The sequence below is a fragment of the Blastococcus sp. CT_GayMR19 genome (genome assembly GCF_004570385.1).
GTDB lineage: Bacteria > Actinomycetota > Actinomycetes > Mycobacteriales > Geodermatophilaceae > Blastococcus_B.
The window spans coordinates 1-105330 of sequence record NZ_SPQL01000015.1; the positions used below are offsets into that span (position 1 = coordinate 1).

At 72.9% G+C, this 105330-nt stretch carries 82 protein-coding genes and 1 pseudogene; 30 read left to right on the forward strand and 53 right to left on the reverse strand.

Features of this window, described 5'->3' with window-relative positions; translation table 11 throughout:
* From E4P39_RS17955 to E4P39_RS17965, 3 genes are all read right to left on the reverse strand, one after another.
* The coding region (locus tag E4P39_RS17955) for a CocE/NonD family hydrolase (protein WP_209306603.1) at positions 1-1735 on the reverse strand (1735 nt) is incomplete at its 3' end.
* 133 nt (positions 1736-1868) lie between these two features.
* Positions 1869-2654 (reverse strand): SDR family NAD(P)-dependent oxidoreductase, encoded by a 786-nt coding sequence (locus tag E4P39_RS17960; RefSeq protein ID WP_167761941.1) that lies wholly within the window; start codon positions 2652-2654, stop codon positions 1869-1871.
* A complete protein-coding gene (locus tag E4P39_RS17965; RefSeq protein WP_167761943.1) occupies positions 2651-3379 on the reverse strand; it encodes an alpha/beta hydrolase in 729 nt (242 codons plus the stop codon). The genes E4P39_RS17960 and E4P39_RS17965 overlap by 4 nt, the downstream gene beginning before the upstream one ends.
* 404 nt (positions 3380-3783) lie before the next feature.
* Here E4P39_RS17965 and E4P39_RS17970 point away from each other — a divergent pair, with 404 nt between their 5' ends.
* From E4P39_RS17970 to E4P39_RS18010, 9 genes are all read left to right on the forward strand, one after another.
* The gene (locus E4P39_RS17970) at positions 3784-4647 is read left to right on the forward strand and encodes a branched-chain amino acid ABC transporter permease (RefSeq protein ID WP_167761944.1); all 864 of its coding nucleotides are present in this window, start codon (positions 3784-3786) and stop codon (positions 4645-4647) included.
* Complete coding sequence (locus tag E4P39_RS17975) at positions 4644-5747, forward strand: branched-chain amino acid ABC transporter permease (RefSeq protein ID WP_135137959.1); 1104 nt, start codon at positions 4644-4646, stop codon at positions 5745-5747. The genes E4P39_RS17970 and E4P39_RS17975 overlap by 4 nt, the downstream gene beginning before the upstream one ends.
* The gene (locus E4P39_RS17980; protein WP_167761946.1) at positions 5744-6598 is read left to right on the forward strand and encodes an ABC transporter ATP-binding protein; all 855 of its coding nucleotides are present in this window, start codon (positions 5744-5746) and stop codon (positions 6596-6598) included. Before E4P39_RS17975 ends, E4P39_RS17980 begins: the two co-directional genes overlap by 4 nt.
* Positions 6595-7293, forward strand: coding sequence for an ABC transporter ATP-binding protein (locus E4P39_RS17985; protein WP_135137961.1), 699 nt, complete (start codon positions 6595-6597; stop codon positions 7291-7293). The genes E4P39_RS17980 and E4P39_RS17985 overlap by 4 nt, the downstream gene beginning before the upstream one ends.
* Before the next feature lie 320 nt (positions 7294-7613).
* A complete protein-coding gene (locus tag E4P39_RS17990) occupies positions 7614-8753 on the forward strand; it encodes a penicillin-binding protein activator (RefSeq protein WP_167761948.1) in 1140 nt (379 codons plus the stop codon).
* A gap of 95 nt (positions 8754-8848) precedes the next feature.
* A complete protein-coding gene (locus E4P39_RS17995; RefSeq protein WP_209306604.1) occupies positions 8849-9475 on the forward strand; it encodes a (2Fe-2S)-binding protein in 627 nt (208 codons plus the stop codon).
* Positions 9472-11838, forward strand: coding sequence for an amidase family protein (locus E4P39_RS18000; protein WP_135137964.1), 2367 nt, complete (start codon positions 9472-9474; stop codon positions 11836-11838). Before E4P39_RS17995 ends, E4P39_RS18000 begins: the two co-directional genes overlap by 4 nt.
* Entirely contained in the window at positions 11835-13976 is a 2142-nt protein-coding gene (locus E4P39_RS18005; RefSeq protein WP_135137965.1) for a molybdopterin cofactor-binding domain-containing protein, read from the forward strand. Before E4P39_RS18000 ends, E4P39_RS18005 begins: the two co-directional genes overlap by 4 nt.
* Before the next feature lie 40 nt (positions 13977-14016).
* Positions 14017-14871 (forward strand): DMT family transporter, encoded by an 855-nt coding sequence (locus tag E4P39_RS18010; protein ID WP_135137966.1) that lies wholly within the window; start codon positions 14017-14019, stop codon positions 14869-14871.
* A gap of 20 nt (positions 14872-14891) precedes the next feature.
* On the opposite strand, the gene E4P39_RS18015 is transcribed toward E4P39_RS18010, so the two are convergent.
* Positions 14892-16172 carry a hypothetical protein gene (locus E4P39_RS18015; RefSeq protein ID WP_167761950.1) on the reverse strand — a complete coding sequence of 427 codons (1281 nt, stop codon included), beginning with the start codon at positions 16170-16172 and terminating at the stop codon, positions 14892-14894.
* 436 nt (positions 16173-16608) lie between these two features.
* Between E4P39_RS18015 and E4P39_RS23285 the strand changes: the two genes are divergently transcribed.
* The gene (locus E4P39_RS23285; RefSeq protein WP_280790874.1) at positions 16609-18285 is read left to right on the forward strand and encodes an FAD-dependent oxidoreductase; all 1677 of its coding nucleotides are present in this window, start codon (positions 16609-16611) and stop codon (positions 18283-18285) included.
* Between the two features lie 33 nt (positions 18286-18318).
* Here E4P39_RS23285 and E4P39_RS18030 read toward each other — a convergent pair whose 3' ends face one another.
* The 4 genes from E4P39_RS18030 to E4P39_RS18045 form a co-directional block, all read right to left on the reverse strand.
* Positions 18319-19377 (reverse strand): alcohol dehydrogenase catalytic domain-containing protein, encoded by a 1059-nt coding sequence (locus E4P39_RS18030; RefSeq protein ID WP_135137970.1) that lies wholly within the window; start codon positions 19375-19377, stop codon positions 18319-18321.
* A gap of 78 nt (positions 19378-19455) precedes the next feature.
* On the reverse strand, positions 19456-20235 hold the full coding sequence (locus E4P39_RS18035; RefSeq protein WP_135137971.1) for an SDR family oxidoreductase: 780 nt from the start codon (positions 20233-20235) through the stop codon (positions 19456-19458).
* Between the two features lie 94 nt (positions 20236-20329).
* On the reverse strand, positions 20330-21310 hold the full coding sequence (locus tag E4P39_RS18040) for a cyclase family protein (protein ID WP_135137972.1): 981 nt from the start codon (positions 21308-21310) through the stop codon (positions 20330-20332).
* A gap of 42 nt (positions 21311-21352) precedes the next feature.
* Positions 21353-22552: an FAD-dependent monooxygenase gene (locus E4P39_RS18045; RefSeq protein WP_135138027.1), complete on the reverse strand. Its 1200-nt coding sequence runs from the start codon at positions 22550-22552 to the stop codon at positions 21353-21355.
* Between the two features lie 230 nt (positions 22553-22782).
* On the opposite strand from E4P39_RS18045, the gene E4P39_RS18050 reads away from it, so the two are divergent.
* On the forward strand, positions 22783-24030 hold the full coding sequence (locus tag E4P39_RS18050) for a helix-turn-helix domain-containing protein (protein WP_135137973.1): 1248 nt from the start codon (positions 22783-22785) through the stop codon (positions 24028-24030).
* Positions 24031-24050: 20 nt separating this feature from the next.
* Here E4P39_RS18050 and E4P39_RS18055 read toward each other — a convergent pair whose 3' ends face one another.
* Genes E4P39_RS18055 through E4P39_RS18070 form a run of 4 tightly spaced genes read right to left on the reverse strand, consistent with a single transcriptional unit; the run spans position 24051 to position 27409 of the window.
* Positions 24051-24935, reverse strand: coding sequence for an NAD(P)-dependent oxidoreductase (locus E4P39_RS18055; protein WP_135137974.1), 885 nt, complete (start codon positions 24933-24935; stop codon positions 24051-24053).
* On the reverse strand, positions 24932-25717 hold the full coding sequence (locus E4P39_RS18060) for an alpha/beta fold hydrolase (protein ID WP_135137975.1): 786 nt from the start codon (positions 25715-25717) through the stop codon (positions 24932-24934). Before E4P39_RS18060 ends, E4P39_RS18055 begins: the two co-directional genes overlap by 4 nt.
* A complete protein-coding gene (locus tag E4P39_RS18065) occupies positions 25714-26304 on the reverse strand; it encodes a carboxymuconolactone decarboxylase family protein (RefSeq protein WP_135137976.1) in 591 nt (196 codons plus the stop codon). Before E4P39_RS18065 ends, E4P39_RS18060 begins: the two co-directional genes overlap by 4 nt.
* Complete coding sequence (locus tag E4P39_RS18070; RefSeq protein WP_135137977.1) at positions 26297-27409, reverse strand: LLM class flavin-dependent oxidoreductase; 1113 nt, start codon at positions 27407-27409, stop codon at positions 26297-26299. Before E4P39_RS18070 ends, E4P39_RS18065 begins: the two co-directional genes overlap by 8 nt.
* Before the next feature lie 321 nt (positions 27410-27730).
* Here E4P39_RS18070 and E4P39_RS18075 point away from each other — a divergent pair, with 321 nt between their 5' ends.
* The gene (locus E4P39_RS18075; protein WP_209306606.1) at positions 27731-28879 is read left to right on the forward strand and encodes a flavin reductase; all 1149 of its coding nucleotides are present in this window, start codon (positions 27731-27733) and stop codon (positions 28877-28879) included.
* An 11-nt stretch (positions 28880-28890) separates the two neighbouring features.
* Here the strand turns inward: E4P39_RS18075 and E4P39_RS18080 are convergent, their stop codons facing one another.
* Positions 28891-29919: an asparaginase gene (locus E4P39_RS18080; RefSeq protein ID WP_245159930.1), complete on the reverse strand. Its 1029-nt coding sequence runs from the start codon at positions 29917-29919 to the stop codon at positions 28891-28893.
* Positions 29920-30008: 89 nt separating this feature from the next.
* On the opposite strand from E4P39_RS18080, the gene E4P39_RS18085 reads away from it, so the two are divergent.
* The 5 genes from E4P39_RS18085 (at position 30009) to E4P39_RS18105 (ending at position 35961) form a co-directional block, all read left to right on the forward strand.
* Complete coding sequence (locus tag E4P39_RS18085; protein WP_135137979.1) at positions 30009-31364, forward strand: amidohydrolase family protein; 1356 nt, start codon at positions 30009-30011, stop codon at positions 31362-31364.
* Between the two features lie 89 nt (positions 31365-31453).
* Positions 31454-32992, forward strand: coding sequence for an aldehyde dehydrogenase (locus E4P39_RS18090; protein WP_209306607.1), 1539 nt, complete (start codon positions 31454-31456; stop codon positions 32990-32992).
* Entirely contained in the window at positions 32992-33705 is a 714-nt protein-coding gene (locus tag E4P39_RS18095) for an enoyl-CoA hydratase/isomerase family protein (RefSeq protein WP_135137980.1), read from the forward strand. The genes E4P39_RS18090 and E4P39_RS18095 overlap by 1 nt, the downstream gene beginning before the upstream one ends.
* Positions 33706-33787: 82 nt before the next feature.
* Positions 33788-35284, forward strand: coding sequence for a CoA-acylating methylmalonate-semialdehyde dehydrogenase (locus E4P39_RS18100; protein WP_135138030.1), 1497 nt, complete (start codon positions 33788-33790; stop codon positions 35282-35284).
* On the forward strand, positions 35281-35961 hold the full coding sequence (locus E4P39_RS18105; RefSeq protein ID WP_135137981.1) for a GntR family transcriptional regulator: 681 nt from the start codon (positions 35281-35283) through the stop codon (positions 35959-35961). The genes E4P39_RS18100 and E4P39_RS18105 overlap by 4 nt, the downstream gene beginning before the upstream one ends.
* Here E4P39_RS18105 and E4P39_RS18110 read toward each other — a convergent pair.
* The 5 genes from E4P39_RS18110 to serA form a co-directional block, all read right to left on the reverse strand.
* A complete protein-coding gene (locus E4P39_RS18110; protein WP_245159931.1) occupies positions 35958-36551 on the reverse strand; it encodes a DinB family protein in 594 nt (197 codons plus the stop codon). The two genes, E4P39_RS18105 and E4P39_RS18110, sit on opposite strands and share 4 nt — an antisense overlap.
* A gap of 201 nt (positions 36552-36752) precedes the next feature.
* Positions 36753-37220, reverse strand: a complete 468-nt coding sequence (locus E4P39_RS18115) for a hypothetical protein (RefSeq protein WP_135137983.1) — start codon at positions 37218-37220, stop codon at positions 36753-36755.
* A gap of 569 nt (positions 37221-37789) precedes the next feature.
* The gene (locus E4P39_RS18120; RefSeq protein WP_135137984.1) at positions 37790-39448 is read right to left on the reverse strand and encodes a long-chain fatty acid--CoA ligase; all 1659 of its coding nucleotides are present in this window, start codon (positions 39446-39448) and stop codon (positions 37790-37792) included.
* Positions 39449-39464: 16 nt separating this feature from the next.
* Positions 39465-40487 (reverse strand): 3-isopropylmalate dehydrogenase, encoded by a 1023-nt coding sequence (locus E4P39_RS18125; protein ID WP_135137985.1) that lies wholly within the window; start codon positions 40485-40487, stop codon positions 39465-39467.
* 16 nt (positions 40488-40503) lie between these two features.
* Positions 40504-42105 (reverse strand): phosphoglycerate dehydrogenase, encoded by a 1602-nt coding sequence (gene serA, locus E4P39_RS18130; RefSeq protein WP_209306608.1) that lies wholly within the window; start codon positions 42103-42105, stop codon positions 40504-40506.
* Between the two features lie 204 nt (positions 42106-42309).
* Here serA and E4P39_RS18135 point away from each other — a divergent pair, with 204 nt between their 5' ends.
* Entirely contained in the window at positions 42310-42870 is a 561-nt protein-coding gene (locus E4P39_RS18135) for a hypothetical protein (protein WP_135137986.1), read from the forward strand.
* Positions 42871-42940: 70 nt separating this feature from the next.
* Here the strand turns inward: E4P39_RS18135 and E4P39_RS23020 are convergent, their stop codons facing one another.
* The 6 genes from E4P39_RS23020 to ilvD all read right to left on the reverse strand — a co-directional run bounded on the left by E4P39_RS23020 (position 42941) and on the right by ilvD (position 51965).
* Entirely contained in the window at positions 42941-43495 is a 555-nt protein-coding gene (locus tag E4P39_RS23020; RefSeq protein WP_245159932.1) for a DUF4190 domain-containing protein, read from the reverse strand.
* Between the two features lie 175 nt (positions 43496-43670).
* Entirely contained in the window at positions 43671-44699 is a 1029-nt protein-coding gene (gene ilvC / locus E4P39_RS18145; protein WP_135137988.1) for a ketol-acid reductoisomerase, read from the reverse strand.
* A 66-nt stretch (positions 44700-44765) separates the two neighbouring features.
* Positions 44766-45293, reverse strand: a complete 528-nt coding sequence (gene ilvN, locus E4P39_RS18150) for an acetolactate synthase small subunit (protein ID WP_135137989.1) — start codon at positions 45291-45293, stop codon at positions 44766-44768.
* A 25-nt stretch (positions 45294-45318) separates the two neighbouring features.
* Positions 45319-47202 carry an acetolactate synthase large subunit gene (locus E4P39_RS18155; protein ID WP_135137990.1) on the reverse strand — a complete coding sequence of 628 codons (1884 nt, stop codon included), beginning with the start codon at positions 47200-47202 and terminating at the stop codon, positions 45319-45321.
* Between the two features lie 293 nt (positions 47203-47495).
* Positions 47496-50141, reverse strand: a complete 2646-nt coding sequence (locus E4P39_RS18160) for a GGDEF domain-containing phosphodiesterase (protein ID WP_135137991.1) — start codon at positions 50139-50141, stop codon at positions 47496-47498.
* 99 nt (positions 50142-50240) lie between these two features.
* Positions 50241-51965 carry a dihydroxy-acid dehydratase gene (ilvD, locus tag E4P39_RS18165; protein ID WP_135137992.1) on the reverse strand — a complete coding sequence of 575 codons (1725 nt, stop codon included), beginning with the start codon at positions 51963-51965 and terminating at the stop codon, positions 50241-50243.
* Between the two features lie 83 nt (positions 51966-52048).
* Here ilvD and E4P39_RS18170 point away from each other — a divergent pair, with 83 nt between their 5' ends.
* Positions 52049-52867: a helix-turn-helix transcriptional regulator gene (locus tag E4P39_RS18170; protein WP_135137993.1), complete on the forward strand. Its 819-nt coding sequence runs from the start codon at positions 52049-52051 to the stop codon at positions 52865-52867.
* Between the two features lie 13 nt (positions 52868-52880).
* On the opposite strand, the gene E4P39_RS18175 is transcribed toward E4P39_RS18170, so the two are convergent.
* Entirely contained in the window at positions 52881-53828 is a 948-nt protein-coding gene (locus tag E4P39_RS18175) for a 2-hydroxyacid dehydrogenase (protein ID WP_135137994.1), read from the reverse strand.
* A 61-nt stretch (positions 53829-53889) separates the two neighbouring features.
* On the opposite strand from E4P39_RS18175, the gene E4P39_RS18180 reads away from it, so the two are divergent.
* The gene (locus tag E4P39_RS18180; protein ID WP_245159933.1) at positions 53890-55029 is read left to right on the forward strand and encodes a PQQ-dependent sugar dehydrogenase; all 1140 of its coding nucleotides are present in this window, start codon (positions 53890-53892) and stop codon (positions 55027-55029) included.
* Positions 55030-55137: 108 nt separating this feature from the next.
* Here the strand turns inward: E4P39_RS18180 and gatB are convergent, their stop codons facing one another.
* Genes gatB through gatC form a run of 4 tightly spaced genes read right to left on the reverse strand, consistent with a single transcriptional unit; the run spans position 55138 to position 58653 of the window.
* A complete protein-coding gene (gene gatB, locus E4P39_RS18185; protein ID WP_135137995.1) occupies positions 55138-56634 on the reverse strand; it encodes an Asp-tRNA(Asn)/Glu-tRNA(Gln) amidotransferase subunit GatB in 1497 nt (498 codons plus the stop codon).
* The gene (locus E4P39_RS22430; protein WP_167761952.1) at positions 56631-56807 is read right to left on the reverse strand and encodes a hypothetical protein; all 177 of its coding nucleotides are present in this window, start codon (positions 56805-56807) and stop codon (positions 56631-56633) included. The genes gatB and E4P39_RS22430 overlap by 4 nt, the downstream gene beginning before the upstream one ends.
* The gene (gene gatA, locus E4P39_RS18190) at positions 56804-58306 is read right to left on the reverse strand and encodes an Asp-tRNA(Asn)/Glu-tRNA(Gln) amidotransferase subunit GatA (RefSeq protein WP_135138033.1); all 1503 of its coding nucleotides are present in this window, start codon (positions 58304-58306) and stop codon (positions 56804-56806) included. Before gatA ends, E4P39_RS22430 begins: the two co-directional genes overlap by 4 nt.
* A gap of 29 nt (positions 58307-58335) precedes the next feature.
* The gene (gene gatC, locus E4P39_RS18195) at positions 58336-58653 is read right to left on the reverse strand and encodes an Asp-tRNA(Asn)/Glu-tRNA(Gln) amidotransferase subunit GatC (RefSeq protein ID WP_135137996.1); all 318 of its coding nucleotides are present in this window, start codon (positions 58651-58653) and stop codon (positions 58336-58338) included.
* Between the two features lie 225 nt (positions 58654-58878).
* Here gatC and E4P39_RS18200 point away from each other — a divergent pair, with 225 nt between their 5' ends.
* Positions 58879-59544: an ACT domain-containing protein gene (locus E4P39_RS18200; protein ID WP_135137997.1), complete on the forward strand. Its 666-nt coding sequence runs from the start codon at positions 58879-58881 to the stop codon at positions 59542-59544.
* A gap of 7 nt (positions 59545-59551) precedes the next feature.
* Here E4P39_RS18200 and ligA read toward each other — a convergent pair whose 3' ends face one another.
* The 15 genes from ligA to E4P39_RS18275 form a co-directional block, all read right to left on the reverse strand.
* Positions 59552-61690, reverse strand: a complete 2139-nt coding sequence (gene ligA, locus E4P39_RS18205; protein WP_135137998.1) for an NAD-dependent DNA ligase LigA — start codon at positions 61688-61690, stop codon at positions 59552-59554.
* 56 nt (positions 61691-61746) lie between these two features.
* On the reverse strand, positions 61747-62781 hold the full coding sequence (locus E4P39_RS18210) for a methionine synthase (protein ID WP_135137999.1): 1035 nt from the start codon (positions 62779-62781) through the stop codon (positions 61747-61749).
* 14 nt (positions 62782-62795) lie between these two features.
* Positions 62796-64220, reverse strand: a complete 1425-nt coding sequence (locus E4P39_RS18215; RefSeq protein WP_135138000.1) for a hypothetical protein — start codon at positions 64218-64220, stop codon at positions 62796-62798.
* A gap of 328 nt (positions 64221-64548) precedes the next feature.
* Entirely contained in the window at positions 64549-65634 is a 1086-nt protein-coding gene (gene mnmA, locus E4P39_RS18220; protein ID WP_135138001.1) for a tRNA 2-thiouridine(34) synthase MnmA, read from the reverse strand.
* A gap of 10 nt (positions 65635-65644) precedes the next feature.
* On the reverse strand, positions 65645-66835 hold the full coding sequence (locus E4P39_RS18225; RefSeq protein WP_135138002.1) for a cysteine desulfurase family protein: 1191 nt from the start codon (positions 66833-66835) through the stop codon (positions 65645-65647).
* On the reverse strand, positions 66832-68229 hold the full coding sequence (locus tag E4P39_RS18230) for an MFS transporter (RefSeq protein WP_245159935.1): 1398 nt from the start codon (positions 68227-68229) through the stop codon (positions 66832-66834). Before E4P39_RS18230 ends, E4P39_RS18225 begins: the two co-directional genes overlap by 4 nt.
* Positions 68230-68328: 99 nt before the next feature.
* Positions 68329-69294 (reverse strand): electron transfer flavoprotein subunit alpha/FixB family protein, encoded by a 966-nt coding sequence (locus tag E4P39_RS18235; protein WP_135138004.1) that lies wholly within the window; start codon positions 69292-69294, stop codon positions 68329-68331.
* A gap of 34 nt (positions 69295-69328) precedes the next feature.
* A complete protein-coding gene (locus tag E4P39_RS18240) occupies positions 69329-70108 on the reverse strand; it encodes an electron transfer flavoprotein subunit beta/FixA family protein (protein ID WP_135138005.1) in 780 nt (259 codons plus the stop codon).
* A gap of 131 nt (positions 70109-70239) precedes the next feature.
* Positions 70240-71376: a PLP-dependent cysteine synthase family protein gene (locus E4P39_RS18245; RefSeq protein ID WP_167761954.1), complete on the reverse strand. Its 1137-nt coding sequence runs from the start codon at positions 71374-71376 to the stop codon at positions 70240-70242.
* Positions 71369-72463: an ABC transporter ATP-binding protein gene (locus E4P39_RS18250; RefSeq protein WP_135138006.1), complete on the reverse strand. Its 1095-nt coding sequence runs from the start codon at positions 72461-72463 to the stop codon at positions 71369-71371. The genes E4P39_RS18245 and E4P39_RS18250 overlap by 8 nt, the downstream gene beginning before the upstream one ends.
* Positions 72460-73344 carry an ABC transporter permease gene (locus tag E4P39_RS18255; protein WP_209306609.1) on the reverse strand — a complete coding sequence of 295 codons (885 nt, stop codon included), beginning with the start codon at positions 73342-73344 and terminating at the stop codon, positions 72460-72462. Before E4P39_RS18255 ends, E4P39_RS18250 begins: the two co-directional genes overlap by 4 nt.
* Complete coding sequence (locus E4P39_RS18260) at positions 73341-74180, reverse strand: ABC transporter permease subunit (protein ID WP_135138007.1); 840 nt, start codon at positions 74178-74180, stop codon at positions 73341-73343. The genes E4P39_RS18255 and E4P39_RS18260 overlap by 4 nt, the downstream gene beginning before the upstream one ends.
* Positions 74181-74248: 68 nt before the next feature.
* Entirely contained in the window at positions 74249-75409 is a 1161-nt protein-coding gene (locus tag E4P39_RS18265; RefSeq protein ID WP_135138008.1) for an ABC transporter substrate-binding protein, read from the reverse strand.
* Between the two features lie 159 nt (positions 75410-75568).
* A complete protein-coding gene (locus E4P39_RS18270; protein WP_135138009.1) occupies positions 75569-76366 on the reverse strand; it encodes an enoyl-CoA hydratase-related protein in 798 nt (265 codons plus the stop codon).
* Between the two features lie 24 nt (positions 76367-76390).
* A complete protein-coding gene (locus E4P39_RS18275) occupies positions 76391-77218 on the reverse strand; it encodes an ABC transporter ATP-binding protein (protein WP_245159936.1) in 828 nt (275 codons plus the stop codon).
* Positions 77219-77288: 70 nt separating this feature from the next.
* Between E4P39_RS18275 and glgX the strand changes: the two genes are divergently transcribed.
* Positions 77289-79439 (forward strand): glycogen debranching protein GlgX, encoded by a 2151-nt coding sequence (glgX, locus tag E4P39_RS18280; RefSeq protein ID WP_245159937.1) that lies wholly within the window; start codon positions 77289-77291, stop codon positions 79437-79439.
* Positions 79440-79509: 70 nt separating this feature from the next.
* Here glgX and E4P39_RS18285 read toward each other — a convergent pair whose 3' ends face one another.
* Complete coding sequence (locus E4P39_RS18285; RefSeq protein ID WP_135138011.1) at positions 79510-80469, reverse strand: FHA domain-containing protein; 960 nt, start codon at positions 80467-80469, stop codon at positions 79510-79512.
* A 123-nt stretch (positions 80470-80592) separates the two neighbouring features.
* Positions 80593-83142 (reverse strand): alpha-glucan family phosphorylase, encoded by a 2550-nt coding sequence (gene glgP / locus E4P39_RS18290; protein ID WP_135138012.1) that lies wholly within the window; start codon positions 83140-83142, stop codon positions 80593-80595.
* Positions 83143-83316: 174 nt separating this feature from the next.
* Here glgP and E4P39_RS18295 point away from each other — a divergent pair, with 174 nt between their 5' ends.
* From E4P39_RS18295 to E4P39_RS18320, 6 genes are all read left to right on the forward strand, one after another.
* Positions 83317-85347 carry an alpha-1,4-glucan--maltose-1-phosphate maltosyltransferase gene (locus tag E4P39_RS18295; RefSeq protein WP_135138013.1) on the forward strand — a complete coding sequence of 677 codons (2031 nt, stop codon included), beginning with the start codon at positions 83317-83319 and terminating at the stop codon, positions 85345-85347.
* A gap of 73 nt (positions 85348-85420) precedes the next feature.
* Positions 85421-87259, forward strand: coding sequence for a maltose alpha-D-glucosyltransferase (gene treS / locus E4P39_RS18300; RefSeq protein WP_135138014.1), 1839 nt, complete (start codon positions 85421-85423; stop codon positions 87257-87259).
* Positions 87256-88632: a hypothetical protein gene (locus E4P39_RS18305; protein WP_135138015.1), complete on the forward strand. Its 1377-nt coding sequence runs from the start codon at positions 87256-87258 to the stop codon at positions 88630-88632. The genes treS and E4P39_RS18305 overlap by 4 nt, the downstream gene beginning before the upstream one ends.
* Before the next feature lie 76 nt (positions 88633-88708).
* Positions 88709-91375, forward strand: a complete 2667-nt coding sequence (gene glgB / locus E4P39_RS18310; protein ID WP_135138016.1) for a 1,4-alpha-glucan branching protein GlgB — start codon at positions 88709-88711, stop codon at positions 91373-91375.
* 152 nt (positions 91376-91527) lie between these two features.
* Positions 91528-92928 carry a hypothetical protein gene (locus E4P39_RS18315; RefSeq protein WP_135138017.1) on the forward strand — a complete coding sequence of 467 codons (1401 nt, stop codon included), beginning with the start codon at positions 91528-91530 and terminating at the stop codon, positions 92926-92928.
* A gap of 44 nt (positions 92929-92972) precedes the next feature.
* On the forward strand, positions 92973-94355 hold the full coding sequence (locus E4P39_RS18320) for a neutral zinc metallopeptidase (protein WP_135138018.1): 1383 nt from the start codon (positions 92973-92975) through the stop codon (positions 94353-94355).
* Positions 94356-94361: 6 nt separating this feature from the next.
* On the opposite strand, the gene E4P39_RS18325 is transcribed toward E4P39_RS18320, so the two are convergent.
* From E4P39_RS18325 to E4P39_RS18355, 7 genes are all read right to left on the reverse strand, one after another.
* Positions 94362-95324, reverse strand: a complete 963-nt coding sequence (locus E4P39_RS18325) for a tetratricopeptide repeat protein (protein ID WP_245159938.1) — start codon at positions 95322-95324, stop codon at positions 94362-94364.
* Positions 95325-95547: 223 nt separating this feature from the next.
* Positions 95548-97227: a methylmalonyl-CoA mutase family protein gene (locus E4P39_RS18330; protein ID WP_135138019.1), complete on the reverse strand. Its 1680-nt coding sequence runs from the start codon at positions 97225-97227 to the stop codon at positions 95548-95550.
* 23 nt (positions 97228-97250) lie between these two features.
* Entirely contained in the window at positions 97251-97790 is a 540-nt protein-coding gene (locus E4P39_RS18335; RefSeq protein ID WP_135138020.1) for a MarR family transcriptional regulator, read from the reverse strand.
* Positions 97791-98215: 425 nt separating this feature from the next.
* Positions 98216-100495, reverse strand: coding sequence for a bifunctional diguanylate cyclase/phosphodiesterase (locus E4P39_RS18340; RefSeq protein ID WP_135138021.1), 2280 nt, complete (start codon positions 100493-100495; stop codon positions 98216-98218).
* A gap of 19 nt (positions 100496-100514) precedes the next feature.
* Positions 100515-102011, reverse strand: a complete 1497-nt coding sequence (locus E4P39_RS18345; protein ID WP_135138022.1) for an NAD(P)/FAD-dependent oxidoreductase — start codon at positions 102009-102011, stop codon at positions 100515-100517.
* Positions 102012-102065: 54 nt separating this feature from the next.
* Positions 102066-103094, reverse strand: coding sequence for a methylmalonyl Co-A mutase-associated GTPase MeaB (meaB, locus tag E4P39_RS18350; RefSeq protein WP_135138023.1), 1029 nt, complete (start codon positions 103092-103094; stop codon positions 102066-102068).
* Positions 103091-104278, reverse strand: coding sequence for an acetyl-CoA C-acetyltransferase (locus E4P39_RS18355; protein ID WP_135138024.1), 1188 nt, complete (start codon positions 104276-104278; stop codon positions 103091-103093). Before E4P39_RS18355 ends, meaB begins: the two co-directional genes overlap by 4 nt.
* A gap of 208 nt (positions 104279-104486) precedes the next feature.
* Between E4P39_RS18355 and mce the strand changes: the two genes are divergently transcribed.
* Positions 104487-104960 (forward strand): methylmalonyl-CoA epimerase, encoded by a 474-nt coding sequence (gene mce / locus E4P39_RS18360; protein ID WP_135138025.1) that lies wholly within the window; start codon positions 104487-104489, stop codon positions 104958-104960.
* Positions 104961-105072: 112 nt separating this feature from the next.
* Positions 105073-105330 (forward strand): annotated as a pseudogene (locus E4P39_RS18365) (crotonyl-CoA carboxylase/reductase); the annotation flags it as partial.

Genomic DNA, 105330 nt, shown 5'->3' on the forward strand with positions numbered 1-105330 from the left:
CACCCGCCGGGATGACCGGCAGCAGCAGGTGCGGTGCGTCCTCGCCACCACCCGTGTGCAGGGTGACGGTGCCGCCGAAGATCTCCCGTGGACGGTCGCTCGGGTCGTCGTGGTTGAACGCCCCGGAGCCCTTCATGACGAACCAGCCGACGTTGATCGGCTCCCCGCCGTAGTCGAAGTCCGTTCCGCGGACCGTCAGCGCGATCCGGTACCCCGCCGGCACCACGATGCAGGTCGGCCACACCTCCACGTCGACGTCGTAGCGGTCGCCAGGAACCAGCGGCTGCACCTCGTCGTGCGCGTGGTACGGCCGGTAGGGCAGCGTCAGCTCAGGGTCGAGCTTGCGGTGCGAGGCGCGCAGCCAGCCCTGACCCACCGGGGTGTGCGGGTCGAGAGTCCCGGCGAACAGCACCTCCTCCCCCTGCGGGTCGAACACCCGCAGGACCAGGAAGAGGTCGGCGTCCGTCGTCGCGGAGGAGAGCGCGACCCGCGCGGCCACCGGACCGGTGATCTCGGTCTCCTGCTCGAGCGGCGGCGTCCAGAACGTGATCCCGTCGCTGTTCAGCGGCTCGTACGCGGCGCTGCTCTCGGCCGGCGGTTCGGTGGTCAGCGCCTCGCCTGCGGCGTCGAGATAGAACTTCGTCCACTGCGTGCGGGCCAGCGGCCACTCCTGCTCGGTGCGCTCGACGAAGCGCTCCCCGGGAGAACGCACCTGCAGCAGGACCGGCGGCTGCTCGTTCCAGCCGTTGTCCTCACCCTTGAGGTAGTAGTCGAAGAAGCGCTTCTGCAGCAGCCGCCCGTAGTCGGTGTAGAAGTGCGTCCAGTGCTCCAGGCCGTGCCCCTCCAGCCACTTCTCCTTCGACGCGGCCCGCATGAACGCCTCGAAGTTGCCGCGCGGGTGCAGCCCCTGCCCGCCCCAGCTGGCGCAGGACAGGAACGGCACGGTGATCTTCGACCAGTCGGCCGATCGGCTGCGCGCGTGCTCGTCGTCGAGCGGGTGCTCGAGAACCTGCCGACCGAGGTCGACCCGGTTGCGGATGAGTTCGTCGTCCGGCAACGTCTCCGGACCGGCCACGAGCTCACCGGTGTTGGGGTTGCGCGGCGCGTTCTCCCCCATCCCGTGCTGCACGCTGAGGATCTGCTCCGGATACCACATGGTGAAGAACGTGCTGAGGATCCCGCCGTGGTGCGTCATGTCCCGGTACCAGTCGGCCGCCCCTTCCCATGGGCACATCGCGGCCAGGTGGGGCGGCTGCAGGGCGGCGACGTGCCACTGGTTCCAGGCGTAGTACGAGATCCCGTTGAGGCCGACCTTGCCGTTGCTCCAGTTCTGCGTGCCCGCCCACTCGATGCACTCGTAGTAGTCCTGGTTCTCCTGGGGGGACACCGGGTCGAGAAAGCCCGGTGAGCGCCCGGCGCCGCGGCCGTCGACACGCACGCAGGCGTAGCCGTCCGGCACCCACTTCTCCGGGTCGACGACCTCCCAGCTCTGGTACTTGCCCACCGAGCCGGCGGTGACGTCGGGGTGCTCGGTCACCATCGCCTTCCACTGGTCCGGATACCCCTCCTGGAAGGACAGCCCCTTGGCGTACGGCCCGTAGGTCAGGATGACCGGATAGCGCCCCAGCGGGAGGGGACGGTAGACGTCCGCGCGGAGCACGGTCCCGTCGGACATGAGGATCGGGACGTCCCAGTCGATCCTCATGGTCTTGGTCTTCTCGGTGCGCTGGCCCATCAGGTGGCTCTCCTCGTGCTCGGGTCGTGGTGACTGGGGCGGGCAGGTCCGCGCCGGTGCCGCGCCGGCCGCCGGGGCCGGTGGCGCAAACCTGTGTCCGGTCGCGAGTCGGACCGGGACATTCGGGGGCGGGTCAGCCCATGAAGCGACCGCCGTTGACGTCGAGGGTCGCGCCGGTGATGTAGCCGGCGTCCGGGCCGGCGAGGAAGCAGATGGCGGCGGCGACCTCCTCCGGTGTGCCGGCCCGCTGCATCGGAGTCGCCCGGGCCACCTCCGCCAGTAACTCCGGGCCGCGCCGCTCCACGCGCGGGGAGAGCACCACACCCGGGGCGACCGCGTTCACGGTCACGCCGTCGGCGGCCACCTCGAGGGCCAGCTGACGGGTCAGTCCCACGACGGCGGCCTTCGCCGCGGAATAGGGGTGCGCGGCCTGCGGCAGCGCGGTGCGCGCCGCCATGGAGGAGACGGTGACGATCCGTCCGTACCGTCGTCGGCGCATGGTGGGCACCACCGCCCGGCAGGCCAGGAAGGTGGCGGTCAGGTTGGCCGTGACGAGGTCGTTCCACTCGTCCAGGCCCACGTCCGGCAGCGGGTCCGCGCGGGAGAATCCTCCGGCGCACGTCACCAGGATGTCCAGGCGTCGCCTGCGGTCGAGGGTGGTCGCCACCGCGTCGGCCACGACACCCTCCTCGGTCGCGTCCCCGACGACGACGTCGACGTCCCCTCCGGACCGGCCGATCGCCGCGGCCACGTCCGCCGCCCGGGCCCGGTTGCGGTCGAACAGCGTCACGAGGGCTCCGGACGCGGCCAGCCGCTCCACGCAGGCCCGGCCGATGCCCGCACCGCCACCGGTGACGAGGGCGACCTGGTCACGGAGCGGCGGGGGTGTCCCCTTCCCCGCGCCGGGGCCGGCACTCACCCCAGGACCTCGTCCAGCCATCCGGCGACGATGCGGCCCACCTCGTCCTCGAGGCCGGTGTAGAAGTGGTCGCAGCCCTCGAGGATGCGCACGTCGACCGGGCCGCCGGCCACCTCGGCGAACCGCTCGGCCGGGTACATCTCCCGGTCCTCCTGGTCACCGCGGATGTACAGCACCGGACAGGTGATCCGGGCGGCGTTGTCCAGGAGCACCGGCAGGTTGCTCTCCAGGTCCACGAACGACCCGGCGGTGATCACGTAGTACCAGCCAGGGAGGAGCATGAGCTCCTCCGGGCGCCCGGCGTCCACCAGCTCGTGGGCCCGGCGGGAGATCTCCGCGAGCCGGTCACCGGCCAGCAGGCCGAGCTCGGAACCGCGTCGCAGCATGTCCCGTCCACCCAGGTGGGCCGAGAGCAGGACCAGGGCCGGCGTCTCGGGGTGGCGGGCCACGTGCTCGGAGGCCAGCATCCCGCCGTTGCTGTGACCGATGACGACCGGCGCGGCGAAGCCCCGCTCCCCCAGCCACTGCGCCGCACGCTCGTTGTCCTCGATCGCCTCGGCCGTCGTCTGGTAGGCGTTGCCCTCGGCCACGCGGGTGCGCGCGCTGACCGTGTCGTGACCGTGTCGGTTGTAGGACAGCGCCGCCAGCCCGATGCCGGTGAGATGGGACGGGAGGAAGCCCGGTGCGCCGTAGTAGAAGTTCATGCCATTGCCGTGCATGAGCATGGCCGCACCTCGCGCCGGTCGACCCGGGGGTTCGTAGAAGAGCCCGTCCAGAGGCGTGCTCGGCGTAGGGACGGACACGAGTTCAGCCAGCACAGGAACTCCTCGATCGGACCGGCGGTCAGGGGTCAGGGGATGCCGTGCACACCACGTCCCCTGGAGCGGACATCCCGATCGCCGACCACGGCGACCTCGGCTCGCGCCACGTTTTCGTGGGCCGTTGACGGCGACCTGAATGTCTCGTACGTTGTGCCGCACGTCACCATACATACGCATGCATGCGGAGTCACGAAGTTCATCCGCCGTCCTCACGGCATCCACCGGGGGGCTCGGCGAATGACGAGGTGCGACCGCACGCGGCCCAGCAACCGCCCAGGGACAGCACCGGCCGGGCAGTGAGGATTCGCGTGAATCAGTTCATCGTGCAGACCCTGAACGGGTTGACGCTGGCGGGAATCATGTTCCTGGTCTCCAGCGGCTTCACCCTGGTCTTCGGGGTCATGCGGATCACCAACCTGGCCCACGGCGCGATCTACCTCCTGGGCGGGTACATCGCGTACTCCACGATCCAGCTGGTCGGGAACTTCTTCGTGGGCGTGATCGTCGCCGGGCTGGCCATGGCGCTGCTGGGCATCGTGCTGGAGCGCACGCTGATCAAGCGCATGCGCGGGCAGGTCATGGCCGAGCTGCTCGCGACCCTGGGTCTGGTGTACGTGATGAACGACCTGGCGCTGGCGGTCTGGGGCGGCGACCCGCTGTCCCTGCGGCTGCCCGGAGTCCTGCGGGAGTCCACGACCTTGCCCGGCGGGATCATCTACCCCAACGGCCGCATGTTCATCCTGTTCCTGGCCGTGGTCATCGGCCTGGCGCTGTACTTCCTGCTGCGCCGGACGCGGGTGGGCGCCATCGTCCGCGCCGGCGTCGACAACAAGGCGATGGTCAGCGCCATGGGGATCAACGTCCGGCTGGTCTTCACCATGGTGTTCGCCCTCGGCGCCCTGCTCGCCGGCGTCGGCGGCGCGCTGGGCGGGACCGTACTGAGCCTGGCACCCAACGCCGACGCCGAGATCCTGACCTTCGCGCTGATCGTCGTGATCGTCGGTGGCCTGGGCAGCTTCGAGGGGGCGGTCCTCGGCAGTCTGATCGTCGGGCTGCTGTCGAACTACGGCCAGGCCTATTTCCCGGCCCTGGCCTACTTCGCCCTGTTCGCGCCACTGGTGCTCGTCCTGCTCGTGCGGCCCCAGGGACTCCTCGGAAGGACGGCAGCATGAGCACCCACACTCCGGGCGCCGGTGCCGGCGTCGCCGGCTGGCAGGGCCTGCTGGCGCGTCAGCAGCGCTGGCTCATGCTGCTCATCGGCCTCGTGTTCCTCCTGATCGTCTCGTCCTACCTGTACCGGGGCGGCTTCTACGGCCAGCTCGTGACGCAGATGCTCATCTTCGCGATCGCCGCGATGGGAGTGGGCTTCCTCGGCGGCTACGGCGGAATGGTCTCCCTCGGCCAGGCGAGCTTCCTGGGCCTGGGCGCCTACGGCGTGGCCGTCCCCATGTCGGACGGTGCTGATCCCTGGACCGCCATCGTGATCTCCCTCGTGGTGACGCTGGCGGTGGCCCTGCTCACCGGCCTGCTGGCGGTCCGGGTGAGAGGGATCAGCTTCGTCATCATGACGCTGGCGCTCGGTCAGATCCTGTTCGGCCTCGCCTCCAGCTGGGTCGACCTCAGCGGTGGGGACAACGGGCTCATCATCCCGGTCGCCCCGACGCTCGGTCCCCTGGACCTCAACGACCCCATCGTGCTGTCGTTCACGGTCCTCGTGGTGTTCGTCCTCGCCGTGCTCGCCCTGCGCACGTTCGTCGCATCCCCCTTCGGACTGGCCCTGCGGGGCATCAAGTCCAACGAGCAGCGGCTGAAGACGCTCGGCTACGCCACCCGGCTGCACCTGTACATCAGCTGGGTCATCTCGGTGATGTTCGCCGGCGTCGCCGGCATCCTGTTCGTCTTCACCAACGGCCTGATCACACCGACGGCCCTGGACTTCGGCCACAACGGGATCGTCACGCTGATGGCCGTGATCGGCGGGCTGGGCACCCTGTGGGGCCCGACCGTCGGTGCGATCGTGATCATGCTCTTCCAGAACTACCTCAGCCTCTACTTCGAGCGCTGGGCCACCGTGATGGGCATCGTCTTCGTCGCCGTCGTCATCTTCGCCCCCGAGGGGCTCTGGGGCCTCGTCACCAAGTTCGCTCGACGACTCACCCGGCAGAAGGCGGCGCGGGGGCAGCTGGGCATCAACGAGGTCCCGGTGGGCGATGCGGGCGCGGAAACCGAGTCCGAGTTGCCCGACCCCACGACCGAGAAGGTGCAGCAGTGACCACCAGTACTGCATCCGCCGTCCCCCCGGCTCCAGCCGCCGCCGACGGCATCGCCCTGAGCGTCGACGACCTGGGCCGGCACTTCGCGGGGGTGAAGGCCGTGGAGGGTGTGACGCTGAGCGTGGCGAGCGGCTCCCGCCTCGGGATCATCGGCCCGAACGGCGCCGGCAAGACGACGTTCTTCAACATGCTCTCCGGCGAGCTCAAGCCGACGAGCGGCCGGATCCACCTGTTCGGCCGCGACGTCACGTCCCTGGCATCGCACAAGCGGGTGGCCCTGGGCCTCGGCCGCACGTATCAGATCACCCGCGTGCTGCGGGGGATGACCGTGCTGGAGAACCTCGCCGTCGCCACCCATGGGCTCTCCGGCTCCAAGCTCGACCTCCTGCGGCCGTGGCGGAGGTACTCGGCCAAGGTCGAGGAGGCCGAGGCGCTCGGCGCGTCCTTCGGGCTGCGCCACCGGCTCAACGCCTACGCCGAGGAGCTCTCCCACGGCGAGGTGCGTCAGCTCGAGGTGTGTCTCGCCCTGGCCCTCAAGCCGAAGATCCTGCTCCTCGACGAGCCGGCAGCCGGACTCTCGCCCGCGGAGCGGGTCGACATCCGGAACCTGCTCAACGGCCTGCCCAAGGAACTGACGCTGGTGATGATCGAGCACGACATGGACGTGCTGCGGGGAGCGGTGGACGACATCGCGGTCCTGCACCTGGGCGAGCTGGTGACGCGCGGCTCGGTGGCGGAGATCCAGCGCAACGAGCTGGTGCGAGAGCTGTACCTCGGCAAGCGCCGGCAGATCGACCGGACCGCCGGCGCCGACCCGGCGGACAGCGACGGAAAGGCGCCGCACGCGTGATCACAGTCGACGACGTCCACACCTACCGCGGACTGAGCTACGTCCTGCAGGGCATCAGCCTGCAGGCGGAGGACGCCCAGTGCACGGCACTGCTCGGCCGCAACGGTATGGGCAAGACCACGCTGATCGAGACGATGATGGGCCTGCTCAGCGCCCGCGACGGCGACATCACGCTGGACGGGACGTCGCTCCGGGGCAAGGAGCCGTTCCAGATCGCCAAGCGAGGAGTGGCCCTCGTCCCTCAGGGCCGGCACGTCTTCTCCTCGTTGACCGTCGAGGAGAACCTGACGCTGGCGGCCCGGGGCAACGGCGAGCCGGGCGCTTGGACCCTGGAGCGGGTCTACGACCTCTTCCCCAACCTCAACCGGCGGCGGAAGAACCGGGGCAGCGATCTGTCCGGCGGCGAGCAGCAGATGCTCGCGATCGGCCGCGCGGTCATGACCAACCCCCGGGTCCTGCTGATGGACGAGCCCTCGGAAGGGCTGGCGCCGGTCATCGTCGACAAGGTGGGCGAGGTCATCCGGCTGCTCAAGCAGGAGGGCCTGTGCGTCTTCCTCGTCGAGCAGAACTACGGGCTGGCCATCGAGACCGCCGACCGGCTCTACGTCCTCGCCGGCGGCCAGGTCGTCTGGCAGGGCTCCCCCGCGGAGCTCGAGGCAGCCGACGACGTGCGCCACCTGCACCTGGGGGTCTAGGCGAGGCATGGCGCACCGAGGAATGCGGGCGGCGGAGGCGCGTCCCGGTTCACCCGTCGTCGGGGCCGCCGTACCGAGAGAACTGAACGGAACGGGTTCAGCAGGGTCCGGGCGATCGCGCCAGGACCGGATGGCACGGGAGCGGGTACACCGCCCCCCTTCACAGAATCGGCGGTAGTCGCGTGGTGTCCAGGATCAGCGGGTCTCGAAAGCGGCGGACGGGAGTGGCGGTCGCCACGCTCGTGGCCCTCAGCCTCGGTGCGTGCGGTGAGGGCCCCGGCGGGGGTGCAGACACGTCCGAGCCCGGCAGCCCAATCAAGGTGGCGTTCGAAGTGCCGTTGACCGGCGCGTTCGCGGCGAACGGCCTGAACCAGAAGAACGGCTTCGAGCTCGGGCTCGACACGTTCGGCCGCGAGGTCGACGGCCACCCCATCGAGGTGCGCTACATCGACACCAAGGGCGACCCGGCGACGGCGCTCACTAGTGCGCGCCAGATCGTCCAGGAGGGCGTCACCGTCTTCCAGGGCCCGCTGGTCTCCAGCGAGTCCGCGGCGGTCACCCCGTACCTGGCGCAGCAGAAGGTGCCGGTCGACGACCTGACCCTCTGCAGCGAGGTCCAGCTCGACTCCTGGCAGAAGAACGGCAACGGGTACTCGTCCGGATGGTCGTGCGACCACCCGGCCCTGATGGCCGCGCAGTGGGCCTACGAGGACATGGGCTGGCGCAACATCACCATCGCCGCCCAGGACTTCTCCTTCGGGTGGGAGGTGGCCGGCGGCTTCAAGGCGGCCTTCGAGAGCCTCGGCGGCACGGTCGACCAGGCGATCTGGGTGCCCCTCAACGCCACGGACGTCAGCTCCTACGTCTCCCAGATCTCGCAGGACACCGACGCGGTCTACGCCGAGATGTCCGGCGTGTTCGCGGTGCGGTTCATCGACGCGTACAAGTCCTACGGGCTGACCGGCGCGATCCCCCTGGTCGGCATCACCCAGCTGACCGACCAGTCCGTGCTCCCGCAGCTCAACCGTGACGCGGCTCTGGGGGTCATGACGGGCGCGCAGTACTGCGACGGCATCGACACCCCGGAGAACGAGGAGTTCGTCGCCGCCTACAAGGAGAAGTTCGACCTCTACCCCGGCTACTACTCCGACGCCGGCTACGTGAAGGCGCAGATCATGGTGGAGGCGCTGAAGTCGCTCGACGGTGACTACTCCGACCCCGAGGCCATCGCCGAGGCGCTCCAGTCGGTGAACATCGAGGCCCCGCGCGGACCGGTGGAGATCAGCGACAAGACCCACTCGCCGGTCCAGAACGTCTACATCTGCGAGGTCCAGGAGATCGACGGCGACCTGCGCAACGTGCCGATCAAGACCTTCGAGAGCGTGCCGCCGGAGGGTCCGCTGGAGTACGAGGAGTGGGAGGCCCACTTCCGTCACGACAGCGCCGGCCGACCGGAGTAGCCGGAGCGCGGTGGGCGGACAGGGACATGCCTGTCCGCTCACCGCGCCCCGCGCCGCCGGGGAAGCCGGGGGCATGCCACGACAGCAGGAGAACCGTGTCGCAGGGACATGACCAGACGTCCAGGCCCGAGTGGACCCGGCCACGCGCCGTCCCCGAGCCGGAGGCCGTCTTCCGCCTCCAGGTCAACGGGAGCAGTCGTGAGGTCACGTGCCGTCGGGACACCCCGATGCTCTACGTGCTGCGCAACGATCTGGGCCTGACGGGATCCCGCTTCGGCTGCGGGCTCGCCCAGTGCGGCGCCTGCATGGTCCTGCTCGACGGCCACCCGACGCCCTCTTGCGATCTGCCCGTCTGGGCGGCCGAGGGCCACGAGGTGACCACCGTCGAAGGTCTCTCCGACGACCCGGTCATGCGGACCCTCCAGGATGCGTTCATCGACCGGCAGGCGGCGCAGTGCGGCTACTGCATGTCCGGGATCCTCGTCTCGGCCTGCGCCCTCCTGCACAGCGACGACGAGCCCCCGCGGCACGCCATCGCCGAGGCCCTGGACCGGAACCTGTGCCGCTGCGGCAGCCATGGCCGGGTCCTGGCTGCGGTGACGGACGCCGCCCGGACGATGCGCGCGCACGGGTCCGGTGACGAGCCGACGCAGGACGGCGACCGACCGCAGCACGACGACCGACCGCAGGGCGCCGCGCGCCCACTGGGGAGCACACCATGAGCCAGACGAGGTACGACATCGAGGACGCGGCCGGGGTGTCCGGGGAACCGCCGTTCCGGCTGGAAGAGGCGACGATCGACGACCTCCACCGAGCGATCCGCTCCGGTGCGACCACCTGCGTGGAGGTTGTGCAGCAGTACATCGACCGGGCCCGCGCCTACAACGGGGTCGCCAGCGCCCTGATGACCGAGGACGGCAACCCCGTCCCGCCGGTCAGCGGTGCGGTCCGCGCCCTCGATGCCCTCACCTTCCCCACCGAGACCGTCGCCGCCTCCACCCTGCTGCCGGACCTGGACAAGTACGAGGGGCCGCCCCTCGAGTTCGGCCGCATGGAGCCGACGGCCTCCGACCCGGAGGTGTACCAGCAGTTCGGGATGCTGGTCGGCCTGCCCGACGCCGGCCAGCTGAACGCCCTGGCCACGCTGAACATCCGTGGCGAGCGGTCGGTCACCTGCAAGGGCGACTTCGACCGCCACCCCGATGACGGGCCCCTTCCGGTCGGGGCGCCTCCGGTCTGCGAGATGTTCCGGCACCAGCCCGACGCCCTGGAGCGCGCCGCGGAGCTCGATGCGACCTACGGCCGCAACCCGGACCTCGAGGCGATGCCCATGTACGGCGTCGTCTTCTCCTTCAAGGACCCGTTCGACACCACGGACATGCGCTCCACCGGTGGCGCCGACGCCCGCTTCGACATCGACTTCCCCGCCCGCGACCACGTGCTGGTGGAGCAGCTGCGGGCCAAGGGCGCGATCATCTACGCCAAGGCGATCAACACCGAGTACAACGGCCGCATCGGCGACCCCGGTGGCCGGCACGCACCGGAGAAGGTCCTCCCCTCCACGCTCGGGTACCAGCGCAGCACCTGGGCCGGCAATCCGGCCAACGTCTACGACACCACCCGGTCGGCCTCCCTGGGGTCCAGCTCGGGGTCCGGTGTGTCGGTGAGCGCCAACCTCGTCATGGTCAGCCTCGGCGAGGAGACGCGGGCGTCGTGTCGGGGACCGGCCAACCACAACGCCGTCGCGCTCGTCCTCCCGCACAAGGCGATGCTGGGCTTCGACGGTGGCGCCATCGGCGCGGACATCCACGTCGACCGCAGTGGGGTCCTCGCCCGAACCCTGGAGGACGCCACCAAGGTCCTCGACGCCCTCCGGGACCCGACCGAGGAGTACTACGACCCGCGCGACCCGTTCACGACGGTGCCGCGCTCCTCGGTGCTGCCGTCCTACGCCGTGCACGCTCGGGGATCGGGGGAGCCCGGAGCGTTGAGCGGCATGCGGATCGGCATCGTGCGGGAGTCGATGCCCGTCCGCCCGGGCGCCTTCGCTTCCTCGGTGATCCCGCCGGCAGCCGCGGCCGAGATCAAGGCCGTGCTGGGGGACCGGCTCGGGGCGACTCTGGTGGAGTCCGGTGACCCGCTCTGGGCACGCGATCCCGATCTCGAGGTCATGCAACCCGACTTCCGGCGCGCGCTCGCCCGGTTGGTGCCCGTCTTCATGCCCGACCTGCTCTTCCGGCTGGGCCGGGACGGCACGCCGGTGTTCCCGGACTTCGCCGCCGCCGTCGAACCGACGGAGTTCATGCCGGGCGAGATCTTCGGTACCGGCACGATGGCGCCGATCGACTACTTCGTGGAGCTGGCCGAGGGCCGGATCGAGCCGCCGGCCAACCTCGACATCGCCACCGTCCAGGACCAGCAGCTGTCGATGACGTTCCGGTACCACATCCCGCAGTACCTCAGGGCGCGTGCGGCGGACTGGGCCGAACTCGGCTTCACCGAGACGCTGGTGGACTTCCCCTCCCTCAACGCCCGGTCCAAGTTCTGGGGCGACGACCAGCGCGCCTGGTGGCGGAACTGGGAGGAGGTGCGCGACATGCGCAACCCCCTCTCCGGGCGCCAGGGCGTGCACGAGCGGTTGCTGCTACGGGAACTGCTCCGCCGCGTGGACATGATGGTCCTGCTCGAGAACCACCTCGACGTCCTCGTCCGCCTGCACACCCCCCTCCCGCCCGCCCGGATCGGGGACCCGGCAGAGTTCAACAACCCGCACAACCTGCCGCCGGAGTCGATGTACGGGCCCAACGCCGGATTGACGGAGGTTCTCGTCCCGGCCGGTTACGTGCGCACGGCCTACGATCCCGTCTTCGTGCTCAGCGACGACCGCATGCGGTACGTGCACAGCGAGTCCGACCGGGCCACCGAACTCCCCGAACCAGGGCTGCCCTTCTCCCTCGTCTTCCGTGCGGAGCCGGGCAAGGAGGACGTGCTGCTCCGGGTGGCGTCGAGTTACGAGGCGGCCTCCCGGCGTCGCGTCCCGCCGCCGGCGTTCGGGCCCCTCCCCGTGCACGGGGGCACGGTGTGAGCACCCCCCTGCCGCCGCAGGCCGTGCCCTTCGGGTACAGCCTGCAGCGCAACCCGCTGCTCTCCCACTGGGTCGGGTTTCCTCACGGGGGGCAGGTGGAGGTCCGGGTCGGCAAGGTCGAGCTGGGGCAGGGCATCGTCACCGCGCTCGGCCAGATCGCGGCCGAGGAGCTCGACGTGGCCTGGTCGCGCGTCCAGGTGGTGCCGGCCGCCACCGACCGCAGCCCGGACGAGGGGCTCACCGCCGGGAGCCGGTCGATCATGGACTCGGGCAGCGCCCTGCGCGCCGTCTGCGCAGAGGTCCGCCGCCTGCTGCTGAGCCTCGCGTCCGCCCGCTCAGGAGCCCCCGTGGAGGGCCTCGAGGTCCACGACGGCGAGGTGCGCGACGCGGCCGGCACCGTGCAGGGCAGCTACTGGACCCTGCTCCGGCGCGAGCAGCTGGACGTGCCCGTCACCGGCGAGGCGGCGGCCAAGGCACCGGCCCGGCACGGGATCGTGGGACACAGCGTCCGCAGGCGTGATCTCGACCGGAAGCTCACCGGCGCACCCTCCTTCGTCCACGACCTCCGTCTACCCGGCCAGTTGTACGGCCGGGTGGTGCGGCCGCCCTCCCCTGGCGCCTGCCTGCTCGACGTGGACGACTCCGCCGCGCGAGCGCTCCCGTCGGTGTGCGGCGTGGTCCGCCAGGGCAGCTTCCTGGGCGTCGTGGCCGACCGCGAGGAGGAGGCGATCCGGGCCACCGAGCTGCTGCGGGCCGGCGCCCGGTGGCAGGAGCAGGAGACCCTGCCCGTGGACCCGGACTGGCTCGACAGCCTCCCCGGCCACCCGGCGGAGGTCAGCCAGGTCGAGCGACGGGAGGATCCGGACGCCGCGGCCCGCGTCGTCGACGTGCACCGGGCCTCCTACGGCCGGGCCTACCTCGCGCACGGCTCCCTCGGGCCCGGCGCCGCCGTCGCCCGATGGGACGGGGACGACGTCTCGGTGTGGACGCACACCCAGGGCATCTTCCCCCTACGGCGCGCCCTCGCGGCCGCCCTGGACATGGATCCCGACCAGTTCACCGTGCAGCACGTCGAGGGAGCCGGCTGCTACGGCCACAACAGCGCGGACGACGTGGCGCTCGACGCCGTGCTCCTCGCCCGCGCCATGCCCGGACGCCCGGTCCAGGTCGTCTGGTCACGCGAGGACGAGTTCGCCTGGGAGCCCTTCAGCCCGGCCATGGTGGCGGAGGTGTCCGCGGGGATCGACGAGGCCGGCGATCTGGTCACCTGGGAGCAGCACGCCTGGAGCAACGGCCACGACAGCCGTCCCGGCTTCTTCGGGCAACCCGGCCTGCTGGGCTACTGGCACGCCGCCGACGTACCGGCACCTGCTGCGTCCGACCCCTCCCTGGCCATCGGCGGGGGGACAGGCCGCAACGCCGTCCCCCCGTACGTCGTCGCGGACCTGGACGTCCAGGCCCACCGCCTCCTGGTGGCGCCGCTGCGCACCTCGGCCCTGCGTGGGCTGGGGGCCACTGTCAACGTGTTCGCGATCGAGTCGGCCATGGACGAGCTCGCCGAGCGCGCCGGCGCCGATCCTGTCGAGTACCGCATGCGGCACCTTCCCGACGAGCGTGCCCGAACCGTGCTCCGCACCGCTGCCGAGCAGGCCGGCTGGTACGACCGGCCGACCGAGGACTCCGTCGGGTGGGGTGTCGGTTACTCGCGCTACAAGGACGTCTGCGGGTACTGCGCGGTGGTCGCCCGAGTGGAGGCGGTGTCGGAGGTCCGGGTGACCGACCTGTGGGTGACCGTCGACGCAGGGCAGGTCATCAACCCCGACGGCCTGGTCAACCAGATCGAGGGCGGCGCGATCCAGGCCGCGAGCTGGAGCCTCCTGGAGGAGGTCACCTTCGACGCGCGGACCGTCACCAGCCGGGACTGGGAGGGCTATCCCATCCTCCGGTTCGCCGACGTGCCGCAGGTCCATGTCACGGTGCTCCCCCGGCCCGACGATCCGCCGCTCGGCGTCGGCGAGGTGGCCGGTGGTCCGGTCGCCGCCGCCCTGGCGAATGGGCTGGCCGACGCCATCGGCGTGCGGGTCCGCCGGTTGCCGCTGACTCCCGAACGCATCGCTGCGGTCATCGAGGCGGGTTGATGCCACCGGCCGACGACGTCGCAGGGGCCGGGCCGGACGCGTGACCGCTGTCGTCCTGGGGCTGGTGACGGCCCTGTTCTTCGGCGTGGCCAGCTATCTCGGGCCCGTGCTCAGCCGCACCAACACGCCTTCGGCCGTCCTGGCGGTCGGGCAGGCGGCGGCCGTGGCGGCGGCCGCGGTGCTGCTCCTCGCACAGGATGCGCCCGACCCGACCTCACGGACACTGGTGCTGGGGCTGCTCGCCGGAGTCGCCAACGGCGTCGCCCTCACGGCGATGTTCGAGGCCGCGCGCTTCCTGCCGATCAGCGTCATGGCGCCCATCGGCGCGACCGGCGGCGGGGTCCCGGTCGTGGTCGCGCTGGCCCTCGGCGAGCGGCCCCACGTCCTGCAGCTGGTCGGCATCCCGGTGGCGATGATCGGCGTGGTGCTCGTTGCTGCGGGCAGCAGCGGCGGGTCGCTGATGCGGAACCTGACTGCCGTGCCCTCGGTCGGGCTGTGGCTGGCCGCGACGTGGGCGGTCTCCTACGGCGTCTTCCTCAGCCTCTTCGCCGAGGCATCGGACGGCGGCGGGCAGCCGTGGGCCCTCTTCAGCAGCCGTGTGTCGCTGCTGGCGACGGCGCTCGTCTTGCCGCTCGCTCGGCGCACGTCGCTCAGGCTGCCCTGGCGGATGGTGCCACTGGTCGCGCTCAACGGCCTGCTCATCCTCGCCGGGGTGGCCACGTTCGGCTGGGCGGCGGCCATCGGCCCGGTCAGCGTCGTGTCCGTCCTCGCCACGCTCTCCCCGGTGATCACCGTTGCCATGGCCGTCCTGCTGCTGCGGGAGCGACTCGGCGGCCGGCAACGGATCGGCCTGGCGGCCGCCATCGTCGGCGTCGTGCTCCTCGCGGCGGGCTGACGCCGGGCTGGGCCCGAGGGCTACGGCCGGGTCCCCTCCCCCGTCGTCCGGAGCACGAAGAGTCCGTGGTTCTTGTCCGTGCAGTAGATGTAGCCCCGCGCGTCCACGAGGACGTCCTCGAACTGGGTGACCAGCGTGCTCGGCAGCGTTCCGCGCCGTTCCGGAGGGTCCTCGGGCACGTACCAGCCCGTCTCCACCGGCACGTAGGGGTCGGCGATGTCGAAGACGCGCAGCCCGGCGTTGAAGTACGCCATGACGATCTGGTCGTCGGGGATGGCCAGGTCCGGGTGGCCCTGGTGCTGGTGCTGGTTGTGCGGCCCGAACCGGCCGCCCTTGGCGTAGTAGCTGTCGTACGGTGCGCCCGGCTCGGGGCGCGGCATCGGGAAGGTCGAGATGATCCTGGGGTGGGCCTCGTCGGCGATGTCGACCACGCAGGTGTAGTTGACCGGATCGCCGTCGCCTTCCAGGATCGCCTCGCTGTTCGCGACGACCAGGTCCCGGCCCGGGAGCGGTACGGCCGAGTGGCACCCCAGCATGCTCCCGAGGTCGCCGAAGGACACCCGGCCGACCAGCCGTGGATCCGTCGGGTCCTCCACGTCGAGGATCACCATGCCCACGCGCCCGTAGCCGAGGTAGGCGCGTCCGTCGACGACGTACGCGGGGCCGTGCAGGTAGAAGTCGTGCTCCGGCTTCTCCCCACCCGCGACGTGCTGCCCCGGCCACCACCACCGACCGACCTCCGTCGGGTGGGCCGGGTCGCCGATGTCGACGACAGCCAGGAGGTGACCGACGTAGCCCTCGGGATTGGCGGTCATGTAGGCCAGGTCCCCGCCGGCGTAGAAGTTCCGGTGGGTCCCCGTGCCCCCGGTGCGCCAGTGCCCGAGCAGCTGCGGGTCCTCGGGGTCGTGCGCGACGTCCCAGATGTAGGCGCCCTCCTCGAACGGCCTCCCGGGTTCGATCCCCCACCCCTCGTTCGGCTTCTCGAGGGCGGTCACCATGCGTCCGTCGGCCACCTGGACCTGGATCGTCCAGGTGTCCGCCGGCCCCTCCAGGAAGCGGCAGAGCGTCGGGGACCGGGGGTCGGTCACGTCGAGGACCGACCACCCCCGGTGCCACAGGTGCCCGAGGTAGAGGTACCAGCGGTCGCCGTGGCGCTGCATCGCCATCTTGAAACCCGGGCGGCCGGCCAGGTCGTGGTAGCCGACGAACTCGACGCCCCGCTGTTCGAGGACGCCCGGCGCCCGGACCTCATCAGCTCCCGGCGCCGCTGTGCCGACCGGTTCCGCGGTGTTCGACCCCATGCTCGGGCTCCTCCTGTCGCTGGCACCCTCGACGGTGGCGGACGACGTCGACCTGCTGCACCCCGGCGCACGAGCATTCAAGAGGGCCCGGGAGGGCGCCACCATGTGTGCTGACACAAACTGCGCAGCGACCGTCGGTGCCCTGGGCCCTCAAGTACGGCGCGCCGCCCCCTTATCGTCCGGCCATGGGAACCACCCCGTCTCCAGGCGTCGACGACCGCGCAGCAGATCAGCCGTACCCGCTGATCCGCCGTCCGATCACGGTCGGCGGTCTGCACCTGCCCAACCGGATCGTGATGTCACCGATGACGACCTACGGCCTGGCCGATCCTGACGGCGCGTCCAACGACCGCCACCGCGCCTACTACGACCGACGGGCGGCCAGCGGCATCGGGCTGGTTATCGTCGAGTCCGCCATGGTGCACCCTTCGGGCCAGTGCTGGCCCAACCACCTGGCCGTGCACGACGACCGCTTCGTCCCCGGGCTGGCGCAGCTCGCCTCGACGATCAAACGGCACGGGCCTGCAGCGGTCCTCCAGTTGCATCACGGCGGCCGCGTCGCCGTGGCGGAGCTCAGCGGCCGGCCGGTGTTGCGCCCTCGCCGCTCGCCGCCCCGGGGCGACCGGTCCCCACCGAGATGTCCCACGCCGACATCGACACGATGCTGGAGGCCTTTGCGCAGGGCGCACGACGCGCCCGCGAGGCCGGCTTCGACGGCGTCGAGCTGCACATGGGCACGGCCTACCTGCTGCTGAGCTTCTTGTCCCCGGCCCAGAACCTGCGCCAGGACGAGTACGGCGGCGACTTCGAGGGCCGGATGCGGTTCCCCCTGCGCATCATCGAGCGGATCCGAGAGGTGGTGGGGGCAGACTTCCCCGTGGGCGCACGGATCGTCGGCTCCGACTACCACGACGGCGGCGTGGACGTGGCCTACTGCCAGCGGGTGGCCGCTCGCCTCGAGCAGGCGGGGCTGGCGTTCCTCGACGTCTCTGCGGGCATCGGGCCCAACGCGCTCAGGGACTCGCCCCTGACCATGGGCGGAGGGACCGCGGTCTTCCGCGACTTCGCCGCGGCCGTGAAGTCGGTCGTCTCCGTCCCGGTGATCTCGGTGGGCCGGTACTACACGATGGACTCGGCCGAGGCCGCGGTGGTCGAGGGCACGACCGACCTCGTCGCGTTCGCGCGGGCGCTCATCGCCGATCCGGACTTCGTGGGCAAGTCGCTGGCCGGCCGTGAGTCCGAGATCGTCCCGTGCATCGGTTGTCAGGCCTGCCACGGCGGCGTCACCACGGCCCTGGGCGTCTCGTGCGTCCTCAACCCGGAGACGGGGCACGAGCGGGAGCTGGGCCTGGCAGCGGCGGCTCCTCCGCGCCGCGTCCTCGTGCTCGGCAGCGGAGTCGCCGGGCTGGAACTGGCCCGCGTCGCAGCGATGCGCGGTCACCAGGTCACGGTCGCCACCGGGGACCTGCCCTTCGGGGGCCTGCTCGCGCTCCGGGCTCGGGTGCCCGGGGCGGCGGAGGTCGCCGGCGGTGTGACCTACTTCAGGGGCGCCCTGGAGCGGCTCGGAGTCCGCGTGGTGGAGCGTGCCCGGCCCGGCGACCACGAGGTGACCATCGATGCGACACCGGGCAGGCCGGTCGTGCCGGAACTCGCCGGGCCGGACGGTCCGGACGTCGTCCTGGCCGAGGACGTCCTGGCGTCCCGCGTGGACCTGGCCGGCCACGGCGACCGCGTCGCGGTGCTGGGTTCGGGGATCTTCGCGGGCGAGACGGCGCTCTTCCTCGCCGCGGCCGGGAAGAGCGTCACGCTGCTGGCGACGGGGGACCGCGCCATGGTGGACGCGCATCCCCTCGTCGCGGGCACCACGGCCCTCCGCTTCGCCGGGCACGGGGGCACCACGATCACCGGCGTCCTGCTGCGGGGAGCCGCCGGCGGACACCTGGACGTGACCGTCGACGGCGAGCCGCGCCGCCTGGGGCCGTTCGACCTGCTGGTGTCGGGGCTCGGCTGGACGGCACCGCCGGCCTCGCCGACCGCGGTGGGCGACACCTGGGACGCCTTCGCGCAACGGCTGCTCGTCGCCCATGCCGCCCGCTTGGCGCGGCTGGTGTAGCCGGACGCGGCCACCGATCGCGCGGCGGCGGCGTCAGGAGGCGCCGGCGGGGGCAGCGCAGTCGACGACGACGCGGCCGAACACCTCGTTGGCACGGATGGCCGCGAAGGCGCTGTCGAGTTCCACGAGGGGCAGGACCGACCCGATCACCGGCTCCACCCGCCCCGTCCGGACGAGCTCGAGCGAGGCGGCGATCTCCGCGCGCGTGGCGTACCGGTTGCCGGTCACCACCAGCTCCCCCAGGAGCAGCCGGGTCGACGGCACGCGGACCTGGGTGTCCGCCCGGTGGCCCACCACGACGAACGTGCCACCCGCGTCCAACGCGTCGATACCGCCGTCCAGCGTCTCCTGGCTGCTCACCATGTCCACGCAGGCGGTCAGGCGGCCTCCGGCTGCCCGGACCACCTGCGCGGACCAGTCCGGCGCCCCCGAGTCGACCAGGACGTCGGCGAGTCCCCGCTTCTCCAGCTCGGCCAGCTTCGCCCCGTCCCGCTCGATCCCGATGACGCGGGCACCGAACGCGCGGGCGACCTGCAGCATGTGCACGCCCACCCCGCCACCCGCCCCTATGACGGCGACGTGCTGGCCCGGGCGGATCCCGATCCGCTGGGCGGCCACGTGGTACGGCGTGGCGACGGCGTCGGCCACCAGGCCGGCCTCGCGCAGGCCGACGCCATCCGGCACCGGGACGAGGCTGTGCGCCGGCACGATCGCCTGCTCGGCGAAGGCACCGTCCACGGCGAGTCCGTAGAAGCCGCCATTGTTGCGGCACAGCGTCTCCCGGCCCGAGGCACACATGTCGCAGCTGCCGCACAGCAGGTAGAACGAGGCCGTCACGCGATCGCCGGGGGCCCACAACCGCACGCCCGGTCCCACGACTGCGACCTGACCGGCCAGCTCGTGACCCAGCACGCGGGGCGTGCTGCCGCCCAGCAACCCGAGCCGGCCGTGCTCGAGGGTCAGCCCGACGCCGCAGGAGTCGATGTCGACCAGGACCTCACCGGGACCGGGCCGTGGCACGGGTCGGCTCTCCGCCCGGAAGCTGCCGCCGAACCGGTCGAGCACCATCGCCGTCATCGTGTCGGGTGGCATGTGCCCTCCTCAGTCGGGACCGGCCGTCACAGCGGTGGCGCGGGCCGTGGACCCCGCACCCACGGACAGTGGGAACGGTCAGTACATGGCCAGCCCGGCAGACACGTTGATGTCGTCGCCGGTGATCGCGGCTGCCCGCGAGGAGGCCAGATAGGCCACCGTGTCCGCGACGTCGCCGGCATCGACCAGTCGCTTCAGCGGCGACCCCTCGGCGAAGTCGGCCCGCGCCTGCTCGACCGTGATGTTTCGTGCCGCCGCCTGCTGCTCGAGGACCCAGTTGATCCGCTCGCCCTCGACCCCGCCGGGCGACACGAGATTGACCCGGATCCCGTAGGCGCCGACCTCCCAGGCCAGGGTGCGCACCATGCCGATCAGCGCCGTCTTGGAGGCGGCGTAGGGCGTCCGGTTGACCAGCGGACGCTTCCCGGTGACCGAGCCGACGACGACCACGGAGCCGGACTTCCGGGCCACCATCCCCGGGAGGAAGGCCTTGCAGGCCAGGAACGTGCCGGTGACGTTGACGCGGAAGGTGTCCTCCCACTCCTCGAGGTCGATCTCCCACATCGGCTTGCTCGGCCCGCCCACCCCGCTGTTGTTGACCAGCACGTCGACCCGGCCGAACTCGGCCTCGGCCGCGCGGGCGGCCGCCTCGATCGAGGCCGGGTCGCGCAGGTCCATGGCGACCGGCAGCGCCCGCCGGCCTGCGGACCTGACCAGCTCGGCGACCTCCTCCATGGCCTCGGTCGACCGGCCGGTGAGCACCACGTCGGCGCCGTCGGCGGCCAGCCGCAGCGAGATCTCCCGCCCGATCCCGGTTCCTGCGCCGGTCACCACCGCGACCGCTCCGTCCAGCAACATTCGTCCACTCCGTCCCGCGGCTGCGACGCCGCATGTGTCATGACCTGTGCCGCGGTGCGGCGCCGATCCACCGGGGAACCGGCGCCGCCACGCGCTACTTGATGGCGACCGGGTTCAGCGGGGACCCGGCAGCACCGGTGACCGGGAGCGGCACCGCGGACAGGAGGAACTCGTACACGCCGTCCGCGGCGCAGTCCTCCCCGAGAGCCTGGAGGTCCCAGATCTCGCCGAAGCAGATACCCATGTGCACGAGCGCCACGATGTGCAGCGGCTGGAACAGCCCGATCTCGTTGGGCCGGACCTCGCACCCCCACGTGTCCGTGGCCAGGGCGGCGATGTCGTGCTCGTACAGCCAGGGCGCGGTGTGCAGCGAGAAGCCGGGCGCGGAGCCGCCGTTGTAGTCGCCCCACTTGCCGCGCCGGGTCTCGGTCATGCCCGTGCGGACGACGATCGCGTCACCCGTGCGGATCTCGACCCCCTGGGCCTCCGCCGTGGCGTCCAGCTCGTCGGCGGTGATCGCGTAGCCGGGCTCCAAGCACTCGACGCCGCGGAAGCGCGCCACGTCCAGGAGCACCCCGCGCATGACGAGTCGGTTCTTCAGCACCTCGATGCCGCACGTCGACGCGCCCTTGGCGGTGACGTTGCCGGCGTCGAAGCCGTTGTACATCTTCCCCTTCCAGAAGATGTGCGCGAGGCCGTCCCACTGGCTGCCCGACTGGTTGGGGGTCACGAGCACGTCGTCGGAGAAGCCGAAGCCCTTCGACGGGCCGAACCCACCGGGCAACGGGTCCTGCTTGCCGGCGAGGTAGTCCGTCCCGGTCGCGGTCATCATGTTCAGCGGGTTTGCCCGGAAGCCGCCGGACTGGGGGCCGTTGAGATCCAGGGGCAGGCCCATCGAGATGACCTTGCCCTGGCGGACGAGGCCGGCGGCCGCCGTGATCTGCTCCGGACCGACGTGGTTGAGCGCGCCGATCTGGTCGTCGTCCCCCCATCGGCCCCAGTTGGAGAACCGTTCGATGTAGTCGCGGATGACGTCGTCACCCTCGAACGGCACGTCCTCGGCCGGCAGGGCCATGGTTCCTCCTGGTGTGTCGGTTGTGATGGGCGGTGTTCTTCGTCAGGTGACCCGCATGTCGGCGGAGTCCCCCGGTTCGCGCAGGCCGAAGGTCAGCCCGATGTCCCCGGGCACCCAGTCGCCGCGGAACTGGGCACCCTCCCCGAGGTCGCGGGTGCGGGCCAGCAGGGCCCGCCCCAGCTCCAGCTGCGCCGGTTCCCAGAGACGCAGGGCCTCGGGCACGTCGCCGCCGCTGCGGCGCAGGGCGTCGGACAGCGCCCAGACGTCGTCGGCACCCTTGGCCGTCGCCGCCGCCGCGTGCGGGCGCACGGAGAAGGCGGCGTCCCCGACGATGCAGGCCCGGCCGAAGGCCATGCGGGACACCTCGACGTCGATCATCACCTGCAGGAACGGCTCGGCGGTCTTGAGCGCGACCTCGGCGATCGGCGGCGGGAGCTGGGCGACCGCGGTGTCGCGGAAGTCGGTCAGGTACTCGTCCCGGACCGCACCCGGCGGCAGGGACACGTCGCGCTGCCGTCCCGACCGGTCGGTGAGCAGGTCCGCGAGCGGCTGCCCCTCGGGCACGTTGCGGTACCAGACCAGGTTCATCAGGCGTCGTCCCGGCTCGACGGCGCCGTCGTAGTTGGGGATCGGATACGTGAGCGCGTGCGTGCCCGGCCGGAAGTAGTAGGTCAGGGAGTCGTCGAGCGCGGCGAAGGTCTCCGGGGTGAGGTCCTTCTCGTCGACGACGCCCCGCCACGCGACGTACCCGCCGTAGCGCGGCTGCACGTCCGGGACCATCGCGCGCCGGACGAAGGACGAGACGCCGTCGGCGCCCACCAGCAGGTCGGCGGTCACCCGCTCGCCCGCGGCGAACTCGATCTCCACCCCGTCCTCGGACTGCGTGATCCCGGTGGCCTCGGAGGCGAGGTGGTAGCGCTCCCGGCCGAAGGCGCGCAGCAGGGTGCCGTAGAGGGTGTTGTACCCGGTGAAGTGGTGGCGGCGTCCGTCCTCGGAGAGCACCGAGCCGTCGTCGGCCAGGTAGCGGTGGTAGGCCGCGGAGGTGCTCACCGCGGAGAGGTCGAGCAGCCGGTTGTCCAGCAGGTAGCGGACGGTCTGGGGGTGCAGCACGATGCCGACCCCCCGTCCCTCCAGCGGTACGCGGGACCGCTCGTAGACGTCGACCTCGCAGCCCAGATCGCGGAGCACGAGGCCCGCCGTGAGGCCGATCATCGATCCGCCGACCACTGCCACCTTCGGCATGGGACTCACGGGTGTACCTCCTGCGATCGAGGGATGGGGGCAGGGGCCGGGCCTGGAGCGTGGCCGAGGTCACGCGTATGGTTCCCGCGGACCGGGCGGGGACGTCGCCCACGGACCGGGCCACCGACCCCGACGGATCGAGAGGGATTCCGCTGAGCGAGCCGACCACCAGCGGCCGGGCAGGAGCCGCCGAGGCACCCGCGATCGACCGCCCGGCAGCGGAGTAGGCCGTGCTGCCCGGCTCCTCCGCCGGGGTCGCCGCCCGGCCGCTGCCCGGCTGGGTCCGGGAGACGGCCGCCGGTGTCGACCTCGAGGCCCTGTGCGAGCGCGTCGTCGTCCGGGACATCGCCGTCGCTTTCCCCGACCTCGCGGACGACCACGGGTTCGTCGACCACCTCCGGGCGAGCGTCCGGGAGAACCTGTCCCTGCTGCAGCAGGTGCTCACCGGCCGGCTCCCCCTCGCGGCGGTCCGGCTCGAGCAGCCCCTGGCGTTCGCCCGTGTCCAGGCCGAGCTGCGCATCCCGCAGACGGCGCTGCAGCGCTCCTACCGGGTCGGCTTCACGGTCATGTGGGAGGCATGGGCCGAGCAGCTGCAGGCCGCGGCCGAGGCCTCGGACGTGCCGCGCGCGGAGGCGGTCCGGGGCCTCGCCGAGCTGACCGCGGCCATCTTCACCTACCAGGACCACGTCGCCTCCCAGGTCGCGGAGAGCTACGCCCGGGTCGACGACGCCCTGGGGCGGTCGCGGGCATCGGTCCGGCAGGGCCTGGTGCGCGAGATCCTCCGGGGGGACCGGCCGTCGCTGGCCCCCTCGGACCTGATCACGCTGGACCACGACCTCGGCGGCCACCACGTCGCGGTGGTGCTGCCGGCGGTGCCCGAGGGAGCCGCCGGCCAGCTCGTCATCGGGCTGCGTGCCGGGACCGGCGTGCGGCAGACCCTGGTCCACCCGCTCGACCTCGCCCGGACGGCGATCTGGCTCACCACCCCGGGCGGCTGGACCCCGGACATGCTGCGGCGGCTGACCGGCGCACTCGCCGGGACCGGTGTCGAGGCGTCGGTCAGCGAGCCGCTGTGCGGGCTGGAGGGCTTCCGGACGGCCGTCGAGCAGGCGCAGGACGTGGAGCGGGTGCGGCGGGCGTGGGGCAGGACCCAGTCGCCCCGGGTCCTGGCCCACGGGGACGTGGCGCTGGAGATCCTGCTGCTGCGCGACCCCGACCACGCGGGCCGGTTCGTGCGCGCGGAGCTCGGCCCGCTCGCCGAGGACACCCCCGAGGCCGCGCGGCTGCGCGAGACCCTGGAGGCGTCGTTCCGGCTGGGCAGCCACGTCTCGGCCGCCGAGCACCTGCAGCTGCACGAGCACACCGTGCGCAACCGCCTGCACCGCGCCGAGGAGCACCTCGGGCGCCCGCTGGCCGAGCGACGGACCGAGCTCCAGGTGGCGCTGCGCCTGCAGCGCCTGCTCGCCAGCGGGGACTGAGCGGCCCCGGCGCCGGGCCGTCACTGCCCGGCGAGCCGCTGGAGGACGCCGAACACGCAGGCGGTGTCCTCCTGGAGCCGGTCCTGGGCCACCGCTGCCTGGTACAGGACGGCCGTCGCCGAGAAGAGGGGCGTGGGGCTCGCGACGCTGCCCGCGAAGGCGGCGATGAGGGCGTTGTCCTTCTGCATGGTCGCGACGGTCGCGGTCGCCGGGTCGTACCGGCCGGCCGCCATGAGCGGCCCGCGGACCTGCAGCATGCGGGAGCCCCCGGCGCCGTCACCGACCGCGGCCAGCACGTCCTGCAGGTCCAGCCCGGCGCGCTGGGCGAGGAGGAGGGCCTCTGCCGCGGCCGCGTTGTGCACCGCGACGAGCAGGTTGGCGACCAGTTTCATCGCGGTGCCCCGGCCGAACGGGCCCAGGTCGTACTGGGCGCGGGTGAAGGCCGCCAGGACCGGCAGGGCGCGCTCCTTGGCCTCGTCCTCGCCGCTCAGGTACGCCACGAGGTCGCCGTCCCGGGCCTGCTGGCCGGTGCCGCTCATCGGGCAGTCCAGCAGCGTGGCCCCGAAGGCCTGCGCGCGGTCGTGCCCGTCCTCCTTGGTGTCCGGACCGAGGGTGCTCGTCTCGAGGACGACCAGGCCGGGGCGGGCGCCGGCGGCGAGCCCGTCCGGCCCGTCCAGCACCGCGGCCAGGGCCGCGGCGCTGGGCAGCGAGGTGACGACGACGTCGGCGCCGCGCGCGACCTCGGCCGGGTTCGCGCAGACGGTCCCGCCGCGCGCCGCGTGGTCGGCCCGGCGGCCGGCGTCGGGGTCGAAGCCGAGGACGGGGAAGCCGGCGTCGAGCAGGTGCCCGCTCATCGCCGACCCCATGACGCCGAGGCCGAGGAAGCCGACCGGTCCCCGGCTCACCGGAGGCCCTCGGCCCGGGTCTCGCGCAGGAAGCCGACGAGGGCGTCGCGGAACTGCTCCGGCTGCTCGAGGACGCCGGCGTGCCGGGCCGGGGAGAGCCACACCACGCGGGCGTCGGGCAGCCGCTCCCCGAGGTCCCGCGCCGCCGCGACGAAGGGCGGCGCGTCGTCCTCGCCGCACACGACGAGGGTGGGCGCCGTGATGCGGTCCAGGACGCCGGTGACGTCGGCCTGCTCGAGGGCCCGGCAGGCGAGCGCGTAACCGCGGGCGTCCCCGCCCAGGAAGGCGCGGCGGGCGGACTCCACGACCGGGCCGCCCTCGGCCAGCCGGTCGGCGGTGAACCACAGGGCGAGCGTCGGGTCGAGGAACGGCTCGACGCCCTCGACGGGGGCGCGGGCCGCGCGGTCGCGCCACATCTCCCGCATCGGCTCCGGGTACACGACCACGGCGTCGACCACGACCAGCCGCCGCACGAGGTCGGGGGCGTCGGCCGCCAGCCGCTGCGCCACCAGCCCGCCGAGGGAGACGCCGACGACGTCGACCTGCTGGTACCCCGCGTCGGCCAGCAGCTGCCGCGCCTGGTCGGCGAGGTCCTCGATCGTGTACGGCTCCTCGGGCACGGGCGTGCGCCCGTGCCCCGGGAAGTCGTAGGTCAGCACCTCGAAGCCGTCGAGCGCGGGCAGGACGCCGTCCCAGAAGGAGCGGTCCACACCCAGGGGGTGCAGCAGGAGGACCGGCGTCCCCTCCCCGGTGCGGTGCAGCACCGGCGCGGCCAGGCTCACCGCGCGTCCCCCGCGCCGGCCCCGCGGACGTCGGGCAGGAACGGTCCCCCGGGCGCCGGCGTCCGCGCCGCCTGCATGACGACCGCCAGCGTCGTGTAGTAGCCGGACGTCGCCACCACCTCGACCACCCCGGCCTCGCCCAGCTCGGCGAGAACCCGGGCGTAGACGTCGTCGGAGACGGCGCGGGTGCGGAACAGCTCGTCGAGCAGCTCCCAGACCGCCTCCGCCGCCGCGTCCATGCCCTCCGGGCGGCGGTCCTCGGCGATGGCGTCCGCGATCGCCGGGTCGAGGCCCGCCTCGAGGGCGAGCGGGTGGTGGAACGTCCACTCGAACTGCTGGTCCCACCACCGGGCCACGTAGAGGATCGTCATCTCGAACAGCCGACGGTCCAGGGGGCTCTCGAAGCGCAGGTACTCCCCGACCTTCTGCAGCCGGGTCATCAGCTCGGGACTGCGCAGCAGGGGGGCGAAGGGCCCGATCACCGCGCCGCGGGGACCCGAGCTGATCTCGGCGGCGGCGGCCCGCTGCTCCGCCGTCATCTGCTCCTCGGCCAGCGGGGGCAGACGGTCGGCCGCGACGTCAGGCATTCGCCCGACCGGAGCCGAGCGCGTCGTTCACCTGCGGCATGACCTTGGTGGCCATGAGCTCCATCGAGCGCTTCGCCAGGTCGGGGTCGATCCAGTCCAGGCCGGCGTAGACCAGCTCGCCGAAGTCGCCGGTCTGCTCGCGGAAGGCCAGGATCTGCTCCGCCACCGAGTCGGGCGTCCCGCAGATCACCAGGTCGTCCAGCACGCCGTCGAGGGTGATCTCCTCGTCCGGCTGCTCCCGGGAGGTCTTGAACAGGCCGAGCCGGCCCAGCCGGCGCATCTTGCCGAGCATCTTCCCGTAGTAGTAGCGGTAGGGGCTGTTCGCGTCGCCCCTCCCGTAGGCCTCGGCGACGCCGGCGTCGTCGGCCACGAACACCGTCCGCGCGATGCGCCAGTCCTCGGCCGCGGCGGTCTGCCCGGCGGATTCCTTGCCCTCGACGTAGTTCGGCCAGTGCGTGGCGACCCACTGCGGCAGGAGGAAGTTCGCCGAGAGGGGGTGGAAGTCGCGGGCGCCCATGGCGACGACGCCCTTGGAGAAGGGCGCCACCACGGTGCCGACGATCTCCGGCCGGGGGGTCTGCAGCGGCTTCCCGACGATCCCGACGCCGACCTCGTCGTCGAACGTGGTGGCGGTGGTGACCCTGAACCGATTGCCCGGCAGGTCGATGTCGTAGGGCGGGTCGAGCTCCCAGAGGCGGGTGATCACGTCGATCGCCTCGGCGAAGATCTGGTTGCGGTCCTCGTCGAGGAGGCCGAGGAGCTCGGCGTCCGAGGGAAGGGCGCCGGGGCTGACGCCGAGGATGAACCGGCCGCCGGAGAGGTGGTCGAACATCGCGCTGTTGACGGCCACGAGCGCCGGGTGCATGTGGGAGAGGTTCGTCGTCCCCGTGCCCAGGCGGATCTGGGTGGTGTCGTGGATCAGCGTGGCCAGGAAGACCAGGCTGTTGGTGATGTTCTCGTGCCGGTCGGTGAGGTGCTCGCCGATGAAGGCGTCGTGGAACCCCAGCCGGTCGGCGAGGATGACCGCCTCCCGGTCCTCGCGCAGGGTGTCGGCCCAGGTCCGCCCCTGCGGGTGCATCGGCATGGCGAAGTAGCCCAGTCTCACGACGATCTCCTCGGAGGTCGGCAGGTGGTCCCTGTCACTGCTCCCGGTCAGTCAAGAGCCGCGACGCCGCGCGGGCAGTGTCGGCGGCTGTCAACTTGACCGGCGCCCGATGACGCAGGCCGTGAGTCGGCCCCGGTGGGCAGCGGTCGGCTGACGGCCCCCGGCATCGCCACGGCTCCGAGGTGACGCCCACCGCCATCCCCTGGGCGCCGGGCCACAGGTGTACTCGGCATTCGCCCGCGTCCGCCCCGTGCGCCGCGGACCGGCTCGTCCCCTGATGGACCACGTCCTGCTGGACACGGCGCGGAAGGAGCGGTGCTCGTGACGACACCGGAGACGGCGGGGACCCCGGAGGTCGACTCCGCGACGTTCCGCCACGTCGTGGGTCATCTCCCCAGCGGGGTCACGCTCGTGACCACCCACGGGCCCGAGGGCGACTTCGGCATGACGGCGAGCTCGGTGACCTCGCTGTCGGTCGACCCGCCGATGATGCTGGCCTGCCTCAACCGCTCGTCGTCGACGTGCACCGCGGTCTCGCGGTCGGGCGCCTACGTCGTGAACGTCCTGGGCCAGGGCCACGGGCACCTCGCCTCGCAGTTCGCCACGCAGGGCGCCGACAAGTTCTCCGGCCTCCGGCTGACCCGGGGGGTGCGGGGCGCGCCGGTCCTCGCCGACGCGCTGGCGCGCATCGAGTGCGAGGTGGTGGAGGAGGTGAGCGCCGCGACGCACACGATCTTCCTCGGCCGGGTGGTGCGGGCCGAGGCCGAGGAGGGCAGCCCGCTCACGTACTTCCGCGGCGGCTTCGGCCGCTTCGAGTTCGACCGCGACGACGAGGTCTACCTGCACGCCCGGCAACGCGTGCTCGAGCGCATGTACGCCGCCGACGCGGTGCTGCAGCTCGACGACCTCGCCTTCCAGCTCGGGGTGGACAAGGCGGCGGCGTTCTACGCGCTCACCCGGCTCACCGCCGACGGCCTGGTGCGCCGCGACCCCAACCGGGGCTACGTGGTCGTCCCCTTCGACGCCCGCACCTCCGATGCGACGTTCGACGCGCGGGCCGCGATCGAGCTGGGGGTCATCGACATGGTCGTCGGGCGGGTGCCGGCCGACGAGCTGACCGAGCTGCGCAGCCGGTTCGAGGCCATGGCCGCCCTCCTCGTGGGCGAGCGCTTCGTCGACTTCGACCGCTACCTGGACGCCAACTACGCCTTCCACGAGGGGCTGGTCTCGCTGGCCCACAGCGCGCCGCTCACGACCGCGTTCGCCCAGCTGCACATCAAGAGCGTCATGACCCGCAGCTTCGGCGTCACGCCGGTCACCTCGCAGAGCTTCGTGGAGGCGCAGCGCGGCATCACCGAGGGCGTGGAGCGTGGCGACTCCGACGCGGCCCGCGCCGCGGTGTACCGGTACACGGACCTCGCCAAGCAGCGCGTGCGGCAGATCCTGGACCAGACCGGCGGCCGGCTCTGACGCGGCCGGGCTCAGGCCGGCGGACCGCCGGGGGCCCGGCCGCGCGCCGTCACGGACGCCCGGACGGTGTCGGGGTCGGCTCCCGCGGCGAGCAGGGCCCACAGCAGCAGCCGTGCCTTGCGCGGGTCGAGCCAGCCGGCCGGCAGCACGCCGCGGGCCAGCAGGTCCTGCTCGGAGCCGATGAAGCCGTAGGTCGCGGTGAGCACCGGCCCCGCGCCCGTGCGGCTGGCCAGGACGACCGGACAGCGCCGGACCACGTCGCTCACCACCTCGGCCATCGCCGCCGACACGTGACCGGCGCCGAAGCCCGCCAGCACCACGCCGTCGTAGCCGTCCTCGGCGACCAGGCGGAGCAGGTCGCCGCGGTCGCCGAGATGGGTCTCCAGCAGGGCGACACGGGGAGCGCGGCCGCCGGCGGGCAGCGGGAGGGCCGGCCAGCACGCCGGCCGGGCGGCGAAGGTCACGGCGCGCTCGTGCACGCGGCCCACCGGCCCGAACGGCCCCGAGGCGAAGGTGTGCAGGGCGACGGTGTCGGTCTTGCGCACGCGGGCGGCGGCGTGCACCTCGTCGTTGAGGACCACCAGCGCCCCCCGGTCCCGGGCGTCCGCGCTCGCGGCGACGACGGTCGCCGCCAGCAGGTTCGCCGGGCCGTCGGCGCCGGCCGCCGTCGGCGCCCGCATGGCGCCGGACACCACCAGGGGCTCGGGCCGGTCCCAGTACAGGTCGAGCAGGTACGCGGTCTCCTCGATGGTGTCCGTCCCCTGGACCACCACGACCCCGTCGACGCCGCCGTCCACCACCTGGCCGCGGGCCCACTCCCCCACGGCCACGACGTCGGGCGGGGTGAGCCAGGCGCCGGGCTCGGTCCTGAGCGTGGCGACGGTCAGCTCGGCCACCTCGCCGAGCCCTGGGACGGCCGCGACCAGGTCGGCCGCCTGCAGCGTCGGGGTCACGGCGCCCCCGCCGGACGCCGGTGTCATCGTGATCGTGCCGCCGAGCGACGCGACGGCCACCCGTCGTCCGCGGACCTCTGCTGCCACCCGTCCTGCCCCCCGCCCGTCCGCCGGCCGCTCCGGCGGGGCACTTACCGTACGGCCCACCCGGCCGCCGTTCCCAGGAGGACGTCCCCATGACCGATCTCGACCTGCTGATCGCCGGAGGCACCGTGGTGACCTCGACCGGCCGCCGGCGGCTGCACGTGGGAGTGCGCGACGGCAGCGTCGCCTACCTCGGCCCGGAGACGCCCGCTGCCGGCCGCACGGTGGACGCCACCGGTCTCTTCGTGCTGCCCGGCGGGGTGGACACCCACGTGCACCTGATGGACCCCGGCAGCCCGGAACGCGAGGACTTCCCGACCGGCACCTCGGCCGCGGCCGCCTCCGGAGTGACGACGATCGTGGAGCACAGCCACGGCACCCCGGTCCGGACGGTCGGCGACCTGCGGGACAAGACGGCGTACCTGCGGGAGCGGTCCAACGTGGACTTCGGGCTCGCCGCCCACGCGTGGCCCGGTGCCGCCGACGAGGTCGCGGGGCTGTGGGCCGCGGGGGTCACCTTCTTCAAGGTCTTCACCTGCACCACGCACGGCGTGCCCGGACACGACGCCGCGCGCCTCTCCGCGCACCTGACCGCCTCGGCGCAGGCCGGCGCGGTCAGCTTGCTGCACTGCGAGGACGAGTCGCTCACCGAGGCGGCCGAGACGCTGCTGCGGGCCGAGGGACGTACCGACGGCGGCATTCTCCCCGACTGGCGGAGCCGGGACGCCGAGCTCGTGGCGGCCGTCGTCGCCGGCCTGCTGGTGCGGCGGACCGGCGCCCGCGCGACGGTTGCGCACGTGAGCCATCCGGAGGTCGCCGACTACCTGATGCGCGAGCGGACGCGGGGTGCCGCGCTGAGTGCCGAGGGCTGCCCCCAGTACTTCCTGCTGCGCGAGGAGGAGGTCCTCGAGCACGGCGCACTCCGCAAGTTCACCCCGCCCGCCCGCGCCCGCACCGACGACGACGAGGCGGAGATGTGGCGGCTGCTGCGCACCGGGACGCTCACCCACATGTCCAGCGACCACGCGCCGTCGACCCTCGAGCAGAAGCGCGCCGGGGACATCTGGAACGTGCACTTCGGGCTGCCGGGGCTGGACAGCACGATGGCCCTGCTGCTCGACGCGGTGGCGCGCGGCCACCTCGCCTACGAGGACGTCGTGCGGGTCTACAGCGAGCGCCCGGCACAGGTCTACGGCCTGTGGCCGCGCAAGGGCCGCATCGCGGTCGGCGCGGATGCCGACGTCGTGCTGGTCGATCCCGGCGCAGAGCGGACCCTCCGGTCGGAGGACGTGCTCTCGAAGGCCGGCTGGACGCCGTTCGACGGCCGGACGGTGCGCGGCCGCGTCGTCCTGACCTTCCTCCGGGGGACGCCGGTCGCCGAGGAGGGCCGCCCGCTGGACGAGCGGACCGGGCGCTTCGTCGCGGGGCGGGGTGCCGCCGTCGGCTGAGTCTTGCGTTCTCCGTCGGGTGGTCCTATCTTCCGTATGCAGCAGCGCGTTTGTGTATACGGCTGCATCCCGACGCTTCAGGAGCACCCGTGACCCTCACGCCTTCTCCCCCGACCGTGGTGGAGCTGCCGGTGGCCTCGCTGCCGACCGGACTCCGGATCGGCGGCGACCTGCTGCCCGGGGGCGCCGAGCCCATCGACGTCGTCAACCCGGCCACCGGCGAGGCCTTCGCCTCCGTGGCCGCGGCCGATGCCGACGACATCGATCACGCCGTCCGCGTCGCCGACGAGACCTTCCGCTCCGGAGTGTGGAGCCGTATGGCGATCCACGACCGGGCGCTCCTCATGCAGCGCTTCGCCGACGGCATCGAGGCCCGCATGGAGGACCTCTACAAGATCGAGACCATGAACAACGGGCGGCCGATCACCGAGACGAAGGCGCAGATCACCCGCCTCCCCGAGTGGTACCGGTACAACGCCTCGCTGCTGCTGGCCGACCGGGACGCCGTCGTCCCGCTGCGTGGCGATTACCACGCCTACACCAGCCGCTTCCCGCTCGGCGTCGTCGGCATCCTGGCCTCGTTCAACCACCCCATGATGATCACGTCGAAGAGCCTGGCGCCCGCGCTGGCGACCGGGAACAGCGTCGTCCTCAAGCCGTCGGAGCAGACCCCGCTCACGGCCATGCTGCTCGGCGACATCGCCGCGGCCGCCGGCATCCCCCCAGGTGTGCTGAATGTCGTCAACGGGATCGGCGCCACCGCCGGCGCGGCCCTGACCGAGCATCCGTTGGTCAAGAAGGTGGTCTTCACCGGCGGCACGGAGGTGGGCCGGGCGATCTCCGTGGCCGCCGCGCGACGCTTCGCGAAGGCCACCCTGGAGCTCGGCGGGAAGTCCCCCGTCCTGGTCTTCGACGACACCCCGATCGACACGGCGGCCCGCGGGGCGGCCTTCGCCGGGTTCATCGGCGCCGGGCAGACCTGCATCGCCGGGAGCCGGCTGCTGGTGCAGCGCGGCATCTACGACGAGGTGGTCGACGCGCTCGCCGCCCAGGCGCAGCAGATCCGGATCGGCGACCCGACGCTCGCGGAGACCCAGCTCGGCCCGGTCATCTCCGAGCGGGCCCGCACGCGCATCCTGGGCCACATCGAGAGCGGCGTCGCCGAGGGAGCGCGCGTGGTGACCGGTGGCCGCGCCGCCGACGTCCCGGGCCTGCCGGGCGGTTACTTTCTCGAGCCGACCGTCCTGGCCGACGTCACCAACGACATGCAGATCGCGCAGCAGGAGATCTTCGGGCCGGTCGTCGTCGTCATCCCCTTCGACGACGAGGACGACGCGATCCGCCAGGCCAACGACTCGCCCTTCGCGCTGGGCTCGGCGATCTGGACCCGCGACGTCGCCCGGGCGCACCGGGTGGCACAACAGTTGGAGATGGGCATGGTCTGGATCAACGACCACCACCGGCTCGACCCCTCCTCCCCCTGGGGCGGTCTCAAGGAGAGCGGCACCGGCCGGGAGGGCGGGTGGGAGTCGTTCCACGACTTCACCCACGTCCGGGCGATCACGGTGCGCACCGCCGCCGACGACGTCGACTGGTACGGCGGCCGCGCGACGGGACGGCTGAACTGATGGCCGGCTTCTCGATCTCCCCCGTCAGCGACGGCGTCGTCGTCGCCGAGCTCGACCGCGGGCCGGAGAACCTCTGGACCCTCGCCGACCTCCGCGAGCTCACCGCGCTGCTCACCTCCCCGCCCGAGGGCGCGCACGTGCTGCGGGTCCGCTCGGTCGGCGAGGCGTTCTGCCTGGGCCGCGAGCGCGGCGGGACCAGCACCGCGCCCGGCGTCGTCCGCGGCGAGGCCGAGACCCTCGTCGCGGTCACCCGGGCCTTCCGGAACACCCGGCTGGTCACCGTCGCCGAGGTCCAGGGCGACGCCGCGGGCTTCGGCGTCGGCGTCCTGGCCGCCTGCGACGTGGCGGTCGGGGTGGCCGACGCCCGGATCTTCTTCCCGGAGGTGGGGATCGGGCTGGCGCCGGCGCTCGTGCTGGCCTGGCTGCCGCGGAAGATCGGCGAGCGCCAGGCGTTCTGGCTCACCGCGACCGGCGAGAAGATCACCGCGGCGCGGGCGACCGAGCTGGGCCTGCTCAACGCCGTGGTCGGATCCGCCGAGGAGCTGCGCAAGGACGTCGACGAGCGGGTCGCCCTGCTGCGGGCCCGCAGCCCCCGGGTGCACGCCGACATCCGCGACATGCTCCGGGCCTTCGGTGCCGTCGGTGACGACCAGGCCCTGGACATGAGCATCGACCGCCTGGTCGTCGGCTCGCTGCGCCGCGGGGAAACGTGACCGAGCTCGCGAGGTCACCAGAGGACACAGCACCGTCGGTCACGGAGCCGACGAGCGCCAGCGAGGAGGAGCAGTGACCGGCATGCGCACCATCGAGCACTGGATCGGCGGCAAGTCGACCTCCGGGAGCCCGAGCGGCACCGCACCGGTCTGGGACCCGGCCACCGGCGCCCAGCAGGCCGAGGTGGTCCTGGGCTCGGCCGCCGACGTGGCCGAGGCGGTCCGGGTGGCCGCCGCCGCCTTCGAGGAGTGGTCCCAGTCATCGCTCTCGCGGCGGGCGAAGGTCCTCTTCGCGTTCCGCGAGCTGGCCACCGCCCGCGCCGGCGAGCTGGCCGAGCTGGTCAGCTCCGAGCACGGGAAGGTGCTCTCCGACGCCCGCGGCGAGGTCGACCGGGGCCTGGAGGTGGTGGAGTTCGCGTGCGGCATCCCCCACCTGCTGAAGGGGTCCTTCTCCGACCAGGCGTCCACCGACGTCGACGTCTTCTCGTTCCGGTCGCCGCTGGGCGTCGTCGCCGGGATCACGCCGTTCAACTTCCCGGTGATGGTCCCGATGTGGATGCACCCGGTGGCGATCGCGTGCGGCAACACGTTCATCCTCAAGCCGAGCGAGCGCGACCCGTCCCCCTCCCAGCTCGTCGCCGAGCTGTGGCAGGAGGCCGGGCTGCCGGACGGCGTCTTCAACGTCGTCCAGGGCGGCAAGGAGGTGGTCGACGCGCTGCTGGACGACCCCGGTGTCGCGGCCGTCTCCTTCGTGGGCTCGACGCCCATCGCGCGCTACGTGCACGAGCGGGGCACGGCGACCGGCAAGCGGGTCCAGGCCCTCGGTGGCGCCAAGAACCACGCCGTCGTGCTGCCCGACGCCGACGTCGACTACGCGTCCGACCACCTGGTGGCCGCGGCCTTCGGGTCCGCCGGCGAGCGCTGCATGGCGATCTCGGCCGCGGTGACCGTCGGGGGCGCCGGCGACGCGCTGGTCGAGGCCGTGTCCGCGAAGGCGTCCGCGATGAAGGTCGGCCCCGGCCGGGACCCGTCGAGCGAGATGGGTCCGATCGTGACCCGCGAGGCCCGCGACCGGATCGCCGGCTACATCGGCTCGGGCGCAGAGCAGGGTGCACGGGTGGCGGTGGACGGGCGAGGCCTCGTCGTGCCCGGGCACGAGGACGGGTTCTTCATCGGCCCGTCGGTGCTCGATCACGTGACGCCGTCGATGGACGCCTACCGCGACGAGATCTTCGGTCCGGTGCTGTCGGTGGTCCGTGCCGACACCGTCGACGAGGCGATCGCGCTGATCAACGCCAATCCGTACGGCAACGGCACCGCGATCTTCACCTCCAGCGGCGAGGCGGCCCGCCGCTTCAAGCGCGGGGTCACCGTCGGCATGATCGGCGTGAACGTGCCGATCCCCGTGCCGATGGCCTACTACTCCTTCGGCGGCTGGAAGGACTCGCTGTTCGGTCAGAGCCGCATCCACGGCCCGGACGGGGTGGACTTCTACACCCGCACCAAGGTGGTCACGGAGCGCTGGCCGACGGTGTCGGCCCACAGCGCCGCCAGCTACCACTTCCCGACGTCGACGTGACCACGGCGTCGGAGTCGGCGGGCAGCCGGGTCGCCCAGGGGCTGCGTGACCGGTTGCGGACCGGCGCGCTGGCTCCCGGGACGGTGCTGTCGCAGGCGGAGATCGCCGCGGAGTACGGCGTCAGCCGCATCCCGGTCCGCGACGCGCTGCACATCCTCTCCACCGAGGGGCTGGTCGACCTGGGCGTGTCCGGCGCGGTGGTGACCGGCCTGTCGATCGCCGAGCTCCAGGAGCTCTACGAGCTCCGGGAGGCGGTCGAGCCGGTCGTCACCGCCATCGCGGTGCCCAACGTCGGCCGCGCCGAGACCCGGCAGATGGCGACCATCCTCGATCGCATGGAGGCCGAGGGCATCAGTCCCGCGGAGTGGCTGGAGGCCAACGCGACCTTCCACGCCCTGATCTACACCCGGGCGAACCGGCCCCGGATGGTCGAGCTGACCGAGCAGCTGCGGCGGCTCACCGACCGGTACGTCTACCTGCACCTCGAGGTCATCGGCGACGTGGAGCACCTGCGCGAGGAGCACCGCCAGATCCTGGCGGCCGTGCGCGGGGGCGACCCGCGGCTGGTCGCGGAGCTGACCCGCCTCCACCTGGCGACCTCGCACGAGTTCATCCTGCGATACCTGCTCAGGACGGCCACCGACGGTGCCGTCCCGGCGACCGGCGTGGCGGGCTAGTCCGGGTCCGGCCCCGCCCCGTCGGCAGCCGCCTGGGCGAGCCGGCGGATGTCACCCAGGTGATGCTGCCCCTCGTGGAGGGCCTGCCGCACCAGCCAGCGAGCGGTGCGCTCCTCGCCGGGCAGCCGGGTGACCGTGCGCGCCCAGCCGTCCGGGCCGACGCGGGCCACCTCGTCGCAGAAGCCGGCGGTGTTCGCGTCGAGCTCGTCGAGGACGGCGTGGACGTCGCGCTCGTTGTAGCGGAAGCGGCGTGCCCGCAGGTCGTTGAGCATGGGCTCGAGGACGGGCCGGTCCTCGGTCCGCGCCCGGTGCAGCCGGATCGTGTAGACGGCGTACACGTCACGCAGATGGCAGACGTACTCGGCGACCGACCAGGCGCCGGTGCCGGGCCGCCACCGGTGCGCGCCCGCCGGTATGCCCGCCACCGCATCGCGGACCGCGGTGGGCACCCTGCGGATCAGATCGACGGCGCTCTCCGCCGGGAGCTGCGCGTAGGAGAGCCCGCACTCGGGGCACACGTGGTCCTCATCGGCGAGCGGCGGCACGGCGACGCCCCGGTTCGCCCGCTCCGCCCGCTCGTCCTCGCGCACGACGACCATGGTGGACCCCGTGGGTGAGGATGCCGACGTCGATCCTCAGGTCGTCGCTCGGTTGCACCCGCCGGCGGCCCACCGGGGGTCGATCTCGAGCGCCCCGTCGCCTTGTCGCCAGGTCGCCGGCCCGGCCCGGCCATCGGGTGCCCGGGTGATCATGGCGGCGGCCCCACCCCGGTCGGCGAACCGAGCGCCTGTCTACTTTCTGTCGTCCTTCTTGTTCGTGAAGGTCACGGTGCACTTGTGCTTCTCGGGAACGTCGACCACGACCTTGGCGTCATGGTCGTTCCGGTCCTTGTAGTAGCAACCCTTGACCTCGATGTCGTGGAGCTTGTACCCGTTGGCGACCTTCTCCCGGACGACATACGCGCCCTTGTCGACCTTGAACTTGTCGCTGCACTTCTTGTCATCCTTGGCCTTGACCGTGATGTCGAACTTGTACTTGTCCCTTTCGCCGTTCGCCTTCTTCTCACGGATGACGAACACGAATGTCGCATCGCCCTTGTCGTACTTACCGTCCTTGCCGTCCTTGAGAACCTTGCAGACTCTGATCTCGCCCTGCTTGTCGCTGTAGTCGGCACCGGACGCGGCGGCCGGTGTACTGGTCACCAGTGTCAAGCCGAACACCATCAACATCGCGAAGGCCAGTCTCCGCAGAATCGACATCGTGAACCTCTCCCCCTGGTTGTGCCTGGTTTGCCCTGGTCGTCCATGTCGTCGTGACAGTCGTCGTGAAGCACGTCGCATCGTTCGGTACGGGCGGGCGGATTCGCGCCGGACGCCGCTGTCGTCACCGGATGACTGCGATCCCCGGCCCGAGGAGTTCGTGAGATCGACGGGTGACCGGGGCACCGCGAGGCCGGAGCACGGATACCGACCGCATCGGCCGGATGTGTCGTAGAGCTACGAGGCCGGCGCAGACAATGCGGACGTCATCGCCGCAGTGGGTATGCCGGCGGCGGGACTCGCACGCATTGAAGCCGAATTGATGGGCTCGACATTGGCGCCCCCAGGGACGGATTCCAACGGGTCACGGTAAGCCGCCCAATTGCGACGTGTCAACCACTGTCGGCGCCGCCTGAAACCGCACGTCAGACGCCCGTGCGGCTATTCGACCGCTTCTCCGGACGGCCGGTCCGGACTCCCGCCGACCCGGGCCGGGGTGTCCCCGCGCACCCGCGAGGCCGCTCGCACAGGTGCCGGGAGCCCCGTGACGCGGCAGGCCGGCCGGGCGATCACTTCTCGCGAGCGCGCAGTTCCCGACGCAGCAGCTTGCCGGTGACTGTCTTGGGGAGCTCGTCGAGGATCTCGACCTGGCGGGGGTACTTGTAGGCCGCCATGCGCTCCCGGCAGAAGGCGATCAGCTCGTCCGCGGTGGTGCTCGTGCCCGGGCGGAGGCTGACGAACGCCTTGACCGTCTCCCCGCGGTACTCGTCCGGCACACCGACCACTGAGGCCTCGCGAACGGCCTCGTGCTCGTACAGCACGTCCTCGACCTCGCGCGGCCAGACCTTGTAGCCGCCGGCGTTGATCTGGTCCTTCTTCCGATCGACGATGTAGAACCAGCCGCGCTCGTCCATGTAGCCGACGTCGCCGGTGCGCAGGGCCCCACCGGGGAGCGCCCGCGCCGTCTCCTCGGGCTTCCCCCAGTAACCGGGCACCACCTGCGGTCCGCTGGTGACGAGTTCGCCGACCTCCCCCGGCGGCAGGTCCTGCCCGTCGTCGCCGACGATGCGCACCATGGTGTCGTAGAGGGGCGCACCGACGGAGAGCGCTCCCGAGGCCTCGTCCACGGGCGCCTCGGCGGAGAAGGGGACGGCGTGCGAGGGCGACGTGGTCTCGGTCAGCCCGTAGATGTTGTGGATGTAGTGGCCGAAGGCCCGGGAGAACGCCGTGACGGTGCTCGGTGGGATGGGCGCCCCCCCGGACCAGATCCGCTTCAGCGACGCCAGCGCCTCCTTCTCGACGTCCGGCACGTTCATCAGCGCGATGAACACCGTGATCGCACCGACGGTGAACGTCGGACGCTCGGCGCGGATGGTGTCGATCGCCAGCGACGGCTCGAAGCGGTGGAACAGCACGAGGGGCACGCCCAGGAGCAGGCTCACCGTGACGTGCCCGATCAGGCCGGTGATGTGGAACAGCGGGGCGACGCCGAGGACGACGTCCTCGGGCCCCAGGCCGCACCACTGCCGGTAGGTCTGGCTGTTGAAGACCACGTTGCCGTGGCTGTTCATCGCGCCCTTGGGCGGCCCGGTCGTCCCCGAGGTGTACGTGAGGACGGCGGTGTCCCCCCGGTCGAACGTGACCGGCGGCGGTGTCGTCCCCCGGAAGCGCGCCAGCAGGTCCTCGAGGTCGACGGTGTCGTCTGACGGGATCCGCTCCGAGCCGGGGAATGCCCGGGGGTCGTTCCGCGTCTGGTACTCGAGCTCCGAGGTGGTGAGCACGGTCTGCACCCCGGTCCTGGCCACGACCTTCGACGCCACGTCGCGGTACAGGCTCTGCAGGCAGACCAGCACCCGCGCGCCCGAGTCGTTGAGCAGCAGCTCGAGTTCCCTTTCGCGGTTCATCGGGTTGATGTTCACCGCGACCCCGCCGGCCTTCCACGTCCCGACGAGGCCGATCACGAACTGGGGGACGTTCTGGAGGTACAGGCCCACCCGGTCGCCCCGGGAGAAGCCGGCGTCCAGCAGGCCGACGGCAAATGCGTCGCTGAGCTCGTCGAGCTCCCGCAGGGTGACGCGGCCGTCGAAGTAGCGGAGAGCGTCACCGCCGGGGTTCCGCTCGACCGACGCCTTGAACATGGCCAGCGCGTCCTCGAACTCGAGAGCGAGCCCGGTCGGCTGGCCCTCGTCGTAGAGGGCCAACCACGGCCTGTCGTCGTAGACGCTCACGGCACTCCCCGTCTGCTCAGCCGCTGACCAGTGCAGCCAGCCGGTCGCCCACCTCGGCGGTGCGCAGTTGCTCCGTGGCGCCCCGCGTCGAGAGGTCGAACGCCACCGCGGCGTTGACCTTCCTGGCCTGGTCGACCCGGCCCAGGTGCTCGAGCAGCAGCCCCACGGAGAGCACCGTGGCGGTCGGGTCGGCGATCCCCTGACCGGCGATGTCGGGGGCCGAGCCGTGCACGGGCTCGAACATGCTGGGGTGGGTGCCCGAGGTGTCCAGGTTTCCGCTGGCGGCCAGCCCGATGCCCCCGGTCACTGCCGCCGCGACGTCGGTGATGATGTCGCCGAAGAGGTTGTCCGTGACGATGACGTCGTAGCGGCCGGGGTCGGTGATGAAGAACATCGAGGCGGCGTCGACGTGCTGATAGGCGACCGTCACCTCGGGGAACTCCGCGCCGAGCTCCTCGACCGTCCGTGACCACAGACCACCGGCGTGGGTGAGCACGTTGGTCTTGTGGATCAGCGTGAGGTGCCTGCGCGGGCGGGCGATCGCGCGCTCGAAGGCGTACCGCACGACCCGCTCGACGCCGAACGCGGTGTTGAGCGAGACCTCGGTGGCGATCTCCTGCGGGGTGTCGCGGCGGATCACTCCCCCGTTGCCCGCGTACAGCCCCTCGGTGCCCTCGCGGATGCAGAGCATGTCGATCGTGCCGGGGTCGGCCAGCGGGCTGACGGCCCCGTCGTAGAGCTTCGCCGGGCGGAGGTTGACGTGGTGGTCGAGCTCGAACCGCAACCGCAGCAGCAGGCCCCGCTCCAGGATGCCGCTCGGCACCCCCGGATCGCCGATGGCACCCAGCAGGATCGCGTCGTGCTGACGCAGCTCGTCCAGCACCGTGTCGGGCAGCAGCTCGCCCGTGCGCTGCCAGCGCGCCGCGCCGAGGTCGTACGGGGTGGTCTCGAGGTCGGGTGCGACCTCGCGGAGGACCTTCAGCCCCTCGTCCACCACCTCGGGACCGATTCCGTCTCCAGCGATCACTGCCAGGCGCATGGGAAGGAACCCTAGGTCAGAGCGGGTTGAGGTCGGCCGAGTGGGCCTCACGGGCGCCGATCCGGCCGGCGATGTCCTCGAGCAGCTCCGTCGAGACCGGGCTGTCGACGGTGACCGCCATCAGCGCCTCGCCCCCGCGGGTGGTCCGGCTGACCTGGGCGCCGGCGATGTTGATCCCGGCCTCCCCGAGGGCCGCACCCACCGTCCCGACGACGCCCGGGCGGTCGGTGTAGGTGAAGAACAGCAGGTAGCCCGACAGGTCGAGGTCGATGTCGAAGCCGTCGACCTCGGTCAGCTTGGGCACCTGGTTCTTGCCGAACAGGGTGCCCGAGACGGTCACCTGGGTGCCGTCGGCCATCGCGCCGCGGACGGTGACGAGGTTCCGGTAGTCGGGGCTCTCGACGTCACTGGTCAGGGCGACCTCGAGCCCGCGCTGGTCGGCCAGCAGCGGTGCGTTCACGTAGGTGACCTGCTCCTCGACGACGTCGGAGAACACGCCCTTGAGGACGGCGAGCTGGACGACGGACACGTCGAACTCGGCGATCTTGCCGCGCACCTCGACGGTGACCGACTGGGCCAGTCCCCCGGCGACCGCGGTGAACACCCGGCCCAGCTTCTCCGCCAGCGGCAGGCCGGGCCGCACGTCCTCGGCCACCACGCCGCCGGCCTGCACGTTGACCGCGTCCGGGACGAACTCGCCCTGGAGCGCCAGCCGGACGGACCGGGCGACGGCGGTGCCCGCCTTGTCCTGCGCCTCGGTGGTCGAGGCACCCAGGTGCGGCGTCACGACGGTGTTGGGCAGCCCGAAGAGCGGGCTGTCGGTGGTGGGCTCCTTGGCGTAGACGTCGAGACCGGCGGCGCCCACCTGACCCGACTTCAGCGCATCGGCAAGGGCTTCCTCGTCGACGAGCCCGCCGCGCGCGGCGTTGACGATGATCACGCCGCGCTTGGTGGTCGCCAGCTCGGCGGCGCCGATCAGGCCCACGGTCTCCGGCGTCTTCGGCAGGTGGATCGTGATGAAGTCCGACTCCCGGAGCAGCTCCTCCAGCGAGACCAGCCGGACGCCGAGCTGCGCGGCCCGGCCGGGCTGGATGTAGGGGTCGTAGGCGATCAGCGTGACGCCGAAGGCAGCCAGGCGCTGGGCCACGAGGATGCCGATCCGGCCGAGGCCGACGACGCCGACCGTCTTGTCGGTGACCTCCACGCCCATGAACTTCGACCGCTTCCAGGCGCCCTCGCGCAGGGAGGCGTCGGCCGCCGGGATCTGCCGGGCCGCGGCCAGCAGCAGGGCGACGGCGTGCTCGGCCGCGCTGACGATGTTGGACGTCGGCGCGTTGACGACCATGACGCCCCGCTCCGTGGCGGCGGCGACGTCGACGTTGTCCAGGCCGATGCCGGCGCGGGCGACCACCTTCAGGTTCGGGGCCGCGGACAGCGCCTCGGTGTCGATCTGGGTCGCGCTGCGGACCAGCACCGCCGCGGCGTCGGCCAGCGCGGGCAGCAGCGCGGCCCGGTCGGTCCCGTCGACGTGCCGGATCTCGACGTCCGTGCCGAGCACCTCCAGGACGCTCGGCGCGAGCTCTTCGGCGATCAGGACGACGGGCAGAGTCGTGGTCACGGGGCGTCAGCCTAACCGGGGGGTCCGTGGCCCCGACGGTCCACCCGGACGACCGAGCCGCCGGTGGGCTCGAACTCGCCCCGCCGGGGTCGCTGAGACGGGTCACAAGCAGGTTGCAGAACCCCCACCGCGCTCGCAGCGGTCCTACACTCCGCCACCGGTCCGCCACCGCGGCGGAATGGACGTCCAGGAGGAAATCACCCCATGTCCAGTCCCACGCCGCCCGGGTCCGACCCGAACTATCCGCAGGGGAACGCTCCGCAGGGGCAGCCCGGGTGGAACGCCCCCCAGGGGCCTCCCCAGGGCTACGGCGGCCCCGCGCCGGCCTACTCCGGCCCGGTGGGACCGGGGGGCACCGGCCAGCGCCCGGGCACGGTGACCGCAGCCGCGGTCACCGGCATCGCCTGGGGCGGCCTCGGCACCCTGTTCGGGCTGCTCGGCATCTTCGGGGCATCCGTCGCCGAGGACCTCGGGATCGAGCTGTCGGCCCTCGACGTCGTCCTGGGCATCCTCAGCATCGCCGCCGCCGTCGCGCTGCTCGTGGGCGGCATCCAGGTGTTCCAGGGCAAGGCGCCCAAGCTGCTCCTGTACGCCGCCTACGCCGGCCTGGCCCTCTGGGTGCTCGGTGTCCTCCTGAGCATCACGCAGGGCTACGGCTTCTCGGCCCTCAGCCTGGTCAGCCTGATCGTCCTGGGCGCGATCGTGGCCCTGCTGGTGCAGCCGCAGTCCAAGGAGTACTTCGCCGCACGGGGGCAGAGCGTCTGACGTCCCGAGAACGCGGAACGGCCCCCGCTGCCTGGCAGCGGGGGCCGTTCCGCGTTCGTGGGGTGAGCGGTCAGGGAGACGTACTCAGCGAGAACACCGCGACGAGAAAGATCAGCGACGGGATCAGGGCCAGGATGCCGAGCACCAGCCCGGCGATCGCCAGACCGTTGCTCGCCCCGGTGCGCTTGGCCTGGGACATCCCGAGCGCGCCCAAGGCGATCCCGCATGCGGCAAGGATCAGCCCCAGGAACGGCACCCAGCAGAGCAGCAGACCGACCAGGCCGGTGACGAACCCGGCGATGCCCATGCCGTTGGAAGGCGCCGGCTGTCCCGCCGACCCCGGCTGGGCCTGGTAGGCCTGGGCCGGATATCCCTGCGGCTGGTAACCCTGCGGCTGGTAGCCCTGCGGCTGGTAACCCTGCGGCTGGTAACCCTGCGGCTGGTAGCCCTGCGATGGGTAACCCTGGGGCTGGTGACCCTGCGATGGGTAGCCCTGCGGCTGGTAGCCCTGCCCCAGGTCGGGCGGTCCCGGGTACCCGGCCGATTCGCCATAGGGCGTCGGCGGCTGCTGCGCCTGGCCGTAGGGGACCTGCTGGTCGCCCCGGTCGTCGCTGTCGTTGCTCACGACTGTCCCTCGATCCGTCGTCGGCGCTTCCGACTCGGGAGCACAGTGGATGGCGCGGCGACCGCTGGCAAGGGGGCGCGCTGTGGGCAGGTGGGCGGCGTCGGTCTCCCGCCGCCCGCTCGCCGGACGGCCCCGCTGCCCGTGGCAGCGGGGCCGTCCTGCGTGGCGGCAGCGGTCAGCTCCGCGCGGCGGTCCCGGTGTAGTCGTCGGCGGCCGACACCCAGCTCATGAGGCCACGCAGCTTGCGCCCGGTCTCCTCGATCGGGTGGGCCTCCGCCTCGGCGCGACGGCGCTTGAAGTCGGGTGCCCCGGCGTCCTGGTCGGCGATGAACTCCGCCGCCCACGAGCCGTCCTTGATGCGGGCGAGGACGTCGCCCATGGCCGCCTTGACGCGGGCGTCGATGATCTTCGGCCCCGAGGTGTAGTCGCCGTACTCGGCGGTGTCCGACACCGACCAGCGCTGCTTGGCGATGCCGCCCTCGTACATGAGGTCGACGATCAGCTTCAGCTCGTGCAGGCACTCGAAGTAGGCGATCTCCGGCTGGTACCCGGCCTCGGTGAGGGTCTCGAACCCGGCGGTGATCAGCGCGCTCGCACCACCGCAGAGCACGGCCTGCTCACCGAAGAGGTCGGTCTCGGTCTCCTCGGCGAACGTCGTCTTGATGACGCCGGCGCGCGATCCGCCGATGCCCTTGGCGTAGGACAGCGCCAGGGCCAGTGCGTTGCCGGTGGCGTCCTGCTCGACCGCCACCAGGCACGGCACGCCCTTGCCGTCGCTGAACTCGCGGCGCACGAGGTGCCCGGGCCCCTTCGGGGCGACCATGGCCACGTCGACGCCGGCCGGCGGCTTGATGTAGCCGAAGCGGATGTTGAATCCGTGGCCGAAGAACAGCGCGTCGCCGTCCTGCAGGTTCGGCTCGACGGACTCGGCGTAGAGCGTCCGCTGCACGTGGTCGGGCGCCAGGATCATGATCAGGTCGGCCTCGGCGGCCGCCTCCGCGGGCGTGACGACCCGCAGGCCCTCGGCCTCGGCCTTCGGCCGGCTCTTGCTGCCCTCGGGCAGGCCGACGCGGACGTCGACCCCCGAGTCGCGCAGCGAGAGCGCGTGCGCGTGCCCCTGGCTGCCGTAGCCCAGGACGGCGACGGTGCGCCCCTGGATGATCGACAGGTCGGCGTCGTCGTCGTAGAAGATCTCGGCGGCCATGCGGTTGCGGTTCCCTTCGGTGGTGGACGGCCAAAAGCGTGCTTTTGGCCCCTGGATGGGGCGGGTTCAGGCGGAGCGTTCGACCGGGCGCAACGTACCCGCGCCGCTCATCGACCGCGGGCCGCGGCCCAGCGCGACGGTGCCCGACTGCGCCATCTCCTTGATGCCCAGCGGGGCGAGGACGGCCAGCAGCGCCTGGAGCTTGTCGGGGGTCCCGGTGGCCTCCAGGGTCACCGTGTCGGTGTTGACGTCGACCACGCGGGCGCGGAAGAGCTCGGCGGTCTGCAGCACCTGGGTGCGCTCGGCCATCGGCGCGCGGACCTTGACAAGCAGCAGCTCGCGCTGGACCGCGGCGCTGCCGTCCAGCTCCACGATCTTGATGACCTCGATCAGCTTGTTCAGCTGCTTGGTGATCTGCTCGAGCGGCTGGCTCTCCGCCTCGGCGACGATCGTCATCCGGGAGAGGTCGGGGTTCTCCGTCGGCCCGACGGCGAGGGACTCGATGTTGAACCCGCGGCGGCTGAACAGCGCCGAGACGCGGGCCAGGACACCGGACTTGTTCTCGACCAGCACGGACAGCGTGTGTCTGCTCATCTGTTCTCTCCCACCCTGCCCACCCTCAGACCTGCCCTTCGCCGAAGACCGGGCGCACGTCGCGCGCGGCCAGGATGTCGTCGTTGCTGGCGCCCGCGGCCACCATCGGCCAGACCTGCGCGTCGTGGCCGACGACGAAGTCGATGACCACCGGGGCGTCGTCGATCGCCATGGCCTTCTCGATCACCGCGTCCACGTCCTCCCTGCTCTCGCAGCGCAGGCCGACGCAGCCCAGCGCCTCGGCCAGGGTGACGAAGTCGGGGATCCGGACGGGCTTGGGCTTCCCGTCGGCGTCCAGGGCGTGCAGCTTGGTGCTGGAGTACCGCCCCTCGTAGAAGAGGGTCTGCCACTGCCGCACCATGCCGAGGTTGCCGTTGTTGATGACGGCGACCTTGATCGGGATGCCCTCGATGGCGCAGGTGGCCAGCTCCTGGTTGGTCATCTGGAAGCAGCCGTCGCCGTCGATCGCCCAGACGGTGGTCTCCGGGCGGCCGTACTTGGCGCCCATCGCCGCGGGGACGGCGTAGCCCATGGTCCCGAGGCCGCCGCTGTTGAGCCACGTGTTCGGCTTCTCGTACTTCACGAACTGGGCCGCCCACATCTGGTGCTGGCCGACGCCCGCGGCGTAGATCGCGTCCGGCCCGGCGATCGCACCGAGCCGCTCGATGACGTACTGCGGCGAGAGCGAGCCGTCCTCGGGCCAGTCGTAGCCCAGCGGGTAGCGCGACCGCCAGTCGTCCAGCTGCGCCCACCAGGCGGCCAGGTCGGGCGTCCGGCCGGCCTCGTGCTCGCCGCGCAGCGCCTCGATCAGCTGGAGGATGGTCTCGCGGGCGTCGCCGACGATCGGCACGTCGGCCTTGCGGTTCTTGCCGATCTCGGCGGGGTCGATGTCGGCGTGCACGACCAGCGCGTCGGGCGCGAAGCTGGACAGCTGCCCGGTGACCCGGTCGTCGAAGCGCGCGCCGAGCGCGACCAGGAGGTCCGCCTTCTGCAGCGCCGTCACCGCGGTGACGTTGCCGTGCATGCCGGGCATGCCCAGGTTCAGCGGGTGGCTGTCGGGGAAGGCACCGCGGGCCATCAGGGTCGTGACGACCGGCGCGCCGGTGAGCTCGGCCAGCTCGGCGAGCTCCTCCGTGGCGCCGGCCTTGAGCACACCGCCCCCCACGTACAGGACGGGGCGGCTGGCGCCGGCGATCAGCGAGGCCGCCTCGCGCACCTGCTTGCCGTGCGGGCGGGTCGTGGGCTTGTAGCCGGGGAGGTCCATCCGCGGCGGCCAGGCGAAGTTCGTGCGTGCCTGCAGCACGTCCTTCGGGATGTCGACCAGCACCGGTCCCGGCCGCCCGGTCGAGGCCAGGTGGAAGGCCTCGGCGATCCGCTGCGGGATCTCGTCGGCCCGGGTCACCAGGAAGTTGTGCTTCGTCACCGGCATGGTGATGCCGCGGATGTCGGCCTCCTGGAAGGCGTCGGTCCCGATGGCGTGGCTGGGCACCTGGCCGGTGATCGCGACCATCGGCACGGAGTCCATGTGCGCGTCGGCGAGGGGGGTCACCAGGTTGGTCGCGCCCGGCCCCGAGGTCGCCATGCAGACCCCGACCTTGCCCGTCGCCTGCGCGTACCCGGTGGCCGCGTGCCCCGCACCCTGCTCGTGCCGGACCAGGACGTGGCGGACCTTCGAGTCGAACAGCGGGTCGTAGGCGGGCAGGATCGCCCCGCCCGGGATGCCGAAGATCACCTCGACCCCCATGGCCTCCAGCGAGCGGATGAGGCTCTGCGCTCCGGTGATCCCCGTGGCCGGCTCGACCGCGGCGGCGCCGACGGAGGAAGCCGTGGTCTCGACGCCGGCGAGGGACGCCGCCGCCTCACGGGTGGCGGCCTCGGGGTTGGCGGGCTCGCGCGGGGTGGTGGTCATCTCGGCGTTCTCCTGGCCTTGCTGTGTTCTGGCTGGATGGTTCGGGCCGGGCAACAAAAAACCCCTCGTGCCACAGGCACGGAGGGGTCAGCGCGTCGGTCGGCGACCGACGCGCTAGGCGACTACGAGGCTGCGGGGGCAGCGGGCGTGCAGACAGGGGCGAGGCACGGACACACTGTGCGCCCTGCCGGGCGGGGGCGTCAACCAGCCTGTCCCACACAGTGGACTCTGCTGTCCATTTTCGGCGACCGCACGCCGGGTCGGCGCAGGACGGGGCCGCCTCTGGACACCGGTCAGGCTCGGCTCACCATGCCCGGCCAGAGAGCTCCCGCGTTGTCGGACAGGATCGCCGTCAGCTCCCCCAGCGGCACGGGGCGCGAGATGAGGTACCCCTGCGCGAATCCGACGCCGAACTCGCACAGGGCCGTGAGCTGGGCCGCGGTCTCGACGCCCTCGGCGACGACGTCCAGGTTCAGCGCCAGGCCCACGCCGACGACCGACGCGCAGAGCGCACGCATCTGCGGGTCGCGGTCGATCCGGGTGATCAGCGCCCGGTCCAGCTTGACGATGTTGGTCGGCAGCCGGGTCAGGTCCGACAGTGCCGAGGAGCCGCCGCCGAAGCCCTCCACCGCGACGTTCACACCCAGGAAGCGCAGGGCGGAGACGTCGAGGCCGACCCGCTCGTCCGCCACGGCGACGGCGGCGGCGTTGAGCTGCAGGACCAGCCGCTCCGGCGCCAGGCCCGAGCGGTCGAGTGCGTTCCGCACATCGGTGACCAGCGTGCCGGTCGCGACGTAGCCGGCCGGGAGCTTCATGCCCATCCGCAGGGGGGCCCCGGAGGACGGCAGCGTGACGACGGCGGCCGTGGCCTGTTGGAGCGCCCACCGCAGCAGGTCCCCGATCACGCCGGCCCGCTCCGCGACGAGGAGGAACTCCGCGGGCGGGATCTCCCCCAGCGTGGGGTGCCGCCAGCGCAGCATCGCCTCGATGCCGGTGATCCGGCGCTCCTGCAGCGAGACGATCGGCTGGAAGAGCAGGAACAGCTCCTCCCGGGCGCAGGCGCCCGCCAGGTCGTTCCGCAGCCGGTCCAGGCGATCGGCGGCCTCGCCGAGCTCCGGGCGGAAGCGCACGGCCGAGCCGACGCCGGCCGCGTGCGCGGCGCGGACCGCGAGGTCCGCGCGGGCCAGCAGCGCCTCGACGCCCAGGCCGTCGTCCAGCGGCACGAGTCCGATCCCGGCTGTCAGTTCGACGATCCCGGACGGCGTGGGGATGGGCCGCTCCACCACGGCCAGGCAGCGTGCGGCGAGGCGGTCGACGTCGGCGTCGTCCCCGGACGCGAGGACGGCGAAGGCGCCTCCGCCCATGCGCGCCACGACGTCCTCGACGCGGACCGTGCCGCGCAACCGCTGCCCGATCTCGGTGACCATCATGCGGACGCGCTCGCGGCCGGCGTGCTCGCGGGCGGCGGCCAGCCCGTTCAGCTCGATCGTGAGCAGGGTGGACGGCGCCGCAGCGGGTTCCCCCACCGCCGCCTGGAGCTCCCGGAGGAGGCCGGCCCGATTGGGGAGGCCGGTCATGGGGTCGGTGTAGGCGACGCTCTGCAGCGCCTGCTCGCGCGCGTGGCGGTCGGTCATGTCGCGGCAGTGCAGCACCACGGCACCGACGTCCACGTGGTCCCGCAGGTCGGAGATGCCCGCTTCCAGGTAGCGCCAGACGCCCTCGGCGTCGGCCAGCCGCAGGAGCAGCAGGCCGGCGCCGGGCTCCGGCCCGGAGGACGTGGGCACCGCCAGGGCGGCCGCGAGCGTGGCGGCGTCGTCGGGGTGCACGGCGTCCAGCAGCGGGCGGCCGACAAGGTCCCCGGCGGCGCCACCGAGGGCCCGCTCGAGAGCGGGTGAGGCCCAGCTCACGGTGAGCGCGTCGTCCACGATGACGACGGCGTCCCCGCTCGAGCGGACCAGCGAGCGGAAGTAGGCCTCGCTGCGGCGGAGGCGGGCGGCCATGCGCCGCTCGTCGCGGGCGGAGACCCACCGGTGGGCGGCGGCCAGCACGACGCACAGCACGGCGCCGGCGACGGTCACCCCGCTCGGCACGTGCCCGAGCATGGTCGCGGCGCCGACGACGGTCACCGCGAGGACCATCGCGACGTGCGGGAGCAGCTGCCCCAGCTCCGTGGACCGGCCGGAGGCCGGCGCGTCGGCGGGAGCGGAGTCGGCACCACGGTCGACCAGCGGGGCCAGGGCGAGCAGGCACAGCCCGCCGGCGAGCAGGAACCGGCTGGCCTCGACCCCGCCCGGCGTACCGGACAGCATCGCGGAGGTGCCCAGTCCCCGGCCGCCGGTGAGCAGCACGGTGGCGCCGAACAGGGCGAGCGCCATCGTCTGCCGGCGCCCCTCGATGACGCCCAGCAGCGTCAGCGCGGCGGCCATGGTGGCCGAGGTGGCGACGACCGCCCCGCCGAGGACGAACTGCTCGCCCAGGCCGAAGGAGGACCAGCGGCCGCCGGGGCCGACCACGAGCAGCTGCACGCCCACGAGGCAGGCGGTGAGGAACAGGGCGACCTCGACGCCCACCCGGAGCCCGCCCGCGCGCAGCCGGTCGCGGCCCACCAGCGTCAGGACGGCCACGATGGCGACGAGGTAGGCGGGCACCGTGGGCAGCCAGCGCAGGACGACGAGCTGCAGGACGTCGGCCGGCCCGACGAGGACGGCGACGAGGTGCCCGAGCGCGGGCAGCAGCGGGGCGACGGCGAGCAGCTGCCAGCTCCGCCGGTGCTCGTCCCGGGACCGCGCCGCGCACCGGATCACGACGGCGGCGGCCAGGCCGGCGAGCGCGACCGCGGCGTCGCCCAGGGGGCGCAGCGCGGGGTTGCCGACGGGCGCCGCGCAGGCGAGCGCCACCGGCACGGCGCCCGCGAGCAGCCACCATCGACGCGGTTCCATGCCGGAGATCTCGGCATCCGGACCGAGGGGAACGAGCCGGGCCCCTCCGGCCTCACCCCTCCGAGGGGGTGTCCTCGACCGGGCGGACCCGCGGCCCGGTCAGCCGCAGATGGCGCCCTGCGCCGCGGAGCCGACCAGCTTGGCGTACTTGGCGAGCACGCCGCGGGTGTACCGGGGGGCGGGCGGGGCCCAGCCCTCGGCCCGGCGGGCCAGGTCGGCCTCGTCGACCAGCAGGTCCAGCGTCCGGGCCGCGAGGTCGAGGCGGATCGGGTCGCCGTCCCGGACGAACGCCATGGGGCCGCCGTCAGCGGCCTCCGGCGCCACGTGCCCGATGCACAGTCCCGTAGTGCCCCCGGAGAAGCGGCCGTCGGTCACCAGCAGGACGTCCTTGCCGAGCCCAGCGCCCTTGATCGCGCCGGTCACGGCCAGCATCTCGCGCATGCCCGGCCCACCCCGGGGGCCCTCGTACCGGATGACGACGACGTCACCGGGCTTGAGCGTCCCCTCGGTGAGGGCGTCCATCGCGCCCTGCTCCCCGTCGAAGACGCGGGCGGTGCCCTCGAAGACCTCCGCGTCGAAGCCCGCGGACTTCACGACCGCGCCGTCGGGGGCCAGGGAGCCGCGCAGGATGGAGAGCCCGCCCGTCTTGTGGATCGGGTCGCTCATCGCGTGGATGATCGCGCCGTCGACGTCCGGCGGGGCGATCTCGGCGAGGTTCTCGGCCATCGTCTTGCCCGTGACGGTGAGCGCGTCGCCGTGCAGCAGGCCCGCGTCGAGCAGCGCGCGCAGGACGACGGGGACGCCGCCGATCCGGTCGACGTCGGTCATCACGAAGCGGCCGAACGGCTTGACGTCGGCGAGATGCGGCGTGCGGTCGCCGATCCGGTTGAAGTCGTCGAGGGTCAGCTCGACCTCCGCCTCGTGCGCGATGGCCATGAGGTGCAGGACGGCGTTGGTCGAGCCGCCCAGTGCCATGCACACGGTGATCGCGTTCTCGAACGCCTTCTTGGTCATGATCTGGCGGGCGGTGATGCCCTTGCGGAGCAGGTTGACCACCGCCTCGCCGGAGGCGATCGCGACGGCGTCGCGACGGCTGTCGACGGCCGGGGGCGCGGCGCTGCCGGGCAGCGCCATCCCCAGCGCCTCGGCGACGCTGGCCATCGTGTTGGCGGTGTACATGCCGCCGCAGGACCCCATGCCCGGGCAGGCGGCCTTCTCGATCGCGGTGAGCTCGTCGCGGGTGATCTTCCCGGCCGCGCATGCGCCGACGCCCTCGAAGACGTCGATCAGCGTGAGGTCCTTGTCGCCCAGCTTCCCGGGCAGCGTCGAGCCGGAGTAGACGAAGACGCTGGCCAGGTCCAGGCGCGCGGCGGCCATGAGCATGCCGGGCAGGGACTTGTCGCAGCCGGCCAGCAGCACCGAGCCGTCGAGCCGCTCGGCGAACATGACCGTCTCCACCGAGTCGGCGATGACCTCCCGGGAGACCAGCGAGGCGCGCATGCCCTCGTGGCCCATCGAGATGCCGTCGGAGACCGAAATGGTGCCGAACTCGAGCGGGTAGCCGCCGGCGGCGTGCACGCCCTCCTTGGCCCGCTTGGCCAGCCGGTCGAGGGAGAGGTTGCACGGGGTGATCTCGTTCCAGGACGAGGCGACGCCGATCTGCGGCTTCTCCCAGTCGTCGTCCCCCATGCCGACGGCGCGCAGCATGGCGCGGGCCGGGGCCCTGGCGTCCCCGTCGGTCACCTCGCGGCTGCGGGGCTTCACATCGGGGGCTCCGGTGCCTGCGGTCGCACTGCCGGTCGGGCGTTCCTCCACCGTGGTCACGAGCAGCGATGCTAGGCCCGTTCGCGGCGATCTCCGAGAGGGGTGGTGATACTAGTACCGGCACCACCACAGAGCGGAGCACGATGACCGCCACCGCCCGCCGCGAGCTCGCCGAGTTCCTCGGCTCCCGGCGCCGCCAGCTGGACCCCCGGACCCTCGGCCTGCCGGCCGGCGGGAACCGCCGGACGCCGGGGCTCCGCCGGGAGGAGGTCGCGCTCCTCGCCGGGGTGAGCCACACCTGGTACACGTGGCTCGAGCAGGGCCGTGACATCCGCCCGTCGCGTTCGGTGATCGACGCCGTGGCCCGGACCCTGACCCTCTCCCCGGCCGAGCACGAGTACGTGCTGCAGCTGTCCGGCCACGCCGGGGCCCGGCCGGCCGGGGCCGCCGACGCCATGCCCGGCCACGTGCAGCGGCTGCTGGACGCCCTGGGCCCCTCCCCCGCCTACGCGATCACCGCGAGCTGGTCCATCGTGGGCTGGAACCAGGCCTACGAGCACCTCTACCCGGGCGTGGCCGCGGTGCCGGCCGCTGACCGGAACCTGCTGTGGCTGGTCTTCACCGACCCCGACGTCCGCTCGTTGCTGGACGACTGGACCACCGACAGCCGGCGGTTCCTCACCCAGTTCCGCGCCGAGGTCGGTCCGCGCCTGGCCGACCGCCGGGTCGTGGACCTGGTGACCCGCCTCCAGGCGGCCAGCCCGCACTTCCGGGAGGGATGGGCCAGTCACGACGTCGACCGGTTCAGCTCGGGCGAGCGGCGCTTCCGTCATCCCGTGGTCGGCGAGCTCGTGCTGGAGCACCACCAGCTGACGCCGGCCGACGCCCCCGGACTGCACCTCGTCGTCTACACCGCCGCCGGGAGCGAGACAGCCGCCAGGCTGTCGCGGCTGGCGGCCTGACCCGCCGGCCGCCTCAGTAGCGGTCGACCACGTTCGCCAGCGGCTCACCCGCCAGGACGCGGGCGATCTGCTCGACGGCGGCGGCGGTGGCGCGGGCGGGCGTCTGCGGCACCTCACCCCCCACGTGCGGGGTGATGAGCACCCCGGGGGCCGACCACAGCGGGTGCCCCTCGGGCAGCGGCTCCGGGTCGGTGACGTCGAGGGCGGCGCGCAGCCGGCCGGCGGTCAGCTCCGCCAGCAGCGCGTCGGTGTCGACGACCACCCCGCGGGCCGCGTTGACCAGCAGCGCGCCGTCGGGCATCGCAGCCAGGAACTCGGCGTCGACCATGCCCCTGGTCTCCGGGGTGACCGGGACGATGAGGATGACGACGTCGGCCTGCGGCAGCAGCTGCGGGAGGTCCGCCGTCGCGCGGACACCCTCCCGCGCGGTGCGCGCCACATAGGTCAGCTCGACGTCGAAGCCGGCCAGCATGCGCCCGATGGTCGCGCCGATGTCGCCCGCACCGACGATCAGGACCCGGGCACCGACCAGGGACGACTGCGTCGTGAACGACCACCGGCCGGCGACCTGCTCGCGCACGAAGAAGGGGATCCCGCGCTGTGCGGCGAGGGTGGCCGCCATGGCCCACTCCGCTGTGGCCGGGGTGTGCGCGCCCCGGGCGTTGCAGAGGACGACCCCCTCGGGCAGCCGCCCGAGGAACCTCTCCGCCCCCGCGGTGAGCAGCTGGACCAGCTTCAGCTCCGGCAGCGCCGCCAGGAACCCGTTGTCGGGGACGCCCGGGGAGCCGTTCCGCGGGACCCAGACCTGGGCCCGGGTCGCCTCCCCCTCGGGAGCGCCCGCCTGAGGGTCGAGCGGGTAGGTCCGTACCCGGGGGGAGAGGTCCTCCAGCGCGGCGCCGACCGCCGGGTCGGGGACCAGCACGTGCAGGGTCTCGTCCGGTTCCAGGAGCAGTCGTGGCACAGGCACCAACCTAGGGGTCGGCCCGGCCGCCCTGCCGCCCGCCGCACGTACCCTGAGCCCGGTGAGGCGCAGAGCGGGCGGACGGGAGTCCCGGCTCCTCGCCGCTCTGGTCACCGGCCTGGTGCTGGCCGGCTGCGGCACCGACGGCTACGTCCCCTCCGGCCCGTTCCGGCCGCTGCCCGAGGGCGCCCCGCCGGAGGTCGGACCGCCGTCGTCGGCGGCCCCCGCACCGTTGCCGGGCGATCCCGCCGAGCCCGGGTCGGGCGAGGAGGCGGGCGACCCCAACGTCATGGCGTCCGGGCTGGCCGTGCCCACGGGCCTCGTGGTCCTCCCCGACGGCAGCGCGGTCGTCGGCGAGCGGGACACCGGGCGGCTGCTGCAGGTCTTCCCCGACCGGTCACCGGCCCGCGTGCTGATGACCCTGCCGGGGATCGACACCGCCGGCGACGGCGGACTGCTCGGACTGGCCCTCTCCCCCACGCACCTCGAGGACGGGCTGTTCTACGCCTACGTCTCCACGGCGACCGACAACCGGGTGGTCCGCTTCCCGATGGGCGGCACGCCGAACCCGGTGCTGACCGGCATCCCCCGCGGCGAGGTGCACAACGGCGGCGGCCTGATCTTCTCGGCCGACGGCAGCCTGTTCGTCGGCACCGGGGACACCGGCGACCCGGCGCTGGCCCGCGACCCGCTGTCCCTGGCCGGCAAGGTGCTGCAGATCGATGTCTTCGGCGCCCCGGTCGGGGTCGGCCCGGTGTACAGCCGTGGGCACCGGAACGTCACAGCGCTGTGCGCCGGGGGCACGGACACCCTCTACGCGACCGACGACTCGCCCGACGAGCTCAATGCCGTCCTCGAGGGTGCGGACGTCGCCTCGCGCGCGTCCCGCCCGGCGGTCTCGATCCTGGACGCGGAAGGCGGCCTGGGCGGCTGCACGGCCGCCGGCCGGTTCGTCTTCCTGGGCGCCCTCGACGGCCAGCGCATCCACGCGGTGACCCTGGACGAGGCCGGCACGTCCATCGGGGACCCCGAGGAGGTGCTGGGCGGGCAGTACGGCCGGCTGCGGACCGTCGTGATCGATGCCCAGGGCGGGCTGTGGGTCACCACGTCCAACCGTGACGGGATCGGCACCCCCGCCGAGGACGACGACAAGGTCCTGCGCATCCTGCCGCCGTCCACCGCGGGCGACTCGCCCTTGTAGTGCAGGGTCATGCCGAGTGGGGCCCGGGGGGTCCCGCGCAGGCATGACGAAGCGGCTCAGCTCACCGGGGGACGGCACCCGGCCGCGGTGCGGTCCGGAGGACCGCGATCAGCAGAGCCTTTCCTCGAGCATGCGCTTGACGGTGGCCGCGTCCGCCTTGCCGCGGGTGGTCTTCATGACCGCGCCGACCAGCGCGCCGATCGCCTGCACCTTGCCGCCGCGCACCTTCTCGGCGACGTCCGGGTTCCCCTCGATCGCGGCGTCCACGGCGGTGACGAGCTCGTCGGACTCGCCCAGGACGGCCAGGCCGCGGCTCTCCACCACCTGCGCCGGACCGCCCTCACCGGCCAGGACGCCGTCGAGTGCCTGGCGGGCCAGCTGGTCGTTGATCGTCCCCGCGGACACCAGACCGACCAGCTCGGCCACCTGCGCCGGGGTCACCGCCAGCTCGGCCAGCTCCACCCCCGCGTCGTTCGCCCGCCGGGCGAGCTCGCCGAGCCACCACTTGCGGGCGTCGGCCGGCGAGGCGCCGGCCGCCACGGTGTCGCCGACGAGCCCCACTGCTCCGGCGTTGACCAGCCAGGCCATCTCCGTCGGGGCGATCCCCCACTCCTCCGAGAGCCGGGCACGGCGGGCGGCGGGCAGCTCGGGGAGGTCGGCGAGCAGCTTGCCGACCCACTCCTCGTCCGGGGCCACCGGCACGAGGTCGGGCTCGGGGAAGTACCGGTAGTCGGTCGCCTCCTCCTTGCTCCGGCCGGGTGACGTGGTCCCGGTGTCCTCGTGGAAGTGCCGGGTCTCCTGCAGGATCCGGACGTCCCCGTCGAGGAGGGCGGCCTGGCGGCGCATCTCGAAGCGGACGGCGCGCTCCACGGACCGCAGGGAGTTCACGTTCTTGGTCTCGGTCCGGGTGCCCCACTCGAGGCTGCCGATCGGCGCCAGCGAGGTGTTCACGTCGCAGCGCAGGTTGCCCTGCTCCATGCGCACCTCGGAGACGCCGAGTGCCAGCAGGATCTCGCGCAGCTCGGTGACGTAGGCCTTGGCCACCTCGGGCGCCTTGGCGCCGGCACCGGGGATCGGCCGGGTGACGATCTCGACCAGCGGGATGCCGGCGCGGTTGTAGTCGATGAGCGAGTGGTCGGCCCCGTGGATGCGCCCGGTGGCGCCACCGACGTGCAGGTTCTTGCCGGTGTCCTCCTCCAGGTGCACCCGCTCGATCTCCACGCGGTAGGTCTCGCCGTCGACCTCGACGTCCAGGTGGCCGGCCGTGCACAGGGGCTCGTCGTACTGCGTGGTCTGGAAGCCCTTGGGGATGTCCGGGTAGAAGTAGTTCTTCCGGGCGAAGCGGCACCACGTGGCGATCCGGCAGCCCAGCGCGAGCCCGATGCGGATGGTCGACTCGATGGCGGCGGCGTTGGCCACGGGCAGCGAGCCGGGCAGGCCCAGGCAGACGGGGCAGGTCTGGGTGTTGGGCTCCCCGCCGAAGGTCGTGGAGCAGCCGCAGAACATCTTCGACGCCGTGCCGAGCTCGACGTGGGTCTCCAGCCCGATCACCGGCTCGTAGCGGGTGAGGACCTCGTCGAAGTCGACGAGTCGGTCGGTGCTCACGGGGTGTCCTCCTTGGACGCGGTCCGGCCGGTCAGCACGGCGCCCAGGCCGGTGAGCACGCCCAGGACGACGAAGACGGCGAAGACCGCGCGACCGGTGACCAGCCAGCCGACGAGGCCGGCCACGATGACGAACGCGGTGAGGGCCCAGGCTGCCTTGAGCGCCCCGTTCACGCGGCGCCCTCCGGCGTTGCGGCGCGGCGGCTCAGCTGGTCGAGGAACCGGTGCCCGCGGGCGTCGTCCTGGGCCGCCTCGAGCGCCGCGGCCACCTGGTAGCAGCGGTCGTCGGCCAGCGCCGGGGCCATGATCTGCAGGCCCACGGGCAGCCCCTCGGACAGCCCGCACGGCACCGAGATGGCCGGGAGGCCCGCCAGGCTGGCGGGCAGCGTGCAGAGGTCGGCCGCATACATCGCGAGCGGGTCGCCGGTGCGCGCGCCGAGGGGGAAGGCGACGGTCGGCGTCGTGGGGCTGACCAGCACGTCCACGTCCGCGAACGCGGCCGAGAAGTCGCGGCTGATCAGGGTGCGGACCTTCTGCGCCTGCCCGTAGTAGGCCTCGTAGTAGCCGCTGGAGAGCGCGTACGTGCCGAGGATGATCCGGCGCTTGACCTCCGCCCCGAAGCCCTGCTCCCGGGTGAGGGCCATGACCTCGTCGAGGTCGCGCGAGCCGTCGTCGCCGACGCGGAGCCCGTACCGGACGCCGTCGAACCGGGCGAGATTCGACGACGCCTCGCTGGGCGCGATCAGGTAGTAGGCCGCCAGCGCGAGGTCGAAGGCGGGGCAGGACACCACGCGGACCTCGGCGCCCATGCCCTCGAGGAGGGCGGTGGCCTCGGCGACGCGAGACAGCACGCCGTCCTCGTAGCCGTCGGTGTGGCCCTCCCCGCCGAGCTCGCGGACGACGCCGACCCGGATGCCCGACAGGTCGCCGGCGGCGCCGCGGCGGGCGCACTCGGCCAGCACCGGCACCGGCGCGTCGATGCTCGTGGAGTCCAGCGCGTCGTGCCCGCCGATCGCCTCGTGCAGCAGGGCGGCGTCCAGCACGGTGCGGGCCATGGGACCGGCCTGGTCCAGGCTGGAGGAGAAGGCGATGAGGCCGTAGCGGGACACCGACCCGTAGGTGGGCTTGTGCCCGACCAGGCCGGTCAGTGCCGCCGGCTGGCGGATGGAGCCCCCGGTGTCGGTGCCGATCGCCCACGGGGCGAGGCCGGCGGCGACCGCCGCCGACGAGCCGCCGGAGGACCCACCCGGGATGCGGTCGGGGTCCCACGGGTTGCGGGTGATCCGGTAGGCGGAGTTCTCGGTGGAGGAGCCCATCGCGAACTCGTCCATGTTGGTCTTGCCGAGCAGCACGGTGCCGGCGGCCTTCAGCCGCGCGGCGACGGTCGCGTCGTAGGGCGGCCGCCAGCCCTCGAGGATCCTCGACCCGCTGGTCGTGGGCACGCCCTCGGTGACGACGACGTCCTTGAGTGCGACGGGGACGCCGTTCAGGCCCGTGCCGCGGGTGCCGGCGGCGTCGATCGCGTCGGCCACGGCCACGGCGGCCTCTGGGTCGACGTGCAGGTAGGCGCCCAGCTCGCCGTCGGCCGACGCGATGCGGTCGAGGTAGGCCTGGGTGATGTCGACCGCGGTCGCGCCGTCGGCCAGTGCCGCCTGGATCTGGTCGACGGTCATGGACGTCACGTCGGTGCTCACGGGGATGCTCACGCCTCCTCCCCCAGGATGCGCGGCACGCGGATGCGGTCGTCCTCCGCGGCCGGCGCCCCGGCCAGGACGACCTCGCGGGGCAGGCTGGGCCGGGCCACGTCAGGGCGCATGACGTTGGTCATGGGGACGGCGTGCGTGGTCGGCGGCACGTCCTCGACATCGGCCTGGCCGACGTGGGCCACCGCGTCGAGCACGGCCTCGAGCTGGCCCGCGAACAGGTCGAGCTCCTCGTCGGTCACGGCCAGGCGGGCCAGGCGCGCGAGGTGCGCGATGTCCTGCCGGGACAGCGGGTCCTTCCGGGACGGCGTGCTCATGCTGGGACGGGACTCCACTTCGGCGGTGCTCGTCGGCGCGCGTTCTGGCGCCGGGATGCGACCGGGCCACTCTACGTGGGGCCGAGGGCACGCCTCCGGCCGTGGAGGGACGTGGAGATCACCGCGGGTACCGGTTGACCGCGGGTGGCCCGCGTGCGGGAAGCTGGTCCGCGAACGCGATCGACGGAGATCGGCCCGCACCCGAGGACGACCCCCGGAGGAACCGTGTCCTATCTCCTGCGACTCGTCGTGCCCGACCGGCCCGGAACCCTGGGCGCGGTGGCCACCGCGCTGGGCGAGGCGGGGATCGACATCGTGTCCCTCGACGTCTTGGAGCGCACCGGCGGGTTCGCGGTGGACGACGTCGTGGTCGAGCTCCCCCGTGACCGGCTGCCCGACTCGCTCATCACCGCCGCCCAGGCCGTGCCCGGGGTGACCGTCGAGTCGCTGCGGCCCTTCGCCGGCCCGCTCGACACCCACCGGGAGCTGGAGCTCCTCGATGCCCTCGCACGGGCCGACGAGACGACGGCGGTGAAGCTGCTGGCCGCCGAGCTGCCACGGGTCTTCCACGGCAGCTGGTCGGTGGTCCTGGAAGCGGACGACGACAGCTGGCACGTGACCGCCGCCTCCGACGCGGCGCCCGCCTTCGAGGGGCTGACCCTGCCGTGGATGCCGCTGCGCGCGCCCCGGCTGCTGCCCAGCGAGGACGCCTGGCTGCCGGAGCGCTGGCAGGACATGGCCATCGAGATGATGGCGGCGCCCTACGGCGGACCGGGCTGCGCCGTGGTGCTCGGCCGCTCGGGAGGCCCGGCCTTCCGGCGATCGGAGCTCCTGCGCCTGGCGCACCTCGCCGGCATCGCGTCCACCGTGGTGGTCCTCCCGCCGGCCTGAGGCCGGCTCAGTCCGAGCCGTCGCCGACGGTCGCCACGGCCCGGGCGGCCTCCGGCCCGTCGGCGAGGAGCACCGCGAAGCCGTCGTCGTCCAGGATCGGCGCCTTGACCTGCACGGCCTTGTCGTACTTGCTGCCGGGATCGGCCCCCACGACGACGAAGCCGGTCTTCTTCGAGACCGAGCCGGTGACCTTGCCCCCGCGCTCCTGGATGGCGGCCGTGGCCTGGTCGCGGCTGTAGTCGCGCAGCGACCCGGTGACGACGACGGTGACGCCGGTGAGCGGCCCGGGCGGCGCGTCCTCGCCCACGTCGGCCATCCGCACCCCGGCGGACCGCCACTTCTCGACGACGTCCCGGTGCCAGTCGACCTCGAACCAGTCGCGGACCGCCCGGGCGATGGTCGGCCCCACGCCGTCGGCGGCCGCCAGCTCCTCCTCGGTGGCGGCCATGATGCGGTCCATCGACCGGAAGTCGCGGGCCAGCGCCTGGGCGGCGGTCGGCCCGACATGGCGGATGGACAGCGCCACCAGGACGCGCCAGAGCGGCACGTCCTTGCGCGTCTCCAGGTTGCCCAGCAGCTTGGCGCCGTTGGCCGAGAGGGCGCCGTCCTTCTTGGTGAAGAACGCCGCGCGCTGCAGCTTCTCCTCGTCGAGGAAGAAGAGGTCGCCCTCGTCCTGCAGCAGCGAGCTCTGCAGCAGGGCGATCGCGGCCTCGTAGCCGAGGTTCTCGATGTCGAAGGCGCCGCGGCCGGCGACGTGGAACACCCGCTCCCGCAGCTGGGCCGGGCAGGACCGGGCGTTCGGGCAGCGGATGTCGGCGTCGCCCTCCTTCTCCGGGCGCAGCTCGGTGCCGCACTCGGGGCAGTGGCTGGGCATGACGAACTCGCGCTCGGACCCGTCCCTGGCCGCCACGACCGGGCCCAGCACCTCGGGGATGACGTCGCCGGCCTTGCGGATGACGACGGTGTCGCCGATGAGCACGCCCTTGCGCCGGACCTCGGAGGCGTTGTGCAGGGTGGCCAGCTGCACGGTGGAGCCGGCGACCTTGACCGGCTCCATGTAGGCGAAGGGGGTCACCCGGCCGGTACGCCCGACGTTGACCCGGATGTCGAGGAGCTTGGTGGTGGCCTCCTCCGGCGGGTACTTGAAGGCGATCGCCCAGCGCGGGGCACGCGAGGTGGACCCCAGCCGCCGCTGGAGCGCGTACTCGTCGACCTTCACGACCACGCCGTCGATCTCGTGCTCCACCGAGTGCCGCTGATCCTTGGTGCGCTCGATGAACTCCCAGGCACCCGGCAGGTCCTCGACCACGCGGAACCGGTCGCTCACCGGCAGCCCGAGCGCGCCCAGCCGGTCGTACGCCGCCGACTGCCGGTCGACCTCGAAGCCCCGGTGCGCCCCCACGCCGTGCACCACCAGCCGGAGCGGCCGGGAGGCGGTCACCCGCGGGTCCTTCTGCCGCAGCGAGCCCGCGGCGGCGTTGCGCGGGTTGGCGAACGGCGCCTTGCCCTGCTCGACCATTCCGGCGTTCACGTCGGCGAACGCCGCGATCGGGAAGTAGATCTCGCCGCGCACCTCGAGGAGGTCCGGGACGTCGTCACCGGTCAGCTGGGCGGGGACGCCGTCCATCGTGCGGACGTTGGCGGTGACGTCCTCCCCCGTGGTGCCGTCACCGCGGGTGGCGGCTCGGACCAGCCGGCCCTTCTCGTAGACGATCGCGACCGCGACGCCGTCGACCTTGAGCTCGCACAGGAAGCTGGCGCCCGTGCCGCCCTCCCGCTCGACGCGGGCCGCCCAGGCGGACAGCTCGTCGCTGGAGAAGGCGTTGTCCAGGCTCTGCATGCGCTCGAGGTGCTGGACCGGCGAGAAGGTCGCGGTGAACCCGCCGTTGACCTTCTGGCTGGGCGAGTCGGGGGTGACGAGGGCGTGGTGGGCCGCCTCCAGCGCCTTGAGCTCGCCCATCAGCTCGTCGTACTGGCCGTCGCTGATCAGCGGCTGGTCGAGGACGTAGTAGGCGAAGGCGTACCGGTCGAGATCCTCGGAGAGCTCCCCGTGCCGCTTCCGCGCGTCGTCGGGGACCTCGGTGACATCCTCCTGGTCCGCCGCCGCGGCGACGGTCGGTGCGTCGAGTTCGGCGTCAGTGCTCACCCGGGAACGGTATCCGCCGGGTACGACGGCGAACCGGGCGTTCCCTCGGTCGTGGCTCAGTCGGGCCGGAGGTACTTCGCGGCCTCGCGCACGTGCGCCATCGCCGCCCGCGCGTAGGGCGGCGTCGCCCCGGCCAGGCCGCACGAGGGGGTGAGGGTCGCCGCGACCGGGAGCTGCTCGGCCGGGAAGCCGAGCTCGCGCCACCAGGCCTGCACGCGGGACGCCGTCGCCCTGGCCGCGGGGAGGTCCGCGTCCGTGCCGGGCACCACCCCGGGCATCAGGTGGACGACCGCCTCGACGGCGCTGCCCACGGCGTCGAGGTCCTGGACGAGTGCCAGGTCGAAGGAGAGCGCACCCGCACCGGCCGCCCGGAAGAGGTCAAGCGGGGCGCGTGCCGCGCAGCAGTGCAGGACCACCGGGCCGGGCAGGCCCGCGACGACCGCGGCGAGCTCCTGTTCCACGACGTGCGCCTCCACCGCCGGCAGCTTGCCGAAGCCGCTGACGGTGGGCAGGCCGCCCTGCAGGACGGCGGGCACCGACGGTTCGTCCAGCTGGACGACGACGCGCGCTCCGGGCACCCGCGCCGCGACGTCGGCCACGTGCGCGGCCAGGCCCTCCGTCAGGGACTGGGCGAGGTCGCGCCGCGCCCCCGGATCGACGACGGCGCGGTCGCCGCGGCTGCGCTCCAGGCCGGCCGCGAGCGTCCACGGGCCGGGCGCCTGCACCTTCAGCAGCCCGGTCCAGCTCTCCGCGACGGCGTGCAGCGCGTCGAGGTCCCGGTCGAGGAACTCGCGGGCCCGCCGCTGGTCCATGCCCGGCCGCGGGACCAGCCGCCAGCCGGCCGGGGTGAGGTCGAAGGCGACGTCGACGAGCAGGGCCGCCCCGCGGCCGATCAGGTCGGCGCCCGGGCCCCGGCCGGGCAGCTCGGGGACGTGCGGGAGATCGGGCAGCTCTCCGAGGACCAGGCGCAGCGCCTCGGCCGGGTCGGTGCCGGGCAGGGAACCGATCCCGGTGGCGCCCCCCCACGCGACGGGGGACGCAGCCGGTCCGGGTCGCTCGTCCCCCTCGGCGGGGGTGGCCGGGGAGCCCACGAACGGGACGGTAGTCAGTCGCGGGAGGACGGCGTGTCAGCGGGGGGGACCCGCGGCGGGGTGCGGACCCGGCCGACGGGCGCGTAGCCGTACGACTCCCACGCGCGGCGTCGGCGATTCCGCCGGGCCCGACGGTTCCCCGCGACCGCCAGCACCGCGAGCGAGATCGCACCGAGGATCACCACCCCGATCAGCAGCCGGTTGTCGTCAGCGGCTCCGCTTCCGGTGTCACCCTCGCCGGGCAGAGCGCCGGCTCCCTCGGCGGGGACCTGGCCCGCGGGCCCGGCGACCCAGTAGTCCACGATGGCCCGCACGCCCGGGTCCGGCGCCTCCCTGGTCACCGGCACGTTCGTCGCCGCATAGGTGGCCGCCCGGTCGACGTCACCGGTTCCGCGATCGAGGGTCAGCCGGACGTCGGTCACCATCTGCCCGTACGAGCCGGCCTGGGTGACCAGCCGGGGCTCGCCCCCGGGCACCGGCAGCATGCAGTTGTAGGCCTCGTGCGTGTCCGCGCTCACGATGAAGTCGACGGCCGGCGTGATCCGCTGGTTGATGTCGACGACCGCGCCGTCGAGCGCCTCACAGCCGTTGATGTCACCGGCCGGGCGCTGCCCGCCGGCGTGCAGGAGCACCCCGATCGCCTCGATGCCCTCGGACCGCAGCTGCGGGACCAGGCGGTTGACCGCGTCCGCCTCCTCGCGGAAGACGACGTTGCCGAGCCCCTCGGGCCGCTCGCTCGTGGCCGTGCTCTCCCTCATCACGCCGATCAGGGCCACCCGCACGCCCCGGGGGGTGAAGAGGACCTCGAACGGCGGGAGGATCGGCTCGCCGGTCCCCGCCGAGAGGATGTTCGCCGCCAGGTACGGGAAGTTGGCACCGGTGAAGGCATGCTCGGCCTGCCCGAAGCAGCCGTCCACGCCCGGGGTGACGCCCTGGCAGGCCGCGATGTCGTCGCCGAACCGGCCGTCGGTCGCGCCCGAGAGGCGGCGCAGTTCCTGGAGGCCGAGGTCGAACTCGTGGTTGCCCACCGCGGCGACGTCCATCCCGAGGGCGTTGAGCACCTCGACGGTGGGCTCGTCCTTGTAGGTGGCGGACTCGGGGGGCGATTCGCCGATCAGGTCACCGACCCCGACGAAGAAGGAGGCCGCCGAGCCGCCCGCGCCCCGGCGGAAGTCCGCCCGCCGCTCCTGCACGAGCGTGGCCATGTTGGCCGCGCCGCCGACCTGCGTGACGACGTCGTCCCGCTCTCCCCCGCCGCCCCGGCCGAACACGCCGTCCGGTCCCGGCGCGGTCGGCAGCCTGCTCTCGTTCCCCGTCGTCGGGGAGATGCGGCCATGGAAGTCGTTGATGGCCAGCACCTGGACGGGGTCCTTGCCCGGCGGTGCCGCGGCCGCCACCGGGGGGACGCCGACAACCGCCGCCGCGACGAGCGCGATCACGAGCAGAGGGCGGTGGAGGCGCACGACGATCCCTTTCGCACATCGACAACGACACGGCAACGCCCACACGGTGCCACGTGGTCCTGGCGGGGGCGTCGGCCACCGTCGGGTCCGGCCGCCCCCCGGACCGCACGGGACAGGCCCCGGCCGGGTGCCCGGCCACAGCGCGCCGTGGCCCGGTCGGGCAGCGAAACTCCTGCTCAGCGCGGCGCCGGCGTCCAGGGAGCCCAGGGCTCCCGGCGCTCCCGGGCGGGCCGTGCGGCGGGGGGTGCGAGATCCGCGTCACCCGGAGGGACGACAGCGCCGTCCCCCGTTCGGGGTCCCCGGCTCACGCCCGGCCGCGTCCGGCGGTCGCCACCGCGGCCTGCCCGAGCACCCGGTCCCCCCGCGCGGGGTCGGGCTCGTACAGCACGGCGGACTGGCCGGGAGCCACGCCGCGCTGCTCGGTGGCGAGTGCGATCCGCAGGCCGCCGTTCGCGTCGGCGCACACCCGGCAGTCCACCGCGGCGGCGTGGGCACGGAGCTGGACCTGCGCCGTGAACGGGATCTCCGGTACCGCGCCGGTCCACGTGGGGACGCCGGTGCCGACCTCGTCCACGCCGGCGAGGTCGGCGGTGCCGATGGTCACGGTTCGCGAGACCGGCTCGATCGCCAGGACGTAGCGGGGACGCTGGTCCCCCGCCTCGACGCCCAGCCCGCGCCGCTGCCCGACGGTGAACCCGTACGTGCCCTCGTGCTGCCCCACCGTCCGTCCGGTGGCGGCGTCGACGACCGGGCCCGGGCGGGCGCCCAGCTCCCGGGCGAGGAACCCGCGGGTGTCCCCGTCGGGGATGAAGCAGATGTCGTGCGAGTCGGGCTTGGTGGCGACGGCGAAGCCCCGCTCGGCAGCGATCGCCCGCACCCGATCCTTGGTCATGGGGCCCAGCGGGAACATCGCGGTCGCCAGCTGCTGCCGCGTGAGCACACCGAGCACGTAGGACTGGTCCTTGGCGGCGTCGGCGGACCGGCGCAGCGCCGTGCCGTCGAGCCGGGCGTGGTGGCCGGTCACGACGGCGTCGAACCCGAGGGCGCGGGCCCGGTCGAGCACGGCGGTGAACTTGATCTTCTCGTTGCACCGCAGGCAGGGGTTCGGCGTCCGCCCGGCGGCGTACTCGGCGACGAAGTCGTCCACGACATCCGCCCGGAACCGGTCGGCGAGGTCCCACACGTAGAACGGGATGCCCAGCTCGTCGGCCACCCGCCGGGCGTCGTGGGCATCCTCGACGCTGCAGCAGCCGCGGGCCCCGCTGCGCAGGGTCTGGCGGTCCGGGGACAGGGCCAGGTGCACACCGGTGACGTCGTGACCGGCGTCGACGGCGAGCGCCGCGGCCACCGCGGAGTCCACGCCACCGCTCATCGCGGCGAGCACCCTCATCGCGCGCCCCTCATCGGGGGCCGAGACCCGCCCGGCGAGCCCGCTCCACGACCGGACCGATCACCTCGAGCACCGCGTCGACGTCGGCGTCGGTCGAGGTGTGGCCGAGGCTGAACCGCAGCGAGCTGCGCGCCCGCTCGGTGTCGGCACCCGTGGCCAGCAGGACGTGGCTGGGCCGGGCGACGCCCGCGCTGCAGGCGGAGCCGGTGGAGCACTCGATGCCCCGGGCGTCCAGGAGCATCAGCAGGGCGTCGCCCTCGGCGCCCGGGAAGGACAGGTGCGCGTTGCCGGGCAGCCGGCCGGGACCGTCCGCCAGGACGTCGTCCAGCGGGGCGCCGTTGAGCTGGGCGTCCGGCACGACGGCCACGACGCCGGCGACGAGGCGGTCGCGCAGGGCGGCCAGCCGCGGGGCCCGCTCGCTCCGGTGGGCGGCCGCCGCGGTGGCGGCCACCGCGAGCCCGACGATCGCCGCGACGTCCAGGGTGCCGGACCGGACGTCGCGCTCCTGACCGCCGCCGTGCAGCAGCGGAGTGCAGTCCGCCTCGCGCCGCAGCAGGAGCGCACCGGCCCCCATCGGACCACCGAGCTTGTGCGCGGTCATGGTGAGCGCGTCGGCACCGCTCGCGGCGAAGTCGACCGGCACCTGCCCGACCGCCTGCACCGCATCGGTGTGGAAGGGGACGTCCACCGCGTGCGAGACCGCCGCCAAGGCGGCGATGTCGCTCACGGTGCCGATCTCGTTGTTGGCCCACATGACGCTGGCGAGCGCGACGTCCCGGCCGTCGCCGAGCGCCTCGGCGAGCGCCTCCGGGGTGACCCGGCCGGTCGGCTCGACCGCGAGCCAGGTGACGTCGGCGCCGTCGTGCTTCGCCAGCCACTCCACGCTGTCGAGGACCGCGTGGTGCTCCGCGGGACTCACCACGATCCGGCTGCGCTGCGCGTCGGCCCGCCTGCGCGCCCAGAAGAGCCCCTTGACCGCGAGGTTGTCGCTCTCGGTCCCACCGCTGGTGAAGAGCACCTCCGACGGACGCGCGCCCAGCGCCTCGGCCAGCTGCTCCCGCGCCTGCTCGGCGGAGCGGCGCGCGGCCCGGCCGCTCGCGTGCAGCGAGGAGGCGTTGCCCACCCGACCCAGCTGCTCGCTCATGGCGGCCAGCACCTCGGGGAGCACCGGCGTCGTCGCCGCGTGGTCCAGGTACGTCATGACGCCCTCAGGGTAGTCGCGGGAATTGCCGGGTCCGGGACCGCTGCGGGGGCACCGGCCCGGGGAGCCAGCCACGCGCCGACCAGCGCGATCGCGGTGAGGACGGCGACGGCGAGGAGCACCGCCGCCGGAAGGGTGAGCAGGGAGGCCGTCGAGGCCGCGACCAGCACGCCGACCACGCCCACGCACAGCGCGGACGCCGTCACGTCGGCGATCTGGAAGGCAGCCGAGTCGGCGCCGCGCCGCTCCTCGGGTGACTGCTCGAGCAGCAGCACGCTCAGGCTCGGCATGCCCAGGCCCATGCCGAGGCCCGCCACCCCCCACGTCAGGTAGGACGGCCAGCCCGGCAGCCCGGGGACGGCGACGAGCGCCGTGCCGGCGACACCGGCTGCCAGGAGCAGGAAGCCGGCCCGGAGCAGGACGACGCGGGCCACGTCGGGACGACGCCCCTGCCACTGCGAGGCCAGCGCCCACCCCAGCGCGCCGGCCGTCAGCGGGATGCCGGCGGTCGTCGGGCTGTAGCCGTGCAGGGCGGTGAGCGACAGGGGCAGCAGGGCGTCCATGCCGAAGAACGATCCGGCCAGGAGACCGCGGGCGCCGATGACGGCGGGCAGCCCGGACCGGGCCCGGACGGTGCCCTGCGGGAGGAGTGGCCGCAGGCCGGCGACCAGCGCGGTGACACCCACCACCGCCACGACCGGCGCGAGGGAGTCCAGGCGCTGACCGGCGTACTGGAGCGCCGCGACACCGGCACCGGCGAGCAGCGCACTCCACCGGCGGGCCGAGCCCGGCGCGGTGGCCCCTTCGGGGGCGCCGAACCGGCGGAGGGCGGGCAGGAGGAGCGCCAGTCCGAGGGCGATCAGCGGCAGGATCCCGAGGAACACCCACCGCCAGCCGGCGTGCGTGGTGATCAGGCCGGCGAGGAGGGGGCCCACCAGGGCGGGCAGCACCCAGGCCGCGGAGAAGGCGGCGAACAGCCGCGGCCGCAGCGCCGGCCGGTAGGCCCGGCCCGCGACGACGTACAGCGAGACCGCGATGATCCCGCCGCCCACGCCCTGGATGGCGCGGGCGGCGACGAACATCGCCATGTGCCCGGCCAGGCCGCCGGCCAGCAGCCCGGCGGCGAAGGTCGTCGCGCCGGCCAGCAGCGCGGCGCGCGACCCGCGACGGTCGTCGAGGTCACCGCCCACGACCATGCCGAACACCGACGCCACGAGGTAGGCGCTGAACGGCCAGCCGTACCAGGCGAGCCCGTCGAGCTCGGTGACCGCGGTGGGCATCGCCGTCGCCACGGCCATCGACTCGAAGGCGACGAACGTGATGAGCATCAGCAGGCCGGCGGTGGTCAGACGATGCGTCCGGTCGAAGACCCCGGCCGCGCTGCTCGTCGTCACGTCGTCCCCCAACCCTTTCCGGGTGCCGGTCCTTCCCGCCCCGGACATGCGTCGAGCGCCGGTCCCGCGGGGACCGGCGCTCGACGGGTACCGCTGCGCTCAGCCCTTGCGGGCGGTGATCTGCTCGGTCGCCGCGGGGACGACGGTGTTCAGGTCGCCGACGACGCCGAAGTCGGCCAGCTCGAAGATCGGCGCCTCGGGGTCCTTGTTGATGGCCACGATGGTCTTCGAGGTCTGCATGCCGGCCCGGTGCTGGATCGCCCCGGAGATGCCGACCGCGATGTAGAGCTGCGGCGAGACGGTCTTGCCGGTCTGCCCCACCTGGAAGGTGTGCGGGTAGAAGCCGGAGTCGACCGCCGCCCGGGACGCACCGACGGCCGCGCCGAGGGAGTCGGCCAGCGCCTCGATGATCGAGAAGTTCTCCGCGCTGGCCACGCCGCGTCCACCGGAGACGACGATCGCGGCCTCGGTGAGCTCGGGACGGGTGCTCTTCTGCTCCACGACGCGCTCCACGACCCGGACCTGCTTGGCCTGGTCGGAGAGCGACACCGCAACCGGCTGCTCGGTGCCGGCGGCGGGGGCCGGCTCCGGGGTCACCGAGTTGCCGCGCAGCGTGTAGATCGGGGTGCCGGTGGTGACCTTCGAGTGGACGATCGTCGCACCGGCGAAGGCGACCTGGGTCGCGGTGCCGTCGGCGGCGATCTCGGTGACGTCGGTCAGGAAGCCGGAGTTCGTCTTGATGGCCAGCCGGCCGGCGATCTCCTTGCCCTCCGGGGAGGACGGGATGACCACGGCGGCCGGCGACTTCTCCTGCACCAGCTGCGCCAGCACCTCCGCCTTGGGCGCGACGAGGTACTCGTCGACCTCGGGCGCCTCGGCGACGTAGACCGTGGCCGCGCCGTACTCGGCGAGCTGGTTCCGCACCGACGCGGCGGTACCGGGGGCGCCGAGCACGACGGCCGACGGCTCACCGAGCGCGCGCGCCGCGGTCAGTGCCTCCAGGGTGGTCTTGCGGACGCCGTCGCCGGCCGGGTTGAGCTCGGCCAGGACCAGGACCTCTGCCATGGGGATGTTCTCCTCTTCCTTGATCCGAGCCGGGTCAGACGATCTTCTGGCTGGCGAGGTACTCGACGAGCTTCTGGGCGCCGTCACCCTCGTCGGGGACCTTCACGCCCTCGCCCTTCGGGGGGCGGCCGGCGAAGTCGAGCACCTGGCTGGTCGCGCTCGCCAGACCCACGGTGGACGGGTCGATGCCCAGGTCGGCCAGCGTCTTCGTCTCGACCGGCTTCTTCTTCGCGGCCATGATCCCCTTGAACGAGGGGTAGCGCGGCTCGTTGATGGTGTCCCAGGTGGACACGATCGCGGGCAGCGGAGCCTCCAGCGCCCAGTAGCCGCCGTCGGTCTGCCTCTCCACCTTCGCCGTCCCGCCCTCGACGGTCAGCTTGCGGGCGCCCGAGAGCTGCGGGATGCCCAGGCGCTCGGCGAGCAGCGCCGGCATGACGCTGAGCTGGGCGTCGGTGGCCTCCGCACCGCACAGGACCAGGTCGTACTCCAGCTGCGACAGCGCGGCGGCGATGACCGCCGACGTCTGCACGGCGCACGACCCGTGGATCGCCGGGTCGCTCACGTGCACGGCCTTGTCCGCACCCATCGACAGGGCCTTGCGGATGGCGTCGGTCGCCGAGTCCGGCCCGACGGTCAGCACGGTGACCTCGCCGCCCTCCCGGTCGCGCACGAGGAGCGCCTCCTCGATGGCGTACTCGTCCATCTCGTTGATGACGTTGTCGGCCGAGGCGCGGGCGACGGTGTTGTCCGCCGGGTCCAGCTTGCGCTCACTGCCCGAGTCCGGGACCTGCTTGACAAGAACGACGATGTTCATCGCTCGGACCTTCCTCCGCGGCGTTCAGGGCGCGGACACGGGGTCCGCCTGGCTCCGATCATGGATGTTACTGACTGGTAACGCCGGGGCGACGGGAGGGCCGGGTGACGCCGGTCACGCGCTGTCCTCGCTCATCCGCGCCCAGGCCATTCCCCCGACGCGGCGAATCGTCGCAGCGTCTCGGTGTGCGGGGCCAGGTCCAGCCCCTGGCCGGCCACCCAGTCGTCCGCGTAGTAGGTGTGCGCGTACCGCTCCCCGCCGTCGCAGAGCAGGGTGACGACGCTGCCGGAACGCCCCGCGGCCACCATCTCGGCGACCAACTGGAACGCGCCCCACAGGTTCGTGCCCGTGGAGCCGCCGGCCCGCCGTCCCGTCGTCCGCTCCAGCTCCCGCATCGCGGCCAGCGACGCGGCGTCGGGGACCCAGATCATCCGGTCGACGATGGTCGGCACGAACGAGGGCTCCACCCGCGGACGGCCGATGCCCTCGATGCGGGAGGACCGGCCCGTCGCCGTCGCCGGATCGCCGTCCCGCCACCCGGGGAAGAACGACGATCCCTCCGGGTCGACCACGGCCAGCCGGGTCGGCAGCCGTCGGTAGCGCAGGTACCGGCCCACCGTCGCGCTGGTGCCGCCCGTGCCCGCGCCGACCACGACCCACTCCGGGACCGGATGCCGCTCGAGGGCCAGCTGGGAGAAGATCGACTCGGCGATGTTGTTGTTGCCGCGCCAGTCGGTCGCCCGCTCGGCGTAGGTGAACTGGTCGAGGAAGTGGCCGCCGCACTCCGCGGCGAGCCGCCGGGCCTCCTCGTAGATGTCCGGCGCCCGCTCCACGAACCGGCAGTTGCCGCCGTGGAACTCGATGAGCGCGATCTTCTCGGGGCTGGTCGACGCCGGCATGACCGCCACGAACGGCAGCCCCAGCATGCGGGCGAACCATGCCTCGCTGACCGCGGTCGATCCGCTGGATGCCTCGACCACCGTCGTCCCCTCGGTGATCTGGCCCGAGCAGAGCCCGTACAGGAACAGCGACCGGGCCAGCCGGTGCTTGAGGCTCCCGGTCGGGTGGGTCGACTCGTCCTTCAGGTACAGGTCGACGCCCCACTCCGCGGGCAGCGGATAGGCCAGCAGGTGCGTGTCGGCGCTGCGGCGGGCGTCGGCCTCGACCGCGGCGACGGCCCGGTCCACCCACGCCCGCCCTCCCGGGTCGGAGCGGTCCACATCGGCACCCGGCGCCTCGGCCGCGCTTCCCTCCGCGGGATCACGCACGGGGTTCCTCCCGCACGACGAGGACCGGCCGCTCGGCCGGCAGCACGGTGACCGCCGTCCCCGGCGTGAGGTCCTGGCTGTCGGCGCTGGGGACGTCGACGCGCACCTCGAGGTCCGCGGGCAGGCGCACCGCCAGCCGGGTGACGGCGCCGGAGAACGTGCGGGTGATGACGCGCCCGGAACCGCCCGGGTCGGCCGCGACGAGCAGCGACTCCGGACGCACCAGCGCGACCACCGGTCCCGACGGGGGACGCTCGCCGGCCACCGGCCGGTGCCGGCCGAGCAGCTCCACCCCGCCCGGCGCGAGCACCGCGGGCAACCGGTTCATCGTGCCGACGAACTCGGCGACGAAGGCCGTCGCGGGCCGCTCGTAGAGCTCGTCCGGGGTCGCCACCTGCTCCAGCCGGCCGGCGCGCAGCACCCCGACGCGGTCGGCGACCGACAGGGCCTCCGCCTGGTCGTGGGTGACGAACACCGTGGTGATCCCCAGCTCCAGCTGGATGCGCCGGATCTCCTCCCGCAGCTGCACGCGCACCTGGGCGTCGAGCGCGGACAGCGGCTCGTCCAGGAGCAGCACCTGCGGGGCGACGGCCAGGGCGCGGGCGAGCGCGACCCGCTGCTGCTGTCCGCCGGAGAGCTGGTGCGGGTACCGGCCGCCACGGTCGGCCAGGCCGACGAGCTCGAGCAGCTCCGCGGCCCGTCCCGCCTGTTCGGCCTTCGCCCGGCGGCGCACGCGGAGCCCGAAGGCGACGTTCTCGGCGACGGTGAGGTTCGGGAACAGGCTGTAGGCCTGGAAGACCATGCCCATGTCCCGCTTGTTGGCCGGTGTGCCGGTGATGTCGCGGCCGTCGAGCAGGACGCGGCCGGCGTCCGGCCGGTCGAAGCCGGCGATCGCCCGCAGCGCCGTCGTCTTCCCGCAGCCGGATGGGCCCAGCAGGGCCAGGAACTCGCCGGCGGCGATGTCGAGGTCGAGCCCGTCGAGTGCCACGACCGGGCCGTACCGGCGGGTCAGCCCCTCCAGCCGGATGGGGACCGCGGCACGGCCCTCGAGACCGGCCGCGGCGGTCCGCAGCGAGGCGGCGGTCATGCGGTCTCCTCCGTGCCGCGCCGGCGGTCCAGCGCGGAGATCATGAGCAACAGCACCCAGGTGAAGAGGAGCGACAGCACCGACACCGCGACCGACACCTGCGGCTGCGATCCCGAGATCCGCAGGATCCAGGTGGGGAAGGTCTCGAAGCCGAGGATGTTCGCGATCGTGAACTCGCCCAGCACCAGGGCGAGGGTCAGGAACGCGGCATTGAGCACCGACGTGCGCAGCACCGGCAGGACCACCGACACCAGCACCCGCGGCCACGACGCCCCCAGGTTGCGGGCGGCCTCGGTCAGGGTCGGCAGGTCGGCCCCGCGGACTCCGGCGTCCAGGGCCCGGTAGACGAACGGGAGCGCGAGGACGACGTAGACGAAGACCAGGATCCACGGCAGGGCCGGCTCCTGGAGAGCGAAGAACGCCTCGGCCAGGGGCGTGTTCAGGAAGTAGTCCGGCGCCCAGGCCAGCACGCTCCGCACGCCGACGACCAGCGCGATCGGCGGCAGGACCAGCGGCATCAGGGTGAGAAGCTCGACCGTCGTCCGCAGCCGGGGAAGCCGCAGGTTCACCAGGACGACGGTCGGCACCATGAGCAGGAGGGCGATGAGGACGGTGAGCCCGGCGAGCGCCAGCGAGCGGGTGAAGGCCTCGGCGAAGCCCTCGGCCCCGGGGATCGCCGTGTAGTGCCGGGCGGTGATCCCGCCCCGCGCCCGGTCGCGCACCGTGAACCAGACCGAGGCGCTGATCGGGACGAGGAAGTACAGACCGAGCACCGCGAGGACGGCGAAGCGCCACGCACCCGGACGTCGGCGGGCGGCCCGGACCGGCGTCTCGGGGGCCACGCTGCCCGCCCCGGTGACCCCGGTCGCCAGGGCCGTCATGACAGCCACCGCTGGGTGCGCCGCTGGACCCAGGCGTAGAAGACCATGACCAGCCCCACGACCAGGACCATGCCGAGGGCCAGCGCCTTGCCCAGGTTCTCCGCACCGACGACGACGTTGCTGGAGAGGGCGTCGGCGATCTGCAGGGTGACCAGCGGCACACTGCTGCCGACCAGCGCCTTGGCGGTCGCGTAGGCGGCGAAGGCCGACGCGAAGAGGAGCATGGTCGCGCCGATCACCGGCGGGGCGAGCACCGGTCCGCCGATGTACCGCCAGTACTGCCACCCGCTGGCACCGAGGTTGTCCGCCGCCTCGCGCCACTGCGGTCGCAGCGCCTCCAGCGCCGGCACGATCGTGAGCACCATGAGCGGCACCAGGAAGTACAGGTAGACCAGCGCCAGGCCCGTCATCGAGTAGAGCGAGAAGCCACCCGTCCCGATGCCCAGCGTGTCCGACAGCAGGGCGGTGACGACGCCGGCGTTGCCGATGGTCGCGAGGAAGGCGAAGGCCAGTGGGATGCCGCCGAAGTTCGCCAGCACCCCGGAGGCCGTCAGCACGAGGCGGCGCAGCAGGCGCCCCCGCCGCGCGCGGAGGATCGCCACGGCGAGGGCCAGCCCCAGGACCGCGCCGAGAACAGCGGTGATCCCCGAGAGCTGGAGGCTGCCGATGTACGCACGCCGGAAGGCCCCGCCGGTGATGGCCTCGATGGAGGCGGTGGACCAGGTCTCCTCGAACGTGACCGGGTCGGTGGACCGGAAGGCCTCGACCGCGAGCACGCCGATCGGCAGCAGGAGGAAGACCGCGACGTAGAGGAAGAACGGCAGGGCTCCGAGCACGACCAGCACACGGCCGCGCCGGCCCCCCGCGCGAGGGGCCGGCGCGAGCGCATCGGAGACGGCGGTACTCAGCCGGACATCTCCTCGTTCCAGCGCGCGGTGACGACCTCCTTGGCGGCGCTCTCCTGCTCCTCGGTCGGGAAGTCGGCCGTGCCCTCGACCTGCGGCAGCGCGCTCAGCGCCTCGGCGTCGGCCGTGCCGGCCTCCTCCATCACCGGCAGCCGGACGGGCCGGGCACCACCCTTGAGCCAGATGTTCTGGCCCTCGTCGCTGTAGAGGAACTCCTGCCAGAGCCGCGCGGCGGCGGGGTGCGGGGCGAACGCGCTGATGGCCTGGCTGTAGTAGCCACCCATCAGGCCGTCGCTGGGGACGTGGACCTCCCAGGTCGAACCGGCCGCCTCGAGCTCGTCGGTCTGCGCCGCGTTGACGTAGTCCCAGTCGAGCGAGATGGGGGTCTCGCCGCTGAGCACCGTCGCCGGCGTCGACTCGACCGGGTTGAAGTTGCCGGACTCCTTGAGGTCCACGAAGAAGTCGATGCCGGGGCCGATGTCGTCCAGGTCGCCCCCGTTCGCGAGAGCAGCGGCCCACACGCCCGCGAACGCGGCCTGCGCCTGCGTCGGGTTGCCGTTGAGGGCGACCTGGCCCGCGTAGCGCGGGTCGGCCAGCTCGGCGATCGTCGTCGGGCACTCGCCGACGATCGTGGCGTTGCAGCCGATCGACAGGTAGCCGCCGTAGTCGTTGTACCAGTGACCGTCCGGGTCCTTCTGGTCCTCGGGGATGTCGTCCCACGTCTCCACCTGGTAGGGCGCGAGCAGGTCCTGCGCCTGCGCCTGGCGGGCGAAGGAGAGACCGAGGTCGAGGACGTCGGGGGCGCGGTCCTGACCGCGCTGGCTGGTGACGGCGTTGAGCTCGTCCTGGCTGCTGCCGTCCGGGCTCGCGCTGCTGATCTCGATGTCGTACTTCGCGCTGAACGTGTCCAGCATCTCGCCGTAGTTCGCCCAGTCCGGGGGCAGCGCGATGACGTTGAGCGTCCCCTCCTCCTGGGCTGCCGCGACCAGCGCATCCATCCCGCCGAAGTCCTCGGCGGAGGTGGCGGTCGCGGCGTCGGCCCCGCCGCCGCCGGCGGACCCGCCGCCACCGGTGGAGCCGCCGTCGTCCGAGCCGCACGCGGTGAGGGTGAGCCCGGCCGTGAGGACCGCGACCGCGGTCCGCAGGGTGCTTCGTCGCACGTGTCCTCCTGAAGTGGTGCCGTACCTGCCCGGTGCCCCGTTGACCCCGGACGGCCGGCGTCGCGATTGTGGCGGACCCGGCCCGTTCCGGGGCGGTCACGCCGCACGAACGGGTGGTGAACCCTCCCCCGCGTGGCACCCGGCTCGCGGGCGTCCGCGTCAGCGGCCGGAGAACTCCGCCTTGCCGGGCCCGCTCTCCAGGAACGAGCGCATCCCGGTCTTCTGGTCCTCGGTGTCGAACAGCCCGGCGAACAGCCGGCTCTCCAGGGCCAGGCCCTCCTCCAGCGTGAGGTCGAGCCCGTGGTCGATCGCGCGCTTCGCGGCGGCCAGCGCGAGCGGCGGGCCGGCGGCGAACTTCTTCGCCATGGCCACGGACGTCGCGTACACCTCGTCGTCGGGGACGACGGCGTCCGCCATGCCGATCTCCAGTGCCTCCTCGGCGCCCACGTGCCGCCCGGTGAAGATGATGTCCTTGGCCTTGGCCGGGCCCACCAGGCGAGACAGTCGCTGGCTGCCGCCGGCGCCCGGGATGACGCCCAGCAGGATCTCGGGCTGGCCGATCTTCGCCGAGGCGCCGACCACCCGGAAGTCCGCGCAGAGCGCCAGCTCGTAGCCGCCGCCGAGCGCGTAGCCGGTGATCGCCGCGATGACCGGCTTGGGGATGTGCGCGACGGCGGTGAAGGACGCCGTCAGCTCGTAGCCCCAGGAGGACATCGCGTCGCCGTCCAGGACCGACATCTGCTTGATGTCGGCGCCGGCCGCGAAGACCCGCTCGCCGCCGTAGATCACGACGGCGCGGACGTCCTCGCGCTCCGTCGCCTCCACCGCCGCGGCCCGCACCTCCCAGTGCAGCTGCTCGTTGATCGCGTTCATCTTGGGTCGGTCGAGGCGGATCGTGCCGATCCCGTCCTCGACCTGCAGGGTCACGAACTCGGGCGTCTCCCCGGAAGCAGCCATGTCGGCACCCTAGCCAGGCGCGGTTCAAACAGCCCTTCGGGCGGTGAAGCGGCCGTCGGTGCGGGAGAGCGAGAGCGCGAGACCGAACGTGTCCGAGAGCGCGGCCTCCGTGAGGACGTCGTCCGCGGCGCCCGAGGCCACGATCTCTCCCCCGCGCAGCAGCAGGGCGTGCGTGTAGCCCGGGGGGATCTCCTCGACGTGGTGGGTGACCAGGACCTGCGCCGGCGCGTAGTGGTAACGGGCGAGGTCGGAGAGCCGGGCGACGAGGTCCTCGCGGCCGCCGAGGTCCAGCCCGGCACCGGGCTCGTCGAGCAGCAGCAGCTCCGGATCGGGCATGAGGGCACGGGCGATCTGCGTGCGCTTGCGCTCGCCCTCGCTCAGGGTGCCGAAGGGCCGGTGGGCGAACTGGGCGACCCCCCACTGCTCCATCAACATGCCCGCGCGGGTCAGGTCGTGGACGTCGTACTGCTCCCGCCACCGGCCGACGACGGCGTACCCGGCCGAGACGACGATGTCACCGGTCGTCTCCGACGCCGCGATGCGCTGCGCCAGCGCCGCGCTCGTCAGCCCGATCCGGGGACGCAGCTCGAAGACGTCGACCGCGCCGAGGGTCTCCCCCAGCAGCCGGACCTCGCCGCGGGTCGGGTGCATCTGCGCCGCCGCGAGCTGCAGCAGCGTCGTCTTCCCCGCTCCGTTCGGCCCCAGGATCACCCACCGGTGGTCGGCCTCCACGCTCCAGTCGACGCCGCGCAGCAGGTGGTTCTCCCCCCGCACGACGTCGACGCCGGTCATCCCGACGACCGCCCCGGGGGCGGCTGTGTTGCCCCCCGCCACCCCACCGATGCTCGACACGCCCCCATCCAACCAACCCGGTCGACCGCTCCTGCGCCCACACGCGGTCCGGAGTTGGCACGATCATGCTGTGATCGAGAGACCAGCCGGTGTGGTGCTGCCCGGTTCCCCCGCTCCGCTCGGCGCCCACTGGGACGGCACGGGTACCAACTTCGCCCTCTGGTCGGCGGGTGCGCAGGCGGTGGACCTCTGCCTGTTCGACCCCGACGGCACCGAGCACCGCCACCGGCTGGAGGAGACGACCCACCAGGTCTGGCACGGCCGCCTGATCGGCGTCGGCCCCGGGCAGCGGTACGGCTACCGGGTGCACGGCGCCTACGACCCGCTGTCGGGAGCCCGGCACAACCCGGCCAAGCTGCTGCTCGACCCCTACACCCGGGCCGTCGACGGCGACCTCACGCTGCACCCCGCCCTCTTCGGCTACGCCGGCGACGCCGTGGACGGCGGGACGCGGGACGATCAGGACTCCGCGCCCTACGTGCCGCGCGGCGTGGTCGTGCACGACCCCTTCCCCTGGGACGGGGAGCGCCCGATGCGCACGTCGTGGTCGGACACCGTGATCTACGAGGTGCACGTCAAGGGGGCGACGGCGGCCCACCCGGACGTTCCGGCGCACCTGCGGGGCACCTATGCCGGCGTCGCCCACCCGGCCTTCATCGAGCACCTGCAGTCCCTGGGCGTGACAGCCGTCGAGCTGCTGCCCGTGCACCACTTCGTGAGCGAGCCCCATCTGCTGAGCCGCGGCCTGACCAACTACTGGGGCTACAACACGCTCGGGTACTTCGCGCCGCACGCCGCCTACAGCTCCTCGGGCAGCGGCGGCGGCCAGGTCGTGGAGTTCAAGACGATGGTCAAGCAGCTGCACGCCGCGGGCATCGAGGTGATCCTCGACGTCGTCTACAACCACACCGCGGAGGGCGACCAGCGCGGCCCGACGCTGTCGTTCAAGGGCATCGACAACGCGGGCTACTACCGGCTCGACGGCGGCAACCGCGCCCGCTACACCGACTACACCGGCTGCGGGAACACCCTCGACGTGCGCCGTCCCGCCGTCCTGGCACTGCTCATGGACTCGCTGCGGTACTGGGTGACCGAGATGCACGTCGACGGCTTCCGCTTCGACCTCGCCTCCGCGCTGGCCCGCTCCATGCACGACGTCGACCGGCTCTCGGCCTTCTTCGACGTCGTCCACCAGGACCCGGTGGTCAGCAACGTCAAGCTCATCGCCGAGCCGTGGGACGTCGGCCCCGGCGGGTACCAGGTGGGCAACTTCCCGCCCCCGTGGACCGAGTGGAACGGCAAGTACCGCGACACGGTCCGCGACGTCTGGTCGGGGGCACACGTCGGTATCCGCGACCTGGCCTACCGGCTGACGGGCTCCTCCGACCTGTACCGCTCCGACGGCCGGCGGCCGTTCGCCAGCATCAACTTCGTGACCGCGCACGACGGCTTCACCCTGGCCGACCTGGTCACCTACGAGCACAAGCTGAACGAGGCCAACGGCGAGGACAACCGGGACGGCGAGAGCCACAACCGCAACTGGAACTGTGGCGTCGAGGGGCCGAGCGACGACCATGAGGTCCAGGCGCTGCGTGCCCGGCAGATCCGCAACCACCTCGCGACGCTGCTGCTGTCCACCGGCGTGCCCATGCTGACCGCGGGCGACGAGCTCGGCCGCACCCAGCGCGGCAACAACAACGCCTACTGCCAGGACAACGAGATCTCCTGGATGGACTGGGAGAAGGTCGACACCGACCTGTTCGCCTTCACCGCCCGGCTGCTGAAGCTCCGGCGCACCTCCCCCGTGCTCCGCCAGGAGGCGTTCTTCGAGGGCCACGAGATCCCCGGCACGGGACTGCCCGGATCCGGGGGAACCCGTGACCTCGCCTGGTTCGCTCCCACCGGCGGCCAGCTGACGACCGCGGACTGGTTCGACACCGGCCTGCAGACGCTCGGGATGTATCTCGACGGGCGCGGCATCCGGCACCGCGACGCCCTGGGCCGGCCGCTCGTCGACGACTCCTACCTCGTCCAGCTGCATGCCGGGCCTGAGCCGGTGACGGTGCAGCTGCCCGGCCCGCCGTGGGCCGACGGCTACGAGCTGGTGCTCTCGACGGAGTACCCGACCGGCGCGCCCCCGGCGACGGCGATGCTCGCCCCGGGGCCCATCGAGCTCCCCGCCCGCTGCGTCTGGGTACTCAGGGTTCTCCGGAGGCCATGAGACCGTTGAACCACTGAGGCCCGGAACCGCGACGGTTCCGGGCCTCAGTGGTTCAAAGCTGGCGATGTGCTCAGTCGGCGGGCTGCTCGAAGGTGATGACGGTCCAGCCCAGCAGCAGGCGGTCGCCGTCGGAGAGCGGGTGTGCGACACCGGGCTCGAGCTGCGTCCACTCGGTGGCCTCGGGCCCGGCGACGTGCGTGCCGTTGAGCGAGCCGAGGTCCACCAGTGACACCTCGCGCCCCGACCGCTGGAGCGCGGCGTGGGCGGAGGAGAGCACGTTCTGCGTGTCCGCGATGGGCACCGGGCGGGCGTCGCCGGCGGTGACCAGTTCGTGGCTGTCGGGCCGGCGACCGAGCACGAGGTCCTCGTCCACGGTCACGACCATGCCGTCGTCGAAGCGCAGCACCGGGGCGGACGCGGTCTCGGGCCGCCAGAAGGCGGTCTGCTCACCGGAGGCCGGCTGGTCCGCCGGGAGCTCCCGGGCGGCGCCGAACCCCGCACCGGCACCCGAGCCGAAGGACGACGAGCCACCGGTGGCCGGCGGCGCGGCCGCGGCCGACGGCGCGGGCGCCGCGAGCTGGAGCATCGCGCCCGAGCCGGGGACCGTCCCCTCGACCAGGTCGTAGGAGACCCCCGGAGGCATCTGCGGCGCGGCCTGTCCGGGGCCGACGTACAGCGTCTGGCCCAGCGGGAAGCCGGAGGCGAGCGTGCAGCCCTCCACCGACGAGCCGGACACGGGGACGCCGTCGACGGCCGGCTGGCCCTTGCCCGACCACAGGGCGATGCCGGTGCCGGCACCTCCCGTCGGGTCGGCCAGGACGAGCGCGAAGGACGCCGCCCCGTGCGCGAGCGAGCTCACCTGGCCGGCGACTGCGGACAGGACGCGGTCAGCGCCCGGTCCGGAGATGCCGAGGCAGGCGTGCAGTGCCGCGACGAGGGCGGGCGAGCCGGGTGCGTCGACCCACAGCAGCCCGCCGCCGCGGCGGGCGACGACGGAGTCTCCGGGGAGGACTTCACAGCGGTCAGGCATGGCCTCCAGCCTAGTGATCAATCCCCGGTATGGCGCGGTCGCACGATCCCGCCACGCCGGGCCATCAAGCCCTTACGCGATGTCGCTGGGACCAGCGTGGGCAGAGTGTCGCAAGCGACACATTCACGCGCTGGTCACGACGCCGAGCTCGGCGGGATCGACCATCCGCGCGGAGTGCGGCAGCACCCGCACGGTGTAGCCGAACGCGCCGGTCCGCTCCAGGGGCAGGGTGGCCGTGAACCAGTGCCGCGACCCGTCGGTCTGCTCGTGCCGCATGGGGATCGTGGTCACCTCGTGCAGCCCGTCGGCGTCGTCCACCCGGCCGTAGGCGGCCTGCACCTCGACGTCCACCGGCGCCAGCCCCGGCAGCTCGACCTCGGCGCGGAGGTCCAGCGTCGAGCCGATCTGCGGGGTGTCCGCGCCGCCGGTCGCCTCGACGTGGGCCACCCGAACCGAGTGCCAGTTGTGCAGCAGGTGCGACCGCCAGGCCGCCTCCTCGCGGGCCGGGCCGTACCCCTCCCCCGCCATGGCGCGCGCGGATCCGGCGGCCGGCACGTACAGCTGCTGGACGTAGTCGCGCACCATCCGGGTGGCCAGCACCTTGGGGCCGGTCTCGCGAAGCGTGTGCCGCACCATCTCCACCCAGCGGGCGGGGACGCCGTTGCGCGACTTCTCGTAGAACCGGGGCAGGACCTGGGTGTCGAGCAGCTCGTAGATGGCCCGGGCCTCGACCTCGTCGCGGCGGTCGGGGTCCGCGACCCCGTCGGCGGTCGGGATGGCCCAGCCGTTCTGCCCGTCGAACCACTCGTCCCACCACCCGTCGCGGATGGAGAGGTTGAGCCCGCCGTTGAGCGCGGCCTTCATCCCGGAGGTGCCACAGGCCTCGAGCGGCCGCAGCGGGTTGTTCAGCCAGACGTCGCAGCCCCAGTAGAGATACCGGGCCATGCCGATGTCGTAGCCGGGGAGGAAGGCGATGCGGTGCCGGATGTCCGGGTCGTCGGCGAAGGTCACCATCTGCTGGATGAGCTCCTTGCCGCCGTCGTCGGCGGGGTGGCTCTTGCCGGCGATGATCAGCTGCATCGGGCGCTCGGGGTCCAGCAGCAGCGCCTTGAGCCGCTCCGGGTCGCGCAGCATGAGGGTCAGCCGCTTGTAGGACGGCACCCGGCGGGCGAACCCGATGGTGAGGACGTCGGGATCGAAGGCCGTCTCGGTCCAGCCGACCTCGGCCTCCGTGGCCCCGCGCGACAGCGCGGTGTCGCGGATGCGGCGGCGAACCTCCTCCACCAGGCGTCCGCGCAGCGTGCGGCGGATCGCCCACAGGTCGGCGGCCGGGATCTTGTCCACGCCGTCGAAGTGCACCGGCCCGTCGACCATCACGGGGTCGCCCTGGCTCGTGGTCTGGGTGCCCATCTCGACCAGCTCGCGCGCGGTCCACGTCGGCGCGTGCACGCCGTTGGTGATGGAGCCGATCGGCACGTCGCTCTCGTCGAAACCGGGCCACAGGTTGCTGAACATGCCCCGGCTGACGTGGCCGTGCAGCTCGCTGACCCCATTGGCCCGCTGACCGAGCCGCAGCCCCATGTGCGCCATGTTGAACTTGGTCGGGTCCTCCTCTGCGCCGAGCTGGAGGAGCTCGTGCATCGGGACCCCGAAGCCGGCGAAGTAGCGCTCGATCAGCGCCTTCGGGAATCGGTCGATGCCGGCCGGCACCGGGGTGTGCGTGGTGAAGACCGTCCCGGCCCGGACCGCCTGCAGCGCCTCGGGGAAGCCGAGCGAGTGCGCCTCGCTGAGCGCGCGGATCCGCTCGATGCCCTGGAAGCCGGCGTGGCCCTCGTTGGCGTGGAAGACCTCCGGCTGCGGGGTGCCGGTCAGGCCGCAGTACGCCCGCACCGCGCGCACGCCGCCGATGCCCAGCAGCATCTCCTGGCGGAGGCGGTGGTCCTCGTCGCCGCCGTAGAGCCGGTCGGTCACGCCGCGCTCGGTCGGGGCGTTCTCCTCGATGTCGCTGTCGAGCAGCAGCAGCGAGACGCGGCCCACCTGGGCGCGCCACACGTGCGCGTGCAGGGTCCGGCCCTCCGGCAGCGGAACGGTGATGACGGCCGCCGAGCCGTCGGGCTCGCGGAGCAGCTTGATCGGCAGGCCGTGCGGGTCCAGCGAGGGGTAGTGCTCGAGCTGCCAGCCGTCTGCCGAGAGGCCCTGAGCGAAGTAGCCGGCCCGGTAGAGCAGCCCGACGCCGATCAGCGGCAGGCCGAGGTCCGAGGCGGCCTTCAGGTGGTCCCCGGCGAGGATGCCCAGACCGCCGGAGTACTGCGGCAGCACCTCGGTGATCCCGAACTCGGCGGAGAAGTAGGCGATGCTGGCCGGCGCCTCCGGCCCGAGCGACTGGTACCAGCCCGGCTTCGTGAGGTACTCCTCCAGATCGTCCACCGCGTCCTGCAGGCGGCGCACGAACCGGCGGTCCTTCGCCAGCTGAGCCAGGCGCTCGGCGGAGACCTCGCCGAGCACCTTGACCGGATCACCGCCGCAGCTCTGCCACAGCGACGGGTCGAGCGTCTCGAAGAGATCCCTCGTCTCCGCGTGCCAGGACCAGCGGAGGTTCCGCACCAGCTGGGAGAGGGGGGTCAGCGGCTCGGGGAGAGCTGCCCGGACGGTGAATCGACGGAGTGCGCGCACCGAGCGAGACTAACCGCACAGTGCGGTCCACCACTCCGGCGGAAGCGAACGAGGCAGGGGCTCATGACATCCAGGCGTGCGCACGTTCCTCCCATTCCCTCCATGGGATTCCGCAGCGGGCCCCTGACCGGGGCCGAAGTGCTGCCCAGGGCCGCTCTCGATAGCGTGGCGGCGATGACTGGCCTGGCTGATCTCCGTCTCGGCATCACCGATGTCGCCCCTGTCGTGTCCTGCGGGTCCTTCTCGGCCCGCGCGGTGGTGGGCGAGTCCGTGCCGATCACCGCCACCGTGTTCCGCGAGGGTCACGACGCCGTCGCCGCGAACGTCGTCTGGAGCCCGCCGGGGGACGACGGCACCTGCCCGTTCATCCGGATGGCGAAGCTCCCCCCGGAACCCGACCGCTGGATCGCCACGGTGGTGCCCGACCGCGAGGGGCTGTGGAGCTTCTGCATCGAGGCGTGGAGCGACCCGCTGGCCACCTGGCACCACGCCGTCGACGTGAAGGTCGAGGCCGGTCAGGGGGCGGAGGACCTCGCCAACGACCTGGAGGAGGGCGCGCGACTGCTCGACCGCGTCGCCGCCGAGGCCGGGAGCGCGCACCGGGAGACGGTCAGCGCGGCCGCCGCGGCGCTGCGCGACACGTCGCTGGAGCTCACCGCACGGATCTCCCCGGCGTTCGCCTCGTCCCTGCAGGCCTACCTGCACGAGCACCCGGTGCGCGAGCTGGTGACCCGTTCCCCGCGCTACGAGGTGTGGGTCGACCGCCCCACCGCGCTCTTCGGCTCCTGGTACGAGTTCTTCCCCCGCTCGGAGGGTTCCGTCGTCGGGGGCAAGGCCACCCACGGCACGTTCGCCACCGCGCAGGAGCGACTCCCCGCCATCGCCGACATGGGCTTCGACGTGGTGTACCTCCCCCCGATCCACCCGATCGGCCGGGTCAACCGCAAGGGTCCGAACTCGCCGCAGTTCCCGGGTGGCAACCCGACCGACGTCGGGCCCGACGAGGTCGGCTCCCCCTGGGCGATCGGCAGCGCCGAGGGCGGCCACGACGCCGTCCACCCGCAGCTGGGCACGATGGAGGACTTCCGCGCCTTCGTCGCCCGGACCCGGGAGCTCGGGATGGAGGTGGCCCTGGACTTCGCGCTGCAGGCGGCGCCCGACCACCCGTGGGTGGAGAGCCACCCCGAGTGGTTCACCACCAAGCCCGACGGCACGATCGCCTACGCCGAGAACCCGCCGAAGAAGTACCAGGACATCTACCCGATCAACTTCGACAACGACCCCGAGGGCATCTACGCCGAGTGCCTGCGGGTGATCCGCGTCTGGATCGAGGCGGGCGTCAAGATCTTCCGCGTCGACAACCCGCACACCAAGCCGCTGAACTTCTGGCACTGGCTCATCTGGGAGGTCAAGAAGACCGACCCCGACGTGCTGTTCCTGGCCGAGGCGTTCACCCGGCCGGCGATGATGCACCAGCTGGCCCGGATCGGGTACACGCAGTCCTACACGTACTTCACCTGGCGGACCGCGCGCGGCGAGCTGGAGGACTACGGCCGCGAGCTGGCCCAGAACAGCCACTACATGCGGCCGAACTTCTTCGTGAACACCCCGGACATCCTGCACGAGTCGCTGCAGTACGGCGGCCCGCCGATGTTCAAGATCCGCGCCGTCCTCGCGTCGATGATGAGCCCCACCTGGGGCGTCTACTCGGGGTTCGAGCTCTTCGAGCACGTGGCCGTCAAGCCCGGGAGCGAGGAGTACCACGACAGCGAGAAGTACTCCCTGCGCCCCCGCGACTGGGCGGCCGCCGAGGCGTCGGGGCGCAGCCTCGCGCCGTACCTGCGCACCCTCAACGAGCTCCGCCGGGCCCACCCGTCGCTGCAGCAGCTGCGCACCCTGCACTTCCACCCGGTCGACAACCCGAACCTGATCTGCTTCTCGAAGACCGACCCGGGGTCGCAGGACGCGGTGATCGTGGTCATCAACCTCTCGAGCCACCACACGCAGATCGGCACCACGTCGCTGGACCTGCCGGCCCTCGGGCTGGACTGGCACGAGCGCTTCCGGGTGACCGACGGGCTCTCCGGGGCCAGCTACGACTGGGGCCAGTTCAACTACCTCGAGCTCGACCCCTACCGCGAGCCTGCGCACGTCTTCGCGGTCACCTTCCCGCGTTCGGTGCAGTTCCCTCCCCCGGTCGCCTGACGCACACGCTCCACGACTGCCCCGCCCCCGCCCCACACCGCACTCCCCCGACGAACGAGGGCCACTCGTACCGATGACCGTTCCCGTCCCCGACTCCCCCGCCAGCCGCTCCACGCTGCCGCCGAAGGGCACCGACCCCGAGTGGTACAAGCGGGCTGTCTTCTACGAGGTCCTCGTCCGCGGCTTCGCCGACAGCAACGCCGACGGCGTGGGCGACCTGCGCGGCATGATCGACAAGCTGGACTACCTCCAGTGGCTCGGCGTCGACTGCCTGTGGCTGCCGCCCTTCTTCGCCTCGCCGCTGCGCGACGGCGGGTACGACGTCAGCGACTACACCGCCGTCCTCCCGGAGTTCGGCGACATCCAGGACTTCCACGAGTTCATGGACGAGGCCCACGCGCGGGGCATGCGCGTGATCATCGACTTCGTCATGAACCACACCTCGGACCAGCACCCCTGGTTCCAGGCCAGCCGCAGCGACCCGGACGGTCCGTACGGCGACTTCTACGTCTGGGCCGACGACGACAGCGGGTACCCCGACGCCCGGATCATCTTCGTCGACACCGAGAGCTCCAACTGGACGTTCGACCCGGTCCGCAAGCAGTACTTCTGGCACCGCTTCTTCTCCCACCAGCCGGACCTCAACTTCGAGAACCCGGCCGTGCAGGAGGCGATCATCGATGCGCTGCGGTTCTGGCTGGACCTGGGCATCGACGGCTTCCGCCTCGACGCCGTCCCCTACCTGTTCGAGGAGGAGGGGACCAACTGCGAGAACCTGCCGAAGACCCACGAGTTCCTGAAGCACGTGCGCAAGGTGGTCGATGCCGACTACCCGGACGTCGTCCTGCTGTGCGAGGCCAACCAGTGGCCGGCCGACGTCGTCGAGTACTTCGGCGAGAACGGCGACGAGTGCCAGATGGCGTTCCACTTCCCGGTGATGCCGCGCCTGTTCATGGCCGTGCGCCGGGAACAGCGGTTCCCGATCTCGGAGATCATGGCCCAGACGCCGGCGATCCCCGACAACTGCCAGTGGGGCGTCTTCCTCCGCAACCACGACGAGCTGACCCTCGAGATGGTCACCGACGAGGAACGCGACTACATGTGGGGGGAGTACGCGAAGGACCCCCGCATGAAGGCCAACATCGGCATCCGCCGCCGGCTGGCCCCGCTGCTGGACAACGACGTCAACACCCTGGAGCTGTTCAACGCGCTGCTTCTGAGCCTCCCCGGCTCGCCGGTCCTCTACTACGGCGACGAGATCGGCATGGGCGACAACATCTGGCTCGGTGACCGCGACGGCGTCCGGACGCCGATGCAGTGGACGCCGGACCGCAACGGCGGCTTCTCCACCGCGGACCCGCAGCGGATGTACCTGCCGCTGAACCAGGACCCGGTCTACGGCTACCAGGTCACCAACGTCGAGTCCCAGCTGCGCAACACCAACTCGCTGCTGCAGTGGGTCCGCCGGATGATCCGCGTCCGCAACCAGCACCCGACGTTCGGCCTCGGCACCTTCGAGGAGGTCGGCTCCCGCAACCCGACGGTCCTGTCGTTCGTCCGCCGCTTCGGGGACGACGTCGTGCTCTGCGTGAACAACCTGTCGCGGTTCCCACAGCCGGTGGAGCTCGACCTGCGCCAGTTCGAGGGCTACACGCCGATCGAGCTGACCGGCCGCGTCGAGTTCCCGCAGATCGGCGTCCTCCCGTACATGCTCACCCTGGCCGGGCACGGCTTCTACTGGTTCGAGCTGTCCAAGCCGACCGAGCCGGTGCCCGACGACCACGAGGACTGGGAGAGCGCCACCTCCAGCTCCGTGGCCGACTCGCTCCTGGCCGCGGGCGTGGTCAGCGCCACCCCGGAGACGACGGGACCGCACGGCCTGGGCAGCGACGGTCCGGAGGTCTCCCGATGAACCCCGCCCTCATCGACCTGCTGCGCGAGTGGATGCCGCACCAGCGCTGGTTCGGCAGCAAGGGCCGGGAGTGGGCCGACGTCACCGAGGACGGCTTCCTCCTCGACCAGGCCAACCCGGTGCTGTCGGTGCACCGGGTGCGGGTCACCTACGCCGACGGCGGCCGCGAGACCTACCTCGTCCCGCTGTCCTGGCGCGACCACCCGTCGGACGAACTGGCCTCGGCCTTCGTCGGTGCGGTACCGGCCAAGGGCGGCGAGACCTACGCCTACGACGCGATGCGGGACCGCGACGCGACGGCACCGTGGCTCATCCACCTGGTGAACGCCTCGACGATCGGGCCGATGCACTTCCACCCGGCCGGGGTGGCCTACATCCCGGAGGGACTGCCCGGCGACATGGTCTCCGGCGAGCAGAGCAACACCTCGCTGATCTACGGGTCGGAAGCGATCCTCAAGCTGTTCCGCCGGCTGGAGCCGGGCCTCAATCCCGACGTCGAGGTGCACGACGCCCTGCGTCGGGCGGACAACCCGCACATCGCGCCCCTGCTCGGGCACATCGAGATCGACGACCCGGCCGATCCCGGCGCTCCGCCGGCGACGGTGGCGATGCTGCAGACGTTCGTGACCAACGCGAGCGACGGCTGGCGACTGGCCACGGCCAGCGTGCGCGACCTCTACGCCGAAGGCGACCTGCACGCCGACGAGGTGGGGGGCGACTTCGCCGCCGAGAGCGAGCGGCTGGGGGCGGCGACGGCCTCGGTGCACGCCGACATGGCGAAGGTGCTGCCCACCGAGCCGGCCGACGCGGGCTGGTACGGCACCCTCGCCGAGCAGATGACCGCCCGGCTGGACGCCGCCCTCGAGGTCGTCCCCCAGCTCGCCGGGCACGCCGACGCGATCCGGGCGCTGTACGCCGAGGTCGCCTCCAGCACGGAGCCGACGGTGCGCCAGCGGGTGCACGGCGACCTGCACCTCGGCCAGGTGCTGCGGACGACGACCGGCTGGATCGTGCTCGACTTCGAGGGCGAGCCCGCACGGCCACTGGCGGAGCGCCGCGAGCTGGACAGCCCGTTCCGCGACATCGCGGGGATGTTGCGCAGCTTCGACTACGCGGCCCGGCACATGCTGGTCGAGCAGCCCGAGGACTCCCAGCGGGCCTACCGCGCGCAGGAGTGGGCGGAGCGCAACCGCGCGGCGTTCTGCGCCGGTTACTCGCACGCGAGCGGGCTCGACCCGTGCGGGGGATCACCACTCCTTCGGGCGTTCGAAGCCGACAAGGCGGTTTACGAGTGCGTGTACGAGGCACGCAACCGACCGCACTGGCTGATGATCCCGCTCACCTCGCTGTCCCGGCTGACCGGCCAGGGCTGACGCGGGTGGCCCGCCCGACGCGCTACGACCGAGACCACGGCATCCAGAGGCATGGCACCCAGAGGACGGCGACACGATGACGACCGACGACCGAGGCGAGCCCCCGGTGGCCGACAAGGACGAGCTCCAGCGCGCCGTGGAGGAGAAGACCGCCCGGGCGGAAGCGGCGGCCGGCAGCGAACCCGTCGTGAACGCGCCACCGGCGACGGCGGCGAAGCGGACGGCGAAGAAGGCGGCCCCCGCGACGGCGGGCGCAGCCAAGAAGGCCCCCGCGGTCAAGAAGGCCCCCGCAGCCAAGAAGGCCCCTGCGGCGAAGAAGGCCCCCGCGGCCAAGAAGGCCCCGGCGGCCAAGCGGGCGCCCGCCAAACGGGCGTCGGCGACCGCCGAGCCGGTGGTGGCGCCGGCGCCGATCGCCGAACCGGGCGACCTCACGGGCGCACCGCTGCGCAGCGGAGGCCAGGAGGGCGGCCTGGCCGGCGAGGCGTCGTCGGCGGCCCCTCCTCGCCAGATCACCGGGGAGGACCTCAGCGCGGTCGTGGAGGGCTGGTCGCACGATCCGCACGGAGTCCTCGGCGCCCACCGGGCGAGCGACGGCTGGGTGGTGCGCACGCTGCGGCCCGACGCCGTGTCGGTCGCCGTCCTCGACCAGGACGGCACGCGGTACGAGGCACGCCAACTGCACGACGGCGGCATCTACGGGGCGCAGCTCCCCCAGCAGCCCGGCGACTACCGCATCGAGGTCACCTACGGCGACGGTGACGGCGGGACGGCCGCGTACACGGTCGACGACCCGTACCGCTGGATGCCGACGGTCGGGCAGCTGGACGAGCACCTGATCCGGGAGGGCCGCCACGAGCGGCTGTGGGAGGTGCTGGGCGCCCACGTCCGGCGCTACGACACGCCACGGGGCACCGTGGAGGGCGTCTCGTTCGCCGTCTGGGCGCCGAACGCCCGCGGCGTGAAGGTGACCGGCGACTTCGACTACTGGCAGGCCCGCGCCTACCCGATGCGTTCGCTGGGGTCCTCCGGGGTGTGGGAGATCTTCATCCCGGGTGCCCAGGCGGGCAGCCGGTACCGCTACCACGTGCTGGGTGCCGACGGCGCGTGGCGGGAGAAGTCCGACCCGCTGGCCTTCGCCACCGAGGTGCCGCCGCTGAACGCGTCCGTCGTCACCGAGTCGACCTACACCTGGGGCGACGACGAGTGGCTGTCCGACCGGGCCGCCGGCAACTGGCACGAGCGGCCGGTCAGCACCTACGAAGTGCACGCAGGCTCCTGGCGCCAGGGACTGTCCTACCGCGACATGGCCGACGAGCTCGTCGACTACGTGGTGTCCGCCGGCTTCACCCACATCGAGTTCATGCCGCTGGCCGAGCACCCGTTCGGTGGCTCCTGGGGGTACCAGGTCACCTCCTACTACGCCCCGACGTCGCGCTTCGGCAGTCCCGACGACCTCCGGTACCTGATCGACCGCGCCCACCAGGCCGGGATCGGCGTGATCGTCGACTGGGTGCCGGCGCACTTCCCCAAGGACGAGTGGGCGCTGGCGCGCTTCGACGGCACCCCGCTCTACGAGCACGCCGACCCGCGCCGGGGCGAGCAGCTGGACTGGGGCACCTACGTCTTCGACTTCGGTCGTCCCGAGGTGCGCAACTTCCTGGTCGCCAACGCCCTCTACTGGGCCAAGGAGTTCCACGTCGACGGTCTCCGCGTCGACGCGGTGGCCTCGATGCTCTACCTCGACTACTCGCGCGAGGACTGGGCGCCCAACATCCACGGCGGCCGGGAGAACCTCGAGGCGGTCGCGTTCCTGCAGGAGATGAACGCGACGGTCTACCGCGAGGTCCCCGGTGTGGTGACGATCGCCGAGGAGTCGACCGCCTGGCCGGGCGTGACCCGCCCGACGCACCTGGGCGGCCTGGGCTTCGGGTTCAAGTGGAACATGGGCTGGATGCACGACTCCCTGGCCTACATGTCCAAGCAGCCGGTGCACCGCAGCTACCACCACGGCCAGCTGACGTTCTCGATGATCTACGCCTACTCCGAGAACTACGTGCTGCCGATCAGCCACGACGAGGTCGTCTACGGCAAGGGCTCCATGCTGCGGAAGATGCCCGGCGACCGCTGGCAGCAGCTGGCCAACCTGCGTGCCTACCTGGCCTACATGTGGGCCCACCCGGGCAAGCAGCTGCTGTTCATGGGGTCGGAGTTCGCCCAGGACGCCGAGTGGGCCGAGAGCCGCTCGCTGGACTGGTGGCACCTCGACGACCCCGCGCACCGCGGGGTCCTGCAGCTGGTGACCGACCTCAACGCCCGCTACAAGGAGCTCGACGCGCTCTGGTCGCTGGACGTCGATCCGCGCGGGTTCCAGTGGATCGACGCGAACGACGCCTCGGGCAACGTGCTGTCCTTCCTGCGGTACGGGGTCCCGCCGGCGCCCGCGGGTGCGGTTCCCGGGGAGGTGGACGGCGATGCCGGGACCGAGGAGGGCAGTACGCAGGGGTCGGCGCTGGCCTGCGTGGTGAACTTCTCCGGCTCGCCGCACCACGGATACCGCATCGGGCTGCCCCGCGGGGGCTACTGGCGCGAGGTGCTCAACTCCGACGCCGAGGGGTACGGCGGCTCCGGGGTCGGCAATCTCGGCGGCATCGAGGCGGTCGCGGAGCCGTGGCACGGGCAGCCGTACTCGGCGACCGTGGCCGCTCCCCCGCTGGGCACCGTCTGGTTCCTGCACGAGGGCTGACCCGACCGGTTGCACGGGCGGCTCCCGGACGGGAGCCGCCGGTGCGCCGGATGCCCGCGCTCGGCGGAGCGGGCATCCTGGCCTGCGCACGACACCGTCGGCCGCCCGCTCCCCGCGCCGGGCCGCCACCCGGACGAGGGGACCGAGCCCCGATGAGACAGTTCCGGCACCGTGCGCTGCCGCTGGCGCTGGCGGCCGTCCTGCTCACCGGCTGCTCCGCGAAGGCCGTGGCCGGGGTGGGGTCGCCGGGGCCGGGCGGGCCCGTGGACGTGCCGGCCGACGCCTTCCCGATCACCGGGGCCGGGGACGAGCCCATCGACCAGGTCGCCCGGAACGCACTCGCCGACATCGAGACCTTCTGGTCCTCGGCCTATCCGGAGCACTTCGGCGAGGACTACACCCCCCTCGAGGGCGGGTACTTCTCGGTGGACTCCGAGGCGCTCGACGAGAGCGCCTACCCCGAGACCGGCATCGGCTGCGAGGAGTCGCCGAACACGCCGGACTCCGTGGCGAGCAACGCCCTCTACGACCCGGCCTGCGACCTCATCGCCTTCGACCGCGCCCTGCTCGAGGACCTCGCCGGCGACTACGGCCGGTTCCTGGTGCCGGTGGTGATGGCGCACGAGTTCGCCCACGCCATGCAGAGCCGGTTCGGGTTCGCCGCCTCCGGCCGCAGCATCCAGGACGAGACCCAGGCCGACTGCCTCGCAGGCGCGTGGACGGCCTGGGTCGCGGCGGGCGAGGCCGAGCACCTCTCCATCCGCACCCCGGAACTGGACGACGTCCTCCGGGGGTTCCTGCTGCTGCGCGACGACGTCGGGAGCGATCCCGAGGGCGGGACGGCGCACGGCTCCTACTTCGACCGGGTGTCGGCGTTCTACGAGGGTTTCGACGGCGGGATCCCGCCCTGCCGCGACGGCTTCGGCGAGGACCGGCTGTTCACCCAGGCCCCGTTCGACCCGACCGAGAGGGCCAGTGAGGGCAACGCGCCCTACGACGACATCGTCGAATGGGTCGGCCAGACCCTGCCCGCCTTCTGGGAGGCGGTGTTCGCCGAGTTCCTCGACGCGGACTTCGACCCCCCCGCCGTGGAGGCGTTCGACGCGACCGCCCCCGGGTGCGGCCCGCTCGGCAGCGAGAACCGGGATCTCGGGTTCTGCGCGCCCGACGCGACGGTCTACTTCGACGAGACGGAGCTGACCCGGCCGGTGCACGACGAAGTGGGCGACTTCGCCGTCGCGACCGCGCTGTCGCTGCCCTACGCCCTGGCGGCGCGGGCGCAGGCCGGGCTCTCCACCGACGACGGCGCGGCCACGCGGTCGGCGGTGTGCCTCACCGGCTGGTACACCGCGCAGTGGTACGCCGGGGCATTCGACGACACCCTCTCGATCCGGCTGAGCCCCGGGGACGTCGACGAGGCGGTGCAGTTCCTGCTCACCCACGGGGTCGAGGACCGGATCTTCCCCGACGTGCCGGCGACCGGCTTCGAGCTGGTCGGGTCGTTCCGGCTCGGCTTCCTGGAGGGCGGGGAGTCGTGCGACCTCGGTCTCTGACCCGGTCGCGTTTGGGGGCGCCGCCGCGGGGCGATGCACGAGGGGTGCACCGTTCCCGCACCACCCGGGTGGCCCTCGCCACGGCCTCCCTCGCCGGTCTGCTGGGCGTGAGCGGGTGCGTCTCGGTGGTCGTCGGACGGCCCAGCGCGCAGGTCCCGCAGCGCGCCGCCCCGGGTGAGGTCACCGTCATCGGCGCCGTCGAGGGCAGCGTGGACGAGCAGGCCCGCAACGCCCTCGCCGATCTGGAGACCTTCTGGGCCGATCGGTTCCCCGACGTCTTCGGGCAGGAGTTCCAGCCGCTGCAGGGGGGCTACTTCAGCGTCGACCCCGGCGACATCGACCCCCGGATCTACCCGCAGGGAGTGGGGTGCGGCGCCGATCCCCGGGAGGCCGAGAACAACGCCTTCTACTGCCAGGCCCCCCAGGCGCCCAACTCCGATGCCATCACCTACGACCGCGCCTTCCTGGGCGAGCTGGCGGCCGACCATGGCCGCTTCCTCCCCGCCATGGTGATGGCGCACGAGTTCGGGCACGCCGTCCAGGCGCGCGTCGGGTTGCCCGACCGGTCGATCACGATCGAGACGCAGGCCGACTGTCTCGCCGGCGCCTGGACCGCCTGGGTGGCGGCGGGCGAGGCCGAGCACTCGCGGCTGCGCGACGCGGAGCTCGACGACCTGCTGCGCGGGTACTTCCTGCTCCGCGACCCCGTGGGCACCAGCAGCGCCGCCGAGTCGGCCCACGGGTCCTACTTCGACCGGGTCTCGGGCTTCCAGGACGGGTTCGACGGCGGCCCGGAGGCCTGCCGGGACGAGTTCGGCCCCGAGCGCGTCTTCACGCAGGGCGAGTTCACCCGGGACGACGACCTCGCCACCGGCGGCAACGCCAGCTACCCCAAGCTGCTCGAGCTCGTCGACGACTCCCTGCCCACCGTGTGGGAGCAGGCCTTCAGCGACGTGTTCGGCGAGCGGTTCCGGGCCCCGCAGATCGAGCCGTTCGACCGCCGGGCGCCCGACTGCGCCCCCGACCCCGATCGGGAGCTCGTCGTCTGCCCGGACGAGGGGATCGTCGCCTTCGACGAGGCCGACCTCGGGGGGCCGGCTTACGAGCTCGGCGACTTCGCGGTGGCCACCGCCATCGCCATCCCCTACAGCCTGTCCGTCCGGGACCAGCTGGGCCTCTCCACCGACGACGAGGAGGCGGTGCGCTCGGCGCTGTGCCTGACCGGCTGGTACGCCGCGCGGGTCTACAACGGCCAGGCGGGGATCGAGATCTCGCCCGGCGACCTCGACGAGAGCGTCCGGTTCCTCCTGACGTACGGCAATGACCCGGACGTCATCCCGGACGTCGACCTGAGCGGCTTCCAGCAGGTCGACCTGTTCCGCGCCGGCTTCCTCCGGGGGCTGGCGGCCTGCGACGTCGGCGCCTGACCGCGCTCAGAAGAGCGCGGCGGTGAGCTGCCGGCGGGCCGTGCCGACGCGGGGGTCGTCGTCCCCGACGACGGCGAACAGCTCGACCAGGTGCCGGCGGGCCAGGTCCCGGTCCTCACCCGCCGAGCGCCGGACGACGTCGAGCAGCCGGTCGAAGGCCGCCTCCACGTTGCCGGTGCCGAGCAGGAAGTCCGCCGCGCGGGTCTGGGCGGGCACGTCGTCGGGCGCGGCGTCGGCCAGCGCCAGCGCGTCCGGCCCGGACTCCTCGGCCCGGCGGAACAGCTGCACCTGGCGCAGGGCCAGCCCCGCCTCCGGGTGGTCGGGCTCGGCGTCGAGGATCGCCCGGTAGGCCGCCTCGGCCGCCGCCAGGTCACCGCGCTCCAGTGCCGCCTCGGCCGCGTCCAGGCGGGGGTCCTCGGCGACGTCGGCGTCCTCGGGTGCCGCGCCCGGCACCGCTCCCCCGGTGGTCGCGTTCACCAGCTCGGTGACGAACTGCCGGGCCTGCTCCTCGGGGATGGCGCCGTTGAACTCGGCCACGAGCTGGCCCTGCCAGACCGCCTTCACCGCGGGGATGCCCTGGACGCGCAGCCCCTGCGCCAGCGTCGGGTTGGTGTCGACGTCGACCTTGGCCAGGACCCACGAGCCGCCGCCCTCCTCGGCGAGGCGCTCGAGCACAGGGGACAGCTGCTTGCACGGGCCGCACCACTCGGCCCACAGGTCGAGGACGACCGGCACCTGGAACGAGCGGTCGAGCACCTCGGCCTGGAAGGTCGCCTCCGTGACGTCGACGACGGCCGAGCCCGCCGCGCCCGCCGGGGCCGCCGCGCTCGGCGGCGGCGCGGACTGTGCGCGGGCGGCGGCCTCGTTGCGGGCCTTCACGGCGGCGAGGTCGACGGCGCCGGCCATCGCGGCGGCCATCTGGGCCTGCTGGGCCTGAGCCCGCGGGTCGGGACGTCCAGGACGAGTCATGTCCACATTGTCGCGCTCCGCGCTCCGACCGCGGCCAGGGGGCGTCCCCACCTGCATGGAGCCCCTCCGTCGTCCCGCGTGGGGAGCCTCCGGCCCCGCCCCACGGACGACCCTCGCGTGGCGGCTCATCTCTCGTACCGCGACCTGGTGCCGTCCCCGGCCGTGCAGCGCGGCCTTCGCGACCCGGCCTCGGGGAGCCTCCGGCCCCCGCTCGGCCGGTCCGCTAGAACCGGGCGGGCTCGGTGTAGCCGCCCCATTCGGCGCGCAGGGCGCCGCAGATCTCCCCGAGGGTCGCCTCCGCGCGGACGGCGTCCAGCATCGCCGGGATCATGTTGGCCTCCGTGCGGCCCACCTCGACCATCCGGGCGACGGCGGCGCGGGCGGCGACGTCGTCCCGGGTCTGCCGGCGGGCGGTCAGCTCGGCCTTCTGGTCGATCTCCACCTGGTGGCTCACCCGGAGGATGTCGAGCGTGTCGTGGGCGTCCACGGAGCCGACCAGGGTGTTGACGCCGACGACCTTCTTGTCGCCCTTCTCCAGCGCCCGCTGGTACACGAACGCCGCCTCGGCGATCTCGCCGGTGAACCAGCCGTCCTCGATGCCGCGCAGGATGCCGGCGGTCATCGTGCCGTCGCTGCTCATGTCCTTGATGCGGGCGAAGATCTCCTCCGCCTGTCGCTCGATGTCGTCGGTGAGCGCCTCGACGTACCAGGAGCCGCCGAGCGGGTCGGCCACGTTCATGACCCCCGTCTCCTCCATGATCACCTGCTGCGTGCGCAGCGCGATCTGCGCGGCCTTGGCGCTGGGCAGGGCGAGCACCTCGTCGAGGGCGTTGGTGTGCAGCGACTGGGTGCCCCCGAGGATCGCCGACAGTGCCTCCACCGCCGTCCGGGTGATGTTGTTGTCCGGCTGCTGGGCCGTCAGGGAGACGCCGGCGGTCTGCGTGTGGAAGCGCAGCTGCTGGGCCTTCTCCGTCGTCGCGCCGTAGACGTCGCGCAGCCAGCGGGCCCAGATCCGGCGCGCGGCGCGGAACTTGGCGATCTCCTCGAAGAAGTCGAGGTGGGCGTCGAAGAAGAACGACAGGCCCGGCGCGAACTGCTCGATGTCCAGTCCGCGGGAGAGGCCCAGCTCGACGTAGGCGAAGCCGTCGGCCAGCGTGTAGGCCAGCTCCTGCGCGGCGGTCGAGCCGGCCTCGCGGATGTGGTACCCGGAGACGCTGATCGGCTTGTAGGCCGGGATGTTCTCGGCGCAGTACTCCATGAGGTCGCCGATCAGGCGCAGGTGCGGCTCGGGCGCGAAGAGCCACTCCTTCTGCGCGATGTACTCCTTGAAGATGTCGGTCTGCAGGGTGCCGTTGAGGACGCCGAGGTCGACGCCCTGGCGCTCCGCGGCGACGAGGTACATGCAGAACACGGGGACGGCGGGGCCGCTGATCGTCATCGACGTCGTGGTGTCGCCGAGCGGGATCTGGTCGAACAGCACGTCCATGTCGGTGGCGGTGTCGATCGCTACGCCGCAGTGGCCGACCTCCCCGAGGGACCGCGGGTCGTCGGAGTCGTAGCCCATGAGGGTCGGCATGTCGAAGGCCACGGAGAGACCGCCACCGCCCTCGGCGAGGATCATCCGGTAGCGCTCGTTGGTCTGCTGGGCGTTGCCGAAGCCGGCGAACTGCCGGATGGTCCAGGCCCGGCCGCGGTAGCCGGTGGCGTGCAGCCCGCGGGTGAACGGGAACTCACCCGGGTAGCCGATCCGCTCGAAACCGGGAACGGCGGACTCGTCGGCGGGCCCGTAGACCGGGTCCACCTCGACCCCGGACAGCGTGGTGAAGTCGGCGTCCCGGACCTTGCCGGCGGCCAGTGCCGCGTCGTACCGCTGCTGCCACCGCTGCCGTGCGTCGTCGCCCATGCCCAAGATAGTAGGACGTCCAACTATCTTTCGTCGACGTCCGACGGAGGCGAGGGCACGCCGGCGACGTCCCCCGCGCCGAGCCGCACCCGGCGGAGGACGTCGAACAGCGAGGTCAGCTCGTCGGCCGGCACGTCGGCCAGCCCGAAGTCCATGCCGGTCAGCGCCGTCGTCGCCTTGTCGACCACCGCGCGGCCGGCGTCGGTGATGGCCGCCAGCACGCCGCGCCCGTCGGCCGGGTTCGGCCGGCGCTGCACGAAACCGGCGGCCACGAGCCGGTCGATCGCGTTCGTGACGCTGGTCGGGTGCACCATCAGCCGGCTGCCGATGACCTTCAGCGGGAGCTCGCCGGTGCGGCTGAACGTGAGCAGGACGAGCACCTCGTAGCGGGCGAAGGTGAGGTCGTGCGGCCGGAGCGCCTCGTCGAAGCGGGCGAGCAGGATCTGCTGCACCCGGAAGACCGACGTCGCCGCGCGCATCGCCGCCGCGGGGCCGAAGTGCTGCTCCCAGGACTGCCCTGCGCGCTCGATCGGGTCGAAGGGCAGCCCCAGCGGACGGACCATGGCGACGACGCTACCGGCCCCTCCTCCCCCGAGATCCAGATGCGACCGGTATCACCCGGCCGGGACACCGGCTCCATCCGGATCTCGGCGGGCACCTCGTCCCCACCGCCCACCAGGCCGCCCGACCTCGTGGGCCGGGTGTTCCGGGGCTCGGCCGCGGACGCCAACGCCTGCGCAACGCTCCCGATGACGCATGAACTGCGAACCCTCTCCGTCACGGAGGTGCTGTTCCCGGGCGCGGTCGCCTGCGGCCGGAGTGCCGCCGTCCTCTGGGGTGTGGATCTCGCCGGGCCGGACGACCCCGTCGAGTGCGTCTCCTCGCCCGCCTCGCCGAGGCGCTCTACCCACCGAGATCCGCGTGAGGCCGGCATCCACCCACCCCTACGCCGGCCTGGTCCGGATCTCGACGTGCCGACAGACACGGGTCAGTGGCAGGGGCGGGCGAGGTCCAGGACGCCGAAGGTGACCTCGTCGGCGGGGACGGCTGGGGAGAACAGGAATCCCTGGGCCAGCTCGCAGCCGAACGCCGCCAGCCGGTCCCGGACCGGCGCGGTCTCGACCCCCTCGGCCACGACCGCCATCCCCAGCGAGTGCGCCAGATTCACCGTGGACTCGACGATCGCCTCGGCGCGGTGGTCGGCGTCCATGTGGGTCACGAAGGACCGGTCCAGCTTCAGTCCGCGGATGTCGCGCAGGTCCCGCAGGTAACCCAGGGACGAGTAGCCGGTGCCGTAGTCGTCGATCACGAGAGAGACCCCGGCGTCGAGCAGCGCCCGGACGGCGGTGCGGGCCCGGGGCGGATCGGCCATGAAGAGGTCCTCGGTCAGCTCGAGCTCCAGCGCGTGCCCCGGCAACCCCGCGTCCGCCAGCAGGCCGATCACCTGGCCCGGGAACTGCGGGTCCAGGAGGTTGGTCACCGAGAGGTTCACCGCCACCGTCACCGCCGTCCCCTGGGCATGCCACCGGGTGCCCTGCTGGACCGCCTGCTCCAGGACCGCGCGGGTGAACATGGGCATGAGCCCGCCGCTCTCGGCCTGGGGCAGGAAGGCGCCGGGCAGGAGGAGGCCCGCCTCCGGGTGCTGCCATCGGACCAGCGCCTCGACGCCCACCACGGCCCCGGTCCGGAGGGAGACCTGCGGCTGGTAGTGCAGGACGAGCTCGCCGGCCCGGATCGCGCGGCGCAGCCGCTCGGTGGTCTCCTGCCGGCGTCCGGAGGCGTGCATGGCCTGCCGGTACCGCGCCTGCCCGGTCCGGCTCGTCTTCGCCTCGTACATGGCCAGGTCCGCGTGCTGGAGCAGCTCGACCGGTTCCTGGCCGTCCTCCGGTGCCACGGCGATGCCCACGCTGGCGGAGATCGTCTGCGCCCGCGGCCCGAGCTTGAAGGGCCGGCGGAAGCCGCCCCGCAGACGGTCGGCGACCTGGGCCGCCCGGGAGGCGTCGGCACCCGGCAGCAGGACGGCGAACTCGTCGCCCCCGATCCGCGCCACGACGTCGTCGCTCCGGACCGCCTGCCGCAGGCGCGGGGCCACGAGACGCAGGAGCTCGTCGCCGTAGTGGTGGCCGAGGGTGTCGTTGACGTCCTTGAAGTCGTCGAGGTCCACGACGAGGACCGCGAGGCCCCGGTCACCGGTGCGCGCGTCGGCCGCCCGCGCGAGCGCCTCGTTGAAGGCCCGCCGGTTCGCCAGGCCGGTGAGCTCGTCGGTCCTCGCCTCGCGCCGGTGCTCGGCCAGGGCACGGACGGTGCGGAAGGACAGACCGGTCCGCGCGAGCGCCACCGCCACTCCCGCGCCCGCGAGCCCGATGCCCAGCCCGGGGACGGCCACCTGGGTGCCGAAGATCAGCAGCCCCAGGCAGACCAGGGCGAACACGCCGGGCAGCACCACGTTGGGCAGCGGGTCCCGGCGGGGCTCACGGGCGCTGCCGGGCAGCCAGCCGGCGACCGCGACCAGGGCCATCAGGGCGAGGGACGCCGACGAGAGGAGCGTCCCGGGGCGGAAGGTGCCCGTCGCCGACTGGTAGACGAAGACGCAGTCGACGACCGCGAACCCGACGATTCCCACGCCCAGGGCCAGCACCGCCGGCGGCCCGCGCCACTCGAGGATCATCAGCAGCCCGATGACCACGACCAGCAGCGCCAGGTCCAGGACGGGATAGGCCAGGTTGACCACGACGGCGGCCACCGGCGTCCCCGGTCCGGTGAGCGACAGCACGGCGCCGTAGAGCAGCGCGACGACGAGGGCCGCGGCCGCCAGCGCCCCCACCGCGCCGTCGAGCAGCAGGGTCAGGGACAGCCGGCGCGTCCGGGTGCGCCGCCGGGCCAGGCCGACCAGCCCGACGAGCATGAGCAGGTACATCGCCAGCCACGCGCCGTCGGCCACGGAGGGGTAGGGCGGCGACTCCTGCCACCGGACGATCGCGAGGAAGAACACGAAGCCGAGCGCGCGGGCCACGACGGCCGCGGCGAGCCACGCCCAGATGGCGCGGTACACCGGCGACCCGAGCGGCCGCAGGACCGCGAGCGCGGCCGCCGTGACGTAGCCCGCGCCCTGCAGCCACCCGTCGAGCAGCGGATCGAACCCGCCGGAGGAGCGCACGCCGGGAACGGTGGAGGCGGTGAAGGCGACCACCTCGAGGACCAGCAGGGCCAGGAGGACGCGCGCGGGGAGCGAGGACCGGAGGCCCGGGGCACTCCGCTCGGGCTCCACGCCTCACTCTGACACGGGATTACGGACGAAACGAGACCGCCGCGCTCCGACCCCGCGCGGAACGCAATCGGGGCGTGTGCCGGATGCCGAACACCTCGCGCAGGGCCACCCGAGCGGCGTTGTCCCCGCACTGTCCGTGCACGGCGGGACCCGGGGGCGTGGCGGCGGACGCGAGGTAGGTGCCGCGGATCGGCGTCTTGTACGTGTTCCACCGGGGCACGGGCCGCGCGAGCATCTGGGTGAACGAGGCCTCGCCGTTGGAGATGTCGCCACCGACGTGGTTGGGGTTCCACTGCTCCATCTGGACGGCGTTCTTCGTCACCCGCTCGACCACGGTGTCGCGGAACCCCGGCGCGAACCGCTCGACCTGGTTCTCGATCGCCTCGGTCATGTCGACGTCCGAGCCGTGCGGCACGTGCACGTAGGCCCAGAAGATGTGCCCGCCGTCGGGGGCCCTCGACGGATCGGGCACCGTGGGCTGGACCGCGAGCACGTAGGGCTTGTCGGTGAGCCGGCCGGCCGCGGGCGCCGCCTCTCCGGCGAGGGTCTCCTCCAGCGTCCCGGCGAGGTGGATGGTCCCCGAGCGCCGGACGTCGGAATTGGTCCACGGCACCGGGTCCGACAGCACCCAGTCCACCTTGAAGACGCCCGGCCCGTGCTTGTACCGGGCCACCCAGCGGCGGTAGCCCTCGTGCACCCGGTCGCCGGCCATCGACACGAAGGCCCGCGGCGTGGTGTCGAGCAGGACGGCCGGGACGCCGTCGAACTCGCGCAGGTCGGTGACCTCGTGCCCGGTCACGACCTCGCCGCCCTGCTCCTCGAGCGCGGTCACCATGGCGTCGGCGAGCTTCTGCGACCCACCCTCGATCAGCGGCCAGCCCACGTGGTGGGCCAGCATGCCCAGCATCATCCCGAGACTCGCGGTGAGCGGCCGGGCGAGGTCGAGCATCCCGTGGGCGGCCGCCCCGGCGAGCAGCGCCTGCCCCTCCTCCGTGTCGAAGTAACGGTGGGCCAGCCAGCGCACGTTGGGCAGTCCGGTGAGCGCGAACTTCAGCACCTCGGGCACGCTGCGCGTCGGCGGACGGCGCAGCTGGCTGGTCAGGAAGAAGTCGACGACGTCGGTGCCGTGCTCGACCAGCGGCCCGAACAGCTGCCGGTAGGCCGCCCCGTCGGACCCCAGCCCGTCGGCGGTCTCCTCGAGGGACTGCCGGGACACCGCGGCGCGGCCGCCGTCGAGGGGGTGGGCGAAGCAGACCTCCGGCTGCACGAGCCGGACCCCGCGGCTGGGCAGGTCGAACTCGCGGAAGAACGGCGCGGCCGCGGCCATCGGCTGCACGGTGGAGCAGACGTCGTGGGCGTAGCCGGGCCGGGTCAGCTCCTCGGTCCGCATCCCGCCGCCGGGACGCTCGGCCCGCTCGACCACCTGGACCCGCAGACCCGCCGCGGACAGACGCAGGGCGGCGGCCAGCCCGTTCGGTCCCGATCCGACGACGACGGCGTCCGCCTTGCCGTTCACTGCCGTAGCCCGTTCACCCGCCCATCCTCGCGGTGCGCGGCGCGGGCTGCCCGTTCAGAGCTGGTCGAGCAGCTCGTCCGCGGCCCGGTAGGGGTCGGACTCCCCCGCCACGACCCGGTCGGCCAGCGACCCCAGGGCGGCCGAGCCGTGCACGTCGCCCATCCGGCCGCGCAGGCTGGCCAGGGCGATGGCCTCGATCTCGCGCGCCGCCCGCTCGCTGCGCCGGCGGTGCCCCTCGCCCGAGGACTCGAGCCAGGCCCGGTGCTCCTCGATCTTCGCCAGCACGTCGTCCATGCCGTTGTCGATGTCGCGGGAGGCGACCGTCTTGCAGATCGGCGGCCGCCAGTGACCGGCCTCCGAGTGCCGCCCGCCGAGGGAGAGCATGTAGCGGAGGTCCCGCACGGTCTGGTCGGCGCCGTCGCGGTCGGCCTTGTTGACCACGAATACGTCGGCGACCTCGAGGATGCCGGCCTTGGCGGCCTGGATGCCGTCGCCCATGCCCGGCGCGACCAGCACCAGGGTGGTGTCGGCGAGCGAGGCGATCTCGAGCTCGGACTGACCGACGCCGACGGTCTCGATGAGCACGACGTCGCACCCGGCGGCGTCGAGGACGCGCAGCGCCTGCGGCGTGGACCAGGCCAGCCCGCCGAGGTGCCCACGGGAGGCCATCGACCGGATGTAGACGCCGGGATCGCCGGCGTGGTCCTGCATCCGCACGCGGTCGCCGAGCAGCGCGCCGCCCGAGAACGGCGAGGAGGGGTCGACGGCCAGCACGCCGACCCGCTTGCCGTCCTTGCGCAGGGCGCGCACCAGCGCCGCCGTCGTCGTGGACTTGCCGACGCCGGGCGAGCCGGTCAGCCCGAGCACCTGGGCGTGCCCGGTGTGTGGCGCGAGCGACGCCGCGACCTCGCGCAGCGCCGGGCTCGCGTCCTCGACCAGCGAGATCAGCCGGGCCACGGAGCGCGCCTCACCCTCGCGGGCGCGCTCGACCAGCGTCGGGACGTCGGCGGCACGGCGGCCGCGCCGCCCGCCGGGAGCGCCGTCGGCGGTCCGGACGGCGGTCCCGCCAGAGACGTCCGTCAACGAGCAGGCACGTGCAGGATCAGGGCGTCGCCCTGACCACCGCCGCCGCACAGCGCCGCGGCAGCGACCCCGCCGCCGCGGCGGCCCAGCTCGAGGGCCGCGTGCAGCACGATGCGGGCCCCGCTCATGCCGATCGGGTGGCCCAGCGCGATGGCGCCGCCGTTGACGTTGACCTTCTCCGGGTCGATGCCCAGCTCCCGCGTCGAGACGATGCCCACCGCGGCGAAGGCCTCGTTGAGCTCGACCAGGTCGAGGTCCTTGGGGTCGATGCCCTCGCGCTCGCAGGCCTTCGCGATGGCCCGCGACGGCTGGGTCTGCAGCGTGGCGTCCGGCCCGGCGACGACGCCGTGCGCACCGATCTCGGCCAGCGGGGTGAGCCCCAGCTCGGCGGCCTTCGCCGCGCTCATGACGACGACCGCGCACGCGCCGTCGGAGATCTGCGAGGCGGTCCCGGCGGTGATCGTGCCGTCCTTGGCGAACGCGGGCTTGAGCTTGGAGAGGCTGTCGGCCGTCGTGTCGGCGCGGATGCCCTCGTCGTCCCGGAACTCGATGGGGTCGCCCTTGCGCTGCGGGACGAGGACCGGGGTGATCTCGTCGTCGAACAGGCCGTTCTTCGCGGCGGCCGCAGCCCGCTGGTGGCTGGCGGCGGCGAACGCGTCCTGCTCCTCACGGGTCAGGTCGTAGCGGCTGTTCGACTGCTCCGTGAGCACGCCCATCGCCACCTGGTCGAAGGTGTCGGAGAGGCCGTCGTGCGCCATCGCGTCGATCAGCTTCGTGTCGCCGTACTTCGTGCCGGTGCGCGAGTTGGCCAGGATGTGGGGCGCCTGGGTCATGGACTCCATGCCGCCGGCGACGACGACGTCGAACTCGCCGGCGCGGATGAGCTGGTCGGCCAGCGCGATCGCGTTGATCCCGGAGAGGCAGACCTTGTTCAGCGTGACCGACGGGACCGACATCGGGATGCCCGCGGCGACCGCCGCGGGACGGGCCGGGTTCTGACCGGCACCGGCCTGGAGAACCTGACCCATGATCACGTAGTCGACCTGGTCGCCGGAGATCCCGGCCCGCTCCAGGGCTGCCTTGATCGCGACGCCGCCGAGATCGGCCGCGGAGAAGTCCTTGAGGGAGCCGAGGAGACGGCCCATCGGGGTACGGGCGCCGCTGACGATGACCGAGCGGGACATGCTGCCTCCAGTGCCGGGCCGCCCGCTGGGGCGGCCGCGAGTGTCGGGCTCGCCGCGCGCAACGAAGAGGCGCGGCGTCGGGCCTTCTCCCAAGGATAGGTCGCCGGTCGGCCGACTGGCACCGAGGAGTGAGCGTCGTCACGCCGACCAGGTGGGTGTGTGTGCTGCCGACATTCCGCAGCCGCACGAGCGCGAGGAAGATGCCCGCGTGACGACCTCCGGAACCCCCGAATCCGCGCCCGCGGGCCTGCCCGCCGAGCTGTTCACCACGATCGACCACGTCGGCATCGCCGTTCCCGACCTGGACGAGGCGATCGCCTTCTACGCGCAGGCCTTCGGCGTGCACTCGGTGCACGAGGAGACCAACGAGGAGCAGGGCGTCCGCGAGGCGATGCTCGCCGTCGGCGACGGGCAGACCCGGATCCAGCTGCTGGCGCCGCTGACCCCCGAATCCACCATCGCCAAGTTCATCGGCCGGTCCGGCCCGGGGCTGCAGCAGCTGGCCTTCCGGGTGACCGACGTCGAGGCGGTGAGCGCGACGCTGCGCGAGCGCGGCCTCCGGCTGCTCTACGAGGCCCCCCGGCGCGGCACGTCGGGCAGCCGCGTCAACTTCGTGCACCCGAAGGACGCCGGGGGCGTCCTGGTCGAGCTGGTCGAGCCGGCGAGTGACCCGGGTCCCTGATCGCCGAGCCTGGCTCGCCCATGCGGTTACTCATCGGTAACATCCGGCCCGCCGAACCACTCCCCCCGCCCACACCGCCCGCACCGCAGCCACCGACGACCCGGGAGTACGCGTGAACGAGATCAGGGACGCCATCCTCGCCGACTCACTCGACGCCCTGCAGGGGCTCGCGGTGCCGGAGTCCTACCGCGGCGTCGTGGTCCGCAAGGACGAGCAGGACATGTTCGAGGGCCTGCCCACCAAGGACAAGGACCCGAACAAGTCGCTGCACATCCAGGACGTGCCGACCCCGGAGCTGGGCCCGGGTGAGGCGATCGTGGCGGTGATGGCCTCGTCGGTGAACTACAACACCGTCTGGACGTCGATCTTC

Excerpts from the sequence above, each read along its gene's own strand:
- ilvC (WP_135137988.1), bottom strand. The coding sequence starts at position 44,699 with ATGGCCGCCGAGATCTTCTACGACGACGACGCCGACCTGTCGATCATC.
- E4P39_RS18085 (WP_135137979.1), top strand. The coding sequence starts at position 30,009 with ATGACCGATCTCGACCTGCTGATCGCCGGAGGCACCGTGGTGACCTCG.
- gatC (WP_135137996.1), bottom strand. The coding sequence starts at position 58,653 with ATGAGCACGCCGTCCCGGAAGGACCCGCTGTCCCGGCAGGACATCGCG.
- E4P39_RS18335 (WP_135138020.1), bottom strand. The coding sequence starts at position 97,790 with ATGGTCCGTCCGCTGGGGCTGCCCTTCGACCCGATCGAGCGCGCAGGG.
- E4P39_RS18330 (WP_135138019.1), bottom strand. The coding sequence starts at position 97,227 with ATGGGCGACGACGCACGGCAGCGGTGGCAGCAGCGGTACGACGCGGCA.
- E4P39_RS18255 (WP_209306609.1), bottom strand. The coding sequence starts at position 73,344 with ATGACGGCCCTGGCGACCGGGGTCACCGGGGCGGGCAGCGTGGCCCCC.
- ilvN (WP_135137989.1), bottom strand. The coding sequence starts at position 45,293 with ATGAGCAGACACACGCTGTCCGTGCTGGTCGAGAACAAGTCCGGTGTC.
- E4P39_RS18235 (WP_135138004.1), bottom strand. The coding sequence starts at position 69,294 with ATGGCAGAGGTCCTGGTCCTGGCCGAGCTCAACCCGGCCGGCGACGGC.
- E4P39_RS18045 (WP_135138027.1), bottom strand. The coding sequence starts at position 22,552 with ATGCCGAAGGTGGCAGTGGTCGGCGGATCGATGATCGGCCTCACGGCG.
- E4P39_RS18125 (WP_135137985.1), bottom strand. The coding sequence starts at position 40,487 with ATGCGCCTGGCAGTGATCGCTGGAGACGGAATCGGTCCCGAGGTGGTG.
- E4P39_RS18035 (WP_135137971.1), bottom strand. The coding sequence starts at position 20,235 with ATGTTGCTGGACGGAGCGGTCGCGGTGGTGACCGGCGCAGGAACCGGG.
- E4P39_RS17965 (WP_167761943.1), bottom strand. The coding sequence starts at position 3,379 with ATGCTCATGCACGGCAATGGCATGAACTTCTACTACGGCGCACCGGGC.
- E4P39_RS18160 (WP_135137991.1), bottom strand. The coding sequence starts at position 50,141 with ATGGAACCGCGTCGATGGTGGCTGCTCGCGGGCGCCGTGCCGGTGGCG.
- mnmA (WP_135138001.1), bottom strand. The coding sequence starts at position 65,634 with ATGAGGGTGCTCGCCGCGATGAGCGGTGGCGTGGACTCCGCGGTGGCC.
- treS (WP_135138014.1), top strand. The coding sequence starts at position 85,421 with ATGACCGTTCCCGTCCCCGACTCCCCCGCCAGCCGCTCCACGCTGCCG.
- E4P39_RS18225 (WP_135138002.1), bottom strand. The coding sequence starts at position 66,835 with ATGACGTACCTGGACCACGCGGCGACGACGCCGGTGCTCCCCGAGGTG.
- E4P39_RS18100 (WP_135138030.1), top strand. The coding sequence starts at position 33,788 with ATGCGCACCATCGAGCACTGGATCGGCGGCAAGTCGACCTCCGGGAGC.
- E4P39_RS18250 (WP_135138006.1), bottom strand. The coding sequence starts at position 72,463 with ATGACCGCCGCCTCGCTGCGGACCGCCGCGGCCGGTCTCGAGGGCCGT.
- E4P39_RS18030 (WP_135137970.1), bottom strand. The coding sequence starts at position 19,377 with ATGCCACCCGACACGATGACGGCGATGGTGCTCGACCGGTTCGGCGGC.
- E4P39_RS17975 (WP_135137959.1), top strand. The coding sequence starts at position 4,644 with ATGAGCACCCACACTCCGGGCGCCGGTGCCGGCGTCGCCGGCTGGCAG.
- E4P39_RS18270 (WP_135138009.1), bottom strand. The coding sequence starts at position 76,366 with ATGGCTGCTTCCGGGGAGACGCCCGAGTTCGTGACCCTGCAGGTCGAG.
- E4P39_RS18040 (WP_135137972.1), bottom strand. The coding sequence starts at position 21,310 with ATGGCCCTGCCGGCCGAGGACGTGCCGTTCGAGGGTGACGACGTCATC.
- E4P39_RS18285 (WP_135138011.1), bottom strand. The coding sequence starts at position 80,469 with ATGCCTGACCGCTGTGAAGTCCTCCCCGGAGACTCCGTCGTCGCCCGC.
- E4P39_RS18240 (WP_135138005.1), bottom strand. The coding sequence starts at position 70,108 with ATGAACATCGTCGTTCTTGTCAAGCAGGTCCCGGACTCGGGCAGTGAG.
- E4P39_RS18155 (WP_135137990.1), bottom strand. The coding sequence starts at position 47,202 with ATGACCACCACCCCGCGCGAGCCCGCCAACCCCGAGGCCGCCACCCGT.
- E4P39_RS18170 (WP_135137993.1), top strand. The coding sequence starts at position 52,049 with ATGACCGCCACCGCCCGCCGCGAGCTCGCCGAGTTCCTCGGCTCCCGG.
- E4P39_RS18295 (WP_135138013.1), top strand. The coding sequence starts at position 83,317 with ATGACTGGCCTGGCTGATCTCCGTCTCGGCATCACCGATGTCGCCCCT.
- E4P39_RS18135 (WP_135137986.1), top strand. The coding sequence starts at position 42,310 with ATGTCCAGTCCCACGCCGCCCGGGTCCGACCCGAACTATCCGCAGGGG.
- E4P39_RS18000 (WP_135137964.1), top strand. The coding sequence starts at position 9,472 with ATGAGCCAGACGAGGTACGACATCGAGGACGCGGCCGGGGTGTCCGGG.
- E4P39_RS18065 (WP_135137976.1), bottom strand. The coding sequence starts at position 26,304 with ATGCCTGACGTCGCGGCCGACCGTCTGCCCCCGCTGGCCGAGGAGCAG.
- E4P39_RS18015 (WP_167761950.1), bottom strand. The coding sequence starts at position 16,172 with ATGGGGTCGAACACCGCGGAACCGGTCGGCACAGCGGCGCCGGGAGCT.
- E4P39_RS18305 (WP_135138015.1), top strand. The coding sequence starts at position 87,256 with ATGAACCCCGCCCTCATCGACCTGCTGCGCGAGTGGATGCCGCACCAG.
- gatA (WP_135138033.1), bottom strand. The coding sequence starts at position 58,306 with ATGACCGTCGACCAGATCCAGGCGGCACTGGCCGACGGCGCGACCGCG.
- E4P39_RS18325 (WP_245159938.1), bottom strand. The coding sequence starts at position 95,324 with ATGACTCGTCCTGGACGTCCCGACCCGCGGGCTCAGGCCCAGCAGGCC.
- E4P39_RS18095 (WP_135137980.1), top strand. The coding sequence starts at position 32,992 with ATGGCCGGCTTCTCGATCTCCCCCGTCAGCGACGGCGTCGTCGTCGCC.
- E4P39_RS18115 (WP_135137983.1), bottom strand. The coding sequence starts at position 37,220 with ATGTCGATTCTGCGGAGACTGGCCTTCGCGATGTTGATGGTGTTCGGC.
- E4P39_RS18315 (WP_135138017.1), top strand. The coding sequence starts at position 91,528 with ATGAGACAGTTCCGGCACCGTGCGCTGCCGCTGGCGCTGGCGGCCGTC.
- glgB (WP_135138016.1), top strand. The coding sequence starts at position 88,709 with ATGACGACCGACGACCGAGGCGAGCCCCCGGTGGCCGACAAGGACGAG.
- E4P39_RS18355 (WP_135138024.1), bottom strand. The coding sequence starts at position 104,278 with ATGTCCCGCTCGGTCATCGTCAGCGGCGCCCGTACCCCGATGGGCCGT.